At 69.9% G+C, this 115343-nt stretch carries 101 protein-coding genes, 1 tRNA gene and 3 pseudogenes (1 of these 105 cut by a window edge); 63 read left to right on the forward strand and 42 right to left on the reverse strand.

Annotated features, from left to right (window positions below):
• Positions 1–130 precede the first annotated feature (130 nt).
• Together FHR38_RS20590 and FHR38_RS20595 are read left to right on the forward strand one after the other, a co-directional pair.
• Positions 131–328 carry a DUF397 domain-containing protein gene (locus tag FHR38_RS20590; RefSeq protein WP_184536212.1) on the forward strand — a complete coding sequence of 66 codons (198 nt, stop codon included), beginning with the start codon at positions 131–133 and terminating at the stop codon, positions 326–328.
• Positions 329–523: 195 nt separating this feature from the next.
• Positions 524–715 carry a DUF397 domain-containing protein gene (locus FHR38_RS20595; RefSeq protein ID WP_184536213.1) on the forward strand — a complete coding sequence of 64 codons (192 nt, stop codon included), beginning with the start codon at positions 524–526 and terminating at the stop codon, positions 713–715.
• 10 nt (positions 716–725) lie between these two features.
• Here FHR38_RS20595 and FHR38_RS20600 read toward each other — a convergent pair whose 3' ends face one another.
• Together FHR38_RS20600 and FHR38_RS20605 are read right to left on the reverse strand one after the other, a co-directional pair.
• Complete coding sequence (locus FHR38_RS20600; RefSeq protein ID WP_184536214.1) at positions 726–1061, reverse strand: DUF3817 domain-containing protein; 336 nt, start codon at positions 1059–1061, stop codon at positions 726–728.
• Between the two features lie 28 nt (positions 1062–1089).
• On the reverse strand, positions 1090–1497 hold the full coding sequence (locus tag FHR38_RS20605; RefSeq protein WP_184536215.1) for a hypothetical protein: 408 nt from the start codon (positions 1495–1497) through the stop codon (positions 1090–1092).
• 155 nt (positions 1498–1652) lie between these two features.
• Between FHR38_RS20605 and FHR38_RS20610 the strand changes: the two genes are divergently transcribed.
• From FHR38_RS20610 to FHR38_RS20650, 9 genes are all read left to right on the forward strand, one after another.
• Positions 1653–2027 (forward strand): DUF6158 family protein, encoded by a 375-nt coding sequence (locus FHR38_RS20610; protein WP_221449103.1) that lies wholly within the window; start codon positions 1653–1655, stop codon positions 2025–2027.
• 1 nt (position 2028) lies between these two features.
• On the forward strand, positions 2029–2388 hold the full coding sequence (locus tag FHR38_RS20615) for an SRPBCC family protein (protein ID WP_246446667.1): 360 nt from the start codon (positions 2029–2031) through the stop codon (positions 2386–2388).
• A gap of 16 nt (positions 2389–2404) precedes the next feature.
• Positions 2405–2953: a DUF1360 domain-containing protein gene (locus FHR38_RS20620; RefSeq protein WP_184536216.1), complete on the forward strand. Its 549-nt coding sequence runs from the start codon at positions 2405–2407 to the stop codon at positions 2951–2953.
• Positions 2954–3531: 578 nt separating this feature from the next.
• Complete coding sequence (locus tag FHR38_RS20625) at positions 3532–5106, forward strand: LamG-like jellyroll fold domain-containing protein (RefSeq protein WP_184536217.1); 1575 nt, start codon at positions 3532–3534, stop codon at positions 5104–5106.
• Between the two features lie 7 nt (positions 5107–5113).
• Positions 5114–5662, forward strand: a complete 549-nt coding sequence (locus FHR38_RS20630; protein WP_184536218.1) for a hypothetical protein — start codon at positions 5114–5116, stop codon at positions 5660–5662.
• Positions 5656–6294, forward strand: coding sequence for a hypothetical protein (locus FHR38_RS20635; RefSeq protein ID WP_184536219.1), 639 nt, complete (start codon positions 5656–5658; stop codon positions 6292–6294). The genes FHR38_RS20630 and FHR38_RS20635 overlap by 7 nt, the downstream gene beginning before the upstream one ends.
• Positions 6291–6908 carry a hypothetical protein gene (locus FHR38_RS20640; RefSeq protein WP_184536220.1) on the forward strand — a complete coding sequence of 206 codons (618 nt, stop codon included), beginning with the start codon at positions 6291–6293 and terminating at the stop codon, positions 6906–6908. The genes FHR38_RS20635 and FHR38_RS20640 overlap by 4 nt, the downstream gene beginning before the upstream one ends.
• Complete coding sequence (locus FHR38_RS20645; RefSeq protein ID WP_184536221.1) at positions 6905–7522, forward strand: hypothetical protein; 618 nt, start codon at positions 6905–6907, stop codon at positions 7520–7522. Before FHR38_RS20640 ends, FHR38_RS20645 begins: the two co-directional genes overlap by 4 nt.
• On the forward strand, positions 7519–8082 hold the full coding sequence (locus FHR38_RS20650) for a hypothetical protein (protein WP_184536222.1): 564 nt from the start codon (positions 7519–7521) through the stop codon (positions 8080–8082). Before FHR38_RS20645 ends, FHR38_RS20650 begins: the two co-directional genes overlap by 4 nt.
• A gap of 230 nt (positions 8083–8312) precedes the next feature.
• Here the strand turns inward: FHR38_RS20650 and FHR38_RS20655 are convergent, their stop codons facing one another.
• Genes FHR38_RS20655 through FHR38_RS20665 form a run of 3 tightly spaced genes read right to left on the reverse strand, consistent with a single transcriptional unit; the run spans position 8313 to position 22085 of the window.
• Positions 8313–21365, reverse strand: coding sequence for a WXG100-like domain-containing protein (locus tag FHR38_RS20655; RefSeq protein WP_184536223.1), 13053 nt, complete (start codon positions 21363–21365; stop codon positions 8313–8315).
• Between the two features lie 7 nt (positions 21366–21372).
• Positions 21373–21675 carry a hypothetical protein gene (locus FHR38_RS20660; RefSeq protein ID WP_184536224.1) on the reverse strand — a complete coding sequence of 101 codons (303 nt, stop codon included), beginning with the start codon at positions 21673–21675 and terminating at the stop codon, positions 21373–21375.
• Between the two features lie 5 nt (positions 21676–21680).
• Positions 21681–22085 carry a YbaB/EbfC family nucleoid-associated protein gene (locus FHR38_RS20665; protein WP_184536225.1) on the reverse strand — a complete coding sequence of 135 codons (405 nt, stop codon included), beginning with the start codon at positions 22083–22085 and terminating at the stop codon, positions 21681–21683.
• A gap of 117 nt (positions 22086–22202) precedes the next feature.
• Between FHR38_RS20665 and FHR38_RS20670 the strand changes: the two genes are divergently transcribed.
• Complete coding sequence (locus tag FHR38_RS20670) at positions 22203–23366, forward strand: S8 family serine peptidase (protein WP_184536226.1); 1164 nt, start codon at positions 22203–22205, stop codon at positions 23364–23366.
• Here the strand turns inward: FHR38_RS20670 and FHR38_RS20675 are convergent, their stop codons facing one another.
• The 6 genes from FHR38_RS20675 to eccD are packed head-to-tail and all read right to left on the reverse strand — an operon-like array spanning position 23367 to position 28899.
• A complete protein-coding gene (locus tag FHR38_RS20675) occupies positions 23367–23684 on the reverse strand; it encodes a WXG100 family type VII secretion target (protein ID WP_184536227.1) in 318 nt (105 codons plus the stop codon).
• A 31-nt stretch (positions 23685–23715) separates the two neighbouring features.
• Positions 23716–24078, reverse strand: coding sequence for a WXG100 family type VII secretion target (locus FHR38_RS20680; RefSeq protein WP_184536228.1), 363 nt, complete (start codon positions 24076–24078; stop codon positions 23716–23718).
• Between the two features lie 56 nt (positions 24079–24134).
• Positions 24135–25589, reverse strand: coding sequence for a hypothetical protein (locus FHR38_RS20685; RefSeq protein WP_184536229.1), 1455 nt, complete (start codon positions 25587–25589; stop codon positions 24135–24137).
• A gap of 14 nt (positions 25590–25603) precedes the next feature.
• The gene (locus FHR38_RS20690; protein WP_184536230.1) at positions 25604–26029 is read right to left on the reverse strand and encodes a hypothetical protein; all 426 of its coding nucleotides are present in this window, start codon (positions 26027–26029) and stop codon (positions 25604–25606) included.
• Positions 26030–26073: 44 nt separating this feature from the next.
• Entirely contained in the window at positions 26074–27456 is a 1383-nt protein-coding gene (eccB, locus tag FHR38_RS20695) for a type VII secretion protein EccB (protein WP_184536231.1), read from the reverse strand.
• A 24-nt stretch (positions 27457–27480) separates the two neighbouring features.
• Complete coding sequence (gene eccD / locus FHR38_RS20700; protein ID WP_312882304.1) at positions 27481–28899, reverse strand: type VII secretion integral membrane protein EccD; 1419 nt, start codon at positions 28897–28899, stop codon at positions 27481–27483.
• Positions 28900–28916: 17 nt separating this feature from the next.
• Between eccD and eccCa the strand changes: the two genes are divergently transcribed.
• The 3 genes from eccCa to FHR38_RS20715 all read left to right on the forward strand — a co-directional run bounded on the left by eccCa (position 28917) and on the right by FHR38_RS20715 (position 36700).
• On the forward strand, positions 28917–32873 hold the full coding sequence (gene eccCa, locus FHR38_RS20705) for a type VII secretion protein EccCa (protein WP_184536233.1): 3957 nt from the start codon (positions 28917–28919) through the stop codon (positions 32871–32873).
• Positions 32874–32951: 78 nt separating this feature from the next.
• Positions 32952–34976: an OmpH family outer membrane protein gene (locus tag FHR38_RS20710; RefSeq protein WP_184536234.1), complete on the forward strand. Its 2025-nt coding sequence runs from the start codon at positions 32952–32954 to the stop codon at positions 34974–34976.
• A 53-nt stretch (positions 34977–35029) separates the two neighbouring features.
• Positions 35030–36700: a right-handed parallel beta-helix repeat-containing protein gene (locus FHR38_RS20715; protein ID WP_184536235.1), complete on the forward strand. Its 1671-nt coding sequence runs from the start codon at positions 35030–35032 to the stop codon at positions 36698–36700.
• A 121-nt stretch (positions 36701–36821) separates the two neighbouring features.
• Here the strand turns inward: FHR38_RS20715 and FHR38_RS20720 are convergent, their stop codons facing one another.
• The 3 genes from FHR38_RS20720 to FHR38_RS20730 form a co-directional block, all read right to left on the reverse strand.
• Positions 36822–37028 (reverse strand): hypothetical protein, encoded by a 207-nt coding sequence (locus tag FHR38_RS20720; RefSeq protein ID WP_184536236.1) that lies wholly within the window; start codon positions 37026–37028, stop codon positions 36822–36824.
• A 25-nt stretch (positions 37029–37053) separates the two neighbouring features.
• Positions 37054–37323, reverse strand: coding sequence for a hypothetical protein (locus FHR38_RS20725; protein ID WP_376771492.1), 270 nt, complete (start codon positions 37321–37323; stop codon positions 37054–37056).
• 559 nt (positions 37324–37882) lie between these two features.
• Positions 37883–38977, reverse strand: a complete 1095-nt coding sequence (locus FHR38_RS20730) for a 3-deoxy-7-phosphoheptulonate synthase (RefSeq protein WP_184536237.1) — start codon at positions 38975–38977, stop codon at positions 37883–37885.
• Positions 38978–39269: 292 nt separating this feature from the next.
• On the opposite strand from FHR38_RS20730, the gene FHR38_RS20735 reads away from it, so the two are divergent.
• The 6 genes from FHR38_RS20735 (at position 39270) to FHR38_RS20760 (ending at position 44535) form a co-directional block, all read left to right on the forward strand.
• Positions 39270–39578 (forward strand): hypothetical protein, encoded by a 309-nt coding sequence (locus FHR38_RS20735; protein ID WP_184536238.1) that lies wholly within the window; start codon positions 39270–39272, stop codon positions 39576–39578.
• A 113-nt stretch (positions 39579–39691) separates the two neighbouring features.
• Complete coding sequence (locus FHR38_RS20740) at positions 39692–40984, forward strand: M16 family metallopeptidase (protein WP_184536239.1); 1293 nt, start codon at positions 39692–39694, stop codon at positions 40982–40984.
• Positions 40981–42327, forward strand: a complete 1347-nt coding sequence (locus FHR38_RS20745) for a M16 family metallopeptidase (RefSeq protein ID WP_184536240.1) — start codon at positions 40981–40983, stop codon at positions 42325–42327. Before FHR38_RS20740 ends, FHR38_RS20745 begins: the two co-directional genes overlap by 4 nt.
• A gap of 93 nt (positions 42328–42420) precedes the next feature.
• The gene (locus tag FHR38_RS20750) at positions 42421–43446 is read left to right on the forward strand and encodes an aspartate-semialdehyde dehydrogenase (protein ID WP_184536241.1); all 1026 of its coding nucleotides are present in this window, start codon (positions 42421–42423) and stop codon (positions 43444–43446) included.
• 124 nt (positions 43447–43570) lie between these two features.
• Complete coding sequence (locus FHR38_RS20755; protein WP_184539985.1) at positions 43571–44011, forward strand: PPOX class F420-dependent oxidoreductase; 441 nt, start codon at positions 43571–43573, stop codon at positions 44009–44011.
• A gap of 107 nt (positions 44012–44118) precedes the next feature.
• Positions 44119–44535, forward strand: a complete 417-nt coding sequence (locus tag FHR38_RS20760; protein ID WP_184536242.1) for a CBS domain-containing protein — start codon at positions 44119–44121, stop codon at positions 44533–44535.
• A gap of 168 nt (positions 44536–44703) precedes the next feature.
• Here the strand turns inward: FHR38_RS20760 and FHR38_RS20765 are convergent, their stop codons facing one another.
• A complete protein-coding gene (locus FHR38_RS20765; protein WP_312882305.1) occupies positions 44704–45810 on the reverse strand; it encodes a DNA glycosylase AlkZ-like family protein in 1107 nt (368 codons plus the stop codon).
• Positions 45807–47027, reverse strand: coding sequence for an MFS transporter (locus FHR38_RS20770; RefSeq protein ID WP_184536243.1), 1221 nt, complete (start codon positions 47025–47027; stop codon positions 45807–45809). Before FHR38_RS20770 ends, FHR38_RS20765 begins: the two co-directional genes overlap by 4 nt.
• A gap of 357 nt (positions 47028–47384) precedes the next feature.
• Between FHR38_RS20770 and FHR38_RS20775 the strand changes: the two genes are divergently transcribed.
• A complete protein-coding gene (locus tag FHR38_RS20775) occupies positions 47385–47984 on the forward strand; it encodes a CGNR zinc finger domain-containing protein (protein WP_184536244.1) in 600 nt (199 codons plus the stop codon).
• Between the two features lie 21 nt (positions 47985–48005).
• Here the strand turns inward: FHR38_RS20775 and FHR38_RS20780 are convergent, their stop codons facing one another.
• The 5 genes from FHR38_RS20780 to FHR38_RS20800 all read right to left on the reverse strand — a co-directional run bounded on the left by FHR38_RS20780 (position 48006) and on the right by FHR38_RS20800 (position 51222).
• Positions 48006–48455: a nuclear transport factor 2 family protein gene (locus FHR38_RS20780; protein ID WP_184536245.1), complete on the reverse strand. Its 450-nt coding sequence runs from the start codon at positions 48453–48455 to the stop codon at positions 48006–48008.
• Positions 48452–49624 (reverse strand): NAD(P)/FAD-dependent oxidoreductase, encoded by a 1173-nt coding sequence (locus tag FHR38_RS20785; protein WP_184536246.1) that lies wholly within the window; start codon positions 49622–49624, stop codon positions 48452–48454. The genes FHR38_RS20780 and FHR38_RS20785 overlap by 4 nt, the downstream gene beginning before the upstream one ends.
• Complete coding sequence (locus tag FHR38_RS20790) at positions 49621–49812, reverse strand: ferredoxin (protein ID WP_184536247.1); 192 nt, start codon at positions 49810–49812, stop codon at positions 49621–49623. Before FHR38_RS20790 ends, FHR38_RS20785 begins: the two co-directional genes overlap by 4 nt.
• A 2-nt stretch (positions 49813–49814) precedes the next feature.
• Positions 49815–50714 (reverse strand): pyridoxamine 5'-phosphate oxidase family protein, encoded by a 900-nt coding sequence (locus FHR38_RS20795; RefSeq protein WP_184536248.1) that lies wholly within the window; start codon positions 50712–50714, stop codon positions 49815–49817.
• A 61-nt stretch (positions 50715–50775) separates the two neighbouring features.
• Positions 50776–51222, reverse strand: a complete 447-nt coding sequence (locus tag FHR38_RS20800) for a VOC family protein (RefSeq protein WP_184536249.1) — start codon at positions 51220–51222, stop codon at positions 50776–50778.
• A gap of 181 nt (positions 51223–51403) precedes the next feature.
• On the opposite strand from FHR38_RS20800, the gene FHR38_RS20805 reads away from it, so the two are divergent.
• The 3 genes from FHR38_RS20805 (at position 51404) to FHR38_RS20815 (ending at position 53750) form a co-directional block, all read left to right on the forward strand.
• On the forward strand, positions 51404–51949 hold the full coding sequence (locus FHR38_RS20805; RefSeq protein ID WP_221449104.1) for a hypothetical protein: 546 nt from the start codon (positions 51404–51406) through the stop codon (positions 51947–51949).
• The gene (locus FHR38_RS20810) at positions 51942–52868 is read left to right on the forward strand and encodes an alpha/beta fold hydrolase (protein ID WP_184536250.1); all 927 of its coding nucleotides are present in this window, start codon (positions 51942–51944) and stop codon (positions 52866–52868) included. The genes FHR38_RS20805 and FHR38_RS20810 overlap by 8 nt, the downstream gene beginning before the upstream one ends.
• A gap of 108 nt (positions 52869–52976) precedes the next feature.
• A complete protein-coding gene (locus FHR38_RS20815; protein WP_184536251.1) occupies positions 52977–53750 on the forward strand; it encodes a lysophospholipid acyltransferase family protein in 774 nt (257 codons plus the stop codon).
• A gap of 26 nt (positions 53751–53776) precedes the next feature.
• Here the strand turns inward: FHR38_RS20815 and FHR38_RS20820 are convergent, their stop codons facing one another.
• From FHR38_RS20820 to FHR38_RS20835, 4 genes are all read right to left on the reverse strand, one after another.
• Positions 53777–54682, reverse strand: coding sequence for a GlxA family transcriptional regulator (locus FHR38_RS20820; protein WP_184536252.1), 906 nt, complete (start codon positions 54680–54682; stop codon positions 53777–53779).
• Between the two features lie 7 nt (positions 54683–54689).
• Positions 54690–55295: a cysteine hydrolase family protein gene (locus tag FHR38_RS20825; RefSeq protein WP_184536253.1), complete on the reverse strand. Its 606-nt coding sequence runs from the start codon at positions 55293–55295 to the stop codon at positions 54690–54692.
• A gap of 211 nt (positions 55296–55506) precedes the next feature.
• Positions 55507–56466 (reverse strand): SPFH domain-containing protein, encoded by a 960-nt coding sequence (locus FHR38_RS20830; protein ID WP_184536254.1) that lies wholly within the window; start codon positions 56464–56466, stop codon positions 55507–55509.
• A gap of 521 nt (positions 56467–56987) precedes the next feature.
• On the reverse strand, positions 56988–57503 hold the full coding sequence (locus FHR38_RS20835; protein WP_184536255.1) for a hypothetical protein: 516 nt from the start codon (positions 57501–57503) through the stop codon (positions 56988–56990).
• A gap of 341 nt (positions 57504–57844) precedes the next feature.
• Between FHR38_RS20835 and FHR38_RS20840 the strand changes: the two genes are divergently transcribed.
• Both FHR38_RS20840 and FHR38_RS20845 read left to right on the forward strand, forming a co-directional pair.
• Positions 57845–60013 carry a carbohydrate-binding module family 20 domain-containing protein gene (locus FHR38_RS20840; RefSeq protein ID WP_184536256.1) on the forward strand — a complete coding sequence of 723 codons (2169 nt, stop codon included), beginning with the start codon at positions 57845–57847 and terminating at the stop codon, positions 60011–60013.
• Between the two features lie 106 nt (positions 60014–60119).
• On the forward strand, positions 60120–60812 hold the full coding sequence (locus FHR38_RS20845) for an alpha-ketoglutarate-dependent dioxygenase AlkB (protein ID WP_184536257.1): 693 nt from the start codon (positions 60120–60122) through the stop codon (positions 60810–60812).
• Between the two features lie 52 nt (positions 60813–60864).
• On the opposite strand, the gene FHR38_RS20850 is transcribed toward FHR38_RS20845, so the two are convergent.
• Positions 60865–62784 carry an ABC transporter ATP-binding protein gene (locus FHR38_RS20850; RefSeq protein ID WP_312882307.1) on the reverse strand — a complete coding sequence of 640 codons (1920 nt, stop codon included), beginning with the start codon at positions 62782–62784 and terminating at the stop codon, positions 60865–60867.
• A gap of 75 nt (positions 62785–62859) precedes the next feature.
• Between FHR38_RS20850 and FHR38_RS20855 the strand changes: the two genes are divergently transcribed.
• Together FHR38_RS20855 and FHR38_RS31635 are read left to right on the forward strand one after the other, a co-directional pair.
• Positions 62860–63426, forward strand: a complete 567-nt coding sequence (locus FHR38_RS20855) for a TetR/AcrR family transcriptional regulator (RefSeq protein WP_184536258.1) — start codon at positions 62860–62862, stop codon at positions 63424–63426.
• A gap of 265 nt (positions 63427–63691) precedes the next feature.
• The gene (locus tag FHR38_RS31635) at positions 63692–64153 is read left to right on the forward strand and encodes an excalibur calcium-binding domain-containing protein (RefSeq protein WP_312882309.1); all 462 of its coding nucleotides are present in this window, start codon (positions 63692–63694) and stop codon (positions 64151–64153) included.
• A 124-nt stretch (positions 64154–64277) separates the two neighbouring features.
• On the opposite strand, the gene FHR38_RS20865 is transcribed toward FHR38_RS31635, so the two are convergent.
• Positions 64278–64350, reverse strand: a tRNA-Arg gene (locus FHR38_RS20865).
• A gap of 170 nt (positions 64351–64520) precedes the next feature.
• Positions 64521–65492 (reverse strand): alpha/beta hydrolase, encoded by a 972-nt coding sequence (locus FHR38_RS20870; protein WP_184536259.1) that lies wholly within the window; start codon positions 65490–65492, stop codon positions 64521–64523.
• A gap of 179 nt (positions 65493–65671) precedes the next feature.
• Between FHR38_RS20870 and ssb the strand changes: the two are divergent.
• Positions 65672–66142, forward strand: a pseudogene (gene ssb / locus FHR38_RS20875) (single-stranded DNA-binding protein); the annotation flags it as partial.
• A 261-nt stretch (positions 66143–66403) separates the two neighbouring features.
• On the opposite strand, the gene FHR38_RS20880 reads toward ssb, so the two are convergent.
• Positions 66404–66682 (reverse strand): hypothetical protein, encoded by a 279-nt coding sequence (locus tag FHR38_RS20880; protein ID WP_184536261.1) that lies wholly within the window; start codon positions 66680–66682, stop codon positions 66404–66406.
• Positions 66679–66996, reverse strand: coding sequence for a hypothetical protein (locus FHR38_RS20885; protein ID WP_184536262.1), 318 nt, complete (start codon positions 66994–66996; stop codon positions 66679–66681). The genes FHR38_RS20880 and FHR38_RS20885 overlap by 4 nt, the downstream gene beginning before the upstream one ends.
• Before the next feature lie 448 nt (positions 66997–67444).
• Here FHR38_RS20885 and FHR38_RS20890 point away from each other — a divergent pair, with 448 nt between their 5' ends.
• Together FHR38_RS20890 and FHR38_RS20895 are read left to right on the forward strand one after the other, a co-directional pair.
• Positions 67445–68245, forward strand: a complete 801-nt coding sequence (locus FHR38_RS20890) for a helix-turn-helix domain-containing protein (protein WP_184536263.1) — start codon at positions 67445–67447, stop codon at positions 68243–68245.
• Positions 68236–68433, forward strand: coding sequence for a DUF397 domain-containing protein (locus tag FHR38_RS20895; protein WP_184536264.1), 198 nt, complete (start codon positions 68236–68238; stop codon positions 68431–68433). The genes FHR38_RS20890 and FHR38_RS20895 overlap by 10 nt, the downstream gene beginning before the upstream one ends.
• A gap of 474 nt (positions 68434–68907) precedes the next feature.
• Here FHR38_RS20895 and FHR38_RS20900 read toward each other — a convergent pair whose 3' ends face one another.
• Complete coding sequence (locus FHR38_RS20900) at positions 68908–69318, reverse strand: hypothetical protein (protein WP_184536265.1); 411 nt, start codon at positions 69316–69318, stop codon at positions 68908–68910.
• Between the two features lie 325 nt (positions 69319–69643).
• Between FHR38_RS20900 and FHR38_RS20905 the strand changes: the two genes are divergently transcribed.
• From FHR38_RS20905 to FHR38_RS20945, 10 genes are all read left to right on the forward strand, one after another.
• Positions 69644–69826, forward strand: coding sequence for a helix-turn-helix domain-containing protein (locus tag FHR38_RS20905; RefSeq protein WP_312882310.1), 183 nt, complete (start codon positions 69644–69646; stop codon positions 69824–69826).
• 150 nt (positions 69827–69976) lie between these two features.
• Positions 69977–70879, forward strand: a complete 903-nt coding sequence (locus FHR38_RS20910) for an IS982 family transposase (RefSeq protein WP_184536266.1) — start codon at positions 69977–69979, stop codon at positions 70877–70879.
• A gap of 51 nt (positions 70880–70930) precedes the next feature.
• The gene (locus tag FHR38_RS20915) at positions 70931–72028 is read left to right on the forward strand and encodes a cobalamin biosynthesis protein (protein ID WP_184536267.1); all 1098 of its coding nucleotides are present in this window, start codon (positions 70931–70933) and stop codon (positions 72026–72028) included.
• A 76-nt stretch (positions 72029–72104) separates the two neighbouring features.
• Positions 72105–73688, forward strand: coding sequence for a cobyric acid synthase (locus FHR38_RS20920; protein ID WP_184536268.1), 1584 nt, complete (start codon positions 72105–72107; stop codon positions 73686–73688).
• 103 nt (positions 73689–73791) lie between these two features.
• On the forward strand, positions 73792–73914 hold the full coding sequence (locus tag FHR38_RS32900; protein ID WP_281384893.1) for a hypothetical protein: 123 nt from the start codon (positions 73792–73794) through the stop codon (positions 73912–73914).
• A 53-nt stretch (positions 73915–73967) separates the two neighbouring features.
• Positions 73968–74726 carry a uridine kinase family protein gene (locus FHR38_RS20925; protein WP_312882311.1) on the forward strand — a complete coding sequence of 253 codons (759 nt, stop codon included), beginning with the start codon at positions 73968–73970 and terminating at the stop codon, positions 74724–74726.
• Positions 74727–74801: 75 nt separating this feature from the next.
• On the forward strand, positions 74802–75926 hold the full coding sequence (locus FHR38_RS20930) for a M48 family metallopeptidase (protein ID WP_184536269.1): 1125 nt from the start codon (positions 74802–74804) through the stop codon (positions 75924–75926).
• A 78-nt stretch (positions 75927–76004) separates the two neighbouring features.
• A complete protein-coding gene (locus FHR38_RS20935) occupies positions 76005–77372 on the forward strand; it encodes a dipeptidase (RefSeq protein WP_184536270.1) in 1368 nt (455 codons plus the stop codon).
• A gap of 163 nt (positions 77373–77535) precedes the next feature.
• On the forward strand, positions 77536–77742 hold the full coding sequence (locus FHR38_RS20940; protein ID WP_184536271.1) for a hypothetical protein: 207 nt from the start codon (positions 77536–77538) through the stop codon (positions 77740–77742).
• Positions 77743–77835: 93 nt separating this feature from the next.
• Entirely contained in the window at positions 77836–79488 is a 1653-nt protein-coding gene (locus FHR38_RS20945; protein ID WP_184536272.1) for an ATP-dependent DNA ligase, read from the forward strand.
• A gap of 31 nt (positions 79489–79519) precedes the next feature.
• Here the strand turns inward: FHR38_RS20945 and FHR38_RS32385 are convergent, their stop codons facing one another.
• Together FHR38_RS32385 and FHR38_RS20955 are read right to left on the reverse strand one after the other, a co-directional pair.
• Positions 79520–80248, reverse strand: coding sequence for a hypothetical protein (locus FHR38_RS32385; protein ID WP_246446670.1), 729 nt, complete (start codon positions 80246–80248; stop codon positions 79520–79522).
• Between the two features lie 311 nt (positions 80249–80559).
• Positions 80560–81375, reverse strand: a complete 816-nt coding sequence (locus tag FHR38_RS20955) for an SURF1 family cytochrome oxidase biogenesis protein (protein WP_312882312.1) — start codon at positions 81373–81375, stop codon at positions 80560–80562.
• Between the two features lie 153 nt (positions 81376–81528).
• Here FHR38_RS20955 and FHR38_RS20960 point away from each other — a divergent pair, with 153 nt between their 5' ends.
• Both FHR38_RS20960 and FHR38_RS20965 read left to right on the forward strand, forming a co-directional pair.
• On the forward strand, positions 81529–83178 hold the full coding sequence (locus FHR38_RS20960) for a cobyrinic acid a,c-diamide synthase CobB (protein ID WP_184536273.1): 1650 nt from the start codon (positions 81529–81531) through the stop codon (positions 83176–83178).
• 49 nt (positions 83179–83227) lie between these two features.
• Positions 83228–83797 (forward strand): GNAT family N-acetyltransferase, encoded by a 570-nt coding sequence (locus tag FHR38_RS20965; RefSeq protein WP_184536274.1) that lies wholly within the window; start codon positions 83228–83230, stop codon positions 83795–83797.
• Positions 83798–83875: 78 nt separating this feature from the next.
• On the opposite strand, the gene FHR38_RS20970 is transcribed toward FHR38_RS20965, so the two are convergent.
• Complete coding sequence (locus FHR38_RS20970; protein WP_184536275.1) at positions 83876–86038, reverse strand: transglycosylase domain-containing protein; 2163 nt, start codon at positions 86036–86038, stop codon at positions 83876–83878.
• Between the two features lie 122 nt (positions 86039–86160).
• On the opposite strand from FHR38_RS20970, the gene cobC reads away from it, so the two are divergent.
• The 4 genes from cobC to FHR38_RS20990 all read left to right on the forward strand — a co-directional run bounded on the left by cobC (position 86161) and on the right by FHR38_RS20990 (position 91486).
• Positions 86161–87372, forward strand: a complete 1212-nt coding sequence (gene cobC / locus FHR38_RS20975; RefSeq protein WP_184536276.1) for an Rv2231c family histidinol phosphate aminotransferase CobC — start codon at positions 86161–86163, stop codon at positions 87370–87372.
• Complete coding sequence (cobT, locus tag FHR38_RS20980; RefSeq protein ID WP_184536277.1) at positions 87372–88427, forward strand: nicotinate-nucleotide--dimethylbenzimidazole phosphoribosyltransferase; 1056 nt, start codon at positions 87372–87374, stop codon at positions 88425–88427. The genes cobC and cobT overlap by 1 nt, the downstream gene beginning before the upstream one ends.
• Before the next feature lie 65 nt (positions 88428–88492).
• A complete protein-coding gene (gene cobA, locus FHR38_RS20985; protein WP_184539997.1) occupies positions 88493–89743 on the forward strand; it encodes a uroporphyrinogen-III C-methyltransferase in 1251 nt (416 codons plus the stop codon).
• A gap of 99 nt (positions 89744–89842) precedes the next feature.
• Positions 89843–91486, forward strand: a complete 1644-nt coding sequence (locus tag FHR38_RS20990) for a glycoside hydrolase family 10-like protein (RefSeq protein WP_246446672.1) — start codon at positions 89843–89845, stop codon at positions 91484–91486.
• Between the two features lie 101 nt (positions 91487–91587).
• Here FHR38_RS20990 and otsB read toward each other — a convergent pair whose 3' ends face one another.
• Positions 91588–94176, reverse strand: coding sequence for a trehalose-phosphatase (gene otsB, locus FHR38_RS20995; RefSeq protein WP_184540001.1), 2589 nt, complete (start codon positions 94174–94176; stop codon positions 91588–91590).
• An 11-nt stretch (positions 94177–94187) separates the two neighbouring features.
• Positions 94188–95588, reverse strand: coding sequence for an alpha,alpha-trehalose-phosphate synthase (UDP-forming) (locus FHR38_RS21000; RefSeq protein WP_184536278.1), 1401 nt, complete (start codon positions 95586–95588; stop codon positions 94188–94190).
• Between the two features lie 284 nt (positions 95589–95872).
• Here FHR38_RS21000 and ettA point away from each other — a divergent pair, with 284 nt between their 5' ends.
• The 5 genes from ettA to FHR38_RS21025 all read left to right on the forward strand — a co-directional run bounded on the left by ettA (position 95873) and on the right by FHR38_RS21025 (position 100592).
• Complete coding sequence (ettA, locus tag FHR38_RS21005) at positions 95873–97549, forward strand: energy-dependent translational throttle protein EttA (protein ID WP_184536279.1); 1677 nt, start codon at positions 95873–95875, stop codon at positions 97547–97549.
• Positions 97542–98009, forward strand: coding sequence for an acyl-CoA thioesterase (locus FHR38_RS21010; RefSeq protein ID WP_184536280.1), 468 nt, complete (start codon positions 97542–97544; stop codon positions 98007–98009). The genes ettA and FHR38_RS21010 overlap by 8 nt, the downstream gene beginning before the upstream one ends.
• Positions 98010–98031: 22 nt before the next feature.
• Positions 98032–98877 carry a DUF8185 domain-containing protein gene (locus FHR38_RS21015; protein WP_184536281.1) on the forward strand — a complete coding sequence of 282 codons (846 nt, stop codon included), beginning with the start codon at positions 98032–98034 and terminating at the stop codon, positions 98875–98877.
• Positions 98878–99008: 131 nt separating this feature from the next.
• A complete protein-coding gene (locus FHR38_RS21020; RefSeq protein WP_184536282.1) occupies positions 99009–99602 on the forward strand; it encodes a type III secretion system chaperone family protein in 594 nt (197 codons plus the stop codon).
• A 78-nt stretch (positions 99603–99680) separates the two neighbouring features.
• The gene (locus FHR38_RS21025) at positions 99681–100592 is read left to right on the forward strand and encodes a septum formation family protein (RefSeq protein ID WP_184536283.1); all 912 of its coding nucleotides are present in this window, start codon (positions 99681–99683) and stop codon (positions 100590–100592) included.
• A 9-nt stretch (positions 100593–100601) separates the two neighbouring features.
• Here the strand turns inward: FHR38_RS21025 and FHR38_RS21030 are convergent, their stop codons facing one another.
• From FHR38_RS21030 to FHR38_RS21040, 3 genes are all read right to left on the reverse strand, one after another.
• Positions 100602–101030 (reverse strand): globin, encoded by a 429-nt coding sequence (locus FHR38_RS21030; protein ID WP_184536284.1) that lies wholly within the window; start codon positions 101028–101030, stop codon positions 100602–100604.
• A 67-nt stretch (positions 101031–101097) separates the two neighbouring features.
• Entirely contained in the window at positions 101098–102450 is a 1353-nt protein-coding gene (locus tag FHR38_RS21035; protein ID WP_184540003.1) for an MFS transporter, read from the reverse strand.
• Positions 102451–102704: 254 nt separating this feature from the next.
• The gene (locus FHR38_RS21040) at positions 102705–103766 is read right to left on the reverse strand and encodes a mechanosensitive ion channel family protein (RefSeq protein WP_376771420.1); all 1062 of its coding nucleotides are present in this window, start codon (positions 103764–103766) and stop codon (positions 102705–102707) included.
• A 374-nt stretch (positions 103767–104140) separates the two neighbouring features.
• Here FHR38_RS21040 and FHR38_RS21045 point away from each other — a divergent pair, with 374 nt between their 5' ends.
• On the forward strand, positions 104141–104692 hold the full coding sequence (locus FHR38_RS21045) for an HNH endonuclease (RefSeq protein ID WP_184536285.1): 552 nt from the start codon (positions 104141–104143) through the stop codon (positions 104690–104692).
• A gap of 35 nt (positions 104693–104727) precedes the next feature.
• Here FHR38_RS21045 and FHR38_RS21050 read toward each other — a convergent pair whose 3' ends face one another.
• The 3 genes from FHR38_RS21050 to FHR38_RS21060 all read right to left on the reverse strand — a co-directional run bounded on the left by FHR38_RS21050 (position 104728) and on the right by FHR38_RS21060 (position 106897).
• The gene (locus FHR38_RS21050; protein WP_376771421.1) at positions 104728–105537 is read right to left on the reverse strand and encodes a class F sortase; all 810 of its coding nucleotides are present in this window, start codon (positions 105535–105537) and stop codon (positions 104728–104730) included.
• 223 nt (positions 105538–105760) lie between these two features.
• Entirely contained in the window at positions 105761–106273 is a 513-nt protein-coding gene (locus FHR38_RS21055; RefSeq protein ID WP_184536287.1) for a hypothetical protein, read from the reverse strand.
• 186 nt (positions 106274–106459) lie between these two features.
• Positions 106460–106897 (reverse strand): Lrp/AsnC family transcriptional regulator, encoded by a 438-nt coding sequence (locus tag FHR38_RS21060; RefSeq protein ID WP_184536288.1) that lies wholly within the window; start codon positions 106895–106897, stop codon positions 106460–106462.
• Between the two features lie 146 nt (positions 106898–107043).
• Here FHR38_RS21060 and FHR38_RS21065 point away from each other — a divergent pair, with 146 nt between their 5' ends.
• The 9 genes and pseudogenes from FHR38_RS21065 to FHR38_RS21105 all read left to right on the forward strand — a co-directional run.
• Positions 107044–107946: a tryptophan 2,3-dioxygenase gene (locus tag FHR38_RS21065; RefSeq protein ID WP_312882313.1), complete on the forward strand. Its 903-nt coding sequence runs from the start codon at positions 107044–107046 to the stop codon at positions 107944–107946.
• An 84-nt stretch (positions 107947–108030) separates the two neighbouring features.
• Positions 108031–109314, forward strand: a pseudogene (kynU, locus tag FHR38_RS21070) (kynureninase); the annotation flags it as partial.
• 116 nt (positions 109315–109430) lie between these two features.
• Positions 109431–110765, forward strand: coding sequence for an FAD-dependent oxidoreductase (locus FHR38_RS21075; RefSeq protein ID WP_184536291.1), 1335 nt, complete (start codon positions 109431–109433; stop codon positions 110763–110765).
• Between the two features lie 41 nt (positions 110766–110806).
• Positions 110807–112291 carry a 2-hydroxymuconic semialdehyde dehydrogenase gene (locus FHR38_RS21080; protein ID WP_184540007.1) on the forward strand — a complete coding sequence of 495 codons (1485 nt, stop codon included), beginning with the start codon at positions 110807–110809 and terminating at the stop codon, positions 112289–112291.
• On the forward strand, positions 112288–113115 hold the full coding sequence (locus FHR38_RS21085; RefSeq protein WP_184536292.1) for a 2-keto-4-pentenoate hydratase: 828 nt from the start codon (positions 112288–112290) through the stop codon (positions 113113–113115). Before FHR38_RS21080 ends, FHR38_RS21085 begins: the two co-directional genes overlap by 4 nt.
• A gap of 30 nt (positions 113116–113145) precedes the next feature.
• Positions 113146–113901: pseudogene (locus FHR38_RS21090) on the forward strand (2-keto-4-pentenoate hydratase); the annotation flags it as partial.
• Positions 113902–113966: 65 nt separating this feature from the next.
• Complete coding sequence (locus FHR38_RS21095; protein WP_184536293.1) at positions 113967–114449, forward strand: RidA family protein; 483 nt, start codon at positions 113967–113969, stop codon at positions 114447–114449.
• Positions 114442–114966: a 3-hydroxyanthranilate 3,4-dioxygenase gene (locus FHR38_RS21100; protein WP_184536294.1), complete on the forward strand. Its 525-nt coding sequence runs from the start codon at positions 114442–114444 to the stop codon at positions 114964–114966. Before FHR38_RS21095 ends, FHR38_RS21100 begins: the two co-directional genes overlap by 8 nt.
• Positions 114966–115343 carry the beginning of an amidohydrolase family protein gene (locus FHR38_RS21105; RefSeq protein WP_184536295.1) on the forward strand. The gene runs 690 nt beyond the window's last position, so the window shows 378 of its 1068 coding nt (coding positions 1–378); it begins with the start codon at positions 114966–114968; its stop codon lies beyond the right edge, outside the window. The genes FHR38_RS21100 and FHR38_RS21105 overlap by 1 nt, the downstream gene beginning before the upstream one ends.

Raw genomic sequence — 115343 nt, forward strand, 5'->3', positions numbered from 1 at the left:
CAAAGTCCTTGTGGCCCGACAGAACAACATAATTCGCGGTTTTTCGGGCTATGCGGTACGGCAATCAACGGGCTAATCTCTGGTGCGTCGCGGCACCTGCCGCAATTGACGCCGGTGCCGGGGAGGGCGCATGTCGCAGTTGGGTTCCACCGTGGGCGTCTGGCGTAAGAGCAGTCGGTGTGAATCTCAGCAGTGTGTCGAGGTCGCACGAACCGTCTCGGGGGTGGCCGTACGAGATTCCGCCGCTCCCGTCGACCACCTTGAGATCGCCGCACCGGCCTGGCGAAACTTCCTGTCCGCGATTCGCGTCGGAGACCTGCGGAACTGAATCGTCGACCCGCGTCGATCGACGTCGGCGTACCCCGATTCGTCGCCTTCCGTATTCACGTCGATCACCGTGAGTTCATTCAAGTTTATCGTCTTCTATGGTTGGTTCGGTCGTGAGACATTGAAGCGGGCGATGAACGCCCGGTGCACACATTGCATCCGACATTGACCGAGTCGTCGGGAGTGGGCGGATCTTATGGCGGATCAACCAGCGCGGTGGCGTCGGAGTAGCCGCTGCGAGTCGCACACCTGTGTCGAGGTGGCCTTCACGTCGGGCCGGGTACTGGCCCGTGACTCGAAGGTCGACGACGGCCCGGTGCTGGAGTTCGGCGCAGGCCCCTGGCAGGCGTTCTGCGCCGAACTCAAGGCCGGCCGGTTGCGCGGCTGACCGGGCCGGGTCAGCCGCGCACCGGCTCCCGGTCCGGAGCGGGTGCCTGGGCCGAGGCCCGGACCCACCGGGCCACCACCCGTTCGGCGTAGAACGACACGAACGGGACTGTGCCCGCGAGCATCACCAGGATCATCCGGCTCAGCGGCCAGTTCACGCGTCGACCCAGGTCGAAGACGGCCACCAGGTAGACCATGTAGAGGAAGCCATGGGCCGTACCAACCGTCTCGACGACGATCGGCTCCGCCCAGATGTACTTCAGCGGCATCCCGATCACGACCAGCGCGATCAGCACGACGCCCACCACGTAGGCGATGACGCGGTAGCGGGTCAGGGCAGCGCCCACCTCGTTCCGTCCTTTCCTCCTCCGGCGGTCAGCCGGGGTAGTCACTGGGGCGAGCGCCCGGATTGGCGTTCAGCCACGACAGATAGTGGTTGTAGGCGGCCAGGTCGGGATCGTCGTTGTCCGAGGCAGGCACCGTGGCCCGGGCGGACCGGACGGGACGACGTATCCCCGGAGGCAGATCGGCCTCGACGGGGGCCGAGGAATCCGCCGCCGCGCCCGCCGTCTCCCCGCCGCGTAGCGCGTGTCGGACCTCACGCGCCCATATGAAGATCACGAAGGCGGCGAAGACCGGCCACTCGAACGCGTACGCCCAGCTCACCGCGTTACCGGACGCCGCGCGGCTGACCTGCCACCAGCCCAGCCCGAGGCAGGCGGCAACCAGGACGACGGCGATCACATGGCGGGTGATCCATGCCGGGGTCCAGAGCCGTTTCATGGACCGAGCGTACCGGGGACGCCGCTGGTTCTCCGACGGGCCGTCGTAGTCACCGCCCCGGTGTCGCTGGTTTGGTGCCGCCGGGTCCGGGCAATCGTCTAGTTGTCGACCGGTACGTCCTGGCGGCGACGAACCACGCGAACCCGGAGGTAAGGATGACCGGATCTCTCTACCGTGACCAGTTCCCGCCAACCGGTCCCAGGGTGTCCACCGACGCCAGCCCGGAGCAGCGCCTCGGTGAGTGGGACGGTGATCATCTCCGCGAAGCCGAGGTGCCGCGACCGGACGGGGAACCGCTCACCGGGCTCGACCCGATCGACGAACTCGGCATCGACCCGGCCGAACTCGACGACGAGGACCTGATCCGGGAGATGCACAGCCTGCACCGCACCCGGCTGGACGTCCTTCGGCACGCCTCCGATTCGGCGTTGGCCAACCATCTGCGCCGTACAGCCGAGCTGGAGACCGAATACCTCGCTCGCCACCCCGGACGCGAGATCGACCCCAACCGACTACGCCCAGGTGTCTGATATGTCCGACTATGCCTCGGCATCTGATCTGCCCGGCCACGCCGAGCGCGGCATGTCCGCGCCGCCAGAGGTCGTCTTCAACACCGCGACCGACCCGGCCCGGGCGGGGTGGCTGCCCGAGCCGCTCCGCCAAGGGCAGCGTCCCCAACTGACCACGGAGACGCTCTGCGCCCGCTGGGACAGCGAATCCGGGGAGGTGACCTGGATGGCTCAGCTCCAGGTCCGTCCGATCGACGCGGGGGGTGCACAGGTTCGGCTCGACCTGGCGGTTGACCCGCCCGAGCCGCGCCTCGACGAACTTGCCAGCGAATCGCTCGACGGCTTGGCCCGCCAAGTAGCGGACAACCTGACCGCAGGCTGAAACCGAAGGGGTCCAGATGGGCGAACGGAGCTTTCGGGACAAGGTGTCCCGGCTACGCCAGGCGTACGCACCCCACGAACACCGACCCCTCGGCGGATACCTGGTAGCGATGGGTGGCTATGCCGGACTCCTTGGCACGCTGGCGACGGCGGTGAAACTGACCGGTCGGCCGCTTCCGTCCCGTCCCTCGACCGCCGACATCGTGCTGGTGTCGATCGCCACCCACAAACTCAGCCGGGTGCTCTCCAAGGACGCGGTGACCAGCCCGATCCGGGCCCCGTTCACCCAGTACGACAAGCCAATCGGCAGCGGCGAGGTGATGGAGCAGGTACGCGACCAGGGCAGCGGCACCCGGCACGCGATCGGCGAACTGCTGAGCTGCCCGTTCTGCCTGGCCGTCTGGATTGCCACCGGGCTCACCGGCGGGCTGGTGCTCGCCCCTCGGTTGACCCGGCTGGCGGCCACCGCGCTGACCGCCGTGGCCGCCTCCGACTTCCTCCAGATGGCGTACGCCATGGCGCAGCAGGCGGCGCAGGGGCAGGCCAAGCCGGACGCCTCCGACTAGCGCTTCAGGGGCACCCGTACCGGCCCGTGCCGACTGGCGCTCCAGGGGCACCCACACCGGCCCGCCACCGCCGGAATGGCGGCATGATCCGAGCGGATGTCCGCCGACTCGGACAGCCAGAGCGGCACGCCACCCGATTGTCGGACCGATCGGTGGAGCATCCCGCAGCCCTGACCAAAACCGCTGCTCACCACCCGGGTACGACGAATCCAATCGGTGGTCGTGACGCCGAACAGTCCACCGTGTACCGTCTGCGTTCGAGCCGGCCCGCGCTCTGTGGTGGGGCTAATTATCTGCGTACACTGCCCGTCGGTCACATCATGCCCGACGTTCACCCGGCATGAACGGCCGACGGCCCGTATCCGGGCGCGCGTGCCGGTAGGTCGGACCGACAGACGGAGTTGCCACCCATCCAGCGGCCGTACTATCGGCCCGGATCGGACGGTGAGTGTCCGAAGTAGAGGTTCCGGGCCTCATTGGTTCGGAAGGTATCTGTGGCACCCGGTCAGCGATGTTCCGGCGCCGAGCGCCGGGTTCGACCCGGTAGGCCCGTTGGAACGTGTGGAAGGCAGCGAACGATGATCTGCTCGGCATGCGGCACCGACCAAGACGAGGTCGACAGCGGTTACTGCATAAACCCGTCCTGCGGTGCTCGACTGGACCAGGCTGAGGTGCCCGGATCGATCGACGAGCCCGAACAGTCCGGGAAGTCTGGAAAGCCCGAGCCTGCCAGACTGGACGACCAGGGAGGGCTCGAAAGCGTTGGACTGGCCGACCAGCGGGCGTCCGAGCCGGCCGAGCGGTCTGGACAAGACGCACACCCCTGGGATGCCGACCCCACACAACCGCAGGAGCAGCAACGACCGACGGCGCTGGTCGAAGAGCCCGAGGAACGGGCACCGCTCAACCGTGCCGAGGACTCAGGGTGGGGCACGGAAGAGGACTCGGGTTGGGGCGCGGAATCAGCGTGGGGTGAGGAATCCGAGCAGCTTGACCACCTCGATCGGCTTGACCGCCTCGAACCGCTTGATCGACTCGACCGACAGCCGGCCGGCGAGCCCGGCCAGGCGGACCAGCCCGAAGATGGAGTGCCGGTTCTACCCGGCGGGCCAGCCGGGCGCGACACGACGGCCCCCCTGCCCGACCAAGACGACACTGCGGACGTGGTGGCGGCGTACGGCAGCAGCGCACCGCTGCCGTACGCCCCGCGCGCATCAGGGGCGCACCGGGCCGAAGCGGAACCTCCGTCACCGCGCCGGCGGACCGCAGTGATCGCTGTCTGCGGGACGCTGGTGCTGTCACTCGCGGCCGTCATCGCCATCTCGCAGGTGGTGAGCAAGCCAGACGCCGATCAGTTAGCCGGTTCAGACCAGATCATCCAGCCGGTCTCCGGATCGGACGGCACTACCGCCTCCGCCGACAGCGACCCGTCACCTTCCGGGAGTGCGTCGGCGACGCCCACCTCGCCGAGTACCGGCGAGTCGACGTCGGGAAGGCCATCCGCTGCCGGCAGCACATCGTCCCGCCCCAATAACGCGGTGCGGTTCGTCGTCAACGGCAACACGAAGCGAGAGGCGAACTGCCCGCAGGGAGTCACCTGGTCGACAGATCGCACGCATGGCCCGGCCGCATCGTTCGACCACAAAGGACGAAACTGCCTTACCTCCGGCCCGATGGTCGACACCACGGCAGACTTCACCGTATCGGCCTGGGTGAAGCTCAGTGCGCGCCCGAGCGACCTGTCGATGACGGCGGTCTCCCAGGACGGCAACAAGCAGAGCGGTTTCTACCTCCAATACAGCGGTGTGCACCGTAGCTGGGCCTTCAACCGGATGAGCGCCGACGTGATGAACCCCGACGGGAACACTACGGCGACCTCCTCTGCGCCGGTGACGCTTGAGTGGACCCACCTGACCGGCACCTTCCATGCGGGCACCGGGACGATCCAGGTGTACGTCAACGGCGCTCCCGGCACGGCCACCACCCAACACGCGAGGTGGCGAGCCACGGGGCCGCTGGTGATCGGGCGGGCGATGTGGAACGGCGAGCGGGGCAACTTCGTCCACGGTCAGGTCGCCGACGTGCGCGTCTGGAGCCGCACCCTGACCGCACAGGAAGTGTCCGGCCTGCCATGGACCCCTCCGGCGGGCTGAGGTGACGATGCAACCGTGGCCACGGCTGCTCCTGCCGGTCGGGCTCTACCAGGGCGCGTTTCCAGACATCGAGGACGACGGTGCGGGCGAACGGCACGAGGTACGCGTCGCCGACCACATGCTGGAGCTGAACGGAACGCAGTTCGCCTGCTGGCGGGCCCCGGACGGGACGGCGGGCACCGCTGAACTGCCGGAACTGCGCGAACGCGGCCTGGTGATCGACGTCGCGCCGGAGGAGGACGCGGCCGTCGTCTTCGCCCACGGCTGGCGGATCACGCCCCTGCTGTTGGGTCTCGGCCACAGCCGGCTCGTCCCGGACCACTTCGGCATCGGGCTACCCGGGCTCGAGCGTGTCACGGTGACCCCCCTGACGTACGAGGTGTGGGTGCGCTCGGCGGTGTCCCCGTCGCTCTGGGCCGCCTGCGCCTCGCTGACCGACTTCGGCGTGCTCGCCATGATCGATGTAACCGATCCGGCGGCCGTGCTGCGGACGGTGCTGCTGGAGTTGCCCGGGCTGCTGGCCGCCAGCGCCGCCGCGCTGGAGCCGGCGTGGTGACGCCCGCCGCCGACGGCTCGCTGCTGCTGCCGGTCGGGCACTACGTCGCCGGTCAGGGCCAGGAGCACTGGGTGCGGATCGGTGCCCGGACCACCCGGATCCGCGACGACGAGACGGCCAACGTCTGGTGGCTGGCTCACGGACTCACCGACCAGGCGACACCGTGGACGGCCCAGGCGGTGCGGGAGCACGCGGGCCTACCCGCCGACCGGTTCGCCGAGGCGATGGCCGAGCTGCGGGCCGCCGGTCTGCTGTGCGAGGTCGACCCGGCTGACGACGTGGCCGCCGAACGATTCGCCCGCCGGCACCGGCTGCATCCGTTGCAGCCCGGACTGGGTGCCCATCCGCAGCTGCCCGGCTGGTACGCGATCGGGCTGCCGGACCTGCCGGCGGCGGTGGTGGTGCCCCCGTTCGCCTTCGAGGTGTGGCAGTGGGCCCCGGCGTTGGACAGCCTGTGGCACGCCTGCGAGGCGGTTGCCGTCCTGGAGGACGAGGCCGCCGACCCGGACGACCCGGCTGCGGCCGACGACGCCGAGCCACTGTCCGTGCTGACCGACCTGCTGTACTGTCTACACCCGCTGCTGGCCGGGCATGCGGCCTACCTGGACGAGCGGATAGGAGATCCGGTGTGAGCGGCCTGCCTGGAACCAGCCCGCCCTGGCCGACAGCCCGCTCGGCGTGGGAGTGCCAGGCGTTCCTGACGCTGACCCCCTGTCCGGGCTGCGCCGGGCCCGGGCTGCGGCCGAGGGAGATCGCCACGTTGACCGGGGACGCCGGCAAACGGTGGGAGTACCACGCCATCTGTGCCCGATGCGGACGCTCCGAGACGTTCACCTTCGCGCTCGCCGCAGAGCCCGCGCCGGCCTATCCGGAGTTCGGCGGCGCGACCCCGTCCCAACTGCTCGACGCCGGGCAGTTCCTCGTCCTGGCCGAGGTGGTGGCCGACACGGTGGCCGCCGACCCGTACGAGATCGACCTGCCGGGTCCGGACGCGGTGGGCACCATCGCGCAGGAGCTGGCCCGGGCGCGTGACGACATCGGGGTCGCCGTCGCGGCGGCGGCCGAGTGCCTGAAGTTCGTGCCGGCCGGCGCTACCGCAGTGCCCCGCTCGGCGCTGTGGAGCCCGGCGGGACTGGCCCGCTTCGACGCTGATCCGGAGGCGTTCGAGCGCCGGCACCTGCTCTCCACGCTGGGCGCGTTCCGCGAGGTGCAGTGGGAGTATTCGCGGGTGGGAGGCGAGGCGTGACGCAGACGGACGCGTTGGTCTTACCAGTCGGACAGTTCGGCAGCGCCACCGGCCCACTGAACGACCCGGCCACCCGATTCGAGGTCCGGGCCGGCGACCGTACGGTGACCCTGCACCCCGACCGGTTCGCGATCTGGTTGTCCGCGCACGCGATGCCCGGCGCGCCCCGTTGGACCGAGCGGGCGCTCACCGAGTCGCTTGTCGCCGGGGGCATGCCCGCCGCCCCGGGCGACCTGGATGCGCTCTACGCCGACAGCCTGCTGGTACAGGTCGACCCGGATCGGGCGGTGTCGTTCGCCGCCGGGCACCGGCTGGTGCCGCTGCTGCTCGGGCTGGGGGAGAGCAGCGACCAGCCGGGCGGGTACGCGCTGGGCCTGCTGGACCAGCCCCTGGTCACGGTCGCGGGGCCGATGTTCCTGCTGTGGGCCTGGTCCCCGGTGGAGCGTGATCTCTGGTCGTCCTGCCAGCGGCTCGCCGACGACATCGGCACCGGCCCGGACACCGCCGACGCCCCGGCCCTGACCGACCCGGAGGCGGTGCTCGCCGGGGTACTGGAGGGGCTGCACGGGCTGCTCAGCTGCGGCGCCGCCTACCTGGACCGGGTGGCGTCGTGACGGCCGTCATCCTGCCGCTGGGGCACTACCTCGGCGAATATCCGGACGGCGGCGACGGGCTGGAGCCGGGACACCTGCTCCGGGTCGGTGAGCACACCCCGACCCTGGCCGGTCCGACGCAACTGTCCTGCTGGGCGTTGGCGCACGAACGGCCGGAGTCGACCTTCGACGTCACCGTGGCCGACGTCCTCGGCACCGAGGGCCGAGAGGTCGTCACCACCCTGCTGCGTGCGGGGCTGTTGCTGCGGGTGACGGACGACGAGACGGAACGCCGGGCCTTCGCCCGCAGCCACCGGTTACGTCCCCTGCTGACCGCGCTTGGTCGGCTGGCCGGCGACCCCGAGCGCTACGCGATCGGCTTCGCCGGCCAGGTCACCGCGGTCATCGACCCGCAGACGCATGACCTGTGGTGGTGGTCCGGTCCGTCGGGGAACCTGTGGGAACTGTGCGTACGGGTCGGTGCCATGCATACCCGCCGGCCCGAGGCGCTCCTGGACCACTTCCTGGCGCACGCGCACGACCTGCTGGCTGGCGGGGCCGCCTACCTGGACGTGGCGTAGTGGTGGAACCGGCCCGGAGTGCGTGCGTTGCGGCGGAATCACACCCCAGGCCGGTGCGCATACGCTAGACCGTGCTCCCGGCTGGAGCGGTGACACGAAGGTGATCGTCAGGTAACGCCTTCATCACCAAGCCTGTCACCCGGCCAGAATCGACCCTTGCGGTGCAGTATCTGTTCGATGGCCGGGTCGATGGCGGGACCTGGCAGTGGCTGTGCCACCGACGGCGCGGCCTAGGTGGGGTCCGTCGTGGCGGGTGGCCCGCCGCGCAGGCCGTCCGCGATTGGTGACGACCGGGCCGGGCCGCGCGGCGGCGGTGCCGCAGGGCCCGCGTCCGGGCGGTCCGGACCGCCCGACGGCGGGGTGGGATCGTCGGGACCGGGACCACCGGGATCGGGATCATCCCGGTCCGGGCCCTGGGGATCGAGGGCGTCCCGACCAATATCCTGCACACCCGGCGGCAGCCGGACACCGCTCTCCTGCAACCAGGACAGGAGCACGGTGAACGTGTCCGCCAGTCGCGCCGGGTCGAGCATGGTCTGCGGCGCGATCAGCAACCGGCGGACCGGATCCCCGGGCGACCCCGGCCGGAGCTGCGCGTCCAGGCCGGCGGGAAGCGGCGTCACCTCGAACCTCACCAGTTCGTTGACCAGCCCTTCGACGATTCTCCCGGGGACGGTGAACCGCAGTGTGTTCGAGTCCTGGAACTCGACCATATGCAGTGGCCCGATGCGCTCCATCTGGCCACTCTCGGCCATCTGCTGCAGTGCGGTCGTCACCCTGTGTCGCATCGTGTGATCGGCGAGACTCTCCACCAGCGCGTCATGGACTTTCCCGGGGCGTACGTTTTCCAGGGTGACGGCGCTTATCGTGCGCAACCTGCCCAACTGTTCGTCGCTCAGCCCGTAGCGGCGCTTCAGGAAATCTGCGTCGGCCACCCAGCGTTCTTCGCTGCCCGGTTGGCTGTCGAGTAGGCCCAGTTCGGCGAAGCGGCGCACCAGGTCGGCCTCCAGCATGTCCGGTTCGATAGCGGCCGGCACCGGAGCGTTCCGGTCGGCGAGCCGTGCGGCTCGCTCCAGGTCCTCAAGCCGCGCGCGGACTCGCTTCATCGCCGTCCGGTCGGCCGTGTTCAGCCGGCCCGGCTCGGGCCGGTTGGGGCCCGGGCGGAGCACCGATGGCAGGTTACGCAACAGGTGGCTACGTAGGCCGGCGTCGATGTTTCGCGCGTCGCGACCCACCTGGGCCACCCGGTCGCGCCGGCTGGGTGTGTCGTCGCGGGAGTCGACCACCGGAGCCGGTGTGATCTCGGCGGCGGCGGTCTTCACCGTCTCGCCCAACTCCATCGCCATCTGCGCCATATCCACCAGGGAGTCCGGCCGGGCGGCCATGTCCATATGCAGCGCCCGCTGGGATTGGGCCCGTTTGTGCGCCGACCCCCACACCCGCATGGGCGTCTCCCCGATCGCATTCGCCCCGGAGATCGTCAGCGAGCCCTTGAGCATAGCTATCAGCAGTGCGGGCGAGGCACCGAACAGCACCAGCACCGTCCCGCCGGCCAGGGTGAGGGCCAGCCTCGCCAGGGTCGCAGGACCGTGCTTGGAAAAGAGCTGCGACCACCAGTAGATATCGTTCGGCCGCCCGGCGATGCTGTCCGCCATGCGCTGCCGGGCCGCGTCCCCGAACCCACCCTTGAGTCGGTTCGCCAGCCCGCCCATGGCCGGGTCGAAGAGTCTACGCTTGATTCGGTCGCGCAGCCCGTTGATCTGGCGTTGTGCAGCCGGCCGTTGGGGAAGGTCGTTGCCCCACACCATCCGTTCGATATGGTCGATGTCACGCAGCGCGTCATCAATCGCGCGCCGTGCGTCCCATGCCTCCACCGCCTGCCGGTCAGCCACCTCATCGACCTTCACCTGGCTCCAGCCTGCACCGTAGAAAGCCTGGCCCACAATGGTGACAACCCCATTGACGACGGAGAATTTGAGCGCGAGTGCCTCCTCGAGCGGTGGCTTGTTCCTCATGGCGTTAAGGGCGAGCTGTGTCAGGACCGAGTTCACACCGCCCGGCACCTGCTGCACCCCGACCCGACCCATGTTGTCGCTCAGCCGCGGAGCGCCCGACGCATAACCCCGCCCGGCCATGGTGTAAGTCACTGCCCTGCCGTCCAACCAGGCAACCGGCACGGCGCCGGCACGCCGGATGGGCGTGATCAGTTGCCGGCGATACTCCATGTCCCTCAACTTGTGCTCGACCTCGCGGGCCATCGTGCTTTGTGCCTCGGTCAGGTCGGCGCGCAGCCGCCGCAGCAACGTCAGCAGCCGCGCCCGGTCCTGCGGGTCGAGTGTCCCGCCCTCATTACGCAGCTTGCGTACCTTCTCGTACAGTTTGCCGAGCGGGTAGGTCAACAGTCCGGCGGCGCTGTTGCGTCGGGCGTCGGGCGACAACGACACCTCGTGTTTTTCCTTGTCGGCAGCCTCGCGCTCTGGTTTGTCCTTGACGTAGTCCGCCTCGGCCTGGCCGAATCCCGTTCCGCCGACCTCGCCACCGAGGACGTACGCGGAAAGGGCAAGTTGCGCCCACCGACCCTGCACCGGTGAGCTGTTGAAATCGCCCGGGTCTTTCGCCCACAACGGGAGTGCGCTGGCAATACCGCCGGCCGCCGCTCCCCCCAGCCGTTTCGCCCAGTTCTCGCCACGATCGGGATGCGTCCGCCACTGGTAGAGGCTCGGCGCGACGTCAGGGTCCGGTGGTTTGAACCGGACCGGTTCGCTTTGGCTGGCCACGACGCCGGCGGCCTTGTTGTCGGCGAGAGCCTGACTCATGTCCCGGACGTAGGCGCGGTTCCTGCTCATCTCGGTCTGTTCCGGACCCCGATTCGCATGTTCGTTCGTAAGGTCCGCGTACGCCCAGGCCGCGCTGGCGCTGAGGATCCGCCGGAACTGGTGGAAACCAAGTCCGACTGTAGACGGGTCGGGTGGCCCGATCAGGGAACGAAGCGGCTTGGCGAACAGCCGGTACAGGGGTATGTGCTGCGTGGGCCGCGCGTCAACGTTCAGCCTGTTCAACAGAAACCGGGCCAGCCCAGCCCAGGCCAGCCCAGACGTCGGGTCGATGGTGCCGGTCGCCGGCAGCCATAGCCCGAGCAGCAACTGCGCCGCGAACTCCCTCTTCAGGTTCCAATTCGCCAACGTGGTCATTCGCTTGTTGTCGGCCGTGGGTACCCCGACCGCCCGGAACCGCAGCAGCAATTCGGCCGCCATGTGGTTCATCAGGGTCCGCTCCAGCGGAGTGGCAAACTCGCGGAAACCGAACAGGGTGTTCAACTGTGCCTCGGTCCGGGCGACCGCCCTGGACGCCGCATCCGCCTGCGGCTCGCCCTGCAACAGCGCGAGCTCGGCCAGCGTGCCGGCGACGTCGATGGCGATCGCCTGGTCGCTGGCGTCCGAGCGGACGACGATCGTCAACTTCCCGTCGGCGTCAGTCGCCAATCGCACGGCGGCACCGGGCACCGCCGGCTCGTCAAGGACCTGCACCGGGATGTCGACTGTCCTGCCCAGCTGACCCTCGGTGGCAGGCAGCTGTACGGTCAGCACCGACTCGCCACTGTCCTGGCGTAGCCGGACGCCGTCGATCGCGGCGTCCGACCGGTTCACGTACCGGCGCGCCCGGGAGTCGAGCGCAGCCAGCACCTTCTTCTTGTCGGCGGCGCTCCGGGTATCCATCATCCGCAACGCGATCAGCCGATGGTGTCGTCCACCGGTCAGTATGCGGCGCAGTTTCCCGCGTCGCCGGGCACTGTCGGTCTGGTCGGTGAGCAGACCCATCTCGGCCAGGCGTCGCACGACCCTGCGCGACGGATTGTCCGAACGCTCGTGCGCCGTCTGCGCCAGCCGACGCCACCGGGATTTGTCGGCGGCGGAGAGACGTAGTGGGCCGAGTCGCAACCACCCGGGCCTCGTTTCGGGGTTGGTCGAGTCACCGAGCCACAAACCCCGCCGGGCGGACAGGACCTGCTCGCCGCTGTCGGCTATCACATCCTTCAGCAGTGCGACGTCCAGCCCGGATTCGCCAATCAGCGCAGCCGAGAGTTCCACCACGACGGTGGGATACGTCTCCGACTCTGCTACGTCCGCATCGGACGGCACCTGCACGTTGTAGAGGTTGCCCTCCGGCAACAGTGCGAACCGGAGTTCGACGTCGAAGGTTTTCCGGTCCGGATCCTGTGCCCACTCCTGGGGCGTGAACCGGATTGTCCGCGTACCGGGCAACCGCTCGGCCCGGGCCCGGGCCGAGTCGGCGTTCAACTCCTCGACCGCCTGGTCCAGCATCCGGTCCAGGGCGGCCTCGTCCATTCCGGCGAGGCTGGCCGCGAGGTCCGCTTCGTTGATTGCGTGGTTGACGGTGCTGGTCAAGGCCGTTCGGGCCTCAGTGAGCGCCTTTCTGGTCTCCCAGACGTCAGCCACCGCCTTCGTGCGTGCCTCCTCGTCAGGGCCAGTCATCGCCGCCAGCAGGGCGTCCACCGCAGCCAGAGCCTGGGTTTCGCGCTGTTGCACCTGCTCAAGCAGCGGCAGCATTCGCGACCATGCGCGTTGACCGAGCCGAGTGACGGTTCTGCGGTGGGCGTCGGTAGTGGCGTTGCGTGCGCTGTCCGCCTCCATCCAGGTTTCGAGCATGGCACCGCGCTCACGGGACAACCGTGTCCGGAGGTCGTTGGCCGCCTTCACCGCGTCGGCGAGAGCCGGCATTATCTCCGTCGCCGGCACAGTGGTGTCGGCGACGGCCAATTGGTCGGCAATTCGCTGGCGTTGCTGGACGATCGCCTGCACCCGCTGGTCGATCTGGTGGGAAACAATGTCAAGCGCCGCTTGGGCCTGCGCCGCGTTGAGATCCGTCGCCTCGGCCACCACGCTGCGAGCGTCGTAGAGGGTGTCCTCCAGCCACTTGATGGTTGTGTCGGCGGCGGTCAACTGGTCCATTACAGGTTTCAGTGACTCGTGCAGATCGGCCAGGTCCTTCGCGGCCTCGTCCATCGCCGTGACCAGCTCGTCACGTTCGGCGGCGGTCAGGTCGTCGTTCGTACCGGCCGCCCACAGCTTGGCCCGGGCGACCCGCAACCGTTCGGCCGCTTCCGCGATCCGTCCGGCGAGTGGGCTGCCCTCGATACCGAGGGCGGTGAACGTTGCCCGGATGCGCCCGGTCTTGCCCAGCGACTCGCCCACGTCCTGGGCGTTGCGCAATCGCTGCGCCAGGTGGTTGTGGGCCCCGATGTCATCGATGAGCTTGGCGACCACCGCTGGCACGCTGGTGTCGAACACGCTGACCGCAGCGAGCGCGGCCGAGTCGATGGCCGGAGCGCCCAGGGCGGCGATCAGCGCATGGACGCTGGCGTCGAGCGCAGCGACGGCAGCCTCGTCGATGTTCGGGGCACGCAACGCGGCCGCGAGCCGGTTCACCTCGGGCAGCAGGTCCTGTCTCAGCATCGCGACATATGCCCGGGCGACTGATGCGACGGCGGTTGCCTCCAGGCTGCCCGGCTGCACGCCTTCCGGAAGGATGGTGCCGTCCGCGAGGGCCTCGAAGTACGCGATCGTGGCGTAGACCGCGTCCACGGTAGCCTCGGCCACCCGGACCTGCGGTGACTGGGGATCACGGTCACGCGGATCCTCGTCGCCGCCCCAGCCGCGCGGGCCCACCGGACCACCCGGCCCGCCGCGACCGCCTGATCCCGGGTCGTCCGGATTCTGGGCATCGCCCGGTGGGTCGGCTGGCGGAGGCGGTGACGCCGGTGGCACGTTACCGAACGGTCGCCTAATGTCCTGCACGCCTGGCGGCAGCTGGCCGCCGTGCTCCTGCACCTGGGACAGGATCACGGAGAACAAGTCGGCGAGCCGTGCCGGGTCCGTCATGACCTGGGGCGAGATCAGCAACCGACGGGTGGACTCCCCGGGCAACGCCGGCTGTAGTTGCCCGTCCACGCCGGGTGGCAATGGTGCCACCTCGAACCCTATCCGTGTGGCGTGCCCGCCGACGATGTGCCCCTCGACGGTGAACCGCAGCGTGCTCTGGTCCTGGAGCTCGACCATCCGGATCGGCCCGTCGAGCTCCATTCGGCCGCTCTCGGCCATCTGCTGCAGGGCTGCCGTCACCGCCTGTTGCTCAGTGAGACCCTCCAGCAACGCGTCACGGATCTCTCCAGGTGGCAGGGTGGCGGGGTCGGTGCCGCGAAGCTCGCTCAGGATGGACGCCTGCTCCAGGCTCAGCCCGTAGCGCCGCTGCAGGAAGCCCTCGGCGGCCTTCCAGCGGATGTCGCTACCCGGTTGGATGTTGAGCAGGCCCAACCTGGCGAGTTCACGCACCAACTCGGCCTTCAGCAACTCCGGGTCGAGTGCGCCCGTCAACAGCTCCGATTCGGGCGTCAACGGCGGCGCGTCCCGGGTCGCGAGCGCTGCGGACCGGGCGAGGTCGCCAAGCAGCTCGTGGATCCGCCTCATCGCCATCCGGTCAGCCGGGTTGAGCCGGCCCGGCGTCGACCGGTTGGGGCCCGGGCGCAGCACCGGTGGACGGTCGCGCTGCAGGTAGTCACGCAGGCCGGTGTTGATGTAGAACAGGTCGCGGCCTACCTGCGCCAACCGGGCGCGCCGGCTGGGCGTGTTGTCACTGGAAGCGACCGGGGCCGGCCGGATCTTTGCAGCGGCGTCCCTGACCTGCTCACCCAGCTGCACTGCCAGCAGCGCCATGTCCTCCAGGGTGTCCGGCCGGGCAGCCATGTCGGTACGCATCGCCTTCTGCGCCTGAGCCCGCTTGTGCGCCGGCCCCCACACGCGCATGGGCGTCTCCCCGAGCGAAGCCGCCGCAACGACCTTCAGCGATCCCTTGAGCATGCCGAGCAGCAGCGCAGGCGCGGCACCGAGGGTGATCAGTACGGTCCCGAACACCAGGGCGAAACCCAGCCGCCCGAGGAGCGGAGGCCCGTGTTTGTAGAAGAGCTGCGACCACCAGTAGACCTCGTTCGGCCGTCCGGCGGCCCGGTCCGCGAGGCGTAGCCGGACCGCGTCCCCGAACCCGCCCATGATCAGGTTGGCCAGCCGCCGCCGCGCGGCCGGCTGCTGGGGAGCAGCTTCGTCCCGCAGCATCCGTTCGATCGCGGCGATGTCACGCAACGTGTCATCGATCGCGCGCCGCGCGTCCCACGCGTCCACCGCCTGCCGGTCGGCGACCTCCTCGACCTTCAACCGGCTCCAGCCAATGCCGTACAAGATGCCATGGCCCAGGACGCTGATCAGCGCGTTGCTGACGGTGAACTGGAGCGGAAGGCCGGCCGGAACGTCGGGGGTAGAGTTCGCCGGCGTGGTGGCTGGATCCGTACGACCTGGGCCCTTCATCTTGCTCATGAGCATCTGGAGCAGGACCGAATTCAGACCGGTCGCTCCCTGCTGCCCCGCGACCCGTCCCGCGTTGCTGCTCAGCCGTGGCGCTCCCGACGCATAACCCCGGCCGGCCATGGTGTACGTCATCGGCACACCGTCCACGTTGACGACCGGTGCGCTGCCGGCGCGACGGAAGAGCGTGATCCGGCGGCGGCGGTACGCCATGTCCGTCAGCTTGTGCCTGACCTCGTTGGCCATCTGCTGCTGCGCCTCGGTTAGGTCGGCGCGCAGTCGCAGCAGCAACTCCAGCAGCCGCGTCCGCTCCCGTGGGTCGAGGGTGCCGTTCTCGCTGAGCAGCCGCAGCACTGTCTCGCGCAGTTCCGTGACCGGGTAGGTCAACATGCCGGCGGCGCGATTGCGGCGCTCGTCGGGCGAGAGCGAGACCTCGTGCTTTTCCTTGTTGGCAGCCTCCCGCTCCGGTTTGTCCTTGATGTAGTCCACCTCGGCCTGGGCGAAACCCGAGCTGGCCACTTCGCTGCCGAGGACGTGCATGGAAAGGGCCAGTTGGGCCCACCGACCCTGCACCGCCGTACCCCGGAACTCGTCCGGATTGCCCTTCCACAGCGGAATCAGGCTGGCGAGACCGCCAGCCGTCGCGCCCGGCAGCCGCTTTTCCCAGTTCTCGGCCCGATTGGGATGCGTGGGCCACCGGTAGACGCTCGGTGCCGTTTCGGGCCCGGGTAGTTTGAACCGGGCCGGCTCGCTTTGAGCGGCGACCGTGGCAGCGGCCTTCTTGTCGGACAGACCCTGAACCGGATCCCGTAGGAAGCTGCGCAGCGCGGTCATCTGGGTCTGTTGGTCGCTCCGTCCGGCATGCGTGTTCGTGTCCTCCGCGTACCACCAGCTTGAGAAAGCGGTGAACAGTCGTCGGTACAGGTGGAACCCGACTCCAGCCGTGGCCCGGTCGGGTGGCCCGATCAGAAGGCGATACGAAAGGCCGACCCGCCGCAGTGAGTCCACCCGGCGTGCGCCCAGGTCCAGCGCTGTCAGCCGGTCGACGTCGGCACTCGGCACCCCTACCGCCGGCATCCGGGCCAGCAACTCGTCCGCCATCTGGTTGATCACGGTCCGCTCCAGCAGACTGGAACGCATGCGGAACTCGGCCAGCACCTTCAACTGCGCCTCAGCCCGGGCGACGGCACGCCGTTCGGTGAGAGACGTCGACGGTGTTTCGGCAGGGGGTGTGTCCGCCTTCGGCTTTTCGTGCAGCAGCGCGAGCTCGGCCAACGTGCCGGCGGTGTCGACGGCGATCGCCTGGTCGCTGGCGTTCGAGCGGACGACCACCGTCATATTCCCGTCCGGGTCGGTCTCCAGTCGTACGGCGGCCCCGGGCACCGCTGGTTCGTCGACGACCCGCACCGCGATGTTGATCCGCTCGCCCTGCTGCCCCTCGGCAGGGGGCAGTTGCACGGTCAGTACCGCGTCGTCACCGTCCCGGAGTAGCTCGCTGCCGGTCACCGCGACGTTCCTCGGCACGGACTCGCGGGTGGGGCGGTCGGCGGCCTGTTCGTCCTGTAAGGGGCGGGTCGCGTACCGGCGTGCCGAGGAGTCGAGTGCGGCCAGTGCCGCTTCCCGGTCGGCGGTGCTGCGGGTGTCCATCATCCGCAGCGCGATCAGCTGGTGTTCTGGATCCTCGGTCAGCCTGCCCCGCAGTGATCGACGCCGCCGGTCACTGTCGGTCTGGTCGGTGAGCAGACCCATTCCAGCCAGGTGCCGTACCACCCGGACGGACGGGTCAGCCTGCGTGTCGGTCGACGTCTCGGCCGGCGTTCCGGTCAGCGTTTCGGCCGCAGCTCGTACCAACCGACGCCAGCGGGACTCGTCACCGGCGGAACGGCGCCGCGGCCAACGCCGCAGCCATCCGGGTCTGGTCTCGGGGTTGGTCGCCTCGCCGAGCCACCGGCCCCGCTCGGCGAGAAGGACCTTTTCGCCACTTTCCGCGAGCGCATCGCCCAGTAGTGCGACGCCAAGTTCGGCTTCGCCGATCAGCGCAGCTGAGACCTCCAGCACGACGAGCGGATACGTCGTTGACGCCCTAACGTCGTCATCGGACGGCAACCGAATCCGATACGGCGTGCCCTCCGGCAACGGTACGAACCGAATCTCGACATCGAAGGTGTTCCGATACGGGTCGTGCGCCCAGGCCGGGGGCGTGAACCGAATTCTCCGCCGTCCGGACGGCGTCTCTGACACGGGGGTCTGCCGTGCTACGAGTTTCTTCCCCCGGTTGGGGCCGGTATCCCCTGGGGGCGGTTCCGGCTTTTGGCGGTCGGGGTCGGGGTCGGGGTCGGGCTCAGAGTCGGGGTCGGGGGCAGGGGTGGGGCCTTCTACCCATTCGAGGGTTGTCTCCGTTTCGGGTACCCGCTCGGCGCTGGCCCACTCGACACCCAGGTTCCTGGCAGCCTCGTCCAGCATGCTGTCCAGGGCGGCTTGGTCCATCGCGGCGACGCGGGCCGCGACATCCGCCTCCTCGACCGCCCGGTCCATAGCTACCGTCAGGGCGTTCCGGCCCTCCGCGAGCGCTCTCCTGGTGTCCGTGACGGCGGCCAACGCCTTCGAGCGCGCCTCCTTGTCCGGACCGGCCATCGCCGTCAGCAGGGCCTCCACCGCCGTTTGCGCCTGAGCCCGGAGTTGGTCGACCTGCTTCACCAGCGGCGACAGCCTGGCCTGAGCGCGCTCACCAATCAGATGGGCGATGCTGCCGCTGGCCGCGGTGGTGGTGTTGCGCGCCTCGATCAGCTCGATGTGGGCTTCGGACAGGGCGGCAACCTCACCCGCCAACTGCTTGCGGACGTTGCCCGCCGACTGCACCACGTCGTTGAGATCCGGCAGGATCTCCCGTGCCGGCTCGGTGGTGTCGGCGGTGGCCAACCGGTCGATGACCCGCTGACGATGCAGGGTGATTGCCTGGACCTGGGCGTCGATCTGACTTGCCATCGTGTAGAGCGCTGTCTCGGCCTGCGCCTCCATGTCTGTGCTCAGCTCGACCAGATGCGTGCTGGCCTGATCAAGGATGAGCCGTAGGGTTTCGACCATCTGGTCGGCGGCGGCGAAACCGTCCAGCACCGGTGCCAGCGACCTCTGCAGGTTGGCGAGGTCCGTCGCGGCGTCTTTCAGCGCGATGACCAGTGCCCTACGTTCGGCCGAGGGCAGGTCGCTGTTCGCTCCGGCCGCCCACAGTCTGGCTCGTGCCGCCCGCAGCCGCTCGGTTGCTTCCGCGATCCGTCCGGCGAGCGGCCCCCTCTCGGCACCGATGGTGGTGAACGTCGCGCGGATTCGCGCGGTGATGTCCAGCAATCCGCGGATCTCATGAGCGGCGTTTGACCACTCCGTCAGGATGGTGCGAACCGTCTTTCCGTCCCGGCCGGGGAGATCGGCGATCGCCGCGCGCACCCGGGACTCGATGTCAGCGACCGCGGAGGCGTCGACGACCGGGGCGCTTACCGCCGCCCTGAGTCGGTCCACCTCGGGCAACAGGTCCCGCCGCAGTTTTCCGACGATCCTTGCGGCGGCGCGACGGGTTACGTCTTCGGAGCGAATGGTGCCGGCCGCGACGGCTTCGAAGTATGCGATTGTGGCGTAGAACGCGTCCAGGGTCGCCTCGGCCATCTTGACTTCCAACGGCCGGGTATCGCGGTCACGCGGATCCTCGTCACCGCCCCAGCCCTGCGTACCGGTGGGGCCATTCGGCCCGCCGCGGCCGCCCGATCCGGGCCGGTCCTCCTGGAGTTGGGTACCGTCCGGCGTGTCGGGTGCCGGTGGCGCAACCGGCATCGCCGGGGTCTGCTCGGCAGGCTCCTGCTCGGTCCGGTCCCGTTCGGCCGTCGCCGTGTCGACAGGCGCAGCACCGACAGGTGTAGTACCGACGGGCGCGGTGCCGGCAGGTGCGGTGTCGGCTGGCGGCGTCTGCGTAGGTGTCGGCTCGGCGCTGTCGGCAGGGCCCTGCGAACTGTCGACCGGTGCCGCCGGGGTGGTCTCGACCGGTGGCGGCTGCTCGGCCGGTGGCTGCCCGCTCCGACTGTTGGCTGGCAGACGCACCGACGACCGCGTCCCGCCGGGCGTGATGCTCCCTACCGGGAACAGCACGTTGCCCTGGGCGATGCCGACCCGGCTGGGGCCGCTGTCACCCGACGTCGCTTCCGGCCGGGCACCGGCGTCGCCAGGAGTGGCGGCTGTCGGTTCCTGCGTGGGCGCGGGCTGGGCGGACGCCTCCGGTTCGGATGCCGGCTGACCGGGGATCGCCGGTGACGTCTGTGCGTCGCCGGTGGTCGGATTGTCGCCAGGCCGTCCCACGGGATCGGGTTCCCCGGCCCGGGTGCCCGGAGCATCGCCGGTCTCCACGGGAGACGCGGGTGGCGCGTCATGCACCGCTCCCGGCTCGCCGGGGGTGGGGGTGCCGGCCTGTGATGCGGGGCCGGTAGGAGTGTCCGTCCCGGTGTCGGCCGGTGCCGGCGGAGCAGCAGGGTCACCTTGGCTGGTACTCGGAGCGGCAGGGTCACCTTGGCTGGTACTCGGAGCGGCAGGATCACCAGGGCCCGTACTCGGACCGCCGCTCTCGGCGGGCCCTTGAGTGCCGGGGCCGCCAACCGGCGCGGTCGGTTCCACTGGCGCAGCCGGATCCCCCGGATCAGCCGGTGCGGTGGGGCCGGCGGGTGCAGCAGGACCAGTCGGCGCGGTAGGGCCGGTGGGTGCGGCAGGCCCGGCCGGTGCGGCGGGACCAGTTGGTGCGGCGGGAGCAGCGGAGCCAGCCGGAGCCCCGGCGGCCGGGCCACCGGATGCACCGGGAGCACCGGTGTTACCCGGTGCATCTGTTCCGGCCGGGTTGGCGTCTGTTCCGGCAGGGTTGGCACCGGGGCCAGTCGGGTTGGCGTCGGGGCCGCGTGGGGAGTCGGGACCTCCGTTTTCGAGACCGATGAATTGCTGGATCCGGAGGTGGTACTGGTTACCGATCTGCTCGCGCAGTCCTCCGGTGACCACGCCGACACCGAACCGGCCCACGGCACCGACCAGGTTGTCGGTGCTGGGTGTCCAGTCTCCCTGCTCGAAACCCACCGCAAGATAGTTCGTCAGGTTGTTGGTGACCTGGTCGTGTAGGCCCTCGGCGAGGGTCTGCGCCCCCCACTGCAGGGTGGGAGTTCTGAGCTTTTGGGCCAGGTTCCGCAGCGCCAGCAGCGGTTTTGTGAGGACCTCGCCGATCCCTCCACCGACGGAACCCCATTTCAACGACTGCAGCAGATGAGCGCCGTCGTATCCGTCGCGGGTGCCCTCGGCGTTCTGGATAGCTTGAGCGGTGGCGTCGGAGGAGAGCTCCTGCAGCCCTTCGGTAGCTGCCTCGCGGCCGAGCCGAATAATGAACCTCTCCCGCAGGCTGCCGATCAGCAGGCGGTAGGCGGCCTGGGTGACGGCGCGGGTGGCAAGAATCGGCCCGGCGTTGGCGGCGGCCATGAATCCGGCGCTGAACAGCATCGCGAGCGCGATGATCGCCAGCTCGACGCAACACCAGATGACAGAGATGACGATGGTGAGCTTCTCGTGCTCGATGGCCCGGGCGGAATGGTCCATCACTTCGGCGATGTTCTCCGCTCCGCCGGTGAGCTTCGGCATCACGTTCTCGAACTTGTATCGCCAGTGGTTCTGGAACTGGGCGGCCGACGGGCCACCCCACAGGTTGCCCAGATCCGTCTGCGCGGACCCGAGGTCCCGCCCGGCAGTTTGCAGGATCTCGGCGAGGGCCAAGAGTTCGCGGGAGTACTGCCAGAGGCTGTCCTCGTCGCTGTCCGGCCAGGTCGACCCGCCGCCGACGAGCGTGACAGCGTCCCACACCCAGTCCCAGACGCCCAGGTCCGGCTTCTCTACTCCCACTGAACGGCTATACGCGGATGTTCAGCGGAGCGGCGGCAGACCGGTCCGTTTCGAGGAGCCCGTTGACCGCGTTCGCAGCGGTGGCGGTGTCAGTCGCGGTGGTGTCGAAGAAGGCCGCCATGTCACCGAGTGAATCGTTGGCCGCGGTGATGTTCTGCTGCAGCTGTGCCCCGACTTCGCCGCCGCCGATCACGACGGGGACGGCCAGTATGCGCTCGACTTGCGCCCGCACGGCTGCCTGGTGCCGGGCGGCCCTGGCCTGTAGGTCCGCCATCGCCTCCCGGGCACCCGGCCCCAGCCGACTCTCCACGTTGCTCACTCTTCCGTCAACGGCAGGCGCTGGCGCATCCGCTCCATCACCTGGGTGAGATCACCTGATGCGTACGAGTCAAAGGAATCTCCATCGACGTAGGGCTGACAGATTTCCTTGACCCGCTCCCTGGCCTCTGCCGCCGCCACCTCGATGGTGTCCAGGATGGTACGCGCGAGCGCTGCGGCGTCGGCGTCGTGGTAGATGCGCGGATCGAGGTGTAGGTCGCGAGGCTTGCCGTCACTACCGACCGTTGCCCGGACCAACCCGTCGCGGGACACCGCGGTCACCGACACCTGCCCGATCCTCTCCTGAAGACCGTCCATCGAGTCGGTGATGCGCTGCAGTTGGCCGGTCAGGTCACGTGCCCGCGCACGCATCGCCGCCAGCATTTCGTCATCCACGCGCATGGCATGACTGTAGCCATAGGACACTTGGCGCACTAGATTCGGTTCCGATACGCGGGACACGCATCGCCGGGCCACAGCCGCCCCGAGGGCGCGAAGCGGGGTGGAGAGGAGCAACCGGTGGTACGGCGACTCGCGGCGGTAGTCCTGATGGCGGCATCCGTACTGGTGCTCTCCCCGGCTCCAGCCCACGCCGCCTCCTGCGGCTACCAGAGTAAGCCGGTGGCCGCACCGAAGATCTCCGTGACCTCGTGGGCCCAGCGGCTGCTCGACCTGCCCAGGGCGCACCAGCTCGCCACCGGTTCGGGCGTACGCGTGGCGGTCGTCGATTCCGGTGTAGACAGAAGACATCCGCAGCTGGCGAAGGCCGTTCAGACCGGCTGGGATGTCACCACAGGCGGATCAGGTGGCACATTGGACTGTCAGCGCCAGGGGCATGGCACCGCGATCGCCAGCCTCATCGGTGCCCGACCCGCCAGCGACGCCTCCCTCGTCGGCGTGGCGCCGCAGGCCACCCTCCTGCCGATCCGGGTCGCTGACAACGACCCTGCCACCGATGCTCCGGTCTCCGCGGCCGCGCTCGCGACGGCGGTCACCGAATCCGAGCGGTTGGGTGCCGATGTCATCCACATCTCCTACTCGCTCGCGGTCGACGACGCGCGCCTGCGCGCCGCGGTTGCCAGGGCGATCAAGAGTGGAGTCGTGGTGGTGGCCGCCGCCGGGGACGGACTACCCGGTCCGAGTTACCCCGCCGCCTACGACGGCGTCGTCGGGGTAGGCGCACTGGCCGCGTCGGGCGACGTCCTGGACGGCTCGGCACGTGGTCCGCACGTCGACCTTGTCGCACCCGGCGAGCAACTGGTGGCGGCAGCGCGGGTCGGGGGGCACACCGTCGTCGGCGGTACGCCGGCGGCCGCCGCCGTGGTCAGTGGTGCTGCGGCGCTGCTGCGCGGATCGCATCCGCAGTGGACGAACGAGGAGGTGGTGCGTCGGCTGCTCGCCACAGCCGACGGCACCGCCGGTGGTACCGGCAATGCCGCGTTCGGGCAGGGCAGCGTCAACCCGTACCGCGCGTTGGTCGAACCGGCCGCGACCGTCGGTGCCGTGCCCACCTGGGCCCCTGCGCCCGCGACGTTGGCGCAGGCCCCCACCCGCCCAGGCTGGCCCGGTTCGTGGCGGGTCGCTCTGGCGTGCGCAGCACTGTTCGGCCTCGGGGCCGCCGGGCTGTTGACCGGGCGGGCGGTGGCGCGCACCCATCGGCAGCGCCACCGCCCGTCCGGCTGATCAGGCGAGGTTGTTCCTGGAACCGGTACGGGAGATTGCCTCCAGGTTGCGCTCCTCGGCCTGCCTGAAACTGCGACTCGCGGCGCCGATCGCACCGGCGAAGTTCACACCGATTTGGTTCAGTTGCTGCGCGCCGGTCTGCCACTGCTGTCGCAGCCCGGTGTAGGCGGCTTTGGACGCGCCGTCCCAGGTCTGGGAACGCTCGTCCATAAAGCTCTCCAGCACGCGGAGACGGCTCTGCATTTCTTCCAACTGTGCCTGGAAGGTGGCACCGGCGCGGGCGATGTCCGCGATCGGGACGATCATGGGCTGGGACATGTCTGCTTCTCTCCCCTGACCTGGACGGCCGCTAGTTGTTGGTCAGCCCGGCGCTGACGTAGGTGTAGCTTGCTCCGGCCATCCCCGCGGGCATCGCGCCGACGCCGTCGAGCACGCCAGCCTGGCTGCCGTCGGTGCCCTTCAGGTCCGCCGCGATCTGGTTGGAGAGCAAAGTGCTCAGATCACCGAGGGCGGTGCTGATGTTCTGCCACGCGGTCATGAACTTCTGGCGCTCGCCGGCGAAGGCGTCACCGGACATTCCCTCCCAGGGCAGGTTGAGCGTCTTGAGGATGTCGCCCGCCAGGGATTCCAGTCGTTTGCGGGTGTCGTCAGCGAACTGGGCTGCGTCCTCCATGTCCTGGAATTGAACTTTGACGACCTCGGGTTGAGTCATCGTTTACCGTCCTGCTCTCGTGTGAAAACGCCGAGCCGCAACGCAACTGCCTGAGACTAGCCAGCCGCCAGCCGGTCCGCTAGGGAGGGACGTCCCTCCGATTTGGACCATTCCGGCCGACGTGGTTCCTTCGCTAGGTCGGCGTGCACCAGCTTGGGCTCTGCGGCGGGTGCCGGGCGGGGCGCGGCGTCGCCGGCCCGGGTGCGCGCCGGTGGATTCGCTGGGACATCGGCTCCCGATCGCACGGGAAGCGCCTGCGCGCTGCCCCGGGCGAGTGCCGTCGGTGGCAGGACACCCGGCAGGGGCATCGATCCGCGTCCCAGGGCCGGGACGGGCTCCGCCCCGGTGAGCGGCGGGGTGGCCGGGGTGCCGAGTAGGCCGCCAGCCGGGGCACCGAATGAGGGCCCACCCGGGGTGCCGAGTGGGGCTCGGCTGGTCAGGCCGGTGTTGCCTGGTTGGGCAGCCGACTCGGTCGGGCCGCCGAAGCGGCCGGGCAGGTCGGCTCCGAGCCGGCCGGGCGGACCGGCCGTCGGCGGCTGCCCCGGTGTGGTCACGGCCAGCCGGCCGGTGAGCGCGTTCGGCAGCGCCGGCCCCGCGCCGAGCGCGGCGCCCATCGGCATGGCGGCGAATGGACCGGGTCCTCCGGGGACCTGAGCCGGGGCCGGGACGGCCGGTGGCAGGCCCGGAGCAGCGGGAGGCCCGGGCGGCACGTTCGGGACCGCCGGCGGCCCGATCGGCCCAGCCGGTCCGGGCGGCAGCGAGCTGATGCTCGGACCACTGCCGGGCGTGCGGTCGGCGGTCGGTCCGGTCGTCGGTACCGGGCCACCGCCGGCCCACGGCTGCGCGGTGTCGGCACCGGCGTACTGCGGGGGCACGACGCCGGGTGCTCCCAGCCAGCGAGCGCCCGCCTCGAAGTTGTCCGACAGCCGCCGGCCCACGGCGATGATGCGTTGCCGGTAGCGCTCGTGCAGCTCGGGGTAGAACCGTTCCAGCGCGGTGACGAGTTCGGATGCCCCGGCTGCCCGCAGCGCGGTGAGGTCCGGCGGGAAGGCGGGCAGCGGGCCGACCGCCGCCGCCTGCGGTGCCAGGCGCAGATATTCCTGCTGGAACTCCTGCGCCAGCTTGTCGGCCTCGTCGTGGCGTCGTCGGATGTCCCTCGCGAGAGTGTCGAGGATGTCGATTTTTTCGGCGATGCCCCGGGTCCACTGGTCGAGGCTGAACGCGTGTGCGCCGGCGAACCACAGGTACTTCGCGCGGGAACCGCCGGAGGTCCAGGCTCGGCTCAGTGCGCCCATCTGGGCACCGCTGGCACCCGCCAGCCGCTGCATGCCCTCGCGGACGGCGGCGTACCGGTTGGCCAGCCGTTCGGGGCCGGTCGGGTCCTCGCTGCGGATCGCCGCGTGGACCTCCTCGAAGGTGGTGAAGGACTGCCACTCGGTGCGCGCCGGCGGGGGCACGGCGACTTGCTGCGTCTTCTCGCCGGTGCCGTCGAAGGTGAAGTAATCCGCCACGTCACCTCTCCGAGTCAGGAACCGGCCGGGTTTCCGTCCCGCTCCAGCAGGTCCAGCATGGCGTCGGGATCGTCCAGGAGTCGGCCCGCCGACCGGTCGGTGTCGTCGTAGTTGGCGGCGATGTAGCCGGCCGCGTTACCCAGCGCGTGTACGCCGTGCATCGCGCTGTCAGTGAAGTCCACCAGCGCGGCCGCCTCCGCCGTGGCAACGTCACGGAACCAGTTGCCCTCCCGCACCGTGGTCGCCGGGCCGGTCGCCGCCTCGGTGACCCGGGGCGCAGCGTCCCGGACCACGTCGTCACGGAACCTGGCGTACTCGCCACCGTTGGCGTCGGGGCCGCCGACCAGCGCGGTCGCGACCCGCTGCATGGCGGATACCCGAACGGTGATGGTGGTCGTGTCCAGACGCTCGGTATCCACAGTGGAGTCGGGACTGGGCATGGGTACCTCCGGTCGCTCGGGCGGATGGCCCGCTGATCGTAGCGTCACGGCACCGTCGAAACCATATTCATCGCATCGAGCGCCGGCCCCTGCGCCAGCCGCTCCACCAGGGTGCTCGGCATCCGTACGACAGCGGTTCCCGACAACCCCAGCCGTTCCAGCGCCGTCGCGGAGACGATCGGGTAGCGCCGACCGGTCTCGGTGACCAGATAGACCGGGCCCGCGTCGGCGGTCGGGCTCGGCTGCGCCATCACCAGCGCGCCACGGCCGGGGGCCACCAGCACCTCGTCGGCGAGCAGCGTGCCGGCGGCGTTCACCCCGCCGGACGACTGGGTCACCGCCGTGCGCGCTTCCGGAACGGCCCCTACCGAGATCTCGCGTTCGTCCCCACCGCCGGTGATGATCTGGCAGACCGCTCCCCGGCTACGCGCCGCGGTGACGACCGGCGGTACCGCGCCATCGCCGAGGGCCGCAGCGGCCAGCGGTTCCAGGATCGCCGCGCCGGCGAGCTGTACGGGGTTGACGACGGTCGACGGGGCGGTGTCCTTCGCCGTGGCGCGGATCAGCGCCTCCTGTAGGGCGGTGATCGGCTGGACGCCGGCTGGTCGGGCGACGTACCGCAGGGTGTTGCCCGCCACCGTGCTGACCAGTAGCTGGCCGACCTGTGCCCCGGGCAGGCGGTCCACCGCGCCGCCACGGCCAGCGATGTTGATTTCGCCCAGGCTCGGCCCGACCGGAAGGGTGGCCAACCAGTCCGAGCTGACCGTCACCACGTCCCGGGTGGTGACCGCGAGGGCGGCGGTGACCACCTCCCGGTTCGTGACCGCGTGCCTCCGTCCCTTGTGGATGACGGAGAGTTGCTGCTGCACGGGGTCGAAGACGGCGACCACCTCGTCGCCGAGGGGCGCTCCGGCCGCGACCCGCTCGCCCACCACCACCACCGAACGCGCCGGGGTGCCCGACCCCGCCGGGCGCATGCAGAACGACCACGGGCCGGTCAGCAGGCCGCCGGCCGCCGGGACGGCGTTCGGCGCGCCGGGTACGCCGACGGCCTGCCCGCGCGGCCAGGTCAGCGAGGCGCGGGCGACCGACACCGGCGGATCGCCCAGTCCACGCAGCAACGCGGCGGAGGAGAAGTTCAGCACCGGATACAGGGTCTCCCCGTCACAGACGTAGGCCGATCCGGTCTCCTTCTCGATGATCACCCGATTGCAGGCGGTCCAACTCTTGGCACCGGCCGGCCGGAAGTAGCCGTAGATGCCCGCTCCGGCGAGGCAGATCACCACGAGCATCACCGTGGCGAGGGTGACCCCGGGCAGCCGGGTGCCGGACCACTCGAGCGGATCGGGCCGGTGGGCCACCAGCGCGGTGTGTAGGCGGCGTTGCAGGAACTGCCGGGAGTGGATCAAATCGCGGCGGGTCAGCATGGGTGACCCGCCCGTTCAGCGCGCTCAGCCACCGAGACCCCGCATGTAGCCGACCAACCCGGTGATGAGGATCGCGAGCACGCCGCTCAGCGCGAGCAGCAGGTATTCGGTGATGTCCGCGAGCCGGCCGAGCTGCGGCCCGGGCGGCTGGGCGGCGTACTTGCGCCCGACGAGGTACGCACCGGCTGCGGCGAGCACCACTACCGCCAGCGCAGTCGTGACGTACCGGGTGTGGCTGGCCGGGTCGACGCCCGCCCAGCCGAACACCAGCAGCGCCAGCCCGCTGGCCAGCGCGGCGGCCAACAGCGGAACCCGGTGCCGGACCGCGACGAAGGCGCGGGCGCGCAGCGCGCACACGACGACGATGGCGGCGGCCAGCAGCCGGGCGGAGACGTCGTCCTGCCGCGCCAGGACGGTCGCGCAGCCGGCCAGGGCGGTGCACATCGCCCACAGCAGGCTGGTGAGCAGCCCGTCGCTGCGGGCCACGATGGCGCTGATCCGTTCGGGCGACGGCAGTGGCTCGTCGACCGGGGCTTCGCTGCTGGGATTCGGCACCGTCGGTGCGGGCAGACCGCCCTGCCGCGCTGCCAGGCGGGGCAACCACGGCGAGCCGAGCAGCAGCGCCCCGGCGAGGATGCCGGCGGCCGCAGCCGGGCTGGTCACCATCGCCAGCAGCGCGCCGACGGCACCGAGCACGCCACCGCCCAGCACCGCCACGTGCACGACCCGGTGCGTGCCGACGGCGATCAGCGCGGCCACCGCCGTCCAGGCCAGCGCCGCACCGGCGACCAGCAACTGAGCCCGACCGATCCGCGCCGCACCCGTACCCAACAGTGCTGCGCCGAGCCCGAGGTAGGCGTAGGAGGCGATCGACAGCAACAGGGCGGTGCCGGCGTCCCGCAGCGCTCGGGCCGCGACCGCGGCCACGGTGAGCGCGACGAGCGCCAGCACGGCCAGGCCGATACCGGCCACGGTCCAATCCGGGCCGCCACGCAGCGCGACGAGTAGGCCGCCGACGAGCGCGACCATCATCGTCACGGCACCGGCGCGCCGGGTGTACTCGCCGGACCACGCCGCGCCGAGCAGCCGCACCTCGTGCGCCACGGCGTCGGCGAGATCGTCGTACTCGGGCTCGGGCCACTGCTGGTCCTGTGGGGCGAGCAGGACCGTCTCGCCGTCGGTGACGTTCTGTCCGGTCAGCGAGCGGTTCGGGTCCAGCAGGGTGCCGTCCGTACGCCGGAGCACCCAGCCGTGATGGGCCAGGCCCTCGTCGGCGAGCCCCACTCCGGCGTGCCGCAACAGCGCCGGTTGCAGGTTCACCAGAGGCAGATATCCGGGAACCGCGAGGTCGGCCCGACGTTGCGGGCTGAGCAATACTATGCGCGTCAGCCCGACTTTCGTGGTCTGCAACTTGGGCACTCCAAATAGGTCAATGCGATCCACATCGGAGGAAAGAGTCGTTGACTACGGTAATTCGCAGGCGTCCCGCCCGTCGCCCCGCGCCACCATATCCCACCGGCGAGGTCGTTCTTGAGCCTGCGCCGCATATTCCGGCACCTGGCGGACGGAGCTGGTCACAGCTGCTCATGCTGCTGCCGATGCTGGCCGGTTCGCTCGCGATCGCGCTCATCTTCGCAGGCCAACGCGGTACGGGTGGGCCGCTCGCATACATCACCGGCGGTCTTTTCGGCATCTCGGCGCTCGGCATGGTGATGATGCAGATCTCGATGCACGGCTCGCGCCCGTCCAAACAGGAAATGCACGATTCGCGCCGAGAGTACATGTGGGATCTGGACGCCTACCGACGGTCGGTGCGTCGAACCGCCCGCGAGCAACGTTCGGCCGAGTACTACCGGCACCCGGCGCCGGATCGGTTGACCTGGCTGGTGGACAGTGCCCGACTGTGGGAGCGGCGGTCGAAGGACCTCGACCACTGCCTGGTGCGGATCGGGCTGGGGCCGCGGGCGCTGGCCACGCCGCTGGTCACCGGTCCGCCCACGCCGCCGGAGAAGGCGGAGCCGGTGGCGGCAGCGGCGCTCCGCAGGTTCGTGCAGACCTACGGTGAGCTACCCGACCTGCCGGTGGTACTGGCGCTCAACGGCTTCGGCCGGATCTACCTACAGGGTGATCGTCGGCGGACCCGGGCGATGGTACGAGGCATGCTGGCCCAGGCGGTCACCTTCCATGCACCCGGAGACCTGCTGGTGGCGATCTGCGCCAGCGAGGCGGTCCGCGCCCAGTGGGAGTGGGCCAAGTGGCTGCCGCACGTCCAACACCCGACATCGGCCGACGCGCTCGGCTCGCTGCGGCTCTTCGCACCGAGCATCGTCGGCGTGGAGGCGATGTTGGAAGACCTGCTCGCCGCGCGGCCGCGGTTCGACGCCGACGTGGCCGAGTCGTATCTGAACGGTCCGCATGTGATCGTCGTCGTCGACGAAGGGGACATTGCCGGCGCGGACCACCTGATGACCGAGAGTGGTGTCGAGGGCGTGACCGTCATCGACCTGTCGAGTGAGCCGCCGCGCAACTTCGACCGCTCGACCCTGGTGATCGAGGTGGCCGAGGATGGTGCCCTGGTCGCGCGGACCTTCGACGGTGTCCGGCCGTTGGGGCACGGCGACTCCTTCGGCCTGGCGGCGGCGGAGGCACTGGCCCGGCAGTTGAGCCCGCTGCGGCTCGCCGGCGTTGGCGGCGGGGACCGGGCGATGAACGCGGAGCACGGCCTGGCAGAGCTGCTGGGCGTGACCGATCCGTACGCGTTGGACCCGCGCGAGACCTGGGCCGCCCGACCGAACCGGGACCGGTTGCGGGTGCCGATCGGCATCGGCCCCAACGGTGAGCGGGTGGAACTGGACCTCAAGGAGTCGGCGCAGGACGGGATGGGCCCGCACGGCCTGCTGATCGGCGCGACCGGCTCCGGCAAGTCGGAGTTGCTGCGCACACTGGTCCTCGCCCTCGCGGTCACACACCCGCCCGAGACGTTGAACTTCGTTCTGGTCGACTTCAAGGGCGGCGCGACGTTCACCAAGCTCGACCTGCTGCCACACACCAGCGCCGTGATCACCAACCTGGCCGACGAGCTACCGCTGGTGGACCGGATGACCGACGCGATCAACGGCGAGCTGGTCCGGCGGCAGGAGCTGCTACGTAAAGCGGGCAACTACGTGTCGCAGCGCGACTACGAGCGCGCCCGGCAGTCGGGTGCGCCGCTCGCCCCGCTGCCGAGCCTCTTCGTGGTCTGCGACGAGTTCAGTGAGCTACTCACCGCCAAGCCGGACTTCATCGACATGTTCGTGCAGATCGGCCGGGTCGGCCGGTCCCTCGGTATCCACCTGCTGTTGGCCAGCCAGCGGCTGGAGGAGGGCCGGCTGCGCGGGCTGGACACCCACCTGTCGTACCGGGTCGGGCTGCGTACCTTCTCCCCGGCGGAGAGCCGCGCGGTACTGGGCGTGAACGACGCCTACGAGCTACCCCGCGCCCCCGGGCACGGCTATCTGAAGTACGGTACCGATCCGCTGGGTCGGTTCCGCGCCGCCTACGTCTCCGGTGCCTACCGCAGTGCGGAGCAGCTCAAGGTGGCCGAGGCCGACAGTCGGGTCCTGGAGTTCACCTCGGCGTACGTCGCGCCGACCGAGACGCAGGAGACGTCCGCGCCGGCCACGGTGGACGAGACGCCGGATGCTCCGAGCCTGCTCGACATCATCACCGACCGGTTGACCGGCCAGGGCGCGCCGGCCCACCAGGTGTGGTTGCCGCCGCTGGGCGCGGCACCGACGCTGGACGAGCTGCTGGGCGGGCTGTGCGACACACCCGGGCGGGGGCTGGCCGCCGCCGGTCCCGAGCTGGCCGGCCGGCTGCGGGTGCCGTTGTCGTTGGTGGACAAGCCGTTCGAGCAGCGCCGCGACGTGTTGACCCTGGACCTGTCCGGGGCCGAGGGGCACGTGGTGGTGGTCGGGTCGCAGCAGTCCGGCAAGAGCACCCTGCTGCGTACCCTCATCTGCAGCCTTGCGCTCACCCACACCCCGCGCGAGGTGCAGATCTACTGTCTGGACTTCGGCGGGGCCACGCTGACCACGCTGCGCCGGCTGCCGCACGTCGGTGGCGTCGCGCCGCGTCACGAGGTCAACCAGGTGCGTCGTACCGTCGCCGAGGTGGCGGGCCTGCTCGACGACCGCGAACGGTTCTTCATCGCACATGAGATCGACTCGATGGCCACCTACCGTCGGCTGCGGGCCGCCGGCCAGTTCGCCGACCAGCCGCACGGCGACGTGTTCCTGGTCGTCGACGGCTGGCTGACGCTGCGCAACGAATTCGAGGACGTGGCTGAGAAGGTGGTGGACATCGCCAACCGTGGCCTGTCGTACGGCATCCACGTGGTCGCCTCGGCGGCCCGCTGGTACGACATCCGCGGCGGTGCCCGTGACGTCTTCGGCACCCGGCTGGAGCTGCGGATGGTCGACCCCTCGGACTCCGCGATCGACCGGCGGGCCTCGGCGAACATCCCGGAGAAGTCACCCGGGCGGGGCATCACCCCGGACGGGTTCCAGTGCCTGACCGCGCTGCCCCGCATCGACGGGATCAGCGAGGCATCGGAACTCGGCCCGGCCACCCTGGAACTGGTCGACGCGATCAGCGCGGCCTGGGACGGGCCGAGGGCGCCGGCCGTCCGGCTGCTGCCCGACCAGGTGCCGTTCGCGGCCCTGCCGCAGGGCCCGCAGCTACCCGGGCTGGCGATCGGGATCGCCGAGCACGACCTGCGGCCGGTGCACGTCGACCTGGCCGGTGCCGACCCGCACTTCCTGATCTTCGGCGACTCGGAGTCGGGCAAGTCCAACCTGCTGACGGCGTTCGCGCAGGCGATCGCCGAGCGGTACAAGCCAACCGAAGCGAAGATCATCGCACTGGACTACCGGCGATCGCTGCTCGGCCGGCTGCCGACCAGCCACCTACTCGCGTACGGCACGAACAGCGAGCAGAGCACGGGCATGCTCGCCGACGCCGCCGGCGTGATGCGCGAGCGGCTGCCCGGTCCGGACGTCACCGCCGAGCAGCTGCGGGCCCGCAGCTGGTGGCAGGGCGCGGAGCTCTACCTGCTGGTCGACGACTACGACCTGGTCGCCACCGACCGCAACCCGGTGCAGGCGCTGCACGAGTTCCTGGCCCAGTCGCGTGAGGTGGGTCTGCACCTGGTCGTCGCCCGGCGCAGCGGCGGCGCGCAGCGAGCGTTCTACGACCCGGTGCTCAGCCGACTGCGCGACCTGGCGACGCCGGGTGTGGTGCTCTCCGGCGACCGGGACGACGGGCCGCTGCTGGGCAACGTCCGGCTCGGGCCGTTGCCGCCCGGTCGCGGTTGGTTGGTGACCCGCAAGGAGGGCGCACGCCTGATCCAGTCCGCCCTGACAGATCAACCGGAGTAGAGGTGCCACGGCGGCGCGCGGCCGGGATATCCTCGCCGCGTCGCCGTTCGCCGGCCCGCCCGTCCGAAAGGGACCGCCATGGGAGAGTCGACCATCCGCGTCGCGAGTCTCGACAAGTTCAAGGAGTTCATCGACGACCTGGGCGCGACCCCCGAGGGCCTGACCGGCAAGGACCTGCAAAAGCCGACGCTGGCCACAGGCGCGGACCAATACTTCAAGGAACTCGAATACCTGAACAAGTCCGTGGACTACCAGAGCAAGCAGTTGGTTCTCTTCGTCGAGGACGTGATCAAGGGGTACGCCGGCGCGGTCGACGTGATCAACTTTGTCGGCTCCAACTACTTCAACGCCGAGATGTACAGCGGCCAGAAGCTGCGTGAGCCGATGAGTCAGGCGGAGGCGGACGCCGCGAACAAGACCGAGATCAACGAGGACGACGGTGAGCCGTACGACGCCCACGGCTGGCGGATTGAGGGCCCCTCGGTCAACGAAGTGGACGACCTGGACTACTACCATGAGGATAAAGAACTGGGCCTGCCCAATCCGCCTCGACCGAAGCCGACAGACTGGGCCGACCCGGGCCGGGGCTGGGAGAAGGGCGATTCCGGCAAGGCCTTCCGGCACGTGCACTGGGTCTTCATGCAGATGAAGCCCGAACGGTTGACGGAGCGTAGCGTCCACTGGACCGATGTCGCGAAGGCCCTGGAAACTGCGGCTTCCGATCTCAGGCGGTCGACCAGGCAACTTACCGATGCCTGGATAAGCCCCGCCGCGAGTAGCTTCGACGGGCGTATGCAGCAGACGATCGTCTCGGTCTCGACCTGGGCCGAGAACGCGAGGTTAAGGGCAGACGTGCTCAAGACCACTGCTGAAGTGATGGTTAAGAACATGGAGACAATCGATAGTTTGAAGCCGGGCTTCGACCATTGGGCCCAGTTGTACGAGGAGGAAAAGGGAAAGTGGAAGGGGTTTTACCATTTCTTGCAACTGAGTGACATCGCCGAGCGTTGGCTAGATTATTACGACGTTATGGGGATACTGCTCGGGAATCACCTATCCGACGCCCTCATTCATGTTGCCGGCGGTTGGGGCGGGCCGCCACGGTATCCCGGCTTCCTCTCGGAAACGCCGTTGCCGGCACCCACGGCCGGGCCGACGCCCACGGGCGGGCCAGGCGGACCGGGCGGAGGGCGTCCCCCGGGGGCTACCGGTGGCCCCCCGGGAGGCACCCCGAAGCCGGGCGGCCCCAACAACAACGCCCAGAAGATTATCGACGGTATGCGGGACAAGTACGAGGAGGCGATGAAGAAACAGCGGAAGGAGTACGAGAAGGCGCTCAAGGCCCAGCAGGAGGCTGCGGCCAAGCTGAAGAAGCAGTACGAGGAGGCGCTCGCCAAGCAGCGAGAGGCGGCGAACAAGCAGGCCGAGGGGTTGCAGAAGGCGCTACAGCAGGCGCAGCAGCAGGGGGTCCCGCCGGGCCTGGACGCCGCACTGCCGGGCGTCGACGACGCACTCCGGCAGCAGCAGGACCTGCTGGACTCGCTGGGTGCCACGCCCCCGCAGAGCATCGAGGACCTGACCCGGGACCTGGGCCGGACGATGGAGAAACTCGGGCTGGACCCGACGCCCTTGGCCGCACTGCCCTCGTACCTGGCTGGCCTGAACGGGCCGGGCGCTCCCGGCGGGCCGGTGGCCGGGCTGCCGGGAGCCTCCAACTCGCCGGACCTGCTTGGTCGTAGCGGCACCGCCGCGACCACCACCGGACTCGGCACCTCGGCCCTCACCGGCCGGGTGACCCCCGGCGTCATGCCTGGGGCCACGCCCGGTATGGGTATGGGTGGCATGCCGATGATGCCGCCGATGGGCGGTATGCCGATGGGCGGTGGCGGCGCCGCACCGCTGAGCGGCCGGAAGAACCGTCCCCCGCTGCCCGGTGAGGAGGCCCAGAAGCCGGTCACCCGTCGACCGCGCATCGTCGACCCGGCCGGAGACGGCACCACCGAGTCGCGTCCGGCGCGCGCGGGCGACCGCCGTGCGGCCGTGGCCCAGCCAGTCAAGGCACCTGAGGCCGAACCCGGTCAGGCGCTTGGCCGTACGGCTTGACGACTGTCCCTGTTAGAGTCGATTGAAGATCCCCTCAGCCCACTGCTGGAGCCATGAATAACATCCTGCAGGTCTCGCCGAGCCAGGCGGACGCGTACCCGTCCATCAGCGACGCGATCCGCGCCGCCGTCGACGGCGACACCATCGCGATCGGCCCTGGTGAATATCACGAGAACCTGACCATCTCCGGTAGGCGATTGAAACTGACTGCGGCGGCGGGCCGGGACACCGTTACCGTGCTGCCCCGGCACCCCGCCGAGGCGCTGCTGGAGGTGCGTGGGGGCGCGGTCGAGGTGCGGGAGCTGGCCCTGACCGGGCGGGATGCGCCGGCTGTCACCGTGACCGGTGGCGAGTTCGCGTTGCACGGCTGCGCGGTCGAGGCGGGCTCCGCCACGGCGGTGCACATCGGCGGTCGGGCCACCTTCGAGGTCACCGGGTGTCGGATCTCCGGTGCCCAGATCGGGCTGTCGCTCAACAACTGCGAAGGCTCGGTCACCGACTGTGAGATCGTCGACATCGTCACCGACGGCATCCTGATTCGCTCGGCCGATCCCCAGCTAAGGAACTGCAGCGTCACCGACTGCGGCTACCGCGGCGTGTACGTGTACGAATACTCCAAGCCCACCCTCGACAATTGCAAGATCGCCCGGATCGGTGACGTCGGCATCGCGGTGGCCCAGCACAGCTCACCGGTGCTGCGCGGGTGCGTGGTCAGCGAGGCCCGGGGCGCTGGCATCACGGTGGCCGCCGACTGCGGTGGCGAGCTGTCGGACTGCCAAACCGAACGCACGGCGAAGCCGGGCATCCAGATCGCCCCCGGTTCCCGGGCAGAGCTGATCACCAGCGAGCGACGTCGACACGGCCAGGTGGGTGCGGCGGACCGGCCGGTCACCGCCGACCAGGCCCGGGTGGACCAGTTGCTCGCCGAGTTGGACGACCTGGTCGGGCTGCCCGCGGTCAAGGACGAGGTCCGGGCGCTGATCGACGAGATCCAGGTCAACGAGTGGCGCCGCAAGGGCGGGCTCTCGGTGGCACCGACCAGTCACCACCTGGTGTTCACCGGCTCACCGGGCACCGGCAAGACCACCGTCGCCCGGCTGTTCGGCCAGATCCTCGCGGCGCTGGGCCTGCTGACGCGCGGCGGGTTCAAGGAGGTCGCCCGACGCGACCTGGTCGGGCAATACCTCGGCCACACCGCCGAGAAGACCACCGTCGCATTCGAGTCCGCACTCGGTGGAGTGCTGTTCATCGACGAGGCGTACACCCTGTCCCGGTCGTTCGGCTCCGGCAGCGACTTCGGTCAGGAGGCCATCGACACCCTGGTCAAGTTGATGGAGGACCACCGGCACGAGGTGGCGGTCATCGTCGCCGGCTACACCGGCGACATGCTGCACTTTCTGGACGCCAACCCCGGCCTGGCCTCCCGGTTCAGCAAGACCATCGAGTTCGAGAACTACACGCCGGCCGAGCTGGCCAGGATCCTCAGCTCGATGGCCGAGTCCCACGAGTACTACCTGGACGGCGAGGCCGCCACCGAGTCGACCCGGTACTTCGGCCGCCGGCTGGGCGACCCGAACTTTGGCAACGCCCGTGAGGCGCGCAAGCTGTTCGAGTCGATGCGCAAGACGCAGTCCCAGCGGCTGCGCCAGCTGCGTCGGATGCCGTCGCCGGAGGAACTGCAGCTGCTGACCCTCGCCGACCTGACCGCCGCCATCCCCAACTGACCACCGCCACCGGCAGCCTCCGCGGTTGGCCGAACTCCAGATGGGCGAGAGACAGGCGCGGGAAGATGCGGTGCCTGCGCCGGCCGGCTCACCGAGGGGCGGGTGGTGTGGGAAGGTCGGACTAGCGTTCCAGGCCCGACCAACCGCGTGGCGACTCCGGCTCCCGGTCCCGATCCATGCCGGTAATGATGTCGTCGGCGACAGCCGTCCGGCAGTGTTCCTCGGCGAAGTCCGGATCGCCGATCGGATCAGCGTCCCCGTCCGGCTGACCGAGGACCGGTAGGCGTTCCGCCGGCTGGTTCCGCCCAAGCCGGTCGTCGCCGATCATGGCAGCGGCTTCCGGTCGCTGACGGTCATATCGTCGGCTCCCGGTGCTCGTCACCGACCCTACGATCGGCGAGGATCTCGGCCGCCTCGTCGATGGCGTACTCGCCCTGCGGCATCGCGTTGATCCGGATCAGCAGTTCGGCCGGTAGTTCTGCGGCCACTGCCCGCCGGTGGATCTCCGACTGGGTGATCCGGTCCTGCCCGAGATAGATGTCGTCGAGCAGTTCGTCGAGATCGCGTGCCGGTGGGAACACGTCGACCTCGGTTAACGGGGTGTCCAAGTCGCGGACGACCACCTCGTCCAGGTCTCGTCGTCGTATCTCGTCGGTGTCGAGTAAGGGCTGGTCATCCGTCATCGTGCGCAGCTACCCGGGTTGGGGTACGTCAAACCCGGTTCCGGCCGCTGTGCTCCGGGCTGCCGTGCTCACGACGCCGGGCTCGGGCCCCTGCGCTCCGGGCTGCCGCGCTCCGCTGTGACCGGGGCGACAGTCCGGACCGGAACACCCAGGCAGGTCAGCGGGTTGGAATGACTGTCGGTGTGTCCAGTGTCCCCGGGCCTCACCCAAATTGCCTTCGCGGAATACCGTCCGGCTGGAGCCGCGTCGCGCCACTCGCCGAGAGGCGACCTGCACACCGACACCGCGCCGCCCACGGCCTTGGCCGTGGGCGGCGCATCGTCTTTCGTCGGGTTTCTGACCTGCTTTTCCCTGAGTACTCCTCCGTCGGTTTTTCCGGGCGGGGCTGCGCTGGGGGAGGGGCATCGCGCGGGGAACAGGGCGATGCTCCCCGCCCGAGCCGACGTGAGGCCAGGGCCCGCCCGAGCTGAGGTGAGGCCAGGGCCCGCCCGAGCTGACGTCAGGCCAGGGTCTGGCCGACCGCCCGCCGGGCTCGTCGGGCGCGTACGGCGTCGGCCAGCTTCGTCAGCACACCTTCCGTCTGGTCCCAGCTCAGGCAGGCATCAGTGACCGACTGTCCGTAGACCAGTTCCCGGGTCGGGTCCAGCTCCTGCCGGCCGGCCACCAGGAACGACTCCAGCATCACTCCCACGATTCCGCGCTGGCCGGCGGCCAACTGGTCGGCGACATCGGCCACCACCAGGGGCTGCCGCCGGTGGTCCTTGCCGCTGTTGTCGTGGCTCGCGTCGATCACCAGCCGCTCGGGTAGGCCCGCCTCCCGGAGCAGCCGCAGTGCGTCGGCCACCGCCGCCGCGTCGTAGTTGGGCCCGCCCCGGCCGCCGCGCAGCACGACGTGGCCATCGGTGTTGCCCCGGGTGTGCATGATCGCCGGTGCGCCGGAGACGTCGATGCCCGGGAAGACGTGTGGCACGCTGGCCGCCCGGATCGCGTCCACGGCGGTGGCGACGTTCCCGTCCGACCGGTTCTTCATCCCGATCGGCATCGACAGGCCGGAGGCCAACTGGCGGTGGACCTGACTCTCCACCGTACGGGCACCAATCGCCCCCCAGGCGACCGTGTCGGCGATGTACTGCGGGGTGATCGGGTCGAGGAACTCGCAACCGACGTGCAGCCCCATCCGTAGCACCTCGACCAGGAGCGACCGGGCGGTACGCAGGCCGGTGTTGACGTCGCCCGACCCGTCCAGCGCCGGATCGTTGATCAGGCCCTTCCAACCGACCGTCGAGCGGGGCTTCTCGAAGTAGACCCGCATCACGACCAGCAGGTCGTCGGCGAGACGCCCGGCGATGTCCCGGAGCCGGGCGGCGTAGTCCAGCGCCGCCGCCGGGTCGTGCACCGAGCACGGCCCGACGACGACGAGCAGCCGGTCGTCGGCCCGGTCCAACACGCGGGTCACCGCCTGTCGGCCCTCCACTACCGCCGAGACCAGCGTCTCGTCCAGGGGTAACTCGTGGCGTAACAGTGCCGGGGTGGTCAGCGGCACGATCTTGTCGATGCGCTGGTCGCTGATGCGTCCCGTACCGGTGATTGTCATGCTCTGGAATCCTCCCGCCGACAGCCTCGGTGCCGGCGTGCCCGAGGTCGAGCCGGCTGCTCACGAACGCAAAAAGGCAGGGACGAATGTCCCTGCCTCAGCCGGCTCTGGCGGATGTGGTGACGTCAGGTCATGGCTGAGTCACCGGCGCCCAGGGCCGGCTGACTAAACCATCGATACGAGCACGTCACGTCGGCAACCATACCCGACCGGCGAGCACACGACGAAAGCCACCGCCGGCGTCGCCCGCGATTCGGCGTGGCGGAGCACCCGGTTGGGTAGGAGAGGACGCATGACTACCGAGATCAATGATCAGCAGCGAGTCGAGTCCCGAGCGGAACACCTGCTCCCCGAGGAGCGGGCGGCGGGCAGTGAAGATCCGCTGGCCCAGGCCGAGGCCATCCTCGCCGACTCCGGCCAGCGGGAACAGGCCGACTCCGGCCAGCGGGAACAGGCCGACTCCGGCCAGCGGGAACAGGCCGACTCCGGCCAGTGGCAGTCGACCTCGACCAGTGTCGCCGAAGACGCCGCCGCGCCGGACACGATCATCGAGCGGCGTACGTCGGACGAGGCGACCGCCGTGATGGAACCGTCGGACTGAGCCGGCCGTGGGTGATGCGGACGTCGGATTCTGCTCGCCATGGCGGAACCGCCGGACTCTGCTCGCCGTGGGCGCTGGGCTCACCGACGGCTGATCGGATAGCGTCACTAACCATGACCGAGACCGGGTACCCCTGGCCGATCGAGACCACCCGACTGGACAACGGGTTGCGGGTGGTCGTCAGTGCGGACCAGACCGCCCCCGTGGTGGCCGTCAACCTTTGGTACGACGTGGGGTCACGCCATGAACCCGCCGGTCAGACCGGCTTCGCCCACCTATTCGAGCACCTGATGTTCGAGGGCTCGGTCAACGTGGCCAAGACCGAGCATATGCAACTGATCCAGGGCTCCGGCGGCTCGCTCAACGCCACCACCAACCCGGACCGCACCAACTACTTCAACACCGTCCCGGCCGAGCATCTGGAACTGGTGCTGTGGCTGGAGGCCGACCGGATGGGCGGCCTGGTCCCGGCGCTGACCCAGGAGACGCTGGACAACCAGCGGGAAGTGGTCAAGAACGAGCGGCGGCAGCGCTACGAGAACGTTCCGTACGGCGATGCCTGGCTGCGGCTGCTGCCCCTGCTCTATCCGCCCGGGCACCCGTACCACCACGCCACGATCGGGTCGATGGCCGACCTCAACGCCGCCGACCTGGGCACCTTCCAGGCGTTCCACAGCACCTACTACGCGCCCAACAACGCGGTACTGACCGTGGTCGGTGACGTGACGCCGAGCGACGTCTTCGCCCTGGCCGACAAGTACTTCGGTGCGCTCGCGTCCCGCCCCGACATCCCGGCCGCGCCGGACGGGCACACCGTCGCGCCAACCGGGATGCCGGCCCGGGACACGGTGACCGCCGATGTCCCCTCGCCCCGGGTCTATCTCGCCCATCGCACCCACCCGTTCGGCAGCGCGGGCTACGACGCGGTGACCGTACTCGCGGCGGTGCTCGGCGGTGGCCGGGGCAGCCGGCTCTACCAGCGGATCGCCGACGGGGCGCGGCTCGCCCAGCCGGATACGGTCGCCGCGTACGGGGTCGATCTGGCGCATGCCCCGGCACCACTGATCGTGACCGGTACCGCCCGCCCCGGCGTCACCGCCGACGAACTGGAGGCCGGGCTCGTCGAGGTGCTGGACGAGGTCGCCACGGGCGGAGTGACCGAGGTCGAGCTGGACCGTGCCAAGGCGCTGCTCACCACGTCCTGGTGGCGACAGATGTCCACTGTCGATGGCCGGGCCGACACCCTCGGCCGCTACGCCACCCAGTTCGGTGACCCGGCGCGGGCAGCCGATCGACTGCCCGGCTGGCTCGCGGTGACCGCCGCCGACGTGGCCGGCTTGGCCAGCGAGGCGCTGCGGTCGCAGGACCGGGTGATCCTGACCTATCTGCCGGAGGAGAGCGCATGACGCTGATATCGGAGCGCCCCGCCCCGGGCGTGGCCCGGCCATACCGCTTCCCGGCCGTCGTACGCCGGTCCGTCGGCGACGGCCAGGTGGTCGCGGCGCACCTGCCCGGACACAACCTCGCCGTCGCGGTGTTGCTGCTCGACGCCGGTGCCGGCCGCGAACCGGTCGGCCGCGAAGGGCTGACCGTCGTCGTGGCCAAGGCCCTTGAGGAGGGTACGACCCGACGCGACTCGGCCGACTACGCGTTGGCGCTGGAGCGGCTGGGCAGCCAGCTTTCCACCGCGGCCGACTGGGATTCCTTCCAGGTCAGCGTGCAGGTGCCGGTGAACCGGCTGCTGCCCGCAGTGGAACTGCTCGCCGAGGCGGTCCGTACGCCCCGGCTCGACCCCGCCGACGTGACCCGGGTCCGCGACGACGAGGTGACCGCGCTGCGGATGGACTGGGCGCATCCCGGTCCGCGTGCCGACGCGGCCCTGCGGGCCGACCTGTTCGGAGTGGCCCATCGGCACGGCCGGCCGATGGATGGTGACCCGGACTCGGTGGCCACGTTGACCGTCGACGACGTGATCGGGTTCCACGCCGAGTGGCTGACCCGTCCCGGCACCCTGCTGGTCGCCGGTGACCTGGACCGTATCGACCTTGACGCGCTCGGTGCGGCGGCGTTCGCGGGCGCGGCCGGCGGGCCGGTCGAGGTGGGTGCCCCGATCGAGGTGGACCCCCGGGTCGGACGGCGGATCATCCTGGTGGACAGGCCCGGCTCGGTCCAGTCCACGCTTCGGCTCGGGCACACCGCACCGCACCGCGCCCACCCGGACCATGTACCGATGGTGCTCGCCGGCACCGTGCTCGGCGGTGCCTTCACCTCCCGGCTCAACCATTTGATCCGCGAGGTACGCGGCTACACGTACGGCATCCGGGCCGACTTCGGTTCGTCCCGCCGATTCGGCCGGTTCACGGTCAGCTCCGGCGTACAGACCGGGGTCACCACCCCGGCCCTGGTCGACGCGGTGGGGGAGATCACCCGCACCCAGGCCGACGGGGTGACCGAGGCGGAGCTTGCGGTGGCTCGCGCCTGGCGGGCCGGGCAGCTCTCCGTGGAGTTGCAGAGCCCTCGGGCCATTGCCGCCGCGCTCGGCACGCTGGTCGTACACGGCCTGCCCGACGACTACCACGCGCGGCTGCGCAGCCAGCTGCTCTCCGCCACCGAGGCGGAGGTGTCGAGGGCGGCCGCGACCTATCTGCGCCCCCAGGGACTGACCCTGGTGGTGGAGGGGGACGCGGCACTGATCCGCGACGAACTGGTCGCCAGCGGGCTCGGTGAGGTGGTCGACGCCGCTCCCTGACCGGTGGTCCGGTCGGCTCTTTCCGAGAATCCGGTGCCGCTGGTTGGGATTCGACTTGCTGGCCGGGGCTCGGAACTGGGTAGCCTCGCGGGCATGAGGATCGGCATTGTGGGGGCCACCGGCCAGGTCGGCGGCGTGATGCGTCGACTGCTGGCCGAGCGGCAGTTCCCGGCGGAGCAGGTGCGGCTGTTCGCTTCGGCGCGGTCGGCGGGGCGGACCCTGCCGTGGCAGGGCGACGAGATCACGGTGGAGGACGCGGCGACCTCGGACTACCGGGGACTGGACATCGTGCTCTTCTCAGCCGGTAAGGGGACGTCCAAGGAGCTCGCTCCCAGGGTGGCCGAGACCGGTGCCGTCGTGATCGACAACTCGTCGGCCTGGCGGATGGACCCGGACGTGCCGCTGGTGGTCTCCGAGGTCAACCCGCACGCCATCGCCGTACGCCCCAGGGGCATCATCGCCAACCCCAACTGCACCACCATGGCGGCGATGCCGATCCTGCGCCCCCTGCACACCGAGGCGGGTCTGGTCAGCCTGATCGTCGCCACCTACCAGGCGGTCTCCGGTGCCGGCCTGGCCGGAGTCGCCGAGCTGGACGAGCAGGTACGCAAGGTGGCGGAGCGGGCCCCCGAACTGGCTGTCGACGGGACTGCGGTGGACTTCCCGGAACCGCGTTCGTTCGCCCAGCCGATCGCGTTCAACGTGCTACCGCTCGCCGGGTCGATCGTCGACGACGGCTCAGACGAAACCGACGAGGAGCAGAAGCTCCGTAACGAGAGCCGCAAGATCCTGGAGATTCCCGACCTCAAGGTCTCCGGCACCTGTGTCCGGGTGCCCGTCTTCACCGGCCACTCGTTGCAGATCAACGCCCGGTTCACCCGACCGTTGTCGCCACAGCGGGCGCGCGAGCTGCTGACCGACGCTCCCGGGGTGGTGCTGGCCGACGTACCGACGCCGCTGCGGGCCGCTGGCCAGGACCCGACGTACGTGGGCCGGATCCGGGGCGACGAGACCGTCGAGCACGGGTTGGCGTTCTTCTGCTCCAACGACAACCTGCGTAAGGGCGCGGCGCTCAACGCCGTACAGATCGCCGAGTTGGTCGCTGCCGAGTCCCGCTGACCGGATCGTCAAGACCATTGGCCAACTGCTGGAAACAGGGCTGTGTCGGCTGGCACAGCCCTGTTTTCCGTGCAAGAGTGCCCGGAGTCGCCTCGATCGCGACAGGTCGGACGGAGGTTTCGTGATGGTAGAAGGCGGCACCGAGGACGCGCTGCTGGCCCTGCTGGGCAGCCGGCACCTGGGCGTACTGGCCACCATCAAACGGGACGGTCGGCCGCAGTTGTCCAACGTCAGCTACGCGTTCGACCGGGAACGGAAACTGATCCGGGTCTCGATCACCGACGGCAGGGCGAAGACCGCCAACCTGAGGCGTGACCCCCGGGCCAGTTTCCACGTCAGCAGCGAGGACGGCTGGGCGTACGTGGTGGCCGAGGTGACCGCCGAGCTGACTCCGGTCGCCGCCGATCCGTACGACGCGACCGTCGAGGAACTGATCGACGTGTTCCGGGCGGTGCAGGGCGAACACCCCGACTGGGACGACTACCGGCGAGCCATGGTCGCCGACCGACGGATCGCCCTGCACCTGCACGTCGATCGGGTCTACGGGATGCCGCCGCGCGGCTAGCGCGAAGCGGAGCGTGGCCAGTCCGCGCCGGAGGCACCGACGGGATCCGGTTACCTTCCCGCTCGGCTCGGGTAGACGCGAAGTGCCCGAGACGAGAGGGGAGCAGGATGACGACCGTCGGAGAGTTCATGACGACCCGGCTGGTGACCATGGACGGCACCGACACGCTCACCGCCGCCGCGCAGGAGATGCGTGACCGGTCGATCGGGGACGTGATCGTTACTGACGGCGATGCCGTGCTGGGTATCGTCACCGACCGGGACATCACGGTACGTGGGGTCGCTGAGGAACTGGACGTCGACAGTGCGACGCTCAACCAGATCCTCAGCCAGGACGTCGTGACCGTGAGCCAGTACGACGATGCGGTGGCGGCGGCCGACCTGATGCGGACATACGGCGTACGCCGGTTGCCGGTGTTGGAAGACGGACGACTGGTGGGTCTGGTCTCGCTGGGGGACATCGCCGTCGAGCGGGAGCCGCAGTCCGTGCTGGCCGACATCAGCGCGGACGAGCCGAACAACTGATTCGTGCCGCATGCAGGGAAGGGCCTCTTCCTGTCGCCGACAGGAAGAGGCCCCTTCCTGACACCCCAGACCCCGAGCCGGTGCCATCTGCGGCTGTTCCGCCTGGCTGGCCTAGCGGCTGTTCCGCCTGGCTGGCCGAGCGGCTGTTCCGCCTGGCTGCCCTAGCGGCTATTCCACCTGGCTGACCCGTACGTCGGTGGCACCGCGCGCCTGTGCCAACACTCGGGCCTCGTCGTCGACGGCCGACCGTACCCGGTCGGACAGCGGCTCGAAGGGGGCCACCGTGACGTCCAGCCGGCCCCGGCCGGCCAGCTTCGCCCGCCAGACGCCCATGATCTCGCCGTCCACGAGCAACGCGCCAGGGTTGCCGAGGACGCGCCACACTTCCGACTGTCGGGTCTTGTCCGGCACCAGGACATCACGGTCCCGGGCCGAGAGGTAGGGATCACCCGCCGGCAGCAGCCGGACCAGCCTCGGCGGTGGTGCGCTGCGCAACGCGTCGATCCGGTCGGTGGGTAGCCAGGTCCGCCGACCGTCGACGGTCACCTCGGTGAGCCCTTCTGGCCACACCGGGCGTAGCTCGGCCTGGCTGGTGCCGACGTGCCTGGCCGCCTCGGCCAGCGTCGCCGGGCCGAGCAACCGCAGGTAGGTGGCGATCAGGTCGGCCGTACCGGTGGCGGCCCTCGGCCGGCCAGCCCAATCGGATACGGGAGCGATCATGGTCTTGCCGCCGACCACCGTCAGTTGGGCACCTCCGGCCAGCCCAGCCTGCTGGAACAGCGCGCCGGAGATGTGCGTGGACTGGCAGGAGCGGCATGGGTAGGTCACCTCGGCCGGTACCCGAGCGGTTACCGCACTGCTCACCTCGCCCTTGGCCATCGGCTCGGCGGCCACCGCCGCCGAGAAGGCGTCGGCGGCCGCCTCGAACGCCACCAACCCCAGCTTCCCGGCGTCCCGGATCTGGGTGCTGACGATCCGCTTCGCCGCGTCCGCGTCACTGAGTGGCCACAGTGCCTCCGCGATCCGGGGCAGTTCGGCCCGGCGGTGCAGGTGGGGTGCACCTCGGGCCGCCCAGACCAGAGCCAGCGACTCGTCGTCCAGCTCAGCGGAGGTACGGGCGGCGAGTGCGAGCCGCGCCGAGCCGTACGGGGTGTCCTGCACCCCGAGGTCGAGCACCGCCAACTCGGCGGGTCGCTGGTCGACTCGGTCGAGTTGCTGGGCCGCGATCCGATAGGCGAGCATCTGCTGCCGATCGACCCGAAGCGTTCCGGTCACTGGGTGATCCCCTCCGTCGACCCGGGTGGGGTGAATTTGAACAGTAGCGGGAGGCAAGCCAGCGTAACGACGATCGGGGCGAGCAGGAAGCCGACGGTGACCTCCCCGGTGGTGTCCAGCAGTACGCCGTCGACCGCGGAACCGACCGCGCTGCCGACCGAGAAGGCGGTGGCGGCCCAGGCGAAGCCCTCCGCCGCCGTACCGGCAGGGGCGACCGAGTCGATCGACACGAAGGCGATCGTCAACAGTGGGGAGAGGGCCAGGCCGCTGACCAGCATCAGGGCCAGCATGCCGGGCAGGGCGGGGGTGAGTAGCAGCGGCAGGAAGCCGACCGCGTACGCGCCGGTGGCCCGGAGCAGGGTGTTGCGGGCGCGCAGCCCGGCGAAGCGGATGTAGAGCAGCCCGCCGATCAGGGCCCCACCGGCCTGGGCAGCCAGCAGCCAACTGGCCAGGGACCGGTCGCCGGCCGCTTCGGCATAACTGGTCACCGCGACCGTGACGCTGCCGACCGCCGCGCCGACCAGCAGCAATGCGACCAGGATCAGGCGTAGTCGACCGGCGCGCAGCGGGCCGGCCCAGTGTCGTACCGCCGGCTCGCCGCGCCAACGGCGGACCGCCGGCGCGGTGACGAACAGGGCGGTGCCCAGGGCCTGGAACAGCGCTGCGGCGGCCAGGCCGCCGACCGGCCCGGCGACCTGGGTCGCGGCGAGCGTCACCATCGGCCCCGCCACGAAGATGATCTCCTGGGTTGCGGTGTCCAGTGTGTACGCGGTGTGCACCTGGTGTGCCGGGAGCAGGTCCCGCCAGAGCACCCGTAGCCCGGCTTCGAATGGTGGCGCTCCGAGCCCGGCCAGCGCGGCACCGAGCAGGGTCGCCGGCAGCCCGGCCCCGGCGGCGGTCAACACGAATCCGGCGGTGGAGACCAGGACACCGCTCCACAACACCGGCGGCTGCCGCCATCGGTCGGCGATCCGGGCGAGCAGGGGCTGCCCGACCGCCATGCCGGCGGTGTACGCGGCGACGAGCAGACCCGCCACGGTGAGCGACATCGTCTCCCGGGCGAAGATCAGCAGAGCGAGCGGGGCCGCGCCCTGGGGAAGCCGGCCGAGCAGGCTGGCCCCCAGCACCCGGGCGGTCTGCGGTGCCCGGAGTACGGACCACGCGCCGGTGCCGCCGGCCGGAGTGGAGTCAGGGGGAATGGTCGAGGTGTCGGACATCGACGAGCGCTCCCAGTGGAGAGAGGGGAAGGACCGGAGGCGGGGGAAACCGGGACCGGTCAGGGAGCGAAGTCGGTGCGCTCGTGGTCGTTGCCGTAGAGCGGCAGGGCGGGTGTGATCCACTGGCCGTACGCGGCGGCAACCGCCTCTACCGGGATCACGAGCGTCACTCTACGACGGGAGCCGCCGCCGACGGTCGACCGACATGCGAATGTCCGACCCGGCCGGAGGCGGACGGGTAAGGAGGCTGACGGGTACGGGGACTTGGTGCGGTCGAGGGCTGACGGGTACGGGAACTTGATGCGGCCGAGGGCTGACGCGATCTGACGCATGGGTCGGCGAGATAGCATAAGAAGCATGGATTCCGTGCAGTTGTCCGCAGGCGGTGCGCCACTGCTCGGGGAGCCGTTGCCGCTGGAGTTGGCCAACACGACCTATGCGGTACGCAGTCAGCTACGCGACGGGCTGGAAACGGTCGAGCACCTGGCCGGCTGGTTGCGGGACGTGGCGGGACGGCTCGGCACGCCACTGCGCGATCGTGATCTGGCCGAGGCCGGCACCGCCGACCTGGCGGTCGCCCGGGACCTACGGCAGGCGATCCGGCTGATCGCCCAGGCGACGGTGACCGGTGACCAGCCGCCCTCGGCCGCGATCGACGACGTCAACCAGGTGATCCGTACCGCGCCGTCCTGGCGTGAGCTGCGGTGGGCGGCGGAACCATCGACGATCACCGCCAGCGACCACCCGCCAGTGGCCGCCGCGCTGGCCGAGATCGCCATGGCGACGGTCGACCTGTTCGCCGGCCCGGATCGGGCCGCACTGCGGCCCTGCCAGGGCCCCGGCTGCGTGCTCTACTTCGTCAAGCAGCATCCCCGGCGGGAGTGGTGCTCCGGTGGCTGTGGCAACCGGGCCCGGGCCGCCCGCTACTACGAGCGGACGAAGACCCGGGCCGGATAGCGCAGTCGTAGGCGTGGAGACTCAGGCGAACGGCGGCCGGGAGCCACGGAGTCGACGCTGCTCCGACGTGATCCGCAGGTCGTTGATGCTCGCCTCCCGGCGACGCATCAAACCGTTCGGGTCGAACTCCCACAGTTCGTTGCCATAGCTGCGCCACCACCGGCCCTCGGCGTCGTGCCACTCGTACTGGAACCGGACCGCGATCCGGTCATCGGTGAACGCCCACAACTCCTTGCGCAGGACGTAGTCCAGTTCCCGTTCCCACTTACGCGTCAAGAACGCGACGATCTCCGAGCGTCCGGTGAGGAACTCGTCGCGGTTGCGCCACACCGAATCCGGGGTGTACGCCAGCGACACCCGCTCCGGGTCGCGGGTGTTCCAGGCGTCCTCGGCCGCCCGTACCTTGGCCTCGGCGGTGGCGGCGGTGAACGGGGGCAGCGGCGGACGCTCCGCCGGGGGTGCGGGATTCACGACTCGATCTCCTCTGACAGTTGGTGGCGACAGGCGGCCAAGCGGCGGACCAGACCGACGGTCACCGCGCCGATCAGCCGCCCGTGCCGGCGGTATTCGGCGAGGAACCGGCCCTCTGGTTCTCCCTCGACGATCCGTAGGTCGTACGCGGCACCGGTGAATCCGACGGATTGCACCCGCCGGTCGTACAGATGGGTCCAGAACGACGGCACGCTGGCGAACCGGCGATGCCGGGCCGGGTCGAGCAGCGCCCGGGCGGCGAAGGTGCCCTGGTCGACGGCGTTGCTGTGATGCTCGACGCGGACCAACTCCCCGACCAACAGCGGGTGTGGCCATCGGGCGACGTCGCCGGCCACCGCCACGCCGGGTGCGGCCAGCCCGTCTGGGCCGCAGACCACGCCATCGTCGATCCGCAGGCCGCTGCCGCGTAGCCATTCGGTGTTCGGCTCGGCGCCGAGGGCCAGGACCAGCAGGTCGGCGGGGAGGGCGGTGCCGTCGTCGAGGCGGACCTGTTCGACCCGGCCAGCACCGGAGACTCCGACCACCGTACGGCCGAGCCGCAGGTCGACGCCGTGCTCGCGGTGGGTGCGGGCGACCATCCGCCCGAGTCGTACGCCGAGGGCCCGGTGCAGGGGGACCGGCTCGCGGCCGACCAGGGTGACCGCCAGGCCGAGGCCGCGGAGCGTGGCGGCGATCTCCGAGCCGACGAACCCGGCACCGGCCACCACCACCGTCGGGCGGTGGGACAGCTCGGCGCGCAGCGCCAGCGCGTCATCGAGGCTGCGCAGGGTGTGGATTCCGGCCAGTGCCGGTATGGCCGCCGGCCGCCGGGCCCGTACGCCGGTGGCCACGACTGCCGTGTCGAAGGGTACGGCCGGCAGTTGACCGCGCAGGACCCGCCGGTGTCGCAGGTCCAGCCCGGTGGCCGGCTGCCCGAGGAGCCACCGCGCGTCAAGCGTCTCGGTGCCGGGCAGCAGCACGTCCACCGGGCCGACCAGGAGTTCCTTCGACAGTGGTGGCCGGCGGTACGGTCGGTGTGGTTCGTCACCGACCATGGTCAGCTCACCGTCGTAGCCGAGGGCACGTAGTTCCTGTGCGGCGCGGAAGCCGGCCGGCCCGGCCCCGATCACCACGATGTGCCGGGGTGGGCTGGCTGACCGCCCGGTCATGACGGGGCGATGAGAATCGCCTGGACCGGGCAGGCAGCCATGGCCTGCTCGATGTCCGGCCGTAACGAGTCGTCGGGCGCGGAGTCGTAGACGAGTTCGTCGTTGTCGTCGAGACGGAAGACGTCCGGGGCGGCGAAGACGCACTGAGCGTGGGTCTCACACCGGTTCATGTCCACTCGGACACGCATGATCATTCCTTTCCGAATGGCGCGGGGTTGAAGCGGGAGTAGCGGCCGAACGTCCAGCGCAGGGCGGTGGCCCGATCGATCTGGACGACCCGGTCGACCTCGAAGTCGACGACCCGTTGGGCACCGGGTAGCCGGGCGGCCCGGTCCGGGTCCCAGTCGGTGCGGGCCTGCCCGGTCAGGTGCAGCGTGTGACCCCGTTCCCAGTCCAGGAAGAGCAGGCCGCAGCGCGGGTCGAGTTCGAGGTTGCCCAGCGTCATGTACATCGAGTTGCCGAGGTAGTCGGGCCAGCTGAGCTGGCGGGGCCCGGTGACCGTGACGAAGCCCGGGTTGCCGCCCCGATGGGATGTGTCGGTGCCGTGCCGGGAGTGGCTGGCGACGAAGAACGTGTCCGCAGCGGTGATCCAGCGACGCTGCTGGTCGTCGAGTTCCCGTGTGGTACGGGCCGGTCCGCTCGGGGACGACTGTGCGTCGGCGAGCACGTCCCGGGTCTGGATGTACTTCGGGCAGTTGGCGTAGACCTGCTCGGTGCGGACCACGAGCCGGTGGCCGTCTCGGACAGCTTGGCCGTTGACCCGCATCCGTCGGCGGCTCTGCGGCTCGATGGCGAGCATGCCGAGGTCCCGCCCGGTCTCGAAGACGCCGGCGAGCGGATCCTCGGGGCCGGGGCGACCATTTATCGCGATGGTCCGCTCGTCGGTCGGGTCGGCGAATCCCGGTGTGCCGGTCAACAGACTCGCCCACACCGCACCCGCGTCGTCCGCCGCGCCGATCAGCAGCATCCGCTGCTGACGGAGGAAGTCCATCGCCACCGGTGGGATGGTGGCCGCCACCCCGGCGGAGCCCCAGTTCTCGGCGGTCACCCCAGCCCGACGTTGCGCCGCGCGTTCGCCGTCGTGGTTCATCAGGTTCCTCCAGGGGTACCGCTGCGGGCCACCGTCGCGGCCCGCAGCGGCGGCGGGTCGATTAGAAGAAGCCGCAGGTGGGGGCGGCCTGGGTGGGGGCGGGGGCGTTCTCCGCGCCAGCGGGGGCGTAGATCTCCAGGCGGATGCCGTCCGGGTCGGTGAAGAAGACGCCGCCGGAGGAGGCTCCCTCGCCGTGTGCGACGACCCCGTCGTACGCCAGGGGAGCGCCGATCTCGCGGAGGACCGTCTCGGCCCGGCGTACCGCGTCGATGTCGGGCACCTGGAACGAGAGGTGGTGCAGGCCGGGTAGCTCGGTGGCGAATTCCCCGGTGCTCTGCTGCCAGAGGGTCAGCACCAGCTTGCCGTCAAGGCCGAGGAACGCGAACCGTCGGTCGCCCTCGCGGGACTCGCCGAGGGTCTCGAAGTCGAAGACCTTCCGGTAGAAGGCGATCGAGCGGTCGAGGTCGGTCACGTTCAGTCCGACGTGTCCAGTTTGGAAGGTCGTCACGAAAGCTCCGTTCTAATGGTTGCCATGTCGGCTATACGTGAGAACACTAGGGCAATCTTCTGATGGAAGCAAGGCCAATTTGGCATTAGATGACTCGGATGGCGCGGATCACGCGACGCCGACTACTTGACGTTCGACGTCAAGTACTTGACACTTGCTGTCAAGTAGAGGAGGTCGGCTGATGCTGCCAACCCGCGAACAGCTCACCGAGCACCTGACCCGACTCGTCGACATCCGGTTGCTCGACCCGGTGGAGATCCTGCTCGACGGAGACGACACCGTCGACGTACTGCGTACGGTCGTCCGAAACCGCGCCAAGACCTGGGTGGCCCGGCTCCTCGACGGCGACGAGCAGGAAGCCACCATGGCGATCGTCCGGTTGCTGTCCACGCTCTACCCCGGTGATGGTCCGTTCCAACCGGCAGCCGACTGGTGGGCAACGCCGCTGGGCCGGGTCGTGGCGTGGCGGGTCGGCCACCCGAGCGCCGACTCGGTGTCGTACACGGTGGCCGGCGCGATGCTCGGGATCACCCGGCAGGGCGTCCACGACCTGGTCAACCGCGGCAAACTGGCCCGCCACCCGGACGGTGGCGTGGTGCCCACCTCGGTGCGGGACCGCCTCGTCCAACTAGAAGGACAGCCAGGAGTCCAACCGGAAGAACAGTCGAAAGCCCAACCGGAAGGACGGTCGAAAGCCCAACTGGAAGGACGGTCGAAACATGCATGACCTGCTGGTTACCGCCGGACCCGTGCCGATCGCGGTCCGGGACTTCGGTGGGGACGGAAGTCCGATACTGCTGCTCCACGGTGCGGGTGCCAACCTCGAAAGCATGCAGGTGCTGGCCCAGGCACTTCGGCCGGCATGCCGGGTGGTCACAGTGGACCTGCGCGGCCACGGCCGATCCGGTGACGGTCCCTGGGGGTGGGACGCCGTACTCGACGATCTCGACGCCGTGGTCAACGAACTCCGCCTCGGTGTGCCGGCCGTGGTGGGAGTGTCCCTCGGCGGCATGGTGGCGACAAGGTGGGCCCGGCGGCATCCCGAATGCCCGGGGGCGGTGAGCCTGGATGGCAATCCGCCGCCCAGCCGTCCGGAACACCTGGCCGGCATGGCACCCGAGCGGGCCGCCACCGAACTGGACCGGCTGCACACGCTCTTCGCGGCGATGGCCGGTGCGATGGCGGGGCCACTCAGCGACGAACAGCTCGCCGCAGCGCGGGCCGGGCAGCGCATGATGGCCGAACGCTACGGCGGTCCGTCCGGTGCGGCCTGGGTGGCGACCTTCGAACGGAACCTGGTCACCCGGGATGGCGAGACGTCGCTGCGGCCGGGTGCCGTGACCACCGAGGAACTGCGGGTGGCGATGGCCGCGCTCGACCTGACTCCGGACTACCGGGCGACTCGCTCTCCGTTGCTGCTCGTGCTCGCCACCGAGAACCTGCCGGAACAGCAGGCCTTCCACGATCTGTACGAGACGTACCGGCGGGGGGTGGCCGCCCGGCTCGCCGGGGTCCGGGGCGAGAACCCGTACCTGCGGGTGGTGGAGTTGGCGGGAGCCAGCCACGCCATGGTGGCGGAACGGCCGGAGCACCTGGCCGAGTTGGTGACCGGCTTCCTCGCCACCGGGACGGCCGCCGGCCGGTAACCCGACAACCTGCCGGCCGGTAACCGACGGTCGACGCGGTGGGTCCGGTCCGTGCGAATAGTGGATGGCGACCGTTACAGCGGTCGGGTCGCTGGGTAGAGTCCGAGCGTGCCAGAGATCGTGTACCCGCCTGTCATCGCCGCTGCCAAGACCCTGTTCCGGGTCCTGGACCTGCGCCTACGGTTGGAGGGCGGGCAGCACGTGCCGACCACCGGGGGCGCGGTCCTGGCCAGCAACCACGTCAGCTATCTCGACTTCATCTTCGCCGGCCTCGGCGCACACGAGTCGCGGCGGCTGGTGCGGTTCATGGCCAAGCAGGAGGTCTTCACCCACCGGATCTCCGGGCCGTTGATGCGCGGAATGCGGCACATCCCGGTCGACCGCCAGGATGGGGCGAAGGCATTCATGACCGCGGTCGGGGCGCTGCGCCGGGGGGAGGTCGTCGGCATCTTCCCCGAAGCCACGATCAGCCGGTCGTTCACCGTCAAGAACCTGAAGTTGGGGGCGGCGCGGATGGCCCGGGAGGCCAAGGTGCCGATCATCCCGGTCGCACTCTGGGGCACCCAGCGCCTGTGGACCAAGGGTCGGCCCCGTACGCTGACCCGCCGCCACACCCCGATCACCATCCTGGTCGGCGAACCCTTCGAGGCGACGGAGAAGGCCGGTTCCACCACGATCGAGCTGCGGCGACGGTTGTCCGCGCTGGTCGACCAGGCGCAGCGGGAATACCCCGATCAGCCCGCCGGGCCGGGCGACGACTGGTGGCTGCCGGCGCACCTCGGCGGATCGGCCCCCACCCCGGAAGAGGCGGCGATCCTGGACGGCCAGGGACGACGTACCCCGGCGACCTCGGACCGACCGGAGTCGAAGCCCGAGGCCTGACGGTGTCAACTCCCGGGGCCTGACGGTCAGGTACGGGACCGGAGCCGGCGGAGCATCCGGGCATCCTCGAAGCCGACGGCTCGGGCGGCTGACTCCAGCGTCGTACCGTGCCCAATCAGATGCTCGGCGCGTTCGACCCGGAGCAGATGCTGGTAACGCAGCGGTGTCATGCCGGTCGCCTTGCCGAACAGTCGGGTCAGGGTCCGTTGGCTTACCCCACCGGCTGCCGCCAGCCGGCTCAGCGGCAGCCGTTCGGTGAACCGCGAATCGATCAGATCCTGTACCCGGTGCACCACGTCGTGCAGGTGCGCCCGGTGCCGCAACATGGTGCTGGCCTGCCGCTCGTCACCGTTGCGGCGGGCGTAGACCACCATTGCGCGGGCGATCCGGGCGGCGACGCCGGGGCCATGCCGGATCGCGACGAGATGCAACGCGAGGTCGATGCCGCTGGCGATGCCGGCCGAGGTGACCACCCGCTCGTCCACGACGTACAGCACGTCGCGCACCACGGTTGCCCTCGGGTAGCGCCGGGCCAACTCGTTCTGCACGCCGTGGTGGGTGGTGCAGCGGCGACCGTCGAGCAGACCGGCCCGGCCCAGCGCGTCCGCCCCGGCGCATACGCTGGCCACCGTGCCACCGGTCGCGTGGTGTTCGGCCAACCGCCGCAGGCTGTCCGCGCCGAGGTGCCCGGTGCGGGCGAGGCTTGGTGCCCGCCAGCCGGGTACGACGACGAGGTCCTCCGGCGCGAGGGCCGGCCAGCTCAGCGTGGCCCGGACCGGTAGGCCCTGGGCGGTCGGCACGTCCTCCTGTTCGGCCACGTAGACGAGCCGGTAGTCGTATCCGAACTCCGCAGCGGTGTGGAACACCTGGGCGGGCCCGGCGACGTCCAGCAGGTGCAGTTGCGGGACAAGCAGGAAGACGACCTGGGTCACGATATGGTCAGCCGTTCACCGGTGTGGCCAGTTGGCTGGTCAGTTCTGCGACAGTACGGATCGTCGCGAACCGACCGGCCAGGGCGTACTCGGTCCGGCTGACGATGTCAGCGGTGTGCAACGTCCTCGGATCGGCCAGGATCTCGGCCGGGGTGAGCCCTTTCGGCGCGTTTCGGTGCGGAATGGGGAAGGTCGCGGTCGCGTCGGTCACGAAGGTCACGTCGAAGCCGAGGTCTGCGGCCACCCGGGTGGTCGTCTCACAGCACTGTTCGGTCTGGATGCCGCAGACGACCAGCTTGCGGATGCCCCGGGCGGTGAGCAGTTGTTGCAGGTTGGTGGTGGTGAAGGCATTGCGCGAGGTCTTGGTGATGACCGGTTCGTCCTCGGCCGGCACCAGCCCGTCGATCAGCCGGACATAGCCGCTGGCCGGGTCGAAGGGAGTGTTGCTGCCCGGTGCGGTGTGCAGAACCCAGACGACGAGGTCACCCGCGTCCCGGGCCGCGGTCACGAGGCGGTCTACCTGGGCGACGAGGTCGGGGTTGGAGACGGCCGACCAGATTGGCCGCTGCCGGAAGGACTCCTGGACGTCGATGACGACAAGTGCTTTGGTCATGCTCCGATCCTGGTCCGGCGACGACGCGAGGGTAAGGCACCATCATGTCCCGACCCGGACCGATCTGGTCACCGGTGCTCGGTGCCGGTGTGCCGTCGTACGGTGCTGCGCGTGCCGGGGAGTGCGTCTGCGGAAGGAGCAGTCGTCCGCCTTCGGCAGGGCCGGCGTGACCCACTCACTTGGGCAAGCCACGCCGGGCCGAAGGCAGCAACTACTTGGTGCTCACGTTCACGTCGGCGCCGCCGACAATGAGGGTGCAGTTGGGGTTCGCCGCACAGGCCTGGGCGGCCTGCAACTGCAACTTGGCCTTCTCCAACTCCAGGTAGCCGGGGGTCTTGTTCGCTTGGGCCAGCAGTTGGGCCTCGCGCACCTTCGCCTCTGCCCTGATCAGATCGGCTGCGGCCTGTTGCCGGGCGGCGAACACCGCAGCCCGAGCCTCAGCGATCTTGGGGTCGGCGAAGCCGATATCGGTGATCGAGATCCGGATCGGCGGGCAGCTTCCATTCGTACGGTCGAAGGTTGGACCACAGAAGTAGTCCCCACCGGTCTTGGTCCTCAACTCGTCCAGGAACGACTGCCCGAGCTGATCTTCGATCTGCTTCCAGATGCCGTTGGTGTTGGCGTCCAGGTCGTCGGCGGAATGGGTCCGCGTCGCCTCCCGGATCGCCTTCTCCTCAGCCGGGACCAAGGTGTTCAGAAGCATCTTGCGCCAGTTCTCGGTCGAGAACTCGCCGTCGGTCGCGACCTCGTAACGGCGTCCCGTCTTCTCCCAGAACTGCACGATCGGTGAGTTCTTACCGCCGTCGCAGTTGGTGTTCAGGTAGAACTCGGCCGTTGCGTGCACGATCACGTCGGGGCCGGGTTGACCGTCGGGGCCGGGCTTCGACGACGAGCGGATCGGCTGGTCGGTGTCCCCGCCATCCGGGCGGATGTTCCAGGTCCGTAGGGAGGTTGGCAGGGGATAGGTCACGTCGTCGATCGGGTAGGAGCCGGAGCCGCCCGGCTCGATGCACTCGACGAACTCCCTGTTGTCGCCGGCCCCGGACTTGTAGTAGAGGATGATCTGGTCGGGATCGGAGCGGGTGGCGCAGGCTGACAGGGTCGACGCGGCGGCGGCGAGGGCCAGCAGCCCGGCCAAGGCCCGCGCCGGGCGCGAGCGTCTGGTGCTCATCCGTTGAACTCCTTGTGGTAGTCGTCCAGCCACCGGCGGATGGCCTCGTTGGCTTGTGGTGCCAGCACTGTGACCTGATCCAGATCGACAGGATTGCGAAGTTGGGTCATGATCCGGGCCGCGAGTGGTGCAGGCGCATCCGCTCGACAACCTCGGACGGGGCAGGGCCAACCCCGTCCGATGTGGCGTTACGCTGCCGGCAAAACGTGAGCGGCACGCCGACGACGATAGGCGCCATCGTCAACCACCCAGCGACGTGCGCCTTCGGGGACTCTCGATGCATTGGACGTGGAGGCCGATGCGCTCCCGACGGACCGACCTCCGCGAGGCGGATTCGTCAACCGCGAGGCGGGATCATCAACCGCGAGGCGGGATCATCAACCGCGAGGCGGGATCATCAACCGCGAGGCGGGACGGGGCCGGTCGTCATGGTTCGGGTAGTGGTGAGGTCGGCATGAGCCGGGTGGTACGGGCTCTGCCGGTCACCCGATCGCCCGTCACCCGGTCACGCCGCTATCCGGTTAGGACTCCTTTTTGTAGGTGTCCTTCGTCCCGCCGTTTTCGCTGCTGACCGTGAACGAATCGTCATTGACCAGCTCGATCTGGAAGGTCAACTTCTTGTCCGGCTCGGTCGATCCGTCCTCCCGGCCGGTGAGTGCCAGCCGGTAGCGGTGGGTGGAGCCGTCCCCGGTGTATTCCAGCTTGCCGCGATAGGTAAGCGGGTCACCCTCGGTGAAGTAGACCGCCGAGCCGTCCGACTCCACCTTGATCGAGGAGACGTCGGTCGGGAAGTCGCCGCGAGCGACCCAGCGTCCCTTCAGTAGCCGGATCGGGTCACTGCTCGGGTTCGCAGCCCGGGTGGTGGTCGGGCTCGCGGCCGGGGTGCTCGTAGCCGTGCTGACCGGTGTGCCGGACGGTGGTTGTGCCGCGTCGGGGTTGCCGCCGTCGTCGACCCCACACGCTCCGACCCCGAGGATCGGTAGCAGGGCCAGGCTGACCGTTACGCCGATCCGGTGTCTCTTTGCGAGTCGCTTCACGAGAACTCCTCTGCCGATCTTGCCTGGTATCGACCACCTTAACCCGGATACCGATCGGCTGCTGAGTGGCGATTCGACTGTCTCCTGTCGACAAGATGCTGAAAGGTATTGCAGATATTTCGCCCACTGGTGACCCCGGGCTGCGCGCTGCTGGTCGGCTAAAGCGGGAAATCAGACGACTTGCCCAAGTGGCTATCCATCGAAACATGTGGTTCACATCTGGGCCGCGAGTTGTTACCCTCAGCATCACTCGTGGAAACTTTTGCGAAACCTGCAAGAAATCTGCAAGTCCGCGAGCTGTCCCGCCCATCCGGGAAATCCCCCGTCCCTTGGAGAGCGTGATGACTGTCCGTAGATCGATGGCCGCCACCTTGGCGGCCGTACTCGGATTTTCCCTGTCCCTTCTCGCCGCACCGACCAGCAGCCCCGCCGCCAGCGCTGCGCCCGCCCCCGAACCGACGACGACGGCGGCGGTGGAAAGCAACGGCAAGTCGATCGTCCACCTGTTCCAGTGGCGCTGGGACTCGGTGGCCCAGGAGTGCGAGACCAACCTCGGCCCGAACGGATGGGGCGGAGTCCAGGTCTCGCCACCCCAGGAACACGTGGTCCTGCCCAGCGCCGAGGGTGCAACCTATCCCTGGTGGCAGGACTACCAGCCGGTGTCGTACCGGTTGGACCAGACCCGGCGCGGCAACCGGGCCGACTTCATCGACATGGTCGAACGCTGCCGGGACGTGGGCGTGAAAATCTACGTCGACATGGTGCTCAACCACATGAGCGGCACCGGCTCGATCGGTAGTGGTTCGGGCAGCGCCGGCACCGTCTTCAGCAAGTACGGCTATCCCAACCTCTTCAACGACGGCTCCGGGGACAGCTATGGCTACGCCGACTTCGGCCCCTGCTATCGCAAGATCAGCAACTGGAACAGCAAGAGCGAGGTCCAGGACTGCGAACTGCTCGACCTGGCCGACCTCAACACCGCCGACCCCAACGTCCGCCGCAAGATTGCCAAGTACATGAACTCGGTGATCGACCTCGGGGTCGCCGGCTTCCGGGTGGACGCGGCCAAGCACGTCCAGGAGGCGCACCTCGCCGACATCATCTCGAAGCTGCACGACGTGCCCGGCTTCGGCGGTAAGCCCGACCTGTTCCACGAGGTCTACGGAGATGCGACGGTGCCCTACACGGCGTATGCCCCGTATGGCGGAGTCACCAACTTCGACTACCAGCGCGCGGTCTCCTCCGGCTTCAAGGACGGCAACATCGCGCAGTTCGCCAACCTGCCCAACTACGGCGGGCTGACCAGCGCCCAGGCGGTGGTCTTCATCGACAACCACGACACGCAGCGGTCGACGCCGACCCTGACCTACAAGAACGGCGACCGGTACTACCTGGCCGACGCGTTCATGATGGCCCACCCGTACGGCACACCCCAGCTGATGTCCAGCTACGCCTTCGGCTCGGTGGTGGCCCAGGGGCCGCCCAGCTCCGCCAACGGCACCACCAACGCCACCGACTGCGGCAGCTCGGCGTGGATCTGCGAGCACCGCAACGAGCAGGTCGCCGGCATGCCGAGCTTCCGTAACGCCACCGAGGGCACCGGGATCGGCAACACCGTCACCGACGGCAACGGCCGGCTCGGCTTCGCTCGCGGCAGCAAGGGGTACGCCGCCTTCAACGCCACCGGCAACGCCTGGAGCCGGACCTTCACCACCAACCTGCCTGACGGCGAATACTGCAACGTCGCCCGGGGCACCTACCGGGCGGCCACCGACGAGTGCACCGGTGGCGTGATCGCGGTCGCCGGCGGCACGTTCACCACCAGCATCCCGGCCAACCGGGGCGTCGCCCTGCACGTCGAGGCGATGACCGAATGCGACGACCCGGAGGGCTGCGACCCGGTCGACCCGCCGCTGGACGACACCTCCTTCGCCGCCACCGTGGAGACCTCGTACGGCCAGGAGGTCTACGTGGTCGGCTCGATCCCGGAGCTGGGCTCGTGGAACCCGGCCAACGGTCTGCACCTGACCACCGACGCGACCACCTATCCGGCCTGGTCCGGCTCGGTGGACATCCCGGCCGACACGTCGTTCGAGTGGAAGCTGGTGAAGGTCTCGCCGGACGGCTCGGTGCAGTGGGAGAACGACCCGAACCGCACCGGGACCGGAGGCAACGCGTTCACCGTCACCTGGAACCAGGCCGGTGGCGGCGGAGGCACCAGCGCAGCGGTCTCCTTCCATGCCACCGTGACCACCTGGTACGGCCAGGAGGTCTACGTGGTCGGCTCGGCCCCGGAGCTGGGCTCGTGGAACCCGGCCAACGCGGTGCGACTCACCGCCGACGAGAGCAGCTACCCGACCTGGAAGGGCACGGCGAACCTGCCGATCAACCAGCAGTTCGAATACAAGTTCCTCAAGAAGGACCCGAACGGGACGGTGACCTGGGAGTCCGGCGGAAACCGCTCCTACACCCCGACCGGAGCGGTGACCCTCACCGACACCTGGCGCTAGCCGGCGCTGCGGGCCCCGGCCCCGCGTACCTCGGTACGCAGGGCCGGGGTCATTGTTATGTTCGCCGGCTTAGAACGAGTGTTCGATGGCGGCGTAGGCTGCCCAAATGACCGACATGGCGTACCAGCCCTCGATGTTGGACCTGGCCGACGAGCCGACCCTGGGCCGGCTGGCCGGACGCGTCCGACGTCACGAACTGACCCGTGGTGCCTGGGTGGACCACCTGCCCGGCTGGGTGGTCGGCTCCGACGCCGTGCTCCGGACGTTGCTGCGGGACGTCGAGTGGCGGGCCGAGCGTCGGGAGATGTACGACCGCGAGGTCGACGTGCCACGCCTGCTGCGCTGGTACGCCGGACACGAGCGGCTGCCCCACGAGCTGCTGACGCAGGCGCGTCAACAGCTCACCGATCACTACGCCGATGAGCTGGGCGAGCCGTTCGTCACCGCCGGCATGTGCCTGTACCGCGACGGACGGGACAGTGTGGCCTGGCATGGCGACACGAAGGGCCGGTCGGCGCGACACGACACGATGGTGGCGATCGTCTCGTTCGGCTCACCCCGACCACTGTTGCTGCGCCCGAGGGATGGCGGCCTGAGGGATGGCGGCCTGAGGGATGGCGGCCTGAGGGATGGTGGCCTGAGGGATGGTGGTCCGAGCCTGCGTTTTCCACTGGGTCACGGCGACCTGGTCGTGATGGGCGGCTCCTGCCAGCGGACCTGGGAGCACGCCATCCCGAAGACCAGCCGGCCGGTCGGGCCACGCATCAGCGTGCAGTTCCGTCCGGCCGGTGTCGCGTGACCGCTGCGGCGAGGGCGCTGCCCGGTGTGGCGTAGCTAGGCGGCAGGCACCGTCATCGGCGTCCCGCCAGCTCAAGGTCCCCGTCTGGCTGCTCGCCTCGCCTCCGGTCGTCTGGCTGCTCGCCTCGCCTCCGGTCGTCTGGCTGCTCGCCTCGCCTCCGGTCGTCCGGCTGCTCGCCTCGCCTCCGGTCGTCCGACTGCTGGCCGTGCTCTCGGGAGTCGGCGATCCGCAGCGCCTCGACGAGTTGACGGTAGAGGTCGTCGGTGGCGAGGAGTTCGCTGTGGGTGCCCTGGGCTCGGATCCGTCCATCCTCCATCACCGCGATGCTGTCGGCGTCGAGCACCGTGGAGAGGCGGTGGGCGATGGTGACGACGGCACCGACGGCGGCCCGGTCCCGGATGCAGTCGTGCAGGGCCGCCTCGGTGAGCCCGTCGACCTGCGCGGTCGCTTCGTCCAGCAGCAGGACCTCCGGGGTACGCAGGATCGCCCGGGCCAGGGCGATGCGCTGCCGCTGACCGCCGGAGACCGCACTGGAGGAGAGTGAGGTGTCCAGGCCCTCGTCCAGCGAGTCGATCTTTTCGTCCAGCCGGACCGCCTTCAGGACGGCCCGTAGCTCGTCGTCGGTGGCATCGGGGTGGGTGAAGAGCAGGTTGTCCCGGATGGTGCCGGGCACGACCGGCGTCTCCTGTTCGACGTACGCGAGTTTGGCCCGAACCTCGCTGTGCGAGTACGTCGCGTAGGGACGACCGTCGAGCAGCAGTTCCCCCTCGGTCGGTTCGAGGAAGCGCAGGACCAGGGAGAACAGGGTCGTCTTGCCCGCTCCCGAGGGGCCGACGATGGCGGTGTGCCCCCGGCGCGGGATGGTCAGGTCGATGCCCCGAACGGCGGGGGCGGTGTCCGGCGCGTACCGCGCGGTGACGGCGCGGAAGACGAGCACGGGCGAGTCGTCGTACCCGGTCTGGTCTGCTGTGGACGGCCCGGCGGGGGCGGCTGCCACCCGGGGTTCGACGGCGATGGCCTCGATCTCGCGGATGCGGGACGCGGCGGCGATGCCGGCCTGGAGGGCGGTGACGTTCTGGGTCAGCTCGCTGATCGGGCCCATCAGTTGGAAGGCGTAGAGCAGGAAGGCGATGAGGCTGGAGAGCTCCAACAGCCCGAGCTGCGCTCGCCAGGCACCGATGCCGAGGATCGCGATGATCGACAACTGGATGCCGGTCCAGGCGATCGTCCAGACCGAGGCGGTCCGCCGAGCGGCCCGTACGCTGTGCGCGGCCGAGTCCCGGGCGTCGGCGATGATCCGCTCACCCTGCCGGACCTCGGCCCGGCTCGCCTTGACGGTACGGATCGCGCGAAGCGCACCTTCGAGTGATCCGCCGAGCCGGCCGACCGATTCCTGTGCCGCCTCCTGCGCCTTGGCGATCGAGGGCATCAGCGTCGCCATGATGATGGCGACCACGATCACCGCGACCAGGGTGCTGCCGAGCAGTACGAGGTCGAGCACGCCCATCAGTACCAGGGTGCCGAGCAGGGCGAGCGTGCTGTTGATCAGTCCGACGATGCTGCCGGACGCCTGGTGCAGGAGTGCGGTGTCGGAGGTGACCCGGGTGACCAGCTCGCCGCTCGGTCGCTTGAGCAGTTCACCGATCTTCGCGGCGAGGTAGCGCCGGATGACCGAGGTGCGGGCGTCCAGCACAACCCGTTCGGCCAGGGTGCCCAGCAGCACCCACTGCCACAGCGACACCGCCGCACCCACGACGACCAGGGCCAGCAGTACGGCGATCGGTTGGGTCATCGACGCGGCGGCACCGAGGGTGTCGAGGACCCACTTGGTGACCATGGGTGTGGCGAGTCCGATGGCGTTGGCGAAGAGCCCGAGCACGAGTCCGAGCAGCAACACCCGCCAGTGCGGGGTGACGAAGGAGAGGAGGAGCCGAAGTCGCGGAAGAGATGCGTCTGATTTCGGATCGTTCACGTCCTCTAGTGGAACACATCTGTTCCACTACGGTCAAAGGATTTACCGTTTAGGGGCGCTTGCTAACCTCATCGGGTGAGCGACGTGAAGGAAAGCGGCAGTCGAGCCCGTACCCGGCAGGCGATCATCGAGGCCGCCATCGAGGTGCTCGGGCAGAATCCGGCCGCATCCCTCGGTGAGATCGCGGTGGCGGCGGACGTCGGCCGGACCACCCTGCACCGCTACTTCCCCGAGCGGTCCGACCTGCTGGCCGCGATCAGCGCGGAGAGCGTGGCCCGGATCAACCAGGCGGCCGAACGCGCCCGCCTCGGCGAGGGCACCGGTGCCGAGGCGCTACGCCGGCTCTGCCACGAATACTTCGACCTTGGCGATCTGCTGTCGCTGCTCTTCAACGATCCGCAACTCGTCGGCAATCCGGTGGGGGACGACCAGGGCGGTTGTGACCCCCGGTTCGACGCGATGGTCGAGCGGGGCCATCGAGACGGCTCACTCGATCCGGAGCTGCCAGCCTCCTGGCTACAGAGCGTGCTCTGGTCCCAGCTCTACAGTGGCTGGAGCTACCTCGCCGAGACCGGAGCCTCCCGCCACGAGGTGCTCCGCCTGGTCGTCCGCACCGTCGAGAAGGCCATCGGCCCGAGGTAAGGAAGGGCCCCGCCTGACGCCTCAACTGCCGGGGCGAACTTCCGGTCGTCCGGATGGCCCCGTGGGGATGGATGGTTACCCTGGTCATGCCTATTGATCGAGAGGCGGCGGCATACGGTCGGCTTCCGCTGACGTCCTGGGGTGCAGGTCGACGCCGGTCGCGGCTTCGTACCCGATGGTGGGTGAATCCTGCCGCTACGCGGGCATCGATCTCCGTACGCTCGTGGCATCGCCCAAAGGGCACCGCACGACAAAGACTTGAACGGTGACGAACCGACGACTCCGTGCGACCCTGCTGGCCGTCGCGCTGCCCATCGCCCTGACGATGGTCGCATGTGGGGCAGGAACCGCCGACCCGACAGCGCAACCGACCGAGCGGACGGTCGAGGTTTCGTCCTCGCCGACGTCGACTCCCACGGCTACTCCGAGCCCGAGCGCCGCATCGCCCACCCCGTCGCCGGACGTACCCGGGGCGTTGACCACCACCCTGCCGCCGCTGCCCAAGCCACCGGTCAAGCCGGCCCCCACCAAGAGCGTGAAGCCGACGAGAAAGGCACCAGCCCCGACGCCGAAGAAGACGACCACGACGAAGAAGCCCAGCGGCGGCAGCGCCTACTACGCGAACTGCGCGGCGGTACGAGCGGCGGGCAAGGCCCCGCTCTACCGCGGTCAGCCCGGCTATTCCCGCAAGCTCGATCGGGACGGTGACGGAGTCGCCTGCGAATGATCGTTCTGCCGGGGCGAGGTCGACCACGTGCTGACCATGCCCGTGTCCCCTGGGTGTCCCCATACGCAGAGCGACGCCCCTCCGGTTTGTTGATTGGAGGGGCGTTTCGCCTGTTCAATCCCTGCGCGCCCGGCAGGATTCGAACCTGCGGCCTTGAGATTAGAAGTCTCCTGCTCTATCCGCTGAGCTACGGGCGCCTGGTGTGGTGCGCCAGAAGGTTACCCAAGCCGCCGGTTGGTCGTCCGGCTGGATGGGGGGGTGACCGTCCGGCCAGCACATCCTAGGTTTACAGACCGGCCGCTGACGAGCATCAGGTTTTCGATGTCCCTGGGTGTCGGCCGGTCGTCGCCCTCAGGTGCCGGCTGGGTCACCGCTCCGCTTCGCCGGTGTCGGCCGGGGTGAGGAACGCGTCGACCCAGCGGCCCAGTTCGGTGAAGACCTGCTCGCGAACAGCCGGTCCGGAGAGCGTGAGATCGTGCATGCCGCCGTCGAACCGGACCAGGGTGACGTGCCGTCCTAGTCGGGGTGCCCAACGGACCATGTGTTCCACGTCGAGTACGGCGTCGGCCAACGCCGCCGAATCCTGCCACCGGGCGCCCCGGAAGCTCCGTGTCGAGCAGGCCAGCATCACCGGTACGGGGATCGCCAGCCCCGCCCGCAGCTGCTGCTGGGCCCGGCGGATGGCGGCCAGCCACCCGACCCGTACCGGGAATCCACCGAGCGGCTTCCAGGCCAGGTCGTAGGTCCACTCGCCGCGCTGGGTGGCGTGCAGGCTCTGGCCGTACACGTTGGGGAGCCGGATCGGGACGACCCGGTAGGGCGACCCCCGACCGAGCCAGGTCACGGCCGACGCCAACGGCCGGCGTACCAGCCAGGGGGCGTTCAGGTCGAAGAAGGGGCTGTTGAGGAATGCCCCGTCGACGATGCCCGCGTCCCGTCGGGCGTGCGCCCAGAGCGCGGTGAGCAGGCCGCCGGTGGAGTGCCCGATGGTCAGCAGGGTGTCGTGGCCGTCCTCGGCGCGGATGATCCGGGCCGCCTCGTCCAGCTCCGGGAAGTAGTCGCTCAGGTCGCGGCAGAAGTTCGGTGTCTGGTGGGGGAGCAGGCTACGGCCGTACTTGCGCAGGTCGAGGGCGTAGAAGTCCCATCCGCGCTCGGTGAAGAACTCGGCCAGGTGGGTCTGGAAGAAGTAGTCGACGAACCCGTGTACGTAGAGCACGGCCCGCCGGCTCGGCTGCTCCGCGCGACACCGGACGAGGGTGGCCACCACCGGGCCTTCGTCGTCCTGCCCCAGGTCGATCGTGTGGCACTCGTACGGGGTGCCGAGGACATCCGGTTCCACGCTGCGACGTTACCTCGCGGTAGCGGTAGCAGATAAGTGCATGATCAGGTTCTTTTCCACAGGTGCCCCGGTTGTCCACAGCTCGCGGTTGCGTGGTCGCGGCGGCAGGTGGCTGCGGTCCAGGCTGTGCGACGAGTCGACTCGGACAGATCGTGGAACCGGAACCCTGTGGAGGGGCGATGTTCGATACGTATGTGACCGTGGTGGGAAACGTGCTCACCGCGCCGGAGTGGCGGCGTACGACGCAGAGCGGCACGCTGGTGGCCAACTTCAAGGTGGCGTCGACCGCCCGCCGGCTCGACCGGGAGAGCGGCCGGTGGGTGGATGGAAACAGCCTTCGCGTACGCGTCAACTGCTGGCGCAAACTCGCCGAGGGGGTCGCCTCCTCGATCATGGTCGGTGACCCGGTGGTGGTGGCCGGCCGCCTGTACACCCGGGACTGGGTCGACGACGCCGGTAACCACCGCACCCTCTACGAGCTGGAGGCGGTCGCCGTGGGGCACGACCTGTCCCGGGGGCGGGGCAAGTTCCAGCGCAACCGGCCGAGCATGACCACCAGTTCGATCGAGGACGAGGAGGCCGAGGCCCGAGTCCACGGGGAAATCGCCGAGCTGGTGGCGGAGGATGAGGCCCCGACTCGGCCCGACGACCGCCCGTTCGACGACGACGATCTGTCGGAGATGCCGGTCTCCCCAGCGGGTGGCTACCTACCCGCGCTCGGCCAGCGGTCCGCGACCGACGTCCGGATTGGTGATCTCGATGCGGAGGAAGGCATCGAGGAGGAGGACGTCGAGTCGGCTGCCCTGCCGGTGCCGGCCTGATCGGCCTGATCGGTCTGATCGTGCGGATCGGATGGATCGGCCTGATCGAATGGATCGGCCTGATCAGATGGATCGGGCGGATCGGGCGGTTCAGCTTCGGGGTGGAGGCGGGATGTCAGGGCACCCGTCCTCCCCCCGGGATCGGTTCCTTCTCGGCACCCAGCCGATGAGCCGGCCGTAGATCAGTGCGGGGTCTGTCGGGTAGAGGTCGGCCAGCGCCACCACGTACAGGCCAGCCAGGTAGACATGTAACCCGATCCGATCGGCGGCGAACTCGTGCAGCAAGCCCAGTCGGGCCGTGCCACAGGGCCACGGGCCACCGCAGGCGCGGCACAGCCAGAGACGCCGGATCGGGGTGTGCGTGGTCACCGGCCGTCGTCCGGTGGTGGAAACGGGTGCACCAGCACACCTGGCACCTGTAGCGCGCTCAGGTGCACGTACACCGTGTGCTCCAGCGGCCAGCCGCGTGCGCGCTGCGGTATGTCCCAGCCGCTGACCTCCACGCAGGAACGGCCATCGGCGTGTGTCACCGGCCCGACGCTCGTTACCTCCAGCCACAACAGGTCATCCCCGTCGGGGAGGTAGTGGGAGCCGAGCAGGGACATCAGCGTGCCAGGCACGACACGCTCCGCGACCCACGCGGAGAGTACGCGGTGCGCGTCGAGGGGGTCCGGTTGTCTCATCAGGCACCGTGCCGAGGGTGGTAGCTCCGAGGTCCAGGGGACGGGGGAGTCGGCGCGCACCCGAGGTGCCCCTTCGCCGGGAAACGGATACCGGTCCGGGCAGGGCCATCTCAGTCCACAGACGCAGCGGCGGCCCAGGGTGCGCCAGTCACGGCGATGTTCGATGAGAGTGACTCTTCGGCCGTAGCGCATGGCAATGGTCCTCTCTGCACTGAGATCGAGGTCGGGTGGGGACCACCGCGCGGGGCGCGGGGGAGGCGGGCGGTGGTCCCCGGATCGGAAGAGTTCCCGCTGGCGGCATTGCCGTACCGCCACATCCGATAGACACATGCTGGTGTTCGGATGACTACGCTCGGAAGGTGGTCGGGGCAGGTGGGCCCGCGCTGGGTAGGTCGCGGCAGCGCCAGGGCGAGGTGAGTAGTGGATCTATGACGGTGAGGGGAACTGGATGTCTGATCTAGCGGGACCATTGGCAGAGTTCGTCGTTGGGGAGATCCGCCGGGGCCGAGGGGCCGCCGGCATGACGCAGGAAGCATTCGGCCGGAAGGCCGGGTTCAGCGCCTCGCATGTCAGCGCCGTGGAGAGCGGTACCCGGGCGTTGACGATGTCGTTCGTCCGAGGCGCTGACCGTGCTTTGGAGACGGGGGGCTTCTATGAGCGCCTGGTGACCAGGTTCGGTGCTCCGTCGTGGTTCCGGCCGTGGCTGGACGCCGAGCGCGCCGCGATCCAGCTCTGCTGCTTCCATCCGAACCTGATTCCGGGCCTGCTCCAGACGGCGGACTACGCGCGCGCCGTGCTGCGGCTGGCCCCCCGGTTGACCGACGACGAGGTCGACGAGCGGGTCGCCACCAGACTGGAGCGGCAGGGGATCCTCACCCAGGGTCACCCGCCGCAGCTCGTCGCGGTGGTGAACGAGACCGCCATCCGTCAAGCCGGTGAGGGCTGTGCCAAGGTCATGCCCGAGCAACTGCTGCACCTGCACAGGTGTGCCGAGCGGCCCAACATCAGCGTCCACGTCGTCCCGTCGAGCGCGGGGCTGCACGCGGGGCTCTCCGGTCCGCTGCTGCTGGCGCGCATGGCCGACAACAGTTGGGCGGGGCACCTGGAAAACCAGCTCGGTGGGACGGGGGCGGATCGACCGGAAGATCTGGATACGCTGTTGGAGCGGTGGGAGAGCATCCGCAACGAGGCGCTGCCGAGCCGGCAGTCCCTGGCGCTCATCGAGGAAGTGGCGAACTCATGGATCTGATTGACGCTCGGTGGCGGAAGTCCACCCGCAGCGGCACCAGCGGCGGCGACTGCGTCGAGGTGGCCGACAACCTTCCCGGCATCGTCCTGGTCCGGGACACCAAGAACCGCGATGGCGGCACGCTGACCTTCGATCCGGCCGCGTGGCGCGCGTTCGTCGGCTTCGCCGCCGAGCGGGCAAGCAACTGACCCACCCGAAGCGCTCGCCCCGATTCTCGGTGGCGAGAGCGGTGTACAGCTAGCCGCTGACCTGGTCCGGGTGCGCGGGTAATCGTCCTGGGTACGCAGGTAACCAGACAGGCGGATCGGTCGAGCTGGACGGGCGGTGAACAGGGTCCTGGATAGCGGGGGCCAGGTCCGGTTCGGCGGGGATTTTCGGAAGCGCTGGTAATCATGGCGTCATGGACCCTACGGCGCCTCGTGAGGTCCATGACGCCATGATTACCTTTGTTGACTGGCGCTGCCCATCGGATGCCACGGCACCCCGCCCCGTATACGCCCCTAGCTCGACAGGCTGACGAACGACCATCACCACGGCAGAGACGACAGAAACTCAGCGTTCCGACTTGCGGGGTGGGGCGCCGCTGAACTATCGGTGATCACGTCACCACTCAGACCGGATTCCCGGCCAAGCACGCGGCAGCGCGATCACCGAGCTGCAGCTCAGTAGATAATGCCCACCGCGAGGCAGCCGGTCGTAGCGCCTCCGACGTATTCCCCGCCATAAATTTCGGAGACGTTGTCGGCAAAGTTGTAGGTTACGGTCTTCGTCGTGCCCTTGCCGCCGCTGTTGTGTACCCGTTCTTTCCGCGAGCCGCCATCACTGTATTCCGCCCTCAGGCACATGCCTGCGGCTTCGCCGTCCGCAACGGTGTCCTTGACGTTGACCTCCACGTAGAATCGGCCGCCAGACCACCACCAGGAGCCGTACGCCCAGGAGCCCGCCATGTCACTGTAAGAGCCGGTCAGATCCCATTTGACCGCGGCTTGCGCAGGAGCGGGCGCCACCACGATGCCACCGACCAGGACGGCGAGTCCTGTCGCCAGCGACATCAGATATCGACGGATCTTCATCCGCGCCTTCCTTCCAGGGATGGAAATTCATCACGATAATCGCTTAGCTGGTTGAGGAACGTCAACTCCATGGACGAGCACAGCTTCCCGGCGGTCAGAGATTCCTCGCCTTTTTCGACAACGGCTCTGGCCACCGGATGTCACGACACCCCGCCCCGTTATGCATCCAGCCGACAGCCTGACGAACGATCGTCACCGACGGTGGAGACGACAGAAACTTAGCGCTCGGATACTTGAGGGTGGCCCTGCCTGTCAGGGTGAGTTGAGGTCAGTGGCTTGTAGTAAGTCCGACTGGCAGGGCGAGATCGGGATCGATTGATGGTGAGTGTTTCTGCTGTTGGCGGGCCGGCCCGGGAAGATGGGGGTTACGCCGGGCCGGGTCAGCCGGATTGAGAACGGCGCTCTGGGGGCCAACGAGGTGGCGACCCTCGGCCGATACGCACGAGCGCTGGGTGTTCGGATGCGGATCATCTTCGACTACGGCGGGGACCTCCGTCAGATCGCCTGATCGCGCAATGGCTGGGCGAGCCAGATGCTCCTGCGTCTGAGCACGTACGACGGCAACGGTATGGGCATTGGCCTAGATGATTGAGTCCTAAATCTTTGCTGGTGGGAGGTGCCGGCGTACTGGTACAGGGAAGGGTGTCGTTGTCTGCTCGTGACAGCTGACATCAACACCCTTCTGACCGCACTGTACGTGTTCGTAGACGATCACCTGGTACCGCGTCGCCGCCGTCCCGGCCGGCCCCAGCGGTTGTCCGACGCCGAACTGGTCTGCCTGATGATCACCCAGGTCCTGTTCGACTTCCCTCGTGAACGGCACTGGATCCGCTGGGCCGGCACCCACCTGCGCGACATGTTCCCGTACCTGCCGACCGCGTCCGGCTACGGCAAACGGGTCCGCGGCAGCGGTCAGCTCATCGCCACCGTGCTCCGGGCCCTGGCCCATGTCACCCCGACCAGTGCCCCGATCCTCAGGTTGATCGACTCCACCCCGGTACCGTGCGGCACCTCGCGGGAGACCACGAAACGTTCGGACCTGGCCGGGGACGCCGGCTACGGCTACAGCGCCTCACACTCCCGCTACTTCTGGGGCATGCGCCTGTATCTACTGGCCACAGCCGAGGGCATGCCCGTGCTGTGGTGCCTGGCCAACCCGAAACTCGACGAACGGGAGGTGATGGCCGCCCTCATCGAGGCCGACCACCACCTAATCGCCGACGGGCAGGTCATCCTGGCCGACCGTGGCTTCGCCAGCCCGGAGTTCGACCAGTTCTGCGACCTGCGCAGCATCCACCTGGTCCGCCCGAAACGCGCCAACGCCACAGCCGACGCCCCACGCACCCCGGCCGAGAAAGCCCTGCTCCGCGCCCGCCAATGGATCGAGTCGATCTTCCAGAGCCTGAAAGGCCAACTCTCCCTGGAACGACACGGAGCCCGCCGACACGACGGCCTGTTCGCCCGCGTCGGTCAACGCCTACTCGCCCTGGCCGCCGTGATCTGGCACAACACCAACATCGGCGCACCCAACCCAAGATCACTCATCGCATACGACCATTGACCAGCAAGAATTTAGGACTCAATCATCTAGGCTGCACCAGGGGTGATCAACATGCGGGTGACGACCGGCTTGGCTAACACGATCGGCCTGGCCAAGAAGACCGGCCTGGCCAAGAAGACCGGCCTGGCCAAGGCAGCAAACGTGGCCAACGCGACCAGTCTGGCCAACGCGGCGGGCCTGGTGGCGGGCTACACACTTGACGCGTTGCTCGGTGATCCACGTCGGTTCCACCCGGTGGCGGGGTTCGGGCAGGCGGCGGGAGCGCTCGAACGACGGCTCTACCGGCCGCACCGCTCGGCCGGGACGCTGCACACCGCGCTGGCGGTCGGCGTACCGGTGCTGCTGGGGGCGGCGGCGACCGCAGCGACCCGACGGCACCCGGTGGCGCGTGCGGTGCTCGTCGCCGCCGGCACCTGGACCGTGCTCGGTGGTCGTACTCTGCGCCGCGAAGCCACGATCATGGGCAAGGCACTGCACAGCGGTGACCTGCCGGCCGCCCGGGACCGACTGGGCCATCTCTGCGGGCGCGACCCGGCAACGCTGGACGAGCCGGAACTCGCCCGCGCCACCGTCGAGTCGGTCGCGGAGAACACCTCCGACGCGGTGGTCGCACCACTGTGCTGGGGAGCGGTCGCGGGCCTGCCTGGCCTGCTCGGATACCGGGCGGCGAACACCCTCGACGCGATGGTGGGACACCGATCACCACGGTACGAACGGTTCGGCACCCCGGCCGCCCGCCTCGACGACCTGCTCAACCTGGTGCCGTCCCGGCTGACCGGCCTGTTGACCATCGCCACCGCCCCGGTCGTACATGGGGACCGGGCTGAGGCATGGCGGGTCTGGTGGCGGGACCGCAACGACCACCCAAGCCCCAACGCCGGGCAGTGCGAGTCCGCCATGGCCGGCGCGCTCGGCGTACGACTCGGTGGGCGCAACATCTACTTCGGGCGCTCCGAGGTTCGCCCCTTCCTCGGCGACGGTCCCCGTCCGGATGCGCGACACATCAAGCGGGCCGCCCGACTCTCCGGGGCCGTCGGCCTGGCCGTGCTCGGACTGACGGCGGGCCACGCGGCCGCGGCACCCGCCCGGCGGGCGATCCTCCGCTGGGCACTGCGCGGGGTACGGGGCCGGACCGGAGGCCAGGCATGACCCGGGCGCTGCTCGGTTCCAGCCCGGCGATGAGTGGGGGCCGCCCGCCCCGGCGCCGCCCGCCCCGGAGCCAGGCGTGATCGGGGCGCTGCTCGTCGCCGGGGCCAGCTCCGACGCGGGCAAGAGCGTGGTCACCGCCGGGATCTGTCGGTGGCTGCACCGACGCGGAGTCCGAGTCGCCCCCTTCAAGGCACAGAACATGTCCAACAACTCGGCGGTGGCGATCAGCCCCGCCGGGCGGGGTGGCGAGATCGGCCGGGCACAGGCGTTGCAGGCCGCTGCCTGCGGTCTGGCCCCCGACCTCCGGTTCAACCCGGTGCTGCTCAAGCCGGGCAGTGATCTTTCCAGCCAGGTCGTCCTGCTCGGCGAGGCGGTCGACACGGTCACCGCGACCAACTTCCGTACGCTGCGCCCCCGCCTCGCCGAGACCGCCTTCGCCGCCCTGGCCGAACTGCGCGCCGAGTACGACGTGGTGGTCTGTGAAGGGGCGGGCAGCCCGGCCGAGATCAACCTGCGGGACACCGACTACGTCAACATGGGGCTGGCCCGGCACGCCAACCTGCCCACCATCGTGGTTGCCGACATCGACCGGGGTGGGGTCTTCGCCTCCCTCTTCGGCACGCTCGCCCTGCTCGACGCCGCCGACCAGGCACTGATCGCCGGCTTTGTGATCAACAAGTTCCGGGGCGACCTGGGACTGCTCCAACCGGGGCTGGACATGCTCCAGCGGGTCACCGGGCGGCCGACGTACGGGGTGCTGCCCTGGCACGTCGACCTGTGGCTGGACGCCGAGGACTCACTCGCCTACGGGCGGGTGCTCGGCCGACCGGCACCCCCGTGCGGTACCGAGTGGCTGGACGTGGCCGTGGTCCGGCTGCCCCGGGTCTCCAACGCCACCGACGTGGAGGCGCTGGCCACCGAGCCCGGCGTACGGGTCCGGCTGACCGTGGAGCCGGCCGAAATCGCCGCCGCCGACCTCGTCGTACTCCCCGGGACGAAGTCCACCGTGGACGACCTGGACTGGCTTCGGCGGACCGGCGTCGCCGACGCCATCCGAGCGCACGCCGCTACCGGCCGCCCGGTGCTCGGCATCTGTGGGGGCTACCAGATGCTCGGTCGATCCATCCACGACGAGGTGGAGAGCCGGCTCGGCAGCGTCGCCGGGCTCGGCCTGCTGCCCATCGAAGTCACCTTCGACAAGCGCAAGACGGTCGCCCGCTCGGTGGGCACGGCCTACGGCATGGTCAACGCCCCGGCCTACCGCATGGTCAACGCCCCGGCCGTCGGCACGGTCCCGGTCCGGGGCTACGAAATCCACCACGGCTACGTCTCGTCCGCAGATCCGGATCTTGCGCCGCTGCTGACCTACGCCGACGGTCGCGCGGAGGGAGCCGCCGCCGGCCATGTCTTCGGTACGCACTGGCACGGGGCCTTCGAGTCCGACGAGTTCCGCCGTCGCTTCCTGACCGAGGCGGCCCGACTCGCCGGCCGGCACGGCTTCCAGGCTGCCCCGGACACCTCCTTCGCCGCCGCCCGCGAACGCACGCTCGACCTACTCGGTGATCTTGTCGAGGAGCACCTGGACACCGACGCGCTCTGGCGAACCGTCATGGAGGGGCCCGCCGCCGACCTGCCGTTCGTGCCGCCCGGCGCACCGTAACGTCGGGAGTCGGGAGTCGGGAGTCGGGAGTCGGGAGTCGGGAGTCGGGAGTTGGCTGCATGATTGTCCCGGTTACGGGTACGCCCGACCCGGGGTGATTCGAGTGGCTCCGAACAGGTCCAGGATCGTGCAGTGGATCGTCATCGCGGCGATCGTGATCGGGATCGTGGTCGTCGCCATCGTGTACGGCACGGGCGGCGGTGGTGACGGCGGGGGCGAATACTGACCGGTCAGCACCTGCTCGGCGCTATCCCGCCCCGGACGACTACGGTCTGCACCGTGGCAGGAGTGGTCGAGGCGTATGCGGATCTGGCCCGGCGGATCCTGGACCGGCCAGCCCGGCTGGGGCGTACCCGGTTGGTCGCCATCGACGGGCCCAGCGGCGCGGGCAAGACAGTCTTCGCCGAGCGGCTGGCCGAGGCGTTCACCGCGATCGGGCGGGCCAGGGCATCCAACGCGGCCGGGCGGGCCGAGCCATTCGCGGTGGCTGGGCTGGACCGGCCGCCGATCGTGCACACCGACGACCTGCTCGACGGCTGGGCGGACCAATTCACCTTCTGGCATCGACTGGAGGAGTGGGTCCTCGCCCCGCTGCGGGCGGGCCGGACCGGCCACTACCGCTCGTACGACTGGGACCGGCGGCGTTTCGGCGCGGACTGGACCCCGGTCCCGCCCGCTCCGGTGGTGCTCCTGGAGGGTTTCACGGCCGCCCGGGCCATCATCCGGCCAGAGTTGACCTTCGCTGTCTTCGTGACCGCCCCGGACCGACTGCGACTGGACCGGGCCCTGATCCGGGACGGCGCGGCGATCCGCCCCTGTCTGGACCGGTGGCGGCGTGCGGAACGCGATCATCTGGCCGTGGACGACACCGTCGGAACCGCCGACCTCCTCGTCGACGGCGCAGCCACACCAGCGCCTGAGCCGGCAGCCGAGGCGGCGCCCGAACCGGCAGCCACACCAGCGCCCGAAGCGGTGACCGGATCAGGAACCGATCCGGCTCGGTTCTACGTACGGTTGCCCGGTCCGCCTCGCCGATAGGGCATGGACGTAAGGGTTTCACTGCGGCACGATCTGCGGGAGAGGGCCGAGGCGAGGCGATCGGGGGCACGCACCATGACGACCGGTGACCAGGAAACGACCGCCACCCCGGCCCGGCGACGGGTCGTACTCACCGGGATCAGCTCGCGGGCCTGGGAACATCCGGCGGACCGGGGGGCGCTCACCGCGCTACGCGAACTTCGCGGCTTCGACGACGTACTCAAGACGTTCTTCGGGATGTGGAACGAGCGCGCCTTCCGACTGTCCTATCTGGCGGCCGGTATCCGGGTGGACCACCGGCAGTACCCGCGCGTTTATCACCGGTTCACCGAGGCGGCCAGCACCCTCGACTGGCCCGAGTTGCCCGAACTGTACGTCACCCAGTCGCCCTGGCTCACCGCCGAGGCGATCGGGCTCGATAGACCCTTCATCGTGGTCAGCTCCGCCGCCGTACAACAACTCGACGACGACGAACTGCGCTACCTGCTCGGCCACGAGCTTGGTCATGTGGGCAGCGGCCATGCCGTCTACAAGACGATCCTGATGATCCTCACCCGGTGGGCGGCCAACCTGAGCTGGCTTCCGGTCGGTGCGCTCGCCCTGCGGGCGATCATCGCCGCGATGCTCGAATGGTGGCGCAAGGCCGAACTCTCCGCCGACCGAGCCGGGCTGCTCGCCGGGCAGGATCCGGCCGCCGCGCTGCGGCTGCTGATGAAGCTCGCCGGTGGCGGCGACCTGTCCCAGATCGACACGACCGCCTTTCTCGAACAGGCAGCCGAGTACGACGGTGGCGGCGACCTACGGGACAGCTTCCACAAGATCCGGATGACCGCGTGGAGCACCCATCCGGTGCCGGTGGCGCGCGCGGCACACCTGCGGCAGTGGGTCGACTCGGGTGCCTACGGGCAGGTGCTGGCCGGGGAGTATCCCCGGCGGGCGGACGACGGCGACACCTCGGTGACCGAGGAGATCAAGGCCGCGGCCGAGTCCTACCGGGAGGCGTTCGGGCGTACTCAGGATCCGTTGGTGGGTCTGCTACGCCGACTCGGCGACGGAGCCAGCGACATCGGCGAGTGGGTCGGCAGCGGTGCCGGCCGGGCCCGGTCCTGGATGGGGGCCGCCGGGGAGGCTGCCGCCCGTGCCGCCGGTCGGGCGGGCCGCCGGCCGGGCCGCACGACCACAGCAGATAACGGAAACTAGCGCCGGGCGGGCCCGGAGACGCACGGCATCGAGGGCTCCCGGGGCGGCGGCCGGTAAGGTCGGCCTACCATTTCGGTCATGACCACACCCACCTTCACCGAGGCTGAACTGCGCGCGGCGGTCGAACACGAGCTGCCCGGCGTTCGTGCCGACCTCGAACGACTGGTCCGCATCCCGGGCATCGCGTTCGACGGCTTCGACCACTCCCACGTCGAGCGATCCGCGGAGGCGGTCGCCGAACTGCTGCGGGGCTGCTCGCTCGACGTGCAGATCGTGCGTTCCGGCGGACAGCCGGCGGTGATCGGTCGGCGGCCCGCACCCCCCGGTGCGCCGACCGTGATGCTCTACGCCCACCACGACGTACAGCCGGTCGGCGACCTGTCACTCTGGGAGAGCGACCCGTTCGAGCCGGTCGAGCGGGACGGGCGGCTCTACGGTCGCGGTGCGGCGGACGACAAGGCCGGGATCATGGCGCACATCGCGGCGCTGCGGGCCTTCGGCGACGACCTGCCGGTGGGTGTGGTGCTGTTCATCGAGGGCGAGGAGGAGTACGGCTCCGACTCCCTCGAACAGCTCCTGAAGGAGTACCGGGACGAGATCGCGTCGGACGTGATCGTCATCGCCGACTCCAGCAACTGGGACATCGGGGTGCCAGCGCTGACCACCTCGTTGCGCGGCATCGTCAACTGCTTCGTCGAGGTCCGTACGCTGTCGCACGCCGTACACAGCGGGATGTTCGGCGGCGTGGTGCCGGATTCGCTGACCGCGCTCTCCCGGCTGCTGGCCACCCTGCACGACGACGCCGGGGACGTGGCGGTCGAGGGACTGGTCGGCCGGACCGGGGCCACCGTCGACTACCAGGAGGAGCGACTGCGCACCGAGTCCGGCCTGGTCGACGGGGTCTCCTTCATCGGCACCGGGCGGCTCACCGACCGGATGTGGACCAAGCCGGCGCTCGCGGTACTCGGCATCGACGCCCCGGCCACCGGCGAGGCACCCAACGCCCTCGTGCCGGCGGCGAAGGCCAAGCTGAGCCTCCGGCTCGCTCCGGGCGACGACCCGAAGAAGGCGTACGCCGCGCTGACCGCGCACCTGGAGCGCAACGCCCCCTGGGGTGCGCAGATCACCGTCTCCTTCGAGCACGACGGCGACCCGTGCGTGATCGACGCCTCCGGACCGATGTTCGACGCGGCGCGGTCCGCCTTCCGTACCGCCTGGGACGGGGTCGACCCGGTCGACATGGGGGTCGGTGGCTCCATCCCGTTCATCGCCACCTTCCAGGAGATGTTCCCGGCGGCGGCGATCCTGGTGACCGGTGTGGAGGACCCGCACGCCCAGGCGCACGGCCCGAACGAGAGTCTGCACCTGGGGGAGTTCGCCCGGGTCTGCCTCGCCGAGACGCTGTTGCTGGCGAAGGTTGCCGAGGCGGCCGCCGCCGGCCGCTGACCGTACGCCCGGCGGCTGACCGTACACACGGCTTACCGCTGGCGGCTTGCCGTACGCCCGGCTGCACCGACCCCCGGTCGAGTGCAGTCGGGCTTGTTCTTTCCGGCCGTGCCGAACTGGGAAAACGCCCCGCGAAGTGGACATCTACGATAGGCTTTCGAACATGAGTACGAACGAAGCGATCGCGCGGCTCGACGCCGCTGTCTGTGCTCTGGGGGACGTCGACGTCTCCGCATGGTCCGACGAGTTGCTGACCGACCAACTCGGCGAGCTCTCCGCTGTTCTCTGCGCGCTCGACAGGGTGTTGTCCCAGGTGGCTGACGCGGTACGGGCCCGAGGGCTGCGGATCGAGGAGCCGCTCCCCGCGTAGGTGCTGCTCCCCGCGTAGGTGTCGTTCGCCACGGAGCCGTTCGCCGCATAGGAGCAGCCGACATTCGTCGGAGGTGGCTGCCAGGATGGACGGGTGCAGTTCCTGGATCTGGCGGCCACCTCCGCCGCTGTGACAGTCACCCCCGGTCGCCTGGCCAAGGTCGACCTGTTGGCGGTGGCGCTGCGTCGACTCGACGTCGACGAGATCCCGGCCGGGGCCGGCTATCTCGCCGGTGAACTGCGGCAGCGGCAGACCGGGGTCGGTCCGGCCGGCCTGCGTGACCTGCCCCCACCGGCACCGCAGCCGACCCTGACCGTGGCCGGCGTCGACGCGGCGATCGCCGAGATCGCCGCCGTACATGGTGCCGGCACGCAGGCCCGTCGCCGGGAACTGCTCGGCGCACTCTTCGCCGCCGCCACCGCCGACGAGCAACGGATGCTGGTCGGCCTGTTCAGCGGCGAACTGCGCCAGGGCGCACAGTCCGGACTGCTGGCCGATGCCATCGCCCGCGCCGCCGACGTTCCAGCCACCGCCGTACGCCGGGCGCTGCTGCTCGCCGGCGACCTGAGGGTGGTCGCCGTGGCCGCGCTGACCGGCGGGGCGGCGGCGTTGAGCGAGTTCACCCTCCGGGTCGGCCGACCGCTCGCCCCGATGCTGGCGCAGAGCGCATCGTCGGTCGACGAGGCCCTGACCGCGACCGGCACCCCGACGGTCGTCGACGTCAAACTCGACGGGATCCGCATCCAGGTGCACCGATCCGGCAACGACATCGCCGTTTTCAGCCGCAGCCTCGACGAGATCACCGCCCGGGTGCCGGAGGTGGTCGCGGCGGTCCGCGCGTTGCCGGCCCGGGAGATGGTGCTCGACGGTGAGGCGATCGCCCTCGACGCGACCGGTCGGCCCCGCCCGTTCCAGGAGACCGCCAGCCGCGCCGCCACCCGAGGTGCGCGCCGCCGCCAAGGAAGCCCCGCTGGCCGTACGACCGCTGACATGGCCGGCACGGTCTCCGTCGAAGCCTCCCGGCCGTCGCACCCCGCCCCGGCCGCTCCGGCGGTACGCGCCGCCGCCGGCACCACCGGCGAGACCGTGCTGACACCGTACTTCTTCGATCTGCTGCACCTCGACGGCACGGACCTGCTCGACGCACCCGGCCGGGACCGGTGGGCGGCACTGGCCGGCGCGGTCGGCGTACCGCTGCTCGTCGGACGGACCGAGGTGGCCACGGTCGACGAGGCCTCGGCCGCCTTCGCCACCGCGCTCGACGCCGGCCAGGAGGGGATCGTGGTCAAGGTGCCCGACGCGCCGTACGCCGCCGGTCGTCGCGGTGCCGCCTGGGTGAAGGTGAAGCCCCGGCACACCCTCGACCTGGTCGTGCTCGCGGTCGAGTGGGGCAGCGGGAGGCGTTCCGGCTGGCTGTCCAACCTGCATCTCGGCGCTCGGGACCCGGACACCGGCGGGTTCGTGATGCTCGGCAAGACGTTCAAGGGGCTCACCGACGAGTTGCTGCGCTGGCAGACCGAGCGGTTCCTGGAGTTGGCGGTCGACCGGGGCGAGTGGGTGGTCCGGGTCCGTCCGGAGCAGGTGGTGGAGATCGCCTTCGACGGGGTGCAGACCAGTTCCCGCTATCCGGGTGGGGTGGCCCTGCGCTTCGCCCGGGTGGTGCGTTACCGCGACGACAAGAGCGCGGCCGAGGCGGACACCATCGACGCCGTACGGGCGATTCACGTCGGCCGGCGCAGCAGCTGATCGCCGCCACGCCGGCCCGGGGTCGCTCGGCTCAGTTGGCCGCCGCCAGCGACCGTACGTAGTTGATCTGGTTGTTGAGGTGGTGCACCTGGGTCTGGTCGGTGACCGGGATCCGGGCCACGTACTGCCGCCCGGCGTTGGCGACCGTCACCTGGACGGTGCCCCGGTAGATGGTCTCCTTGGCCAGCAGGAACAGCAGACTGAAGACGGTCAGGATGCAGAAGCCGACGACCGCGCAGACGATCGCCCAGGTCGGGATCTTCTGTTCGGTCTGCCAGTAGTCCTGGATGTGCCACGACGATCCGGCGAGTGGGATGTCTCCGGCCGGGGTACGGACCATCGGCGGTGCCACCATGATCTCGCCGATCTGTGCCACCACCGGTCCCGGGGCTCCGGCTGCGAAGACCGCCGGCGCACCGGGTGGGAACGGTCCGGGCGGGCCACCCGCCGGGTATACGTCCGGTTGCCCACTCACCGGGTACGCACCGGGCCCGCTCACCGGGTACGCGCCGGGCGGCCCACTCACCGAGTACGCGCCGGGCGGCCCACTGACCGGATATCCGCCGGGCTGGCCGGGATAGCCAGCGGGAGAGGGCTGCCCCGGCGGGTACGACTGTGCGGGGATCGCCTGGGTGGGGGGTGCCGACTGGACCGGGATCGCCTGGGTGGGGGGTGCCGACTGGACCGGGATCGGCTGGGTGGGAGGTGCTGGCTGTTCCGGGATCGCCTGGGCGGCCGGGAACGGTTGAGCCGGGGGCACCGAGAACGGAGATGACGCTGGGCTGGGTGGGGGCGCGGGCAACGAAGCTGGTGCTGGCATGGCCGGCGGGTCGACTGGTGACGGAGACTGCTCCGGCATCCCCGGCCCGGGGATGGGAGCCGTCGGATCCACACTCACCGGATTACCTCCCTCTGCTCGATCACGACGGCACCTTACCCCGGCGGGTGATACCTACCGATGTGCAGCGTCACGGGAAGATCGCAGTAGGGGCCGGGCGTACTTCGGCGGATTCTGCGGACGTGGCGACGTAGAGACAGACGCGCTGACGGCGGGGCGGACGCGCGGTGGGCTCAGGCCGGGGACGTCGATGTTGGCTCGCCGAGACGGTCCTCGGGCACCGCGCTTCGGTCCGGGGGGCCATGGGCCTCCCGGCGTGCCAGCCAGCCGAAGCCCACCAGGGTCATCAACGCGAACAGCCACCACTGGATGACGTATCCGGCGTTCTGCCAGTTGTTTTCGTGCTTGATCGGGATGGCCGCGAAGACCGGATCGGCCGGTGGATTTTGCTCGTCGAGCAGCAGGTAGACGCCGTAGGTCGGATAGGGCAGTTCGGCGGCGAGCTGGGGCACCCCGATCCGGCGTGTCTCGATGTAGCCGTTGCGTCGCTGCGGCGTGTCAGGCCGACTCTCCGACATGTGCACCCGCCCGACAACGGTCACCTGACCGGTTGGTGTGGCCGGCACCTCCGGTTGGGCGGTGGCGCCGCCGCTGGCCGGCGGAATCCAACCCCGGTTCACCAACACCGCCGAGCCATCGGCCAGGACCAGGGGGGTCACCACCTCGAAGCCGACCCGGCTGTTCACCGTACGGCCCCGAACCAGGACCGTGTTGTCGCTGTCGTATCGGCCGGTGGTCGTGACCCGGGTCCATTCCGTGGCCTTCGGCGGCACCTGGCCAGCCGTACCAGGGGCACTTCCCGGTCCGGGTAGCGCCTCGGTCAGCGGGTTCGGAGTCTGGTGGGTGGCCGCGTCGATCTGGTCGTTGATCGCCGAGCGTGTCTGGTAACGGCTCAACTGCCAGTTGCCGAGCAGGACCATCACCGTGGCCGCGACCAGAGTCAGGGCGAGGATGCCCAGCCAGCGTGGCGTGAGCAGGAACCGGTACACATGACGAGGTTACCCGGGTGGCCGGAGCCACTACGCTCGGGCCGGATCGGCGATCGACCGGCGGCCGGGTGCACACGGTATCGTCGCGCGTGAACCCGTTGTCCGATCGAGACCGAATCAGCCCGTCCCGGGCCCTGTCCCCAGGAGCCGACCATGACCGCCGTTCCCCGTTTGGCGGTTAGTGCTCCATCCTCCGGACACGGTAAGACCGCTGTCGCCGTCGGGCTGCTCGCGGCGTACGCGGCCCGGGGGATGACCACCGCCGGTTTCAAGGTCGGCCCGGACCAGACCGACGCCGCCTACCTGGGCCTGGCCGCCGGCCGCCCCGGCCGCAATCTCGACCCTCGGCTCGTCGGCGCTCAGCGGATCGCGCCCCTGTTCGTGCACGGCGCCGCGAATGCCGACCTGGCCGTCGTCGAGGGCACCATGGGCCTGTTCGACAGCGTCGTCGAGCAACCGGAGGTCGACTCGACCGCCGCTATCTGCGCCGCGCTGCGGACACCGGTGGTGCTGGTGGTCGACGTCGCGGCGATGGGCCAGTCGGTGGCGGCGTTGGTGCACGGGTTCCGCGCCTACGACGAGTTGGTCTGGCTCGGGGGAGTCATCCTCAACCGGGTCGCCTCCGACCGGCATGAGCAGTTGCTCCGGGAGGCGCTCGACGACATCGGCGTACCCGTCTTCGGGGTACTGCGCCGGCCCGACCTGTCCCGCGCGTTGCCCGCCCGGGAACACGGGATCGTACCGGTGGCCCACGGCAGCGTCGAGGCGTACCGGGGGGTTCGTCGGCTGGGCGAGGCGATCGCCGAGGCGGTGGATCTCGACCGGCTGCTCAGCCTGGCCCGTTCCGCGCCGCGCCTGCCGGGCGAGGCATGGGCCCCCGACCCGCCCTGGGCTTCCGAGCAACCGCCCTGGGCTTCCGAGCAACCGCCCTGGGCTTCCGAGCAACCGCCCTGGGCTTCCGAGCAACCGCCCTGGGCCCCCGACCCGAACGTGCGGGTCGCTCCGGTGGTGCCGGGCGGTGGCCCGGTTACTCCGGTCGCGTTGCCCGGCGTGGGGGTGCCTCGGCCGGTGGTGGCGGTTGCCGGCAGCCCCACGGTGACCTACTCCTACCCGGAGACCGTCGAGCTGCTCGTCGCCGCCGGGGCGGAGGTGCGTGTCGTCGATCCGTTGCGCGACGAGACGCTGCCGGCGGGGGTGGCCGCTCTGGTCGTCGGCGGCGGCCTGCCCGAGTCGTACGCTGAGGAACTGGCGGCGAACCGGCGACTGTGCGGCGCGGTCAGCGATTTTGCTCGCTCCGGGCGGCCGGTACTCGCCGAGGGTGCGGGCGCGCTGTGGCTGGCCCGGGAGTTCGACGGGCGGCCGATGTGCGGGGTGCTCGACGCCAGCGGGACGAGTACCGCTCATCTGGTGGCCGGCTATCGCGAGGCGACGGCCCGGGCGAACACACCGGTGGCGAGACTCGGTACCCGGGTGGTCGGCTACAAGCATCATTCCGCGGTGCTTCAGCCCCGCGCAGGGCACACCCCCGCCTGGACGTGGAGTGGTGGTGCCCCGGAGGGATTCGTGTGGCGTGGGGTGCACGCGTCCCAACTGATCCTGCACTGGGTGGGCGTACCCGGGATCGCCCACCGGCTCGTCACCAGCGCGGCGCGGATACCCGACGCGCGACCATTCCGGCCCGGGGCGGACCCGGGGACGGTCGTTCCGCTGTCGCCGGCCGTACCGGCCTTTTCGGTTGTCCCGGCGGATCCAGCGGCCGTGCCGGTGGTCGTGGTCGACCCGGTTGGTCAGGTAAGGGCGTGAACAGGTACGGCACGGCGATGGCAATCGACGAGCGTGGTGCGGTGATGATGTGAGCGGACACGTGGCGGTACGACGTTTTCCCACCCTGACCGTGTCGACGCCCCGGGCACATGTACGCCCGCTCGGGGCGGCTGACGCGGCCACGGTAGCCGAGATCTTCGCCGACAAGCAGACCCAGCGATGGCTGCCGCTGCCCGAGGAGTCCGGCCAGATCGATGGACTCTCCTGGTGCACCGAGATGGCCCAGGAACGCCGGGACAGTGGTAGCGGCGACCACTACGGCGTGGTCCGGCGCGAGGACGAGCAGCTCGTTGGCTGTCTCTGGACCAAACGCACCGACTGGGCCGGTCGGGTCACCGAGGTGTCGTACGCCATCGCCCCGGAGGCGCGTGGCTTCGGGATCGCGGCCGAGGCGGTTGATGCCCTGGCCATCGCGTTGATCCTGGAGCACGGGTTCCAGCGGGTGGAGTTGCGGGTGGCGCCAGGTAACACCGCGTCCCGGCGGGTGGCGGAGAAGGCCGGCTTCACGTACGAGGGGCTGCTGCGCAACGCGGGCTATGCCCAGGGCGGCCGGGTCGACCTGGAGGTCTGGTCCTTCGTGGCGGCCGACCTGCGCTGAGACGTCTTGCTGGTCAGAGCGATGGGGGAGGGCCCCTTCCTAGCGCTTTCGTATGGGAGGGGACCTTCCCCACACCCGTCAGCGAACGATGGCGTCGGAGGGTGGGGTGAACTGACGGACTGGTTTGTCCTTCAGCGCGTCTTTCAAGGTGAATGCGACGCTGTCGACAGGTTTGTTGGACTGCCCGTCACCCACGGCGTTGAACGGGTTGTCCGGGTCGGCGATGAAGCTGGCCGCCGCCAACTCCGGGGTGTAGCCCACGAACCAGGCCGACCGGGTGCTGTCGGTGGTACCGGTCTTGCCGGCCACCGGACGACCCACCGTGCCCCGTACGCTGTCGGCGGTCGACCAGCCGCCGCAGGAGCCCCGGGCCGGGGTGTCGCCGGTCGGGCAGCGGGCCGCGTCGGTGGCGGCACGGGCGGCGTCGGCACTCACCTCCTGGCGGCAACGCGGTTTCGCCGCTTCCCGTTCCAGGCCCGAGGCCGTCTTGTACATCGCGGGTGAACCGTTCGGATTGGTGATCGACAGCACCGGCAGCGCGTCGCAGTACTGCCCGTCGGCGGCGATCGCCGCGTAGGCGTTGGCCATCTCCAACGGGGTGGCATCGGAGACGCCGAGGGTGAACGCGCCCCACATCTTGGCGCGGTCGATCGAGGCCTGCCGCCGGTCCACCTCGGTACGCCAACGCAGGCCGAGCCGCTCGGCCAGCCGGACCGCCTGGTCCGCCCCCACCTTCTGTTCGAGCTGCACGAAGTAGGTGTTGACCGACTTGCCGAACCCGGACCACATGGCGTGGGTACCGGTCATCGCGCCGCTGGCGTTGGAGGGGCACCAGAATCCGCCGCAGTCGGTGGGGCCACCGCTGCCATCGGGATAGATGGTGGTGAACCGGTGTGGGGAGTTGAACGAGGTCGACAGGGGCATCCCGGCGTCGAGCGCGGCCAACATGGTGAACATCTTGAATGTCGAGCCCGCCTGGTAACCGGGTACGGTGCCACCACCGAGTAGCGGGGCCACGGTGTTGGGATAGTTGCCCTTCATCCGCTCCCGCAGCGCCGGGTTGGAGTGGGGCGCGTTCTCGCTCAGGTCCAGCGAGTAGTTCCGGTTCACCGACATCGCCTTGACCCGGCCGCTGCCGGGTTCGATGACGACCAGGCCGTGGGCGAACGGGCTGCCGATGGCCTCCCGGGACTGTATCTGCTGGTCGGCGATTTCCTGGATCTTCGGGTCGATGCTGGTGACGATCCGGTAGCCGCCTCGGCGGAGCTTGTCGATCCGTTCCAGCGGGTTGTCGCCGAACGCCGGTTGGGCGCTCCACCAGTTCTTCAGGTAGTCGCAGAAGAAGCCCCAGCTGTTGTACTTCTTCGGCAGCGCGGTGCAGTCGTTGGGCGGGTCGGTCAACTTGAGCCGGATGGGTTCGGCCTGTGCTGTCGCGGCGGCGTCCGGCGAGAGGTAGCCCATGTCCCGCATCCGGGAGATGACGTAGTTGCGGCGGTCGGTCGCGGCCTTCTGGTCGGAGCTGGCCGGGTCGTACTCGGAGGGGGACTTGACCAGCCCGGCGAGGGTGGCCGCCTCGACCGGGGTCAGTTCCTTGGGCGTCTTCGAGAAGAAGATCTCGGAGGCGGCGTAGATGCCGTACGCCCGGTGCCCGAAGTACGCGGAGTTGAGATAGCGCTCCAGGATCTCCTGCTTGGTCAGCTGCTTCTCCAGGTCGAGTGCCAACCGCATTTCACGGATCTTGCGGACCGCGGTCTGCTCGGTGGCCTGCTGCACCTCGATCGGGGACTTGGCGTTGTCCCGGGAGGCCATCCGGACGTACTGCATGGTCAGCGTCGACGCGCCCTGGGACACCCCGCCGGCCTGCTGGTTGGCGACGAAGGCCCGCAGCGCACCCTTCGGGTCGACCCCGTTGTGCTTGTAGAAGCGGGAGTCCTCGGATGCCACGATCGCCTGCTGGATGTTCGGTGACATGTCCTCAAGTCGGGTGTACTTCCGATGCTCCTCATAGAAGGCCGTGAGTAGGGTTTTGTTGTCCGACGCGTAGACGTACGTGGTCTGTGCCGGTGCCGAGTCCTGTAACGCGCTGGTCTTGACCCCAATGGCGTCGGCACCGGCCTTGGTGGTGAGGCCGACGATGGCTACCAGCGGGTAAGCCGCGACGGCGACGACGACGCCGGCGATGAGCCCGGCGCGGAGTAGCGGAGTGAGCCGCCCCATGGCGGAAAACGGAGACTTTTTCACTCCATCAAGCTATGACATACACCCATTTGGGTTGACAAAGATTCACGAAACTTTCTCGCGAAATCTGGGTGTCCGGGACCCGGACGTCTGGGCCGGCCGGCGTACCGAGCAGGATCGCCAGCATGTACGCGCAGCCATACCCGCCCCCGACGGCGGCAACCATCGACGAGGACCCGGATCAGCGCGAGGACCGTGGCCAGGGTGAGGACCCCGGCCAGCGCGAGGACCCCGGCCAGCGCGAGGACCCCGGCCAGCGCGAGGACCCCGGCCAGCGCGAGGACCCCGGTCGACATGAGGACCTCGGCCACCACGGGGACGTCGAGGTTGTGCCGGGCCTGGTCGACCTGGCGGTGAACGTACGTCGGGGTCCGATGCCGGAGTGGCTCCGCGAGCCGATCACCGCCGCCCTGGACGAGCTGGCGGCCTACCCCGACCCGGCCCCGACCCGGGCCGCGGTCGCCGCCCGGCATCGGCGACCCGCCGACGAGGTGTTGCTCACCTCGGGGGCCGCCGAGGGGTTCGTCCTGCTGGCTCAGGCGCTGCGCGGGGCCCGGCGGCCGGTGGTGGTGCACCCCCAGTTCACCGAACCGGAGGCCGCACTGCGCGCGGCCGGCCATCGGGTCGAGCGGGTCCTGCTGCCGGCGGAGACCGGCTTCCGGCTGGACCCCACCCTGGTACCGGCCGACGCCGATCTCGTCTTCGTGGGCAACCCCACCAACCCGACCTCGGTACTGCACCCGGCCGAGGTGCTCACCGCCCTTGCCCGACCGGGTCGGGTCCTCGTCGTCGACGAGGCGTTCGCCGACACCACCATCGCACCGGGCGTACCGGGTGAGCCCGAGTCACTGGCCACCCGACGGGACGTACCGGGCCTGGTGGTGGTGCGCAGCCTCACCAAGACCTGGGGGTTGGCCGGACTGCGGATCGGCTACCTGCTTGGCCCAGCCCAACTGCTCGCGCGGCTGGCCGCCGTACAGCCGTTGTGGGCGGTCTCCACCCCGGCGCTGGCCGCCGCCACCGCCTGCGCGACCCCGCATGCGGTCGCCGCCGAACGCGAGATCGCCACCCGGCTCGCCGAGGACCGCGCCCACCTGGTCGCCCGGCTGACCGCGCTTTCCGGCGTCCAGGTCGCGGGCACGCCGGCCAGCGCCTTCGTCCTGGTACGCCTCGCTGGTGCCACCGCCGTCCGGCTGGCGCTACGGGAGCACGGCTACGCGGTACGACGGGGCGACACCTTCCCTGGCCTGGGCCCGGACTGGCTCCGGGTGGCGGTACGGGACACTGCCACCACTGACGCGTTCGTCGACGCGTTGGCGAACATCCTGGAGGTCTGATGCTGACAACCACCCTGGCGGCGATCCGGCCGCTCGACGAGGAGGCGATGGCGAGCGCCCGCGCGCTGCACGGCCGGTTGACCAAACCGGCCGGCTCGCTGGGTGCCCTGGAGGAGCTGTCCGTACGGCTCGCCGGGCTGGCCGGGAGCTGCCCACCGCCGCTGCCGGAATCCGCCGCAGTGGCGGTCTTCGCCGGTGACCACGGGGTACACGCCCAGGGAGTGACCCCCTGGCCGCAGGAGGTCACCGCACAGATGGTCGGCAACTTCCTGGCCGGCGGGGCGGTGGTCAACGCGTTCGCCCGACAGATGGGCGCGTCGGTCACCGTGGTCGACGTGGGCGTGGCGGGCGTCCTGCCGGAGCTGGACCATCGGGATCTGGTGGCCGCGAAAGTGCGTCCCGGCACCCGTGACCTGAGCCAGCAGCCGGCGCTGACCCGGGACGAGGCCCGGACCGCCGTCGAGGTGGGTATCCAGGTGGCCCGGGACCTGGTCGACGCTGGAGCGGACCTCCTGCTCACCGGGGACATGGGCATCGCGAACACCACCCCGGCCGCCGCGCTGATCGCCGCCTTCACGGGGGCCGCCCCGGCGGCGGTGACCGGCCGGGGCACCGGAGTGGACGACCCGACGTACACCAGGAAGGTCGCGGTGGTGCGGGCCGCGCTGGACCGGCACACCCCGGACCCGACGGACCCGCTCGGCGTACTCGCGGCGGTCGGCGGGCTGGAACACGCGGCGCTGACCGGATTCATCCTCGGCGCGGCGGCCCGACAGCGACCGGTGCTGTTGGACGGCGTCATCGGGGTCTCGGCGGCGCTGGCGGCGGCGGCGTTCGCCCCCGACGCGGTCGGCGCGATGGTCGCCGGACACCGCTCGGTCGAGCCGGGGGCGAGCCTGGGCCTGGCCCGGCTGGGCCTGGAACCGCTGATCGACCTGGGCCTGCGGCTGGGCGAGGGGACCGGGGCGCTGCTCGCCTATCCGGTCGTCGCCTCGGCGGTACGAGTGCTGCACGAGGTGGCCACCTTCGATTCGGCGGGAGTGTCCGAGAAGTGAGCGACGAGGGCCGCCGGTTGCCGAGCGACGAGGGCCGCCGGTTGCCGAGCGACGAGGGCCGCCGGTTGCCGAGCGGCAACCCCTATCCGTTGGGGCTGCGCCTAGCCGGTCGGTGGGTGCTGGTGGTGGGCGGGGGAGCGGTGGCGACCCGCCGGGTGCCCGCCCTGCTGGACGCCGGGGCGCGGGTGCTCCTGGTCGCCCCGGAGTTGACCCCGGCGCTGCGGGCCCACGTCGACGCCGGTCGACTGGACTGGGCGCAGCGCCGGTTCGAGGACACCGACCTGGACGGGGTCTGGTTGGTGCAGGTGGCGATCGACGACCCGGTCGCCGCCGAGGCGGTCAGTGCGGCGGCGGCCCGGCGACGGGTGTTCTGCGTACGCGCCGACGACCGGGACGCGGCGACCGCGTGGACTCCGGCGGTGACCCGGCACGGGCCGGTGACCGTGGCGGTGCTCGGCGGCGGCGACCCGCGCCGGTCGATGGCGGTACGCGACGCGATCCGTGGGTTCCTTGAGGAGGTGGGGAAGGCTCCCCTGTTGTCGGATCCTGCCTTGGCCGAGGCCCTGCCCAGTACCAGATCGGGGCGGGTCGCCCTCGTCGGTGCCGGTCCGGGCGACCCTGAGTTGATCACGGTCAAGGGTTGGCGGTTGCTTACCGAGGCGGACGTCGTGGTCGCCGACCGGCTGGTGCCGGGACTGCTCCTCGACGAGTTGCGATCCGATGTGGAGTTGGTCGACGCGTCGAAGATTCCGTACGGCCCGGCCCGTGCGCAGGAGGAGATCAACCGGATCCTGGTGGATCGGGCCCGGGCCGGTTCGTTCGTGGTCCGGCTCAAGGGCGGTGACCCGTACGTCTTCGGACGGGGCGGCGAGGAACTGCTCGCCTGCGCGGCGGCCGGGGTGCCGGTGACCGTGGTACCCGGGGTGACCAGTTCGATCGCCGTCCCGGCGGTCGCCGGGATCCCGGTGACCCACCGGGGCGTGGCACACGAGTTCACCGTGGTTTCCGGGCACCTTGCGCCCGATGATCCGGCCTCGCTGGTCGACTGGGCGGCGCTGGCCCGGCTGCGGGGCACGCTGGTCGTACTGATGGGGCTGAAGAATCTGGCCGCGATCACCGCGACGCTGCGGGCACACGGGCGAGCGCCGGGCACGCCGGCGGCGGTGGTGCAGGAGGGTACGACCGGCGCGCAGCGGCTGCTGCGCTCCACGCTCGGCGAGGTGGCCGATGCGGTACGCGACGCCGGCCTTCGTCCGCCGGCCGTGGTGGTGCTCGGCGAGGTGGTGACGGTGCTCGGAGCCGACTCGATCACCTGAAGCATCTTTACATTTAAATTTGCTTGCGCGAAACTTGTCGCCAATCTGGGGGCGGCTCCGGCCGGCCTGTCCATGCCTTGCCGGACCGGAGGTGTCCTGATGGCGAGAAGCTTCCTACGTGAGCGACGACTGGTTGTCACGGCGGTGATGGCGGCCCTCGCCGCCGTGGCGACGGTCGGTGGGGCGGTATCCCACTCCGCCGGGGCTACCACCCGATCGGACGCGGGGGCGGGGGCGGTTGCCCCGATGTCCGGGACGCCGGAGGGCACCCCGCTGTCGGCGGCACAGTCCACCGCCGAGGACGGCTGTCCAGTGGGTGACCTCCCCAAGCGGCAACTGCGGGCTGCCTGGATCGCCTCGGTGGCCAACATCAACTGGCCGTCCCGGACCGGGCTGTCCGTAGCCGCGCAGCAGGCCGAGCTGCGTACCCTGCTCGACCGGGCGCAGGGGCTGCGGCTCAATGCGGTGTTTCTCCAGATCCGACCGGCTGCCGACGCGTTCTGGCCGTCCACCCTGGAACCCTGGTCGCAGTACCTGACCGGAACGCAGGGCGACAACCCCGGCTACGACCCGCTCGCCTACGCCGTGACCCAGGCGCACGCCCGCAACCTGGAACTGCACGGCTGGTTCAACCCCTACCGGGTGAGCACCCAGCCGGACGTGACGAAACTGGTCACCTCGCACCCGGCCCGGCGTAATCCGAGCTGGGTGGAGCGCTACGACGGGAAGCTCTTCTACAACCCCGGGGTGCCGGCCGCCCGGCAGCACACGGTCAACGCGATCATGGACGCGGTCACCCGGTACGACCTCGACGGTGTGCACTTCGACGACTACTTCTACCCGTACCCGGTCAGCGGGCAGATCTTCGACGACGCCGCCGAGTACGCCGCATACGGTGCCGGCCGATCGCTCGCCGACTGGCGGCGGTCCAACGTCGACACGCTGGTGCAGGAGGTCGGCACCCGGATCCGGCAGGCCAAGCCGCACGTACGGTTCGGCATCTCGCCGTTCGGGATCTGGCGCAACCAGTCCACCGACCCGCTCGGCTCGGCCACCTCGGGACTCCAGTCCTACGACGCGATCTACGCGGACAGCCGCAAGTGGGTCAAGCAGGGGTGGGTGGACTACATCGCCCCGCAGCTCTACTGGACCACCGGCTTCGCCGCAGCGGCGTACGAGGTGCTGATGCCCTGGTGGTCCAGTGTGGTGTCCGGCACGAACGTGCAGCTCTACATCGGTCAGGCGGCGTACCGGATCACCTCCTGGGGCGACCCGGAGGAGATGCCGCAGCACCTGGTGCTCAACCGGAGCCACCGGGTGTCCGGTGACATCTACTACTCGATCGAGGAGTTGCTGGCCAACCCGCTCGGGTTCGCCGATCGGCTGCGCACCGACTTCTACCGGTACCCGGCGTTGGTGCCGGTGAACACCCGGCTCGGCGGTTCGGCTCCCGGCGTACCGGTGCGGTTGACCGCCACCCGGACCAGCGGCGGGGTCGAGCTGACCTGGACCGCTCCCAGCGGTGGTACGACCCCGACGTACTACGCGGTCTACCGGGCGGACGGGGCCGGCTGCGGTATCGAGGCCGCCCGGAACCTGATCGCCCTGCCTCGGGCGGGCAGCGGCACCCAGCGCTTCGTGGACACCACGCCGCCACCGGTCGGTACGGTGACCTACCTGGTGACCGCCGTGTCCCGGCTGCACCACGAAAGCACCCCGGCCACCGTCTCGACCGCCAACTGATCCAGGTTTCGAGCTAGCTGGTCATGAAGTTATCGCCTGCGACACGCCGGTACGCGTGGCGATAACTTCATGACCAACAACTGCCTTGGCGGGTTGGCCGACTACTTGACCATGTTGTCCAGCAGCAGGGCACAGCGGATCAGACCGAGGTGGCTGTAGGCCTGCGGGTGGTTGCCCAGCCCCCGCTCGGCGAGCGGGTCGTACTGCTCGGGAAGCAGTCCGGTCGGCCCGGCGGTGTCGACCATCTGCCGGAACAGCTCCTCGGCGTCCGACCGCCGGCCGGTCCGCAGGTACGCCTCGATCAGCCAGGCGGTGCAGATGTGGAACCCGCCCTCCCGGCCCGGCAGACCGTCGTCCCAGTGGTAGCGGTAGACGACCGGTCCGCTACGCAGATCCGCCTCGATCTTGAGGACGGTGGCCAGGAACCGGGGATCGTCGTCGGGCAGCAGCCCGGAGAGGCCGATCCAGAGCGAGGAGGCGTCCATCTCCTCGTCGCCGTACGCCACGCTGTAGGCGCCGACACCCTCGTGCCAGCCGTACTCGAGCACGTTGTGCCCGATCCGGTCCCGCAGCTCGACCCAGTCCGGCCGGTCGCCGTCACCGTGCTGGCGGACCATGTGCAGCGCCCGGTCCACCGTCATCCAGCACATCACCTTGGAGTAGACGTGGTGCCGGGGCGGCAGACGGGCCTCCCAGAGGCCGTGGTCGGGCTCGTGCCACCGGCGGCTGACCGCCTCGACCATGTTCTCCAGCACTCGCCACTCGGAGTCCCGTACCGAGCCACGCAGGTCGGCCACGGCCGCCAGCAGATCGGCGATCGGGCCGAAGACGTCGAGTTGGAGCTGGTGGTTGGCCAGGTTACCGACCCGTACTGGCCGGGAGCCGGCGTAGCCGGGGAGGGTGTCGATGACCGCCTCGGCACCCAGCTCGTAGCCGTCGACCGTGTAGAGCGGGTGCAGCCGTTCCGGGTGCCCGCCGGTGCGTTCGATGCAGCCGTCGACCCAGCGCAGGAAGGCCTCGGCCTCGGTGATCGAGCCCAGGTCCACCAGCGCGCGGGCGGTCATCGCCGCGTCCCGCAGCCAGCAGTAGCGGTAGTCCCAGTTGCGTACCCCGCCCAGTTCCTCCGGCAGCGACGTGGTCGCGGCGGCGAGGATGGAGCCGGTGGCCTCGTGGCACAGCCCGCGCAGGGTGAGGGCGCTGCGAGCGACCATGTCCCGAGAGGTGGTGGGCAGCCGTAGCTCCGCCACCCAGTCCTGCCAGGGGCGCTCGGCGGCGAGCTGACGCTCGTGCACCGGGGTCCGGTGGTGCTCCAGACTGTGCGAGCCGAACCGTAGTTCCACGGTGATCGAGCCACCGGCGGCGGAGAGGTCGACCAGGGCCCGAGCCGTCTCGTAGCCACCGTCCGCCACCACGTCCCACGTCACGCCAGGGGAGTAGAGCGAAACCGGCTCGTTGGAGCCGAGCACCAGCAACCCGTCGCCCAGCGGCTGCAACTGCACCGCGACCTGACCGAACTCGGGCCGGGGGGCGAACTCCAACTGCACCCGGCCGGAGCCGGTGAGGACCCGGACCAGGGTCGAGTCGCCGCTGATCACCGCGTTGCCGGCCGGTACGGCGTCGCTGGAGGGCCGGTCCAGCCAGTCGGTGACGGTCAACCCGGACCAGCGGGTCTCGACGGTCATCGTGCCGGCCCGGTAGCGCTGGCCCAGGGGCAGGCCGCCGCGTTCCGGAGCGATGCTGAAGTGCCCGGCCGGACTGCCGCCGACCAGGTCGGCGAAGATCGCCGACGAGTCTGGCTTGGGGTGGCAGAGCCAGGTGAGCTTGGCTTCGGGGGTGACCAGGGCGACGGTACGGCCGTTGGCCAGCATCGAGTGCCGCTCGATCGGCACCGCCCGCTCGCCGAAGAGCCAGTGCCGCCGGGTCTCCAGCAGCAGACCGAGCACCCGGGCGGCCTCGATCGGCTCGTCGACCCGGTAACCGGCCTTGGTCTCGCCCGGACCGATCTTGATGCCGATGTCCGGGCCGTGCAGGTTGCCGAAGGCGTTCTCATCGGTGATGTCGTCACCGATGAACAGGACGGCGCTGGCCGACATCTGGGTACGGAGCTGGTCGACCGCGGTCCCCTTGTGGGTGGCGACCACCGAGAGTTCGATGACCTCCTTGCCCTGGGTGACCGTCACGTCCGGCCAGGTGGCTGGGCCGTCGAGCACCGCCGCCACGACCGCAGCCCGGGTCTGCGGATCCGCCCCCCGGGTGTGTACGGCGATGCTGGCCGGCTTTCGTTCCAGCCGTACACCGGTCTGGTCGGCGACGATCGTGCGCAGCTCGTTGCGAAGCCGGGTGCGTACCTCCAGCAGTTCGGGGGAGAGCCGCTCCACGAAGCCGATGTCGAATTCCGACCCGTGGCTGCCTACGAGGTGGACCTCGCTGGGCAGCCGGGAGAGGGCCGCGAGGTCACGGAGCGCACGTCCGGAGACGACCGCGACGGTGGTCTGCGGCAGTGCCGCGAGCGCCCGGATGGCAGCGACCGACTCGGGCAGCGGTACCGCCTTGGTCGGGTCCTCCACGATCGGTGCCAGTGTGCCGTCGTAGTCGCACGCGATCAGTAGCAGGGGCACCCGAGCGATGCGGCCGACAGCGGCCCGCAGCGCGGGGTCGATGGCGTCGGCGGCCGGCGGTGCGCCGTCCAGGACGGCAGTCTTCACGCCGCCTCCTTGTCGGGTACGCCCAGCTCCTTGAGGAAGGACCGCGCCCACTGCCCCACGTCGTGGGTCCGCAGATGACGCTGCATGATTCGCATTCGGCGCTTGGCCTCGACCTTGTCGACGTGTACGGCACGCAGCAGGGCGTCCTTCACACCGTCGGGGTCGTGCGGGTTACAGAGGAAAGCCTGACGCAGCTCGGTAGCGGCGCCGGCGAACTCACTGAGCACGAGCGCGCCGCCAGTGTCGGCACGCGATGCGACGTACTCCTTGGCCACCAGATTCATTCCGTCTCGCAGGGGGGTCACCATCATCACGTCAGCCGCGCAGTAGAGCGCGGCCAGTTCACTGCGACTGTACGACTGGTGGAGATAATGGACGGCCGGCACGCCGACACGCCCAAATTCGCCATTAATCCGACCAACTTCGCGCTCTACCTTGACCCGAAGTGCCTGGTAGTGCTCGACCCGCTCGCGGCTGGGTGTGGCGACTTGCACCATAACCGCCTCGGGAACTGTCAACTTTTTGTCAGACAACAGCTCTCGGAATGCCTTGAGGCGAAGCTCGATGCCCTTGGTGTAGTCCAGCCGGTCGACGCCGAGGATGACGGTCTTCGGGTCACCCAGCTCGGCCCGGATCTGCTTGGCCCGGGCCTGCACCGCCGGGTCCGTGGCCATCCGCTCCATCTCGGCCACGTCGATCGAGATCGGGAAGGCGCCAGCCTTCACCTGGCGGCCGTCGACCTGGATCATCTGTCCCGCGTAGCGCAGCCCGAGCAGGTGCCGGGCCAGTCGGACGAAGTTCTGCGCCGCCAGCCGCTGCTGGAAGCCGACCAGGTCCGCGCCGAGCAGGCCGCGCAGCACCTCGGCACGCAGCGGCATCTGCATGAACAGCTCGATCGGCGGGAACGGGATGTGTAGGAAGAAGCCGATACGCAGGTCGGGGCGGAGCTCCCGGAGCATCGCCGGGACGAGCTGGAGCTGGTAGTCCTGCACCCACACCGTCGCGCCCTCGGCCGCGACTTCGGCGGCGGCCTCCGCGAATCGGGCGTTGACCAGCCGGTACGCCTCCCGCCAGCGGCGCTTGTAGGCGGGAGTCTCGACCGCGTCGTGATAGAGCGGCCAGATCGTGGCGTTGGACTGCCCCTCGTAGTAGCGCTCCAACTCCTCGGCGCTGAGCGGGACCGGGTGCAGTCCGATACCGTCCAACTCGAACGGCTCCGGTGCCGCGCCGACACCGCCAGCCCAGCCGACCCAGGTTCCCTGGTGGGCCACCAGCACCGGGTGGAGCGCGGTGACGAGTCCTCCCGGACTTCGGCGCCACTGTCGTCCCTCGGGCGTGGTCACCTCGTCAACCGGCAGGCGGTTGGCCACGACCACGAACGAGCTACGTACCGTCACGATCCGAACACCTCCGGGTGGTTACGGGTTCACCGCATGAGCGTACTGAGCGTAGCCGCGCCCCGTGGCACTCTCACTGCCCCATCGAGCCGGCTGATGAAACCGCTTGGTGATCTTGCTAACAGGAGCCCGGGTTGGGGCGTTCGAGCGGGGTGATGTGGGCGGACGGGGTGGAACCTGTCAGGATTGAGGGTGGCGTGCGCGGCATCAATCGCCGTCCGTGACTTGCGGGGCGCATCACCGCCCACTGACTCTCGTTCAAGACTCTGGAGGTAGGCCGCACCGTGGCCCAGTACATCTACGTCCTGGAAAAGGCGCGCAAGGCGCACGGCGACAAGGTCGTGCTGGACAATGTGACGCTGAGCTTCCTGCCCGGAGTCAAGATCGGCGTGGTCGGTCCGAACGGCGCTGGTAAGTCCAGCCTGCTCAAGATCATGGCGGGGCTGGACCGGCCGAGCAACGGCGAGGCCCGGCTGATGCCCGGCTACACCGTCGGCCTGCTCGCGCAGGAGCCGCCGCTCAACGACAGCAAGACCGTCCTCGGCAACATCGAGGAGGCGGTCGCGGAGACCAAGGCCAAGCTGGACCGGTTCAACAAGATCGCCGAGCAGATGGCCACCGACTACTCCGACGAGCTGATGGAGGAGATGGGCAAGCTCCAGGAGGAGCTGGACCACGCCGACGCCTGGGACGTCGACTCCAAGCTCGAACTCGCCATGGACGCGCTGCGCTGCCCGCCGCCGGACGCCGACGTCACCCAGCTCTCCGGTGGCGAGCGGCGCCGGGTGGCGCTGTGCAAGCTGCTCCTGGAGGCCCCCGACCTGCTGCTGCTCGACGAGCCCACCAACCACCTGGACGCGGAGAGCGTGCAGTGGCTGGAGCAGCACCTGGCCAAGTACGCCGGCACGGTCATCGCCATCACCCACGACCGGTACTTCCTGGACAACGTGGCGGGCTGGATCCTCGAACTGGACCGGGGCCGGGCCGTCGGCTACGAGGGCAACTACTCCACCTACCTGGAGAAGAAGGCCGCTCGGCTGGCAGTCGAGGGCCGCCGGGACGCCAAGATGAAGAAGCGGCTCTCCGAGGAACTGGAGTGGGTCCGGTCCAACGCCAAGGCCCGGCAGACCAAGTCCAAGGCCCGGCTGGACCGCTACGAGGAGATGGCCAGCGAGGCGGAGAAGACCCGCAAGCTGGACTTCGAGGAGATCCAGATCCCGCCGGGCCCGCGCCTGGGCAACACCGTCATCGAGGCGAACGGCCTGACCAAGGGCTTCGGCGACCGGATCCTGATCGACAACCTGAGCTTCTCGCTGCCCCGTAACGGCATCGTGGGCATCATCGGCCCCAACGGTGTCGGCAAGACCACCCTGTTCAAGACCATCGTCGGGCTGGAGCAGCCCACCGGCGGCGGCGTCAAGGTCGGCGATACGGTCTCCCTCTCCTACGTCGACCAGAACCGGTCCGGCCTGGACGGAAACAAGACGGTCTGGGAGGTCGTCTCCGACGGGCTCGACCACCTGATGGTCGGCAAGGTCGAGATGCCGTCCCGGGCGTACGTGGCCGCCTTCGGCTTCAAGGGCCCCGACCAACAGAAGCCGACCAAGGTGCTCTCCGGCGGTGAGCGCAACCGGCTCAACCTGGCGTTGACGCTGAAGATCGGTGGCAACGTGATCCTGCTCGACGAGCCCACCAACGACCTCGACGTCGAAACCCTCTCCTCGCTGGAGAACGCGTTGCTGGAGTTCCCCGGCTGCGCCGTGGTCATCTCCCACGACCGGATGTTCCTCGACCGGGTCGCCACGCACATCCTGGCCTGGGAGGGCGACGACGAGAACCCGGCCAAGTGGTTCTGGTTCGAGGGCAACTTCGAGGCGTACGAGAAGAACAAGGTCGACCGGCTCGGTGCCGACGCCGCCCGGCCGCACCGGGTCACCTACCGCAAGCTCACCCGTGACTGACGGCAAGCGGTACGTCTACCACTGCACGCTGCGGTGGTCCGACCTCGACGCGTACGGCCACGTCAACAACGCCCGCTTCCTCACCCTCTACGAGGAGGCCCGGGTGGCGTTGATGTTCTCCGGCGGCCGGGCGTGGGGAGTCAGCTCGTTCGCCGATGGAGTCGTCATCCGGCGCCACGAGGTCGACTACCTACGCCCGGTGGACTACGCGATGGGTCGGGCCACGGCGGAAGAGGCACCCATGGTCCGGATCGAGATGTGGATCTCGGAGATCCGGGTGTCCAGCTTCACCGTCGCCTACGAACTCTTCGACGGCGAGGTGTTGGCCAGCCGGGCCCGCTCGGTGCTCGTACCGTTCGACCTGGAGCAGCAGCGGCCTCGGCGGATCACCGACGCGGAGCGGGCGTTCCTGCTGCCGTACACGATCGCGGATCCGACGGCCGGCGACGGTCGACGATGATCGGCTCGGGACGGGTCGCCGGATGGTGACCGGGCAGCGGCGACCCGCCGACGAGCCCGGCTGGTCCCCGGCCGGGCACGGCCTGGTGGGAGTAGCAGACGCGGGAGCCTTCCTGGCCCGGTTGAACCGGCTGGACCGGACGGCGGTGGTACGGCTGCGTTCCGTACCACCGTCGGAGTCGCCCGGTGGCGTCCACCGGACCGCGCTCTGGGCTCGACTGCCGTGGAACGTGCTGGTCGGCCGGATGGTGGCCGGAGTCGGCCCGGGGGACGTCACGGTGGCGGTCCGGGACCTGCTGGCCGAGTTGGCGCGTAACGGGACCGACCTGCCGTACCGCCGGGACGCGGACTGGCGCTGGCCGTTGCCGCCCTCGGCCAGCCGGGTCGTGGAGATGCTGCCCGGCGCGGAGCTGCGGCGTATCGCCGCGGCGGCGGCCGGCACGCTGCGCAGCGCCGAGGCGTCCGGGGTCGGTGGCCGGGCGGTGGGGCAGCGGGCGGTACGCGACGCGTTGTTGGACCACGTGGCGGTGGTGGTGACCCAGCCCGCCGCCGACGGGGCACCTCCGGTCCAAGCGGAGGTGTCGCAACGGCTCGTGCAGGGGATCGTCCGGATGGGCTTCCTCGGCCCGGCCGGACCGGCCGAGAGGGCAGCGGCCACCGAGGGCACCGCGGATGCCGACGGCACGCCAACCGTCGGCAGCATTGCGGATGCCGGCGGCACCGAGCCGGCTGGCGTGCCGGGCGACAGTCCGGTGCAGGTGCGGCTCGCCGGTAACTGGATCGGCCTATCTGCACCATACGGAGTCGCATGGTCACTCAAGGTCAGTAATCTTGTGATGCGGCCCGTGCAAGTTCCACCGAACGGATGATGTCCCCTGGTACGTCTGGTTTGGTGCTGTCGTTAGGGGGGTGCCCTCAGCCGACTGTACGGGTACCGTCGTCCCTCGGATCCAACGCACCGTAGGCGGCTGGATCCGCTGGGGAGCGAGGTGCGCGATCGATGCCGTGGTGGTCATGGCGCCCCGGTCACACCGGTGGCGGTGAGCCGGAAACTCGAAGCAGGTCTTCTGCTGCTACTGCTGACGGCAGCGTACGGGTCGGTCCGCCGGCACCACGCGAGCCCGAACACGACTGCCTGTCCGCAGAGCGGTCCACGATGAAGGAGATGGCCGGCGACATCGCCCCGGTCACGTTGCACCGGATCGGTAACGCCCTCGACCTGCTCGACGTGCGCTACCTGGCCGATGGCGACGGCAACTTGTTGGCCATGTGGGAGCGGCACGCGGTGCTGTTCACACTGGAGGGGCCGGAAGACGAGATCCTCGTCGTACGGGCCCGCCCGCACGCCACCGTTCCGCCGGACTGGGCCGACCGGGCCTACCGGGTGGTCAACGAGTGGAACCACACCCGACGGTTCTGCAAGGCGTACGTGGGCGACCCGACCGAACGCGGTCAGCTGCCGATCTATGCCGAGTTGCAGGTTCCACTGAACGCCGGAGCGCACGACGCGTTGCTGGTCGAGATGCTCGACTGCGGCGCGGCGGTGGCCAGCACCTTTGTCGACTGGCTGCACGACGAGGGGGCACTGCTCTAACTCCCTCCACCCGCAGGGCTACTCGCCACGGTCCGGTCCCGTATGCTGCGCTGCGGCTGTGCGGGACCGGAGGGTGCGATGCGGCGGCGATGGTGGGGCGGGGCGGTCTCCGGTGTCCTGGCGGTGGTGCTGCTGGCCGGGTGCGGCGTACCGGCCGGCACGGACGGGGACCTGACCGACGACTGGAAGGCGCTTCCGACGGCGCGGCAGTTCGCCCCCCAGGCCGGCGTCTGCCATCCCTCGGCCGACAAGGTCGGCTATCTGAGCGCCTACAACCCGACGGACTGCGCCAGGACCCACAAGGCCGAGACCCTGTACGTCGGAGAGCTGCCCGCCGAGTACGCGAACCGCCCCAGCCCGCCAGCCGTCGACTCGGTGGCTCTGCGGGGGCTCTTTCCGGAGTGTGACACCCGGGCACAGCAGTTCGTCGGTGCCGACTGGCGGGGCGCCCGACTGACGGTGCAGGTGGTACTGCCATCGCCGGGCGGGTGGGCGGGGGGTAGCCGCTGGTATCGCTGCGACATCTTCGCGCTCGGCGCGATCGATGGCGTGAGCGCGAGGAAACACCGTGAGGACCACCCGGTCGACCACACCGGCAGCCTGCGGGGGGCGCTCAGCCAGCCCTCCCCGCTGGCGCACGGCTGTTTCGACGAGAACGAGTGGTCGGCTCTGGTGCCGAAGCCCTGCGGCCAGGCACACCACTTCGAGTACGTCGGCATCTGGACCACCCCACTCAACGACCTTGCCGAGGTCGACCGGGATCCCGGCCGTAACCATCGCAGTTGCCGGTCGGTGATCGCCCGGTACGTGGGGGTGCCGGACGACGGGATGATCAGGTATCGGACGGGAACGGCGTACCGTACCCCCTCCGAGGAGGCATGGGCCCGTGGTGACCGGGGCATCCGGTGTTTCCTGTACCTCGGAAGCCGGGTGCTGAACCGGTCGCTCAAGGGCGGCGGAGTCACCGCCCTGCCGATCCAAACGGCCTAGCGGGGTGACTCAGGAACCGGCCTCGTCGGCTGGATCCACGTTGACCATGAAGTGTGCGGCCCGCTCCAGGTAGTCCCAGAGCATGTGGTCGTGCTCCTCGGGAAGTTCGAGGCTGTCCACGGCCCGGCGCATCTGACGCAGCCATGCGTCGCGCTCCACCGCCCCGACCCGGAACGGCGCGTGGCGCAGCCGCAGGCGTGGATGACCCCGCTGCGCCGAGTAGGTGTTCGGGCCACCCCAGTACTGCATCAGGAAGAACCGCATCCGGTCGTTGGCCGGACCGAGGTCGGCTTCCGGGTACATCGGGCGGAGCACGGGGTCGGTGGCGACACCGACGTAGAACTCGTCGACCAGCTTACGGAAGGTCGGCTCGCCGCCGATCGCGTCGAAGAAGGTCGTTGCCGGCTGCGGCTGGGCGGGCTCACTCGCAGGGTTCACCGTTCCATCCTGCCAGCTTGTCCGCGCCAGGATTGACGCGTGGGTACGACGGCGGATGCGGCCTGTCTCACATCGATCCGACGCCGGCCTGGGAGGTGGGCGGGCGGCTCTGCGGACCCGAGGTCGCCGGCTGCTCGCTCTCGTCGTCCGGGTCACTGCGCCGTGCCTCGACGATGGCGGCGTCGAACCGATCCGGTGTCGGCCACTTCAGGACGGTGATCAGCATCAACGCCGTACCCGCCAGGCTCCACAACCCGACGGTGAGCGGGATCGAGTACCGGTTGGCGAGCAGGCCGGTCAGGAGTACGGCCACCCCCTGCATGACCTGCGTGCCGGTGCCCATCACTCCGAAGGCCCGAGCCCGGTAGCCGTGCGGGAGGGCACGGACGAAGAGGCCGTTGGCCACCGGCATGAGTCCGGCGACGGCGAAGCCGGTGATCGCGGTCAGCAGGGCCACCACCGGGGCCGGCGGGTTCAGCAGGGCCGGTACGAGCGCCAGCGGCGAGAGTATGGCGAAGAACCGGATCAGCCGCTGACGCAGCTCCGGCCGGATGCCCCGACCGATCACCAGACCCCCGAGGATGAATCCGACGGGGCTGGCGGCCATGATCATCGCCTGGGCGAGGGGGGCGTTCTCGCCGTTGCTCTGCTTGTCGGCCCAGGCGGCGGCGAGCCCCTCGGGCACGATGGCGAAGAGCATCGAGGAGAAGACCAGGATCGCGATGGCACGGAGCACGGGGGTGCCGAAGACGATCCGGAACCCCTCGGCGGTCTCCCGCAACAGGTGGCTACGGTGGGCGGCGGTCATGGCGGATGGCCGGTGTCGTACGCCGAACCGGATGAGCGCCGCGGAGAGCGCGAAGGTGAGGGTGTTGACGAACAGGGCCAGGTGCGGGTTGATCGAGGCGAGGCCCACCCCGGCCAGGTAGCCGGCGAACTGGGCAGCCTGCCCGGTACTGGTGATCAGGCCGAGCCCGACGACCAGCCGGTCGCCGGCGAGGATGGTCGGCATCAGCGCCGACCGGGCCGCCTGGCTCGGCGGGTTGGCCAGGGCGGAGACGAAGAGCACGACCAGGATCGCCTGGCTCGGCAGTAGCCCGGGGATGGCAACCAGCGAGATCAGGCCCATCCGGACCAGGTCGCAGACCACCATGACCCGGCGGTATGGATAGCGCTCGGCCAGCGTGGTGAGCAGTGGGCCGCCGATCAGCCAGGGCAGGAAGCTCACCGCGAAGGCGGCGGCGGACATCGCCACCGAGTCCGTCTGCTCGTAGACCAGCATGGTGACGGCCGCCTTGGTGAGGTAGTCACCAAACCAGGTCAGCGCGCCGGAGGCGTAGACCGCCCGGAATTCGGACTGGGCGAAAACTTCACGGAAGGTGGCAGGCCCTTCGTGGGCGTTTCGCTCGTCGGACACCAGGCGCCTCCATCGTTCTCGGCCGCTGACCACTGCTGATGGAGCTGCCGGGAACGTCGTCAGATGTGGCGGATCAGCGAGGGCTTCGTTACGCTCCGGGATTAGCTGTCCCGAATTCTGCCCGATCGTCTGACAACCTGGCTAGTGCGAACGGCTAGTGCGTCGCATCAATGACTGAACGAACGGACGATACCTGACCCTCCGCCTGGCGCGCGACCCCATCGTCGATGAATAACCGCCCTGGTCAGACCGGTATCTCAGGTGGCTCCACCCTGTCCGGTGCCACCGTCGCCGTCCGGTGGGGTAGCCGAACGGGGGAACATCCGAGACGCGGCGATACGGGCGGTGATTCCGGAGTTCTCCAGCGCCTCGGTGAGCCGCCGGCGTAGTTCCCGTGCCACCGAGAACTGCCCGTCGGCGGTGGTCTTGACGACGGTACGGATCACCGCACCGTCCACGGTGATCTGTTCGACCCCGAGCACGTCGGGCGGCTCCACGATCTCCGTGGACAGCTCCGGGTCGACCGCCACCGACTCCGCCGCCGTACGCAGCACAGCGGTCGCCTCCTCGGTGCTGGCGAAGCCGATCGGCATGTCCACGACGACCATCGCCCAGCCCTGGCTCTTGTTGCCGACCCGGACGATCTCGCCGTTGCGGATGTACCAGAGCACCCCCCGGCCGTCCCGGATGGTGGTGATCCGCAGCCCGACCGCCTCGACGGTGCCCGTCGCCTCGCCCAGGTCGACCGTGTCGCCGACCCCGTACTGGTCCTCCAGCAGCATGAACAATCCGGCGAGCAGGTCCTTGACCAGGGTTTGCGCGCCGAAACCGATCGCCAGGCCGGCGATGCCCGCGCTGGCCAGCAGTGGGGCCAGGTCGAAGCTCAACTCGCTGAGGATCAACAGTACGGCGATCGAGAAGACCACGGCCGTGACCAGGCTGCGCAACACCGAGCCGATCGCCTCGGCCCGTTGCCGGCGACGTTCGGGGAAGACCAGACCAGGGTCGCCGCCAGCGGTGGGGATGCGCTCGCGCAGCGGCTTGAGCACCGCCGGCACCGCGCCCTGCGAGGTGCTGCGGACCAGCCGCCAGATGGTGCGGTGCAGCAACCAGCGCACCAGCACCGCGATCAGGAAGATCATGATGATGCGCAGTGGCTTGACCAGGATGTAGTAGCTGCTCTCCGCGAACCAGGCGGAGTCGAACAGCCGCCACATCTGGTCGCAGAGCACGTCGTCCAAGCAGCTCTGGCTCGGGGCGGGGGTCTCCTCGGCAGCCAGCACGAGAAGTCGATCGACGGTCGGAGTCGCGGGGTTCACGGGTGTTTTAGTACCGCACCGGGAACGACGGTCGGCGTCCGACCCGCCGACTGGTGGCGGGGAGCGCTGTCCAGACGGGTGACTGGCGATGACGAGCGCGTACGGTCCGGAGGCGTCGGCTTGGTGGTTGAGGCCCCGCCCCGCCCCTACTGACGTGTGTGGTCGGCGATGCGGAACCGGTCATCTTGGCACACCGTGAAAAAGCTTCAAGCCGGACCCCCGATTAGTACGTGCAATCCTGGCACCTATCGGGGACTATTGGCGCACGGACGCCGGTGATCCGCCGGTGTCGGCTGCGGTCGCCACCTGGCGGGCCACGGACCCCGGCGGGTGAGGCAGGAGCGAGCGGGACCACGACCGAGAGGGTGAGCACGATGCCTGACATACGACCCATGGCGGGCTCCGGAGCCTTGGTGCTCAATGCCACATACGAGCCGCTGTGTGTCGTGTCAGTACGTCGAGCCGCGATCCTCGTCCTCTCGGCGAAGGCGGTCTGTGTCGCAGACGGCGACGGCATCCTGCACAGTCCCCGCAACGCGTTGCCGGTGCCCTCGGTGGTCCGGCTGACGCGGTTCGTCCGGGTGCCCTACCGGACCCATGTCGGTCTCTCCCGGCGGGCGATCTTCGCGCGGGACGGCTGGCGGTGCGCCTACTGCCGAGGGCCGGCGGAGACCATCGACCATGTCTTCCCCCGCAGTCGGGGCGGCCGGCACGCCTGGGAGAACGTGGTCGCGGCCTGCGCCAGGTGCAACCACACCAAGGGCGACCGGACTCCGGCCGAGTTGGGTTGGCGGTTGCCCGTCCCGCCGGCCGCCCCGAAGGGCACCGCCTGGCGGGTCCTGGGGCACCGGGCACCCGATCCCCGCTGGGCCGACTGGCTGGACCTGCAGGAGGTCGAGCTACGGCAGGTCGAGCCCGCCGCCTGATCTGTCGGCCGCCCCTCGGGGTGGGCCCGGAGAGATCAGGCCGGGCGGGTCGCGACCAGGGACGCGAAGACGATCAGGTTGTCGGCGTACCCGGTGGTGCCACCGACCCATCGGCCGCCGCAGGTGATCAGCCGCAGGTTGGGGCGGCTGAAGTCCTCGTACACCTCGGCCACCGGGAGTTGGGCCTTGTCGAAGCTCTTGGTCGAGTTCACCTCGAAGATCGCTACCGTGCCGTCCTGACGGTCGACTTCGACCCGGTCGCCGGGACGTAGCCGGACCAGGTTGTGGAAGACCGCCGGCCCGGTCCGGGTGTCGACGTGTCCGACGATCACCGCAGGACCGTACTGGCCCGGGGTGGGGCCCTGGTCGTACCAGCCGGCCTCCTGGGCACGTTCCGCGCTGGGGGCCGCGATCGTGCCGTCCTGGGCGAGACCGACGTTGTGCACCGGTGCGTCGAGCTGGATCGCCTGACTACGTACGCTGACCGGCTGGCTCGCCGCGAGTACCGGGAACTTGCGCGGTGGTGGCCGCAACCCGGCGGTCAGCCCGCTGGGCAGGACCGGGACACCGGTGATCCGTTCGACGACGAGCCCACTGACGATGAGGACCATCAGCACGACGATCACGGTCACCGGGCTGAGCAGCAGACGCCACCGGCCGCCCCGCCGACCCCGACGACGTGCCTTTCGTATAGCTTGCGCTGATCGCGCGGATTGCCCGGATCGCGCGGACTGAGCAGACAGCGCCGATTGAGCAGACAGCGCCGATTGAGTAGACCGCGCGGAGTGAACAGACCGCGCAGGCTGAGCAGACCGCGCTGGCTGCGCCGTCCGAGCCGACGGCACGGGCTGCCTGGACTGCTGCCCGGACCGCTGCTCGGATCGCGCCGGCCGGGTCGACCGAGGCCGGGCCGGTTCCGCCGTACGGGCAGCCGGCCGAGCGGCGGCTGGCTCCGCCGACGTGACGCTGGCCACCGAGGCCTGGGCGACGATCCGCCTGAGGGCGCGCAGGGGCTGGTTGCGTCGAGGGTCGCCCGACGCGCGACGATCCGCCATGGTCCCGGACGGGTCAGGGACCCAGCTCCGGTCGCCGCCGCCGCAGCCCGAACAGGGCTAGCCCGGCGCCGAGGACCACTGCGGCGATCCCACCGGCCAGCACGGTGGGACTGAGCCCACCGGCGGAGCCGCCAGCCCCGGTCGCCGGGCCCTGACTGGGCTTACTCATGTTGACCACGGTGAGGGTGGTGGTGGCGGTGTTGCCGTTCTGGCAGGTGAGGTTCACTCCGTACTGGCCCGGGGGGCGGCTGCTCGGTACGGTCGCCGCTCCGGTGAGGAAGCCGTTGTCCGGTCGTACGATGACCCGGCCGAACGCGTCGGACTGCACGTTGCCCTGACGATTGTTCCCGTCGTCGCAGTTGGCTCGGATGCTCACCCGTTCGCCGGACTGGACGGTGTTCGGCGTGACCTCGACGAACGTGTTACCGGCGTGCGCGGCGGCACCCGGTAGCACCAGTGCCCCGGTCAGCGCGACGCCGGCCGCGCCGGTGGCGAAGGCACGTCCGACGAATCCTGGACCCCGCATGGCTCCCCCTTCCGGCCTGGACCGGTCGTGCGTGCGTGTCCCCATCGGGCCCTGCGTTCCCGCCCTCGGAGGGAGCACACGCATCGGGTGCCCCTGCTGTTTGTGGTCGTGTGTCCAGTACGGCGACCTGCGGCAACAACCATTCGCAAAGCGTTCGACACGGGCATCGTGTCTGACGAGAGCTGGCTATTCGAGCGGGACGACCGGGTGCCAGTCGAGCGGGGTGGAGAGCACCATCGTGCTCGACGGTTGACCATGCCGGGAGAGCCGGTCGATGACCTGCTCGAATGCGTCGATCGAGCCGGCGGCGACCTTGAGCATGCTGCACGCGTCCCCGGTGATCCGGTGGATCTCCAGGATTTCCGGCCAGTCGACGATCGACGGGTCACGCAGGATGCAGTCCGGGCCGTAACAGGACATCCGGATCAGCGCCACCACCGTACGACCGGCCCGGGTCAGATCGACGTGTGCGTGATAGCCGGTGATCACGCCGGACTCCTCCAGTCGCCGGACACGCTCGGCGACGGCGGGCGGGGAGAGGTGGACCCGACGGGACAGCTCACTGAACGAGAGTCGGGCATCCGCCTGCAACTCGCGCAGCAGCGCCCAGTCCACGTCGTCCACGCCACCACCTTCCGTTCGTTAAGTGGGCTCGCGAAATCCGTCCCGGCCGGGAGGGTGGGACGGCCGAACCGCCGTTGAATCGGCATTCCTCGGTGGGCCCTGCCAGCGGGATCATGACGGTACCGGGCACGAGGAGGGAAACACAGGTGGAGACCGCCGATCTGCGAACATCGACCGGCAACGTCAAGGTTCGTCCCACCACCGCGCGCAAGCGGGCTGCCAAGGCAGCGGCCAACGCCGGCGAGCCAACCCTCGAACACACCGGCCGGGTCCCGTACGACACGTATGTGCACGCCAGCACGCTGCACAGCCTCCAACGTACGTTGAGCGACGACCCGGGGGAGATGTCCTTCCTCATGGTCAGCCAGATCATGGAGCTCTACTTCGGACTGACCTGCTTCGAGTTGCGGGAGGCGCAACGGTTGCTGCGCGCCGACGACGTCTGGACCGCGCTGCGTCCGCTGCGCCGGGCCGCACTGCACCTGGAAGGGCTGAACGCGGCCTGGCACGGGCTGAGGTGGATGACCCCGGGCGACTTCAACCGGTTCCGAGACCTGCTCGGCGAGGGGTCCGGATTCCAGTCCGCGATGTACCGGCAGCTCGAATTCCTGCTTGGTCTCCGGACCGCGGCCCTGGTCCGGCCGTTTCGGCGGCAGCCGGAGACGTACGCGGCTCTGCGGCGCACCCTGGCGGCACCCAGCCTCTGGGACGACGTGCTGCACCTGCTCGCCCGTCGCGGGTTCGACCTGCCGGCGGGGCTGCTGCACCGGGACTTCGCCGTCGAGCATCAGCCCGGCCCCGAGGTCGAATCCGCCTGGGTGGAGATCTACGCCGACGACGGGCCGGACAACCAGTTGCGCCTGCTCGGTGAGGCGCTGACCGAGGTGGCCGAACAATTCGGGGACTGGCGCTATCGACATCTTCAGGCGGTCCAGCGCACGATGGGCGCCAAGGCCGGAAGCGGTGGTTCCGCCGGTGCCGCCTGGTTGCAGCGCAGCATGGCCCGGGTGGTCTTCCCGGAGCTGTGGTCGGCCCGTACGGCCATGTGACGCTGCGGCGTGCCCCGCCGCAGGCCACGTTGGACGGGGCTCGTCACCCGCGCGAGTGAAGTGATCGGAGGGCGAGACAGCAGCATGACGATCTCTGAAGACGAGGCGCGCCGCCGGGACGCCGCCGACCCCGGGCATCGCGACCTGTTCCACATCCCGCCCGCCCCGGGTGGCCGGTACGCCGAGGCCGCCTATCTGACCGGCAACTCGCTCGGCCTGCAACCCCGGGCCACCCGTATCGAACTGGCCGAGGAACTGGACGCCTGGGCGACGCTGGGCGCGGCGGGGCACCTGGCGGGGGTTCGGCCCTGGTTGCCGTACCACGAGTTGCTGACGGAGCCGGCGGCCCGACTGGTCGGCGCGCTACCCGCCGAGACCGTGGTGATGAACTCGCTCACCGTCAACCTGCACCTGCTGATGGTGTCCTTCTACCGGCCGACGGGGGAGCGGACCCGGATCGTCGTCGAGGACGGCACCTTCCCGTCGGACAGCTACGCGGTCCGCAGCCAGGCCCGGTTCCACGGCCTCGACCCGGACAGCACCGTGGTACGACTGCGACCCCGACCCGGTGAGGAGACGCTGCGTACCGAGGATGTGCTCGACCATCTCGACCGGGACGGGCCCCGGACCGCATTGGTGCTGCTCGGCGGGGTCAACTATCGCACCGGCGAGCTGATGGACATTCCGGCGATCACCCGGGCCGGGCGTACGGCCGGCGCGATCGTCGGCTGGGACCTGGCACACGCCGTCGGCAACGTGCCGCTGGCGCTGCACGACTGGGATGTGGACTTCGCCGCCTGGTGCTCGTACAAGTACCTGAACTCCGGGCCCGGTGCCCTGGCCGGCGCGTTCATCCACGAGCGCCACCTGGCCGACCCGACGATCCAGCGCTTCGAGGGCTGGTGGAGCACCGACCCGGCCACCCGGTTCGAGATGAACCCCGAGTCCCGGCCGCTGTCCACCGCCGACGCCTGGCAGATCTCCAACCCGCCGATCCTGGCGATGGGGCCGGTGCGTACCTCGCTGGAGATCTTCGACAAGGTCGGGATGGCCGCACTACGGGAGCGCAGCCAGCGACTCACCGGCTACCTGGCCGGGCTGCTCGACCAGATCACCCCGACCCGGCCGCTGCGGGTGATCACCCCGACCGACCCGGCCCGGCGCGGCTGCCAGCTCTCCATCCGGCAGTTGCGAACGGAAGGCAGCTCCCCCGGCAGCGCCGCCGAACTGACCAACCGGCTCCGCCACGAGTACGGCGTCATCGCCGACGTTCGGCAGCCGGACATCGTCCGGCTCACCCCGGTGCCGCTCTACTCGACGTACCACGACTGCTGGCGCGCGGTCGACGCGTTGGCGCGGCTCGTCGAGGAGGCGCGGCCTGGCGGGGAGGCGCGGGCCGTTGGGGAGAGGCGGGCCGTTGGGGAGAGGCGGGCCGTTGAGGAGAGGCAGCGTGGCGGGGAGACGCCGCCTGTCGGGAGGGTCCCGTGACCGAGAAGGAGCGGGTCACCATCGTCGGTGCCGGGTTGGCCGGCAGCCTGCTGGCCTGCTTCCTGGCCCGGCGCGGCTACCGGGTACACGTCTACGAGCGGCGACCCGATCCACGCAAGGGCACGACCGAACGTGGCCGGTCGATCAACCTGGCGCTCTCCGAGCGTGGTCTGGACGCGTTGCGCCGGGTCGGGCTGGTCGAGCAGGTGCTCGCCGACGCGTTACCGATGCGCGGCCGGATGGTCCACCCGGTGCAGGGTGGGTCGGACTTCCAGCCCTACAGCCGGACCGGGGGCCGGGCGATCAACTCGATCAGCCGGGGAGCGCTGAACAACGTTCTGCTGGACGCCGCCGAGGCGCTGCCCGGCGTGGAGATCGACTTCGAGCACCGGCTGGTCGGGCTGGTCCCGGAGACCGGGGAACTGACCTTCGAGACTCCCGAGGGGTCGGCCCGGGTCACCGCCGAGATTGTCCTCGGTGCGGACGGTGCCGGTTCCGCCGTACGGGGCCAGTTGCTCGGCCACGGGGTGCTGACCGAGAGCCTGGACTTTCTCGACTACGGCTACAAGGAGCTGACCATCCCGCCGGTGGGCGGGGACTTCGCCCTCGCCCCGGACGCGCTGCACATCTGGCCCCGGGGCACCTCGATGATGATCGCGCTGCCCAACCCGGACCGGTCGTTCACCTGCACCCTGTTCTGGCCGACCAGCGGCACGAGCAGCTTCGCCTCGCTGGGTAGCCCGGCGGCGATCGAGCAGCACTTCCGTACCCACTATCCGGACGTGGTGCCGCTCGCGCCGAACCTGGTGGACGACTACCTGCACAACCCGGTCGGGCTGCTCGGCACGGTCCGCTGCGCGCCCTGGCAGCACGGTGGCCGGGTCGGGCTGCTCGGCGATGCCGCGCACGCCATCGTCCCGTTCTACGGCCAGGGCGCGAACTGCGCCTTCGAGGACGTGGTGGAACTGGACCGGTGCCTGGACGAGACCGCGGACACCTGGGCGATGGCGCTGCCCCTGTTCGACGTACGGCGACGGGACAACGCCGAGGCGATCGCCCGGATGGCCCTGGCCAACTTCGTGGAGATGCGCGACAAGGTGGCCTCGCCGGTGTTCCGGTTGGGCAAGCAGGTCGAGCACACGCTGGAACGGGCCCTGCCCGGTCGGTACGTCTCCCGCTACGAACTGGTCTCCTTCTCCACCACCCCGTACGCCGAGGTGCAGCGTCGGGTGCGGCGACAGCATCAGCTGCTCGGTGTGGTCTCGGTCGGTGCGGCGGCGCTGCTCAGCGCGCTCGGCGCGGTCGCCGTCCGGCGGAGGAGACGCCAGTGAGCCGAGCGGCGGAGACGGGTGTCGACTGGCATCCGGAGCTGATGACCGGCCGGCCAGCCTGCGACGGACCGCAGTTGCTGCGCAACTTCGTCGGGGGTGAGTTCATTGCCGGGCCACGGAGCTTCGCGAAGGTCAGCCCGGTCACCGGGGCGACCCTCTTCGAGGTGACCGAGGCGGGTGAATCCACGGTGGATGCGGCGGTGGCCGCCGCCCGCGCGGCCCTGCGTGGCCCGTGGGGCCGGATGCACGAGCGGGACCGGGCGGCGGTGCTGCGCCGGGTCGCCGACGAGTTGGAACGCCGCTTCGCCGACCTGGTCGTCGCCGAGGTGGCCGACACCGGCAAGCCGATCTCGCAGGCCCGCACCCTGGACGTCCCGCGCGGGGCGGCCAACTTCCGGGCGTTCGCCGAGATCGCGGCCAGCATGCCGACCGAGTCGTTCACCACCGCCACGGCCGGCGGTGGGCGGGCACTGAACTACGCGCTGCGCAAACCGGTGGGTGTGGTCGCGGTGATCGTGCCCTGGAACCTGCCGCTGCTGCTGCTCACCTGGAAGGTCGCCCCGGCCCTGGCCTGCGGTAACGCCGTCGTGGTCAAGCCCTCCGAGGAGACCCCGTCATCGGCGACGCTGCTGGCCGAGGTGATGGCTGCGGCCGGCGTACCGGAGGGGGTGTTCAACCTGGTGCACGGCTTCGGGCCGGACTCGGCCGGCGAGATCCTCACCCGCCATCCCGGAGTCGACGCGATCACCTTCACCGGTGAGTCGGCCACCGGTACGGCGATCATGCGGGCCGCCGCCGACGGGGTGAAGGCCGTCTCCTTCGAACTGGGCGGCAAGAACGCCGGCCTGGTCTTCGCCGACGCCGACCTGGACGCGGCGGTGACCGGCTCGGTCCGGTCCAGCTTCACCAACGGCGGACAGGTCTGCCTCTGCACCGAGCGGATCTACGTGCAGCAGCCGGTCTTCGCCGAGTTCACCGAACGGCTGGCGGCGCGAGCGGCGGAACTGGCCTACGGCTGGCCAGCCGACGAGGCGACGATGAACATGCCGCTGATCTCCGCCGCCCACCGGGCCAAGGTGCTCGGCCACTACGACCTGGCCCGCGCCGAGGGGGCGACCGTGCTCACCGGCGGCGGGGTGCCGTCCTTCGGGGATGCCCGCGACGGCGGGGCGTACGTCCAGCCGACCGTACTCACCGGGCTGGCCACGACCGCCCGGACCAACCGGGAGGAGATCTTCGGCCCGGTCTGCCACGTGGCACCCTTCGACGACGAGGACGAGGCGTACGCGCTGGCCAACGAGAGCGAATACGGTCTGGCGGCGACGGTGTGGACCCGGGACGTCGGCCGGGCACACCGGGCCGGACTGCGCCTGGACACCGGCATCGTCTGGGTCAACACCTGGTTCCTGCGGGACCTGCGGACCCCGTTCGGCGGGATGAAGACCTCCGGCATCGGCCGGGAGGGCGGCCGGCACTCGTTGGACTTCTACTCCGAACTCACCAACGTCTGTCTGGAGTTGTCGTGACCGTGGACATCGAGGCTGCGGCGCGGATGCTGCGTGACGCCTACGACAGCGGCCAACCCTGCCCGCCGCTGCGGGACAGGCTGCTGCCGGCGGGGGACGTCGACACCGCGTACGCGGTGCAGCAGGCCCAGGTGGGAGGTTGGATCGTGGCGGGTCGTCGGCTGGTCGGCGCGAAGATCGGCCTGACCTCTCCGGCCGTGCAGGAGGAGCTCGGGGTCCACCAGCCGGACTTCGGGGTGCTCCTCGCCGACATGGCGGTGCCGGACGGCGCGGAGGTCGACCTCGGGCGGCTGTTGCAACCGAGGGTGGAAGCCGAGATCGCCTTCGTGCTCGGTGCCGACCTGCCGTACGAGCAGGTGACCACGGTCGACGTCGTCCAGGCGACCGAGTGTCTGCTACCGGCGATCGAGATCGTCGACTCGCGGATCGCCGGCTGGGACATCTCCATCGTGGACACGGTGGCGGACAACGCCTCCAGCGGCCTGTTCGTGCTCGGCACCTCGCCCCGCCGGCTCGCCGACGTGGACCTGCGACTCGCCGGGATGGTGCTCGAACATGCCGGTGAGCCGGTTTCGGTCGGTGCCGGTGCGGCCTGCCTGGGCAACCCGCTGCACGCGGTCGCCTGGTTGGCCGGCACCGTCGCCCGGGCTGGCCGCCCACTGCGGGCCGGCGACGTGGTGCTCTCCGGGGCGCTCGGCCCGATGGTGCCGGTGACCCCCGGTGCGGCGTACGAGGCGCGGATCTCCGGCCTCGGCTCGGTTCGCGCCTGCTTCTCCAGTGGCGGGGCGAGACATTCGGAGGTGGGTCGTGCCGGTTGGTGGTGAGGCGTGACGGTCGACGGGAGCGGGGAGCGGGTGGACCTCGCGGAGCTGGCCGCCCGCCTGGACGAGGCGGCTGGGGCGGCCATCGCGATACCGCAGTTGGCGGCGGTGGCCGGGATCGACGTGGACGCCGCGTACGCGGTCCAGGCTGCCCTGCTCGACCGGCGACTGGCGCGGGGGGAACGGCTGGTCGGGCTGAAGATGGGGCTGACCAGCCGGGCCAAGATGGCGCAGGTGGGCGTGGAGGAGGTGATCTGGGGACGGCTCACCGACGCGATGTGGGTGCCGGACGGAGGCACGGTCGACCCGGGCCTCCACATCCACCCTCGGGTCGAGCCGGAGGTGGCCTTCCTGCTGGACCGGCTGCCCGCGCCGCGCGAGCCGGTCGGCGACTTCACCGACGCGGTCCGGGCCGTCGCCCCGGCGCTCGAGCTGATCGACTCCCGGTACACCAACTTCACCTTCTCGCTGCCTGACGTGGTCGCCGACAACGCCTCGGCGGCCCGCTTCGCCATCGGTGCCTGGCAGCCCGTGCCGGCGGGACTGGAGAACCTGGGGGTGCTGTTGGAGGTGGACGGTCGGGTGGTACAGACCGGTTCCACCGCCGCGATCCTCGGCGACCCGCGTCGGGCACTCGACGAGGGCGTTCGGCTGGCCGGCCGGCACGGCGTACGGATGCGCGCCGGTTGGGTCTTCCTCGCCGGGGCGGCCACCGCCGCCGTACCGCTGCGGCCCGGTGCGCACATCCGGGCGGTGGTCGAGCGTCTGGGCGCGGTCTCCCTGCGGGCGGAGGTTCGTGGGCTGCCCGGAAACCCGGACCGGGGCGGCGTCGCGGGTTCGGCGGAGGGCCGGTCGTGAGTGGGGGCCGGGTGGTCGCGGGGAAGGCTGTGCCACGCGGCCGGTTTCCGCACGTCAAGGTGGCAGGTGGCTTCGCCTTCGTCTCCGGTACGTCCAGCCGCCGGCCGGACAACACCATCGCCGGTGCCGAGGTGGACGCCCTGGGCACCACCGCGCTTGACATCCGGGTGCAGGCCCGAGCGGTGCTGGAGAACGTCCGCGACATCCTGCGCGAGGTCGGCGCCGACCTTCGGGACCTGGTGCAGGTCACCACCTACCTGGTCAACATGAACGACTTCGGTGGCTACAACGAGGTCTACGCCGAGTTCTTCGACGAGGCCGGTCCGGCCCGGACCACCGTGGCCGTACACCAGCTTCCGCATCCGCATCTGCTGATCGAGATACAGGCGGTCGCCGTACTCCCGTCCCGAACCGCACCTCCTTCAGGAGTCGAACTTCCCTCAGGAGCCGAACTGCCGTCAGGAGGCAGCCATGAGTGAGATCCCCGAGCCGATCAGCTTCCCCGGCTGGATCGCCGAGAATCAGCATCTGCTCAAACCGCCGGTGGGTAACAAGCAGATGTTCCCCACCGGGGACGACTTCATCGTGATGGTGGTGGGCGGGCCGAACCAGCGCACCGACTTCCACGTCGACCCGTACGAGGAGTTCTTCTATCAGGTCAAGGGCAACATGCGTGTCGACCTGATGACCCCGGACGGCCCGCGCAGCGTGCACATCCGGGAAGGGCAGATGTGGGTGCTGCCAGCGCTGGTGCCGCACTCGCCGCAGCGGCCGGAGAGCGGCTCGATCGGCCTCGTGATCGAGCGGGTACGTCGGGAGGGCACCCTGGAGAAGTTCCAGTGGTACTGCATGGAGTGCGGTAACCGGGTGCACGAGGTCGAGTTGCAGGTCCGGGACATCGTCGCCGACCTGCCACCCGTCTTCCAGGCGTTCTACGCCGACGAGGCGGCCCGGACCTGTGACCGGTGCGGCGCGCTGCACCCGGGCAAGGGCTGATGTCGCAACCGACGGACAGGTCGGGTCAGGGGGCAGAGCCGTACCCGGTGGTGGATGTGCACACGCACGTCGTACCTCGGGGTTGGCCGGAGTTGTCCACCGCGTGTGGTGGTTCCGGCTGGCCCTGGCTGCGGATCGACTCCGAACGCGACGCCATGATCATGGTCGGGGATACCGAGTTCCGTTCGATCGGTGCCGAGTGCTGGGACGCCGACACCCGGCTGGCCGACATGACGGCCGACGGGGTGGACGTGCAGGTGGTCTCCCCGACCCCGGTCTTCTTCTCCTACGAACGCCCGGCCGACCAGGCCGCCAAGGTGGCGCGGATCTTCAACGACCTGACATTGGAGGTTACCGGGCGGGGCGGGGACCGGCTG

The sequence above is a fragment of the Micromonospora polyrhachis genome (genome assembly GCF_014203835.1).
Taxonomy (GTDB): Bacteria; Actinomycetota; Actinomycetes; order Mycobacteriales; family Micromonosporaceae; genus Micromonospora_H; species Micromonospora_H polyrhachis.

Excerpts from the sequence above, each read along its gene's own strand:
- FHR38_RS20590 (WP_184536212.1), top strand. The coding sequence starts at position 131 with ATGTCGCAGTTGGGTTCCACCGTGGGCGTCTGGCGTAAGAGCAGTCGG.
- FHR38_RS20595 (WP_184536213.1), top strand. The coding sequence starts at position 524 with ATGGCGGATCAACCAGCGCGGTGGCGTCGGAGTAGCCGCTGCGAGTCG.
- FHR38_RS20605 (WP_184536215.1), bottom strand. The coding sequence starts at position 1,497 with ATGAAACGGCTCTGGACCCCGGCATGGATCACCCGCCATGTGATCGCC.
- FHR38_RS20610 (WP_221449103.1), top strand. The coding sequence starts at position 1,653 with ATGACCGGATCTCTCTACCGTGACCAGTTCCCGCCAACCGGTCCCAGG.
- FHR38_RS20615 (WP_246446667.1), top strand. The coding sequence starts at position 2,029 with ATGTCCGACTATGCCTCGGCATCTGATCTGCCCGGCCACGCCGAGCGC.
- FHR38_RS20620 (WP_184536216.1), top strand. The coding sequence starts at position 2,405 with ATGGGCGAACGGAGCTTTCGGGACAAGGTGTCCCGGCTACGCCAGGCG.
- FHR38_RS20625 (WP_184536217.1), top strand. The coding sequence starts at position 3,532 with ATGATCTGCTCGGCATGCGGCACCGACCAAGACGAGGTCGACAGCGGT.
- FHR38_RS20630 (WP_184536218.1), top strand. The coding sequence starts at position 5,114 with ATGCAACCGTGGCCACGGCTGCTCCTGCCGGTCGGGCTCTACCAGGGC.
- FHR38_RS20665 (WP_184536225.1), bottom strand. The coding sequence starts at position 22,085 with ATGCGCGTGGATGACGAAATGCTGGCGGCGATGCGTGCGCGGGCACGT.
- FHR38_RS20675 (WP_184536227.1), bottom strand. The coding sequence starts at position 23,684 with ATGTCCCAGCCCATGATCGTCCCGATCGCGGACATCGCCCGCGCCGGT.
- FHR38_RS20680 (WP_184536228.1), bottom strand. The coding sequence starts at position 24,078 with ATGACTCAACCCGAGGTCGTCAAAGTTCAATTCCAGGACATGGAGGAC.
- FHR38_RS20690 (WP_184536230.1), bottom strand. The coding sequence starts at position 26,029 with ATGCCCAGTCCCGACTCCACTGTGGATACCGAGCGTCTGGACACGACC.
- eccB (WP_184536231.1), bottom strand. The coding sequence starts at position 27,456 with ATGCTGACCCGCCGCGATTTGATCCACTCCCGGCAGTTCCTGCAACGC.
- FHR38_RS20710 (WP_184536234.1), top strand. The coding sequence starts at position 32,952 with ATGGGAGAGTCGACCATCCGCGTCGCGAGTCTCGACAAGTTCAAGGAG.
- FHR38_RS20715 (WP_184536235.1), top strand. The coding sequence starts at position 35,030 with ATGAATAACATCCTGCAGGTCTCGCCGAGCCAGGCGGACGCGTACCCG.
- FHR38_RS20720 (WP_184536236.1), bottom strand. The coding sequence starts at position 37,028 with ATGATCGGCGACGACCGGCTTGGGCGGAACCAGCCGGCGGAACGCCTA.
- FHR38_RS20730 (WP_184536237.1), bottom strand. The coding sequence starts at position 38,977 with ATGACAATCACCGGTACGGGACGCATCAGCGACCAGCGCATCGACAAG.
- FHR38_RS20735 (WP_184536238.1), top strand. The coding sequence starts at position 39,270 with ATGACTACCGAGATCAATGATCAGCAGCGAGTCGAGTCCCGAGCGGAA.
- FHR38_RS20740 (WP_184536239.1), top strand. The coding sequence starts at position 39,692 with ATGACCGAGACCGGGTACCCCTGGCCGATCGAGACCACCCGACTGGAC.
- FHR38_RS20745 (WP_184536240.1), top strand. The coding sequence starts at position 40,981 with ATGACGCTGATATCGGAGCGCCCCGCCCCGGGCGTGGCCCGGCCATAC.
- FHR38_RS20750 (WP_184536241.1), top strand. The coding sequence starts at position 42,421 with ATGAGGATCGGCATTGTGGGGGCCACCGGCCAGGTCGGCGGCGTGATG.
- FHR38_RS20755 (WP_184539985.1), top strand. The coding sequence starts at position 43,571 with ATGGTAGAAGGCGGCACCGAGGACGCGCTGCTGGCCCTGCTGGGCAGC.
- FHR38_RS20760 (WP_184536242.1), top strand. The coding sequence starts at position 44,119 with ATGACGACCGTCGGAGAGTTCATGACGACCCGGCTGGTGACCATGGAC.
- FHR38_RS20770 (WP_184536243.1), bottom strand. The coding sequence starts at position 47,027 with ATGTCCGACACCTCGACCATTCCCCCTGACTCCACTCCGGCCGGCGGC.
- FHR38_RS20775 (WP_184536244.1), top strand. The coding sequence starts at position 47,385 with ATGGATTCCGTGCAGTTGTCCGCAGGCGGTGCGCCACTGCTCGGGGAG.
- FHR38_RS20785 (WP_184536246.1), bottom strand. The coding sequence starts at position 49,624 with ATGACCGGGCGGTCAGCCAGCCCACCCCGGCACATCGTGGTGATCGGG.
- FHR38_RS20790 (WP_184536247.1), bottom strand. The coding sequence starts at position 49,812 with ATGCGTGTCCGAGTGGACATGAACCGGTGTGAGACCCACGCTCAGTGC.
- FHR38_RS20795 (WP_184536248.1), bottom strand. The coding sequence starts at position 50,714 with ATGAACCACGACGGCGAACGCGCGGCGCAACGTCGGGCTGGGGTGACC.
- FHR38_RS20805 (WP_221449104.1), top strand. The coding sequence starts at position 51,404 with ATGCTGCCAACCCGCGAACAGCTCACCGAGCACCTGACCCGACTCGTC.
- FHR38_RS20810 (WP_184536250.1), top strand. The coding sequence starts at position 51,942 with ATGCATGACCTGCTGGTTACCGCCGGACCCGTGCCGATCGCGGTCCGG.
- FHR38_RS20825 (WP_184536253.1), bottom strand. The coding sequence starts at position 55,295 with ATGACCAAAGCACTTGTCGTCATCGACGTCCAGGAGTCCTTCCGGCAG.
- FHR38_RS20830 (WP_184536254.1), bottom strand. The coding sequence starts at position 56,466 with ATGAGCACCAGACGCTCGCGCCCGGCGCGGGCCTTGGCCGGGCTGCTG.
- FHR38_RS20840 (WP_184536256.1), top strand. The coding sequence starts at position 57,845 with ATGACTGTCCGTAGATCGATGGCCGCCACCTTGGCGGCCGTACTCGGA.
- FHR38_RS20845 (WP_184536257.1), top strand. The coding sequence starts at position 60,120 with ATGACCGACATGGCGTACCAGCCCTCGATGTTGGACCTGGCCGACGAG.
- FHR38_RS20885 (WP_184536262.1), bottom strand. The coding sequence starts at position 66,996 with ATGAGACAACCGGACCCCCTCGACGCGCACCGCGTACTCTCCGCGTGG.
- FHR38_RS20890 (WP_184536263.1), top strand. The coding sequence starts at position 67,445 with ATGTCTGATCTAGCGGGACCATTGGCAGAGTTCGTCGTTGGGGAGATC.
- FHR38_RS20895 (WP_184536264.1), top strand. The coding sequence starts at position 68,236 with ATGGATCTGATTGACGCTCGGTGGCGGAAGTCCACCCGCAGCGGCACC.
- FHR38_RS20900 (WP_184536265.1), bottom strand. The coding sequence starts at position 69,318 with ATGAAGATCCGTCGATATCTGATGTCGCTGGCGACAGGACTCGCCGTC.
- FHR38_RS20915 (WP_184536267.1), top strand. The coding sequence starts at position 70,931 with ATGCGGGTGACGACCGGCTTGGCTAACACGATCGGCCTGGCCAAGAAG.
- FHR38_RS20930 (WP_184536269.1), top strand. The coding sequence starts at position 74,802 with ATGACGACCGGTGACCAGGAAACGACCGCCACCCCGGCCCGGCGACGG.
- FHR38_RS20935 (WP_184536270.1), top strand. The coding sequence starts at position 76,005 with ATGACCACACCCACCTTCACCGAGGCTGAACTGCGCGCGGCGGTCGAA.
- FHR38_RS20940 (WP_184536271.1), top strand. The coding sequence starts at position 77,536 with ATGAGTACGAACGAAGCGATCGCGCGGCTCGACGCCGCTGTCTGTGCT.
- FHR38_RS20960 (WP_184536273.1), top strand. The coding sequence starts at position 81,529 with ATGACCGCCGTTCCCCGTTTGGCGGTTAGTGCTCCATCCTCCGGACAC.
- cobC (WP_184536276.1), top strand. The coding sequence starts at position 86,161 with ATGTACGCGCAGCCATACCCGCCCCCGACGGCGGCAACCATCGACGAG.
- cobT (WP_184536277.1), top strand. The coding sequence starts at position 87,372 with ATGCTGACAACCACCCTGGCGGCGATCCGGCCGCTCGACGAGGAGGCG.
- FHR38_RS20990 (WP_246446672.1), top strand. The coding sequence starts at position 89,843 with ATGGCGAGAAGCTTCCTACGTGAGCGACGACTGGTTGTCACGGCGGTG.
- FHR38_RS21015 (WP_184536281.1), top strand. The coding sequence starts at position 98,032 with ATGGTGACCGGGCAGCGGCGACCCGCCGACGAGCCCGGCTGGTCCCCG.
- FHR38_RS21020 (WP_184536282.1), top strand. The coding sequence starts at position 99,009 with ATGCCGTGGTGGTCATGGCGCCCCGGTCACACCGGTGGCGGTGAGCCG.
- FHR38_RS21025 (WP_184536283.1), top strand. The coding sequence starts at position 99,681 with ATGCGGCGGCGATGGTGGGGCGGGGCGGTCTCCGGTGTCCTGGCGGTG.
- FHR38_RS21045 (WP_184536285.1), top strand. The coding sequence starts at position 104,141 with ATGCCTGACATACGACCCATGGCGGGCTCCGGAGCCTTGGTGCTCAAT.
- FHR38_RS21055 (WP_184536287.1), bottom strand. The coding sequence starts at position 106,273 with ATGCGGGGTCCAGGATTCGTCGGACGTGCCTTCGCCACCGGCGCGGCC.
- FHR38_RS21080 (WP_184540007.1), top strand. The coding sequence starts at position 110,807 with ATGACCGGCCGGCCAGCCTGCGACGGACCGCAGTTGCTGCGCAACTTC.
- FHR38_RS21100 (WP_184536294.1), top strand. The coding sequence starts at position 114,442 with ATGAGTGAGATCCCCGAGCCGATCAGCTTCCCCGGCTGGATCGCCGAG.